Origin of the sequence: Clostridium sp. BIOML-A1 (assembly GCF_009874105.1) — a bacterium.
Lineage (GTDB): Bacteria > Bacillota > Clostridia > Lachnospirales > Lachnospiraceae > Coprococcus.
Genome location: NZ_WWTL01000014.1, coordinates 1 through 85,522, shown reverse-complemented (window position 1 = coordinate 85,522; position 85,522 = coordinate 1). Strand labels below are relative to the sequence as shown.

The following is an 85,522-nucleotide window of genomic DNA, read 5'->3' as shown; positions in this document are numbered from 1 at the left end:
TAGGCTTGATGGAATCATCGTGATGCCAGTAATCGTGTACCAAAACAAATACTTTTTTACTCATAAGTTATACGTCCGTTCATCACCATTTTATGGCTACGTTTTTGTGAATTCTCGTTTTTTAGATGTGCGTTAAATTCAAATTTTCTTTATTGTAGCACTGATTAAAACGTTATACAACATATAAGAAGGACAGGGCTCAATAAATGTCCTGTCCATATCGTTACGCTATGAATGTATCAGTTGTCATGGCTTATGGCATTTTTCAACAGCGCAGTAACTGTTCTTCAGACCCTCGTCATCGCACTGGGTGCCGGTCTCGGTATCTGGGGAGCAATCAACCTGCTGGAGGGCTACGGCAACGACAACCCTGGTGCCAATGCTCATGTACGGTAAAGAAGCAAGCAACCGAAAACAAGAGATAGACCGCCAGCACCACACTATTCCGAACCAAAGAAAACAAAGACCAAAAGACAAGCATTGTGGAAATGTGCATAACAGGCTATGGAATCATGGATAACTCTATTCACAGAACATGGAAAAGCTAAAGTGCAGCTTTCCCACATTCTGCAAACAGAGTTACCCACAACTCCATAAGACAGCCAGTTATACACATTCCCACAATGCCGACTACTACGGAATCCCTCTCATACCTATCTACAAAAACACGATAAGGATTCAATACCTTAATTTGGAAATATTTGTTGGCAGAAAAAAACTTGCGTGCGCACGCATATTGATGTATAATATGTTCTGATTGGAGGTATATATCTATGCAACTATTAAAATGGCTTTCCGTAACAGACCGATTTTACAAAATCTATTTGGACAAGCAACTTGCTCCCTATGGAATTAACAACAGTCAATATATGTTCTTAATCAAAATCTGTCGTTCGCCCGGTATTCTACAAGATTCTTTGTTGAATATGTTCTATGTTCATCCAAGCAATATTGTACGGACGGTTGCGACATTGGAAAAGCAGGGAATGATTACACGTTCTCCCAATGATAAGGATAAGCGGACATGTAAATTGTATCCTACAGAAAGAGCATTGTCTATTATTGACGAGATACAGATGATATGCGAAAAGACAGAAGCTCTTTTATTGCAGGGTATGAGCGAATCCGAGCAGAACCTTTTTATGGATTTCTTAATACAGGCGGGCAGAAATATCACATCGGAACTCCATATAGAGAGAAAGGGGGAGGAGTTCAATGACTGAAAATCCTCTGGGCTATGAAAAAATTCCAAAGCTGTTGAAAAATTTTGCTGGTCCCAGTATTGTGGCGTCTCTTATCGGCTCAATCTACAATATTGTGGATCAGATTTTTATTGGTCAAGGGGTCGGTTATCTGGGAAATGCAGCAACCAATGTTGCCTACCCGTTCTCTACCATCTGCCTTGCTATTGCACTGCTGGTTGGAATTGGCAGTGCTTCCCGTGTTTCCCTCTGTCTTGGACGCAAAGAGCCGAAAGCTGCCGCCAAAGCAGCGGGAAATGGTATTGTTCTGATGGGGATTTTCGGAATTATTTATTTGTTGGTTGGTGAAGCTTTTCTGTCTTTGCTCTTAAAGGCATTTGGGGCAACGACAGATGTATTTCCATATGCAAAGCAGTATGCCAGCATAACATTGATTGGAATGCCGTTTCTTATTGTAACGAATGGTATGAGCAATTTGATTCGAGCAGATGGAAAACCAAAGTATTCAATGGTCTGCATGGTTGTGGGAGCTATTATCAATACCATTCTTGACCCCATTTTTATTTTTGTTTGCGATTGGGGAATTGCAGGCGGAGCTTGGGCAACGGTTATTGGGCAAATTTTTTCTTTCATACTCGCACTCCGTTATCTATGGCGTTTCCAAACAATCCATTTTGAAAAAGAGTCGTTTTTATTTGACATTAAAGAAAGCCTGAAAATTTGCAGCATGGGGATAAGCAGCAGCTCAAATCAGATTGCAGTTACCGTGATTCAAATCATTCAGTACAATTCGTTGACTTATTACGGCGCATTAACAAAATATGGAACGGATATTCCCTTGGCAGCTTGCGGAATTGTTATGAAAACAAATGCCATAATCCTTGCGATTGTTGTAGGAATCTCGCAAGGGACACAGCCGATTATCGGTTTCAACTATGGAGCAAGGCAATATCATCGGGTACGGGAGACTTACATGCTTGCAATAAAGTGGAATTTTGTTGTTTCCACTATTGCTTTTATCGCATTTCAATTTTTCCCGCAATCTATCATTTCACTATTCGGAGACGGGGACGAGCTGTATTTTGAATTTGCTGTTTTGTTCATGCGTACCTATCTTTTCATGGTGTTGGTAAATGGTGTGCAGTTGCTTTCTTCCAGCTTTTTTACCGCAATAGGAAAAGCGTTAAAAGGTGCTCTGTTGGCATTAACAAGGCAGACCTTTTTGTTGATTCCGCTTACCCTGCTGCTCCCGCTTCGTTTCGGAATTATGGGAGTATTGCTAGCGGGGCCTGTTTCTGATTTTTCAGCGTTTGTGCTATCTATTGTGTTAGTGGGAACAGAATTAAGAAAGCAAAAAAATGCAACACATATTAGTCCACAGTAAAATGAACGGGCTACGTCCGCTATTGACAGCCCCGCCTGTCTTTGCTTTTAGGCAGCTAAGGGGCGACAGCAAAAAGTGCTGCCGCCTCTTACATTATAAAAGCAACTATCAATCATGCACTACCCTTTTAGGAGACATCATATGAATCATCAAAGTACAATCAGAAAACGAATAATAGCTATCATACTTACGATGGTAATGGTCATAACTGCGGTGACAGTACCGACCCACACCTCAGAAGCGGCAACTGTGAAAAGACCTGCCAAAGTCACGATTCGTTCCATATCCAGAACGAACCGCAACAAAACCATCACAATAAAAGTAAAAAAGGTAAATAAAGTCACAGGATACCAGATAGCTTATAAGACGAAAAGTGCGAAAAAATACACACTGAAAAAGATCAAAAAGACGACTTACAAATTGACAGTAAAAGCTAGTGCTACTTATCAGGTAAAAGTTCGTGCATATCGCAAAAGAGGAAAGACTACCAGTTATGGGAAATGGTCGGATGTAGTGACGCTAAAGAAAAAAGGTGCAAAACACCGCCATAACTGGGTAACAATCACAGACAAAGAAGCCTGGGACGAATCTGTATATGTGACAAAGGAAGTATACATTGGTACGCACTGGTACTGGCCAGATGGCACACAGTGTGATGAGCTGGCAGACCCATGTGCAAAGCAGAGATGGTGTGCAATGCATTGTACAAGCTGTTTTCCAGATTGCCCAGAACCAGACCCACATGGAAGATGTGCAGTCACTATCTATGATACAGACGACTTCGACTACCAGGAAGTTCAGGTTGACACCATCCATCATCCAGCAAAAACGCATCAGGAATGCAGTAAGTGCGGTGCTAGAAAGTAAGATTTAAATAACAGATAACAGTCAGAGTGCTAGAAATAACATTCTGGCTGTTATTTTTTTGAAATGAAAAAGTATCAAACGAAAGGAGACGCAGGATATTGTCATAAGTCGAGCGGGCTTTCTGCTCTGCTGCCATATCTTCGAAAAGATCCGTGATCGGATCGCCTTTACTCTGGAATTCGCAGGCATTAAATGGAACGCCGCCTGCTGCCTGCGGCCAGATTCCAAGCGTATGGTCGATATAGTATTTGTCAAAGCCTGATGCCTTAATCTCTTCGATTGACAACCGGCAGGTAAGCTGGTAGATAATCGTGGCAATGATCTCCAGATGTCCCAGTTCCTCTGTACCTACAAATGAATCGAAATTGCACATCATAGCACACCACGAAATGAACCCCTAAATCTTCTATTGACTTGCATTGCAAACATTGGAAGCAGATGCTAAAATGTCATTATATATTAGGAGGAGATTCTGAAAACACAGGAGAAGTTTTATCTTGCCGATACTGCTTCGCGTTACAGTGTGCTGGGCTATACACCGGACGGTGAGGTCGATTTTGTGGCGCAGAAGCAAAATGACCGGTTGTATGTGCAGGTCACGCAGGAGATCAAATCCGAGAAGACAGAAAAGCGTGAGTATGAACGACTGCTGGAAATCCGGGATAACTATCCGAAGTATGTTTTGAGAACCGATGAATTTGCCGGAGGCAATTACCAAGGCATTAAGAGTATGCACATTGCAGATTTTCTATTGAGCACTGAATATTAACGATGAGGGCGGCGGTGAGCCGTCCTTTTTACATAGCCAGGTTTCTGATTGAAATTGGAGACCTGGCTATTTTCTGCGCTCTCCGGCAGGTGCACATGTTGGAAGTATGACGCAGAACCGCAGTTTAGAATCGCACCGGCTGAGAGGCCGGACCAGTTGCAGGAGGACAAATCTATGGCGTTTCTTACTACAACTGTATCGGCACTGTCTCTTTTCTCGCAGCTGTTCATGCTTCTGTCCCGGATGGCGAAGCTGTTCGGCGTGTTTGCGTAAGGAAGGAGGCGGCTCATGCAGAGTATCCTTGAACAGATCACAGATTGGCTCAAGAGCATGATCATCGAGCATAACAATCTGGCAAATTTCGAGACATGGACATTTTTCAAATGGGTTTTTAAGACCTTTCTGGCAGTGACCCTGATCTCGAACACATTCAATATCATGATGTCTTGCCAAAAACATCGCAGGCGGCTAAATCTATGTAAAGGAGAAGGCGAGGTGAGGTAATTGGTAATTGAAATCAATAAGGACATTGACCGTTATCAGGAGTCTGTGGCAATGGGACTTACCGCAAAGCGGATGTTGATACAAAAGCTTCTGACCAGACTAAGAATAAGGAGGAATTTGAGACTATGAAGAAAAAGACGAGAAACATTCTGCTTGGAATGATTGCAGCAGTAGTTGCAGCGGTGGCAGGAATTGCCATCTTTAAGGCAACGAGATAAAAAAAGAGAACCTGATGAGTTTTCAGGTTCTCTATACCAGAGAAAAACCCTGGCGAAGAATGGCATTCCAGTTGCTTTTTTGAAAGAGAAAACGAACAACGATAACTCGGTTTTCTTCTTCAGAAATAGTGTAAAAAGCAAGATAGCCATTTACTATGACAAAACGAATACCCCATGAAGCAAGAACAGGATCATCTACTAACCGGAATTTCTCAGGAAAATCGGAAAGAGAATTTATCTGTTTTTCTGCTTCGTCAAGTAAGTCATCAGCAGCCTTTGGGTTCTTCAAAACAAATTCAATGTGGTCTGCGGCACGAATTAAGTCTCTTTCAGCGGCGGCTGTGATGTGAATGTTGTAATTCATCGTTTGCGTTTCTCCCTGATAGATGACATAGCTTCAGAGAATGGACGGATATTGCCATTGGCAGCATCATCAAGTCCTTCTTTTATCAGACCATATAATTCAAAACGGCTGGTCATTTCCTCATAGGCTTCTATGCTCATGACAGCAAGGTCGCCTTTACCATTTTTGGTGATGAAAACCGGTTCCGTATAAGTGTGGCAGAATGTTGAGATTTCATTATAATTGTTTCTCAAATCTGCACTTGATTTAATAGTTGGCATATAAACACCTCCTTTTGATAACAAAATTATACACAAATTTTGTTATATAGTCAATGGAAATCTATTAGTAGTATATGTCAGTGTAAGCATTATTATTTGATTGACTTCCTTTTAGGGAGCAATCCGGGCACCGGCCGGGTTGTTCCTGGTGTGGTGCGTAAATCCATGAGGAAAGCGTAACGCAGAAAGGAAGGTAAGAACATCAATGTGGGAAAACGTAAGAAGCTTATCAATGGTAACGGATTTGTATTCGGTGTGTCGGGTTCCGGTAAGTCCTTCTTCTGTAAGATGGAAATGGGCAGCGTATTCTTATCCGGTAATGATGAGATTATCGTTATTGACCCGCAAAATGAATACTTCGATATTGCCAAAACCTATGGCGGAAAAATTGCAGTGGTATATGTTGTGTTCGGACTTGTGATTGCAGTAGCTGGTGGTACCTTCATAGAAAAAATGCATTTAGAAAATTATGTGGAGGATTTTGTAAGAAATGCAAGTGCCGTAGATATTGACTCTCCCACATTAACACAAAAGGAAAGATTGGCAAAGTATTAAAGAAAGAAGAGGTTATTAAGATTCTCAAAGAGGTCAGAGGATAATGGAAAAGAAGAAAATCGCGTTTGTTTGTGTTCATAATTCATGCAGGAGCCAGATAGCTGAGGCATTGGGCAATCATTTGAGAGGCAATGATTTTGAGTGCTATTCCTGTGGAACAGAGACTAAACTACAGATAAACCAGGATGCGGTCAGACTGATGAAAGAGTTATACGGGATTGATATGGAAGAAAAACAGTTTAGTAAAACTTATGATAAAATTCCGACACCTGATATTGCTATTTCAATGGGATGTGATGTGGGATGTCCGTATATTGGCAAGGATTTTGATGATAACTGGGGCTTACCCGATCCAACAGGGCAGAATGATGAAGTCTTTAAAGAAGTAATTAAGCAAATTGAAGAAAAAATCATGTTATTATAAAGAGAGAAAACTCCCAGGTTAAATGAGCAGTTTATATGCTAATTTAGTAAAGGAGGTTCTATATGTTATACGATTACATTATAACTAATTACAAAAAGGATGAGCCTATTTTCTTGTCAGAACTTCCTGGAAAATCTAAGGAGTCTGTGAGACAGGAGATGAAGAAGCTTACAGATGAAGGCAAGATAGAACGTCTGTATAATGGAGTTTATTATCTTTCATATACAACCATTTTAGGATAAAAAGCGGGAATCCTCGGTAATTCAATTACCAATGTAGTTCACGAACAAAAGGAAAGGTATCTTTTGATAAATTTGTTCAGAACTGTGATAAGTCTGATTCCTTCATCTCTTATATTTTTGGCTGCATTGTGATCACGGTCACACTTATAACCGCAGTTACAGGTAAATACTCTGATGTTCAGATTTTTCATTTCCTTGTGCAATGCTCCGCAAAAATGACAGATCTGGCTTGACGGATACCACTTATCTATCTTTACAAGTTGTTTTCCTCTGTCTGCAAGTTTGTAGTGAACTACCCATTGTCTTAAGTCAATGGGTAGTTCACAAGGGAGTATTTCTGAATGTTACAATTCAGAACTTGCCGGTTAGAGGAAGTAAGAAAAAGAAAGGTTGCAGTACAAAAGCGAGCATCTAGGGGAGATAGCATAGAGAAGCGACCGGATGATGTTTTATTCCGTGAAGAATTTGGACACTGGGAGATGGATACAGTGGTTGGAGCACAATTCATAAAAACCATAAGATTACGTTTGACTTTATTATGATAAACTGTTACTATGTTATCGTGTTGCGCCCGGAAGGGGCAGACATATATCTTTTAATTATATTCAGGAGGAAATAATCATGAAAAAGTTAGTAGCACTGGTTTTAGTAGCAGTAATGGGACTTTCTATGGTTGGCTGTGGAAAGAAGGATTCATCAAATGACTCAAAGAGTGATCTGGAATACGTAAAGGAAAAGGGAACTCTTGTTGTTGGTGTTACAGATTTCGCACCAATGGATTACAAAGACGATTCAGGTAACTGGATTGGATTTGATGCAGACATGGCATCCGCATTTGCTGAGAGCATCGGCGTGAAAGCAGAATTCGTAGAGATAGACTGGGACAACAAGATCATGGAGCTTGATGGTAAGACAATCGACTGTGTATGGAACGGTATGACACTTACAGACGAGGTTACAAGTTCAATGGCATGTTCTGATGCATACTGCAACAATGCACAGGTAGTAATCGTGCCACAGGACAAGGCAGATCAGTACCAGACAGTAGACAGCATTAAGGAACTTACATTTGCTGTAGAAGCAGGAAGTGCCGGAGAAGATCAGGCAAAGGAACTTGGACTTAATTATACAGCAGTGAAGGCACAGTCAGATGCACTTATGGAAGTTGCAGCAGGAACATCTGATGCAGCAATTATCGATTCCCTTATGGCAGCAGCTATGGTAGGTGAAGGCACAGGCTATGCAAATCTTACATATACAGTAGGCCTTAACAGTGAGGAATATGGTGTAGGTTTCAGAAAAGATTCTGATCTTGCAGCAGAGCTTAACAAGTTTTTCAAAGACAGCAAGGCTGATGGATCTATGGAGAAATGTGCAGAGAAGTACAAGGTACAGGCAGCACTTACAGAGTAATTAACAGACTATAAGACGGTTATTTTGATTATTACTTAGAGAGAAAATTATTATGGATTTGTTTTTTGAACAGCTCCCAATTGTACTTGGGGCGCTTAATACAGGATTTATTCAAACTTTAAAATTGTTCTTTGTGACCTTGCTTGGTGCATTTCCACTGGGACTTTTAATAGCATTTGGCTCTATGTCAAAGTTTAAGCCACTCAGCTATCTTATGAAATTTATCGTGTGGATCGTTCGAGGCACACCTCTGATGATCCAGATGCTTATCATCTATTATTTTCCGGGACTTGTATTCCATAACCCGATCTGGGGCGGTGGCGAAGGCGGAAGATTCGTGGCAGCATCGGTATCGTTCATCGTGAATTATGCCTGCTATTTTTCAGAGATATATCGTGGAGGAATTCAGGGAATTCCTGTTGGACAGGAGGAAGCAGGTCTGGTGCTTGGTATGACTCCAAAACAGATATTCTTCAAGGTTAAGCTTCTTCAGATGATAAAGAAGATCGTACCTGCAATGTCCAACGAGATCATTACGCTGGTTAAGGATACATCACTTGCACGTATCATTGCGTTGCAGGAGATTATCTGGGCAGGACAGGCGTTCATGAAAGGTTCACAGGGAATCTCAGGTGCGATATGGCCATTGTTCTTCTGCGCATTCTATTATCTGATCTGGAATGGTGTACTTACTGTTTTACTTGGAAAATTAGAGAAGAAACTGGATTTCTTCAGATAGAGGAGGAGCTGTATGGCGATATTAGAGGTTGAACATATAAAAAAGAAGTTTGGTAAGACCGATGTACTTAAGGATATCAGCTTCTCATTAGAGCAGGGAGAGGTTCTGTCGATCATAGGATCATCAGGAAGTGGTAAGACTACATTGCTTCGCTGCCTGAATTTCCTTGAAATGCCGGATAACGGAATTATCCGTGTAAATAATGAGATCCTTCTCGATACGGATAAGCCGGAGACACTTAAGGAGTCGGAGGTTCGGAAGAAACGGTTGCACTTTGGACTGGTATTTCAGTCATTTAATCTGTTCCCGCAGTACACAGCACTTCAGAATGTTATGCTGGCAAGGGAGCTTCTGGCAAAGGAAAGACCGGACTATAAGGCAAATAAAAAGAACATACTGGATGAGATAAGAGTACAGGGCGAAGATCTTCTGCGTCAGATGGGACTAGGAGACCGGATGAACAATTATCCACATCAGTTATCAGGCGGGCAGTGTCAGCGAGTTGCGATCGCAAGAGCACTTGCTATGCAGCCGGATATCCTGTGTTTTGATGAACCGACATCAGCTCTTGATCCGGAGCTTACCGGCGAAGTGCTGAAGGTTCTCAGAAATCTTGCAGATAAAAAGACAACGATGATAATTGTCACTCATGAGATGGCATTTGCAAGAGACGTAGCCAGTCAGGTTATATTCATGGATGATGGATATATACTTGAGCAGGGCAGACCGGAAGAGGTATTTGACAATCCGGAGCAGGAACGTACAAAGCAGTTTTTATCATCATATTCATAATTATTTATTTGACGCACGACAAATGATTTTATATCCTATAAGAGGAATAAAATTTGCCGTGCGTTATTTTTTGTATCAAAATATTATAGGCAGGAAGTATCGCAGGGTAAAGACGATAGATAAAAGATGGGAGCGGTTATTTGTGACCGTGAATAGATGAAGATGAAAAAAATACCACACAAAAAGATTATCATTCTGATGCTTATAATCATTATTTTGATTCCGTTTTGCCTGTTTCAGAATAAGCATCTGGTAATTACCACATATACATATGAATCAGAAAAGCTTGGCGCAGATCTCGATGGATACCGGATCGTACAGATATCGGATCTACACAACGCTGAATTTGGAAAAGAGAATAAGAAGCTGTTAGAAACCATACGAAGCTGTTCGCCGGATATCATTGTTATTACCGGGGATCTGGTGGATTCTAATCATACAAATGTGGAACGTGCGGTAGCATTTGTGAAAGAAGCAGTGAAGATCGCACCGGTATATTATGTGACCGGCAACCATGAATATTGGCTTGAGCCATCGGAAAATGAACAGATGATGCAGGGGATTCTTGCTGCCGGAGCATGTGATCTGGATGATGAAGCCGTCTGCATTGAAAAAGGGGATTCCTCTTTTATGTTGGCAGGGTTAGATGATCAGCACTTAAGTGATGAGACATTAAAGAATCTGCTTCAGGAGCAGAAAAATGAATTATCCATCGTACTTGCGCATGAGCCACAGTACCTTCAGAACTATGCAAATGCCGGAGCTGATCTTGTCTTGACCGGACATGCACATGGAGGACAGATCAGACTTCCATTTGTCGGGGGAATCGTTGCACCCGATCAGGGATTTTTACCGGAATACACATCAGGAAAATATAACCGCGCAGATACAGAAATGATAGTCAGCAGGGGACTTGGCAACAGCATAATTCCGGTTCGCCTGTTCAATTATCCGGAGGTTGTGTGCGTAGAGCTTAGATGTAAAAACTAACGATTTATGGAGAAACAATATGCCAAAGCTACTTGTGATTGAAGATGACAGAGAGATCAATCATCTCATCTGTGAATATATGGCGGAAACCGGACAAAGATAAAGAAATATGACGACCGGGAATACATAGAAATCATATGTGTTATCATATAATAGCTATAAGAAAAGATGGTTCAATTAGGGTGTTGGATCTTTGATAGCCTGAGGAGAATTTGTATACATGGATAAATGGTATATCATAATTTCAGGACTGTTGCTTTTACTGGCAGCAGTCCTTTTTATACGTTTGATACAATATAAAAGACAGATGCGGATATTTGCAGCCAAGCTTCAGAAACGCTTGCATGGAGGAGTGGATCAGGAGATCCATGTGGAATATTTTGATCGTGACATCGTAGCTCTTGCAAAAGCGTTAAATGATTATTCGGATCAGATCAAGGAGAGAAACCGTGCGCTGGAGCAGGACAGAACCAGACTGAAAAATGTGATCGCAGGCATTTCTCATGATTTCAGAACACCCCTTACAGCAGTAAAAGGATATCTGCAGTTGATGAAAAAAGGTGGACGCATAGACGACCGGGATATGGAATATCTGGATATCGCGATCGCAAAGACAGAGTATCTCCGTGTGTTGTCGGATGCATTTTTTGAGGTATCTTATGCAGAGGCAAAGGATGAAGCCATTGACATCAGGAATATAGATGTGGCAAGAACTTTGACAGCACTTGTGCTGGAGCAGTATGAATGGATTCAGGAGTCCGGGATTCAGGCAGCATTTGACATACCGGAAAGTGTAGTCTGGGTTCAGAGCAACGAGAAAGTGCTGAACCGGATATTTACAAATTTCTTTTCTAATGCCAGAAAATATGCGGATACCAGAATCAGCGTCTGCTTACAACAGGATGCGGACGGAGTATCCATTACATTCACGAATGACATAGAGGCTGACAATGAGATCGATATCGACCATGTATTTGACGCCTTCTACCGTGGCAATTCCCGCCGGGAGGAAGGCGCAGGACTTGGTTTATATGTTGTAAAATGCCTGGCCGATAAGCTGGGGCATGTGGTTTCAGCAGAGGTAAAAGATAAGCAGTTTTCGGTAATGCTGCGAATAAAGTGAGTTTTTATACCCTTGCAAATGAAGGCAGGATATGCTATCCTAACCGTACAATTCTATGAGTTGATATTGAAAGGATTAAGATTATGTTCTGGAAAATGACAAATCTACAACTGAAAAAAGGTTATACATGTGTTCCTTACGGGGATAGTGCGCCTTTTTTTAGAACAAGTCATATATCAGAACAATGATATAAAACGTAATAAAAAAGTACACTATCTCCTTATCCATTTAAGAAAAATAGATAAGGAGATTTTTTTATGAACACAATTAGAAAACAAATAGGATATTTATACACATCATCCGTCCTTGGAAATTTATCTTTAACAGGGGCTTGGGTGGCAATATTGGCTGCCAGAGGATATAGTTTGGTCGAAATAGGTTTTGTGGAAACGGTCTTTCATGTAACCAGCATTATTTTTGAGATACCGTCAGGAATATTTGCGGATGTATTTGGAAGAAAAAATATGTTGATTGTGAGCAGTATTTTACGAATGATTGCAAATGTTGTTATGATCGCATCAGGGAATTTGTTTACGATATGTCTGTCTATTGCACTTCATGCGATGAGTTACAATTTTTCATCAGGATCGGGAGATGCTTTAGCATATGATTCTTTAAAAATCTATGGAGAAGAATCCTATTATGCAAAATATGAATCAGATCAGTTGAGTATATACCGTTTGTGTAATGGAATATCAACTTTGTGTGCAGGATTTGCGTTATACATTGGTTATAGAGCCGCATATGGAACGGATATTTTAATGTGTCTGGTTCAGATATTTGTTTTAAATAGAATATGGGAACATAGAGAACACAGGGATCATAAGGCAAATACAATTGTCCGTGCATTGGTTGACTGCTGGTGGGAAAGTATTCAGTTTCTAAAGGATGCAAGGAGAGCAATAGTTTTGATGTTGGTAAATTCGCTGGTAGGAGCAGGGGATATTTTACTGTTATTTTTCTTACAGGCTAAGCTGCCGGAGAGTGGAATCCCAAATGCCTTGCTTGGAATGGCACTCTTTATTATGGAACTTGGAGGAATCCTTGGAGCAAGGGTGATTCTGTTGTGTGATCGTTTACGGTACAGAACAGTATTTGTATTAACCGGATTCCTTGTTCTTCTTGGTATAGCAGTGGAACATTCTGGTAATTATGTGATTATGACATTAGGTGGATTTATTGCGGCATTTAGTGATGATGCATTACAGGTAAGAACAAATACGATACTTCAGAATATGTTCCCTTCGGAACAGAGGGCAACATTGATCTCTATGGAATCTTTTACATTTTCCATGATCATGATCGTGTTGTCACCGCTTACAGGTATTCTATTTTCATGGTGGTAATTGTAACACCTGTATATTTGTCATATAAGAAATAACGCCTGTCATGTGATTTCCAACCTGTTCAAAATCTATCAAAAAACTATCTTTTTTCCCATAAAAGTGAAAAGCATGTTATAATAAACACATGATTGTTTGTATGTAAAATAATAGTTTTGTGGTGTATAGAGTAGTAAAGATGAGAGGGAGGATCACCCGTGACAGTGGATGATATCAGAGAGAGAATTAAGAAAAAAGATATAGAACTGTATGTACAGGAATTACTACAGTTTGAGAATACATTTGATGGATTCAAAAAGGCGATCGAACCTCTGGCTGAGCGGCTTAAGATCGGCAGGGTAGCGGGACATTTGCACATTGAGGCAAATATCAAATCTGTACAGGATGAAGATCGTCATGATGTATTCTATGCCGGGGATGGCTTGTATTCCGAGAAAGGCAAATATCAGAAGACATTTCAAGCGGTAGAAAACGGATATTGTGAGCTTACGGCATTCCCATATGAAAATGTAGAATGGAGCGAGGAAGAAAAAGAAGATATAGCTCTTCTCCTTGAGGTTTTATATCTTCATGTGACGAGATCCAGACTGATCCGTAAGACAAGAGAATATTCGTATTGTAATCTGATCACGATGCTCCCTAACAGTGCAGGCTTTGTCAGGATCATACAGCAGCATTTGCAGGATCAGACGATCTGTCAGTACAACGGCTTTTATTTTAACCTGAAAAGCTTTGGACTGCTCAGCTATAAGTATGGTGGTGCAGAAGGTGATCTGATGATCAAGCGTTATGCAGTCGCTGTCAGAAAATGGCTGGCAGAGGACGAGACACTGGCGCATCTGGGCGGAGATAATTTCATGGCGCTGGTCAAGAAAAGCAGAACGGCAGAGTTCCTTCATCTTCTGGAAAAGGTTGAGGTAACAGCAAAGTATATGGGACGGGTCGTTCCGGTATATATAGCGGCAGCGGCAGGTGCCTATGAGATAACGGCAAAGGACAGAGATCCCGGAAATATTATGAATGGTTTGTCGATTGCCGTCAGTTATGCCAGACAGCACAAGCTTCCGTATGCGTTTTTAACGGACAAGATGCTGGAAGAAACAGTAGATGTTCAGCGGATGGAACAGATGCTTCCTGAGGCGTTGGAGAAACGGGAATTTCAGGTGTATTATCAGCCGAAGGTTGATATCCGGACAGGTCAGATCGTAGGTACAGAGGCACTTGCAAGATGGATTCATAACGGAGAAGTGATACAACCATTTCGGTTTATTCCGACCATGGAGAGGAATGGATTTATCATTCATCTGGATCTGTATATTCTGAAGCGGGTCTGTGAGGCTATAAATGAATGGATTGAGAAAGGGTATAAGCTTGTTCCGATATCTGTGAATATATCGAGAAATGATATTTCCGGGGTTGGGCATGATCCACGGATGTTGGCGGAACGAATTATAAGGATCATAAAAGAGTATGATATTGATCCAAAGTATATCATCATAGAAGTAACAGAGACGACAGAAGCGAGTGAACAGAAGGATCTGTATGACTTTATCAAGAATATGTCAGAAGCAGGTATTGCGACATCAATTGATGACTTTGGTACAGGCTGTTCGACCTTGAGTGTTCTTCGGGATTTCCCGGTAAACGAGATTAAGATCGATCGGTCATTTATCAATCATGAGGCATTTTCAACACAGGATCAGATCATTATTAAGAGTATCATTCAGATGGCAAGACAGTTGAATCTGAATGTCATAACCGAGGGAGTTGAGACGGAGGAGCAGGCAAGATTTCTTCTGGAACTTGGCTGTAACCATGCACAGGGCTATCTGTATGATAAACCATTAGAACAGAGTGCATTTGAAAGCAGGCTGTCAGTGGGAGGATATGATCGAAAGATATAGAAGATAATGAGCATTATATATGATACAAACGGACTGGGACATTTGTATAAGGCCGGAAAGCAGTCTGAAGGTATCGGATTTCAAATAATATAAGGAGAAAACAGAAAATGGGATTTTTAACAGGTAAAACAGTTATTGTCACAGGTGGAGGACGTGCCGTATTAAGTGATGGCAGATGTGGTTCGATCGGTTACGGTATCGCTACAGCATATGCAAAAGAAGGCGCAAATGTCGTGATCACAGGACGAAATGTGAAGAAGTTGGAAGATGCAAAGGAAGAACTGGAACGCTTATATGGTATAAAGGTTCTGGCTGTTGCAGCAGATGTATCTGCCGGTGCGGATAATGAGGCAGTTGTTGCAAATGTTGTAAAGCAGACGATCGATACATTTGGCAGTATCGACGTATTGGTTAATAATGCACAGGCATCGGCATCCGGTGTTCCGCTTGCTGACCATACAACAGATCAGTTTAATCTGGCATTATATTCCGGACTGTATGCAACCTTCTATTATATGAAAGCGTGCTATCCATATCTGAAAGAGAGCAAGGGATCCGTTATCAACTTTGCATCCGGTGCAGGACTGTTCGGTAACTTTGGACAGTGTGCGTATGCAGCAGCAAAAGAAGGAATTCGTGGACTTACAAGAGTTGCAGCAACAGAATGGGCAAAGGATGGCGTAAATGTAAATATCATCTGCCCGCTTGCATGGACAGCACAGTTAGAACAGTTCAAGAATGCATATCCGGATGCATTTGACAAGAATGTTCATACACCTCCGATGGGTCATTTCGGTGATTCAGAGCTTGAGATCGGACGTGTATGTGTACAGCTTGCATCCCCTGATTTCAAATATATGACAGGAGAGACGATCACTCTGGAAGGCGGACTTGGACAGAGACCATAGTCTTAGGTATTAACGGAAAATCTTTAGATCATTCAATAAGAAAAAAATGATAATAAAACCGGAAAAAGCTACTTGACAGTGCGGAACAGTTGAAATATACTTTGAATAACGTGTTGATGAGAACAGTACTGAACGAAGAATCTACAGAGAGAGATACATTTGGTGGAAGTATCTTAGAGGAGTCATTCAGGAAGACCAGCTCTGAGCGGCCCTAATCCGGTCCGGTGATTCCGTTATCATCATGAATGAGATATTTCCACAGGAAATAAAAAGGGTGGAACCGCGATATAAGAATTATAATCGCCCCTTGTATAGATGAAAAAACGTCTGTACAGGGGCGTTTTTTGTGCAATAGACAAAGAAACAGAAGGATTCCTGTACAAATAATTATCGGACATTGTACCATTGGGTGGGATGTCAGTTCAGGTAAAAGAAAGGAAATAAGAAAATGGTAGATTTTAAAGCAGACGAGAGATTAAATACGCTCAATCATTCCTGCGCCCATGTTATGGCACAGGCCGTAAAGCATTTGTATCCACATGCAAAGTTCTGGGTTGGACCGGTTGTAAAAGAAGGTTTCTATTATGATATCGACCTTGGCGATGATGTTGTAAACGATGATGTGATCGCAGCTATCGAAAAAGAAATGAAGAAGATCTGTAAAGAGGGCAAGAAGATTTACAGACGTGAGGTTACAAAGGCAGAAGCACTTGAAATGTTCAAGGATGATTTCTACAAGCTGGATCTGATCGAAGGCTTAGAGGATGGAAATATTACAGTTTACGATCAGGGAGATTTCACAGATCTCTGTCGCGGACCACACGTTGATAACACAAAATTATGTAAGAACTTCAAGTTAGTAAAATATTCCGGTGTATACTGGAAGGGGGATGCCAAGAACCATGTAATGCAGAGAATCTATGGTGTATGCTTCCCTACAGCAGAAGAACTGGAAGAACATCTGAAGTTATTAGAGGAAGCAAAAGACCGTGACCACAGAAAGATCGGTAAAGAGATGAATCTGTTCATGTCAGATGATCTGGTTGGACGTGGACTTCCTATGTTCCTTCCAAAGGGTTATATCGTATGGCAGGAGCTTGAAAATTATATCAAGAACAAGGAAAGAAAGCTTGGCTACCTTCATGTTATGACTCCTTGTGTTGGTACGGTAAATCTTTATAAGACATCCGGTCACTGGGATCATTACAAAGACAATATGTTCCCTGCAATGGAAGTTGAGGGTGAGTCTTTCGTACTTCGTCCAATGAACTGCCCGCATCATATGATGATCTATGCAAACAAAATGCATTCCTATAAAGATCTTCCAATCCGTATCGGCGAGATCGCACATGATTTCCGTTTCGAAGCCAGTGGTACTTTAAAAGGAATCGAGAGAGGCAGACATTTCTGTCAGAACGATGCCCATCTGTTTGTAACACCGGAGCAGATCGAATCTGAATTCAAGCAGGTTGTTGACTTGATCTTCGACACCTATAAGGATTTCAATATTACAGATTATCGTTGTGTTCTGTCCTTAAGAGATCCTGAGGATAAGGTGAAATATCATGATGACGATGAGATGTGGAATACAGCGGAGGACGCACTCCGTAAAGTATTGGATGATATCGGTATTGAATACACAGAAGAGATCGGTGAAGCAGCATTCTATGGTCCAAAGCTTGATGTAAATGTTAAGCCGGCGATCGGAAATGAATATACATTATCTACATGCCAGCTTGACTTCTGTCTTCCTGCAAAATTCAACCTGACATATATTGATAAGGATGGTACAAAGAAGACTCCTGTCGTTCTTCACAGAGCAATCCTTGGTTCCTTAGATCGTTTCATGGCATACATTCTGGAGGAGACAAAGGGAAATCTGCCACTTTGGTTAGCACCGGTACAGGCCAGAATTCTTCCTGTAAAGAATGAAGATGAGGAATTAAATGCATATGCACATGAGCTGTATGATTTCTTAGATGATAACAATATCCGTGTTGAGATTGATGAACGTGCAGAGAAGCTTGGCTATCGTGTGAGAGCTGCTCAGGTTGAGAAGGTTCCGTATCTGATCATCCTTGGTAAGAATGAGGTAAATGATAAGACTGTCAGCTACAGACTTCATGGTGAGCAGAAGACAACAACTGTTCCTAGGGATGAGTTCCTTGCAATGCTTCAGGATGAGATCAAGACCAAGAAGTTGAATCCTGCCGCATCCAAGTAATACAGAGTACAAATAAGGATAAGCCGCCGGAAGCAGATTTCCGGTGGCAGATCCTTCAAAATATCATCCTTCAAAATATCAGAAACCGGCACTTGATGTATGGATAACCGCATGCTATAATGTATCAATACTTTTTGCACTGCATATCAATCTACAGTACAAACTGAGCAGGCGGTGGGATGACCACAGGGCCGGGCCACACAGGGTGGCAGCAGATAAAGAATGAATTTATGATCTGCGGGACAGTAGTTACTATTTGTTCCGCAGGTTTTTTATTATTCCGGCTACAGCCGGTCGGAGATAATTCTATTAATCTGATGGAAAGATTATTAATTGCGTTGCATAAAGTTATCTTATATATGCGGAGGTAACTATTATGGCACAAGAAAATCAGGATTCTAAGAAAAGGGCAGCGGTCGGTAAGATGACCGGTTTCATAGGGGTATTGTGTAACCTGCTGTTGGCAGGCAGCAAGCTTGTGATTGGAAAGTTGGCCGCATCTACATCAATTACTGCAGATGGATTGAACAATCTGTCAGATGCAGCAAGCTCCATCGTAACATTACTCGGATTTAAGCTGGCAGAGAAGCCGGCAGACAAAGAACATCCATACGGACATGCAAGATTTGAATATCTGGCAAGTCTGGTTGTGGCTGCTATGATCCTTGTGATCGGATTTGAATTGGCAAAGACATCGGTACTCAAGCTGATCCATCCGGCATCAATCGAATTTTCCATGCTGATGATCATTGTGCTGATCGGTTCGATCCTGGTAAAACTCTGGATGATGTTCTTTTATCGTAAGATGGGAGATAAGATTCAGTCAAATACCTTATTTGCTGCAGCCGCAGACAGCAGAAATGATGTGCTGACAACAGCTGCAGTTCTTGCCGCAACAGTTGTAGAACATATCAGCGGATGGAAAATAGATGGTCTTATGGGTGGGCTGGTATCTGTTTTTATCATTGTAAGCGGAATTTCGCTTGCAAAGGATACAATCTCTCCGCTTCTTGGAGAAGGTGCAAATACCGGTTTGCGGGAACAGCTTATTGGATATATAAGCAGCTGTCCGTTGGTACTTGGCTGTCATGACCTGTTGGTACATGATTATGGCCCGGGCAGACAGTATGCAAGTATTCATGTAGAGATCGATAAGAAGATCGATCCAATGGTGTGTCATGATGAGATTGACCGCATCGAACGGGAATGTCTGAACCGATTTGGTGTGCATATGGTCATTCATTATGATCCGGTTATTACGGACGATGCAGAGCTCGATCAGATACACCATCAGGTACTTACTATCCTGCAGCAAATAGATGCAGAAATAACAATCCATGATTTCCGCGTACACACTCATGAGGGAAAGAAAGAACTTGTTTTTGATATGGTTGTTCCATCGGAATGGCAGGGGCAGGAAAAGAATATCGTGCGGGAACTGACGGAACGGTTGCAAAAAGAAAACAAAGAGACATATTTGACAAAAATTACATTTGACCTTGAGGACAGGGCGTAGTACATTAACAGAATAGTTTACGCTGGGGGAATATTGGAAGACAGGGAACAAATGAGACAATTATAAAGATAATGGGGAAGTATATATGTCCGAGCAGAAGAATCAAAAGGGGAAATACAGAAATTATATATTGGCCATAACAGGATTGGCGGTTTTTAATTTTTTGTTTCTGGGAACGGAATATTTCTTTGATGATCGTATGGCGGAACTGGTACCTGCAGGTCGGGTGGTATGGGCACAGAGCATTATTCTTACAGTCAGTGCAGCAGGATTTCTGGTCTATCCGATTTTGAAACACTATCGGGGAAGCCGACAAGGAATGGTTATGCAGATTATTTCAGGAGTGATCTGTATGTTAAGTATTTGGATGATGACAGGTAACAGATCGGAACGGAGTCTGTTAATCTGGGGGTGCGTGTTCTTTTTGTTTGCGGGTATGTTTGGCAGTATGGTGCATGATCAGGCAGCGGATATCCTGAAAAACAGTAATCATATGGCATTGATGGTTGGAACTGCTTATGCGGCAGGTCTGTTGCTTCAGTTTGTAAATAATAATCTGATCACAGACAATCGGATTCAGGCATCTATGCTACTGATATTTGTTGTGATCTTTGTAATACTTGTGGATTGTTTTAAGATAGAGGATGAGACGGAGGTGCAGAATAATGCCTCGATTCATCCGGGACTTACCTGTGGAGCGCTGGTTTGTTGTGTCCTTTTAATGACATTCATATTTGCGGCTCTGGATAATATTGTTACTTACTATCATGCAAAGGGTGCGATCGATGTAGGTGAATGGCCGAGACTTCTGCTGGCTTTAAGTGGAATCCTTGCGGGAATTTTATTTGATCTGAAGAAACGCAGATATATGAGTCTGGTCATGTACTGTGTGACGGTCTTATCCGTGCTCTGTATCTTATTGATCGGTATAGGTGGCTCGGTCCTTGCTGGACTGCTTGTGTTCTATCCGGCAGCAGGATTTTTCGTTGTGTTCTTCACAACCGGTTTTATGGAAGTATCTTATTATACGCGAATCCCTGCATTATGGGCAGGATTCGGCAGAGCTATCAATAATATCGGAGCCGGTATCGTCGGCTTTATCTCAACCATGTTGCCGTATACCATGTCGGTAAATGCAGATGGAAATGTAAGCGGCGAGGGATTATCTCCGATGCTTCTTGCGAGTATCGTGATCCTTATTTTATTTGTGATGATCAGTATAGCGATGTTCATTTACAGTAGTCAGCTTCGCGTGAATATCATAGAGGAACGATTTGAACGTAAGGAAGATATGGATGGGCTTACGGTGGAAGTTGCATCTGCAACAACGGGGTCTGTATTTGATTCGGTTTCAGGAAAACACGACATTGAATCGGAAAATGTGATAAAAGAGTCGGACGGTACAGACGCTGTTGATTATTTTGCCCGATTTGCAGAGAAATATCGTCTGACAGACAGAGAGCAGGAAGTGTTAAGAGAACTTCTGGAATCGGATGAAAGTGTGCAGGATATTGCAGGAAAGCTGTATATTTCAAGGACTGCGCTCTATAAACATATCTCATCGCTGAATGAAAAGACAGATACAAGGTCAAGGATCGGCTTGATCCAGTTCTATTATGCGTGGAGAAACCGATAAAGGTATAAATGCGTCTGACGATTGGAATAGGACTGGATTCAAGCCTATATGATGATCAATCCTGGAAGATGTGAGTCCTGTTAATAAAAACTTGCTTTTGAGTGGATTTATGTGACGATATTGCGGTAAAAATACAAAAAAGAACAAATGTAAACTTATAAATCGCCAGTTTATCAGATATACTTCATGGCATAGTATAACCATGAAAGGAGGAAATGGGTATGAAACATTTCAAAAAGGTATCTCTGATGCTGGCGGTTTTGTGCATGTGGGTTGGATGCGTGATGACAGTACAGGCAGCAAATGGACCAAATACAGGAGAGTATAGTGCAGCGTATATCAATATTTATAATCGGGGTGGAACGAATACAAATCATTTTGTATATGTTACAGGTTCACAAAAAGCAGAGACTGTAAAAGGGGCAGTTTATGATAAGAAGACGAATACTTTAACGCTTACGAATTATAAACACCCAACGATGTCAATCGAGGCAAATGAGATGGGGGATGACTTCAAGATCAAGCTGGTGGGTGATAACCAGATTAAGAGTCTTATTGTATGGGGCTATGGTTATGGCGGATCTGTTGAGATTCTTGGTGATGGTACTCTGACGATTAATAAGAATAAGGGAAAAAATTGTGGAATTACCATGCAGCCGGAAGGTACAAAAGCCGTTCTCAAGGTAAGCGGAAAAGCAGTTGTAGATGTCTACGCAGGCACAGATAAGATGCCGTTCTATGTAAACTCAATATCAGAGGAATATAAAAACTGTGTTGATGCAGACACAGACAAAACCTTAAAGACGGAGGCGGCATATACAGACCGGTATATTACACATCCCGTTGTATGGCTGAGTGATGAGCCTTCTGTATTTGAGGTGTACATGAAGGATGGAGATGCAAAATCCAAATATGCGATAGATATGTATGATACCAGCTATTATATCTATAAGCTGATCTATTGCAAATCCCTAAATCTTTATTATGCACATGAGATCGAACATGGATATTCGGCATTTAATCCGTTTAATATGGGATATTACAAAACCTTGGAGGAAATATCAGCATATACTTATAGAGGCAAATCCTCAGGTGAGCAGGAATACATCGAAGATAAGACCGGTAAGAAATGTATATTTGAGCTTGATATTAAGAATGGTGTGACATCTTATGTAAAATGTGACTTGATCAGCATAGGTTCGATCACTGATTCAACCGGAGAAGCAGCAGACTGGTATATCGGTCAGCCGTCTTCCGATAATGTCGTTCTTACCAAGGAGGAATGGTATAATCTCGATAAGGATGGAAGCGGATATACAGCATCCTATGTAAGAGAGCCGATCAAGGGATATGTGAACATATATGTATCAGGAACATCCTATCATCTGACAGCAAAGAAAACGACAGGATGCGAGCATAAGGAGCAGGTTCAGAGTGTAAAGAAGAAAGCAACCTTCAGTGCTGATGGAAAGCTTGTGACGAAATGCAAGTCCTGTGGCGAGACTTTATCTACAAAGAAGATCAATAAGATCAGCAATGTAAAGCTTAGCAAGAGCATTTATACATATGATAAGAAAGCGAAGAAGCCAACTGTCACGGTAAAGGATACCAAGGGCAAGAAGCTGAAAAAGGGTAAGGACTATACAGTGACTTATGCAAAAGGCAGAAAGGCTATCGGAAACTACAAAGTTACGATTCAGTTAAAGGGTAAGAAATATAATGGCAAGGAGACATTGACATTTCGGATTGCACCTGCAGGTACATCGATCAAATCGGCAAAGGCAGGAAAAACAAAGGTTACGGTAAATTGGAAGAAACAAACAAGGAATACAAGCGGCTATATTATTCAGTATTCTGCAAATAAGTCATTTAGAAATGTAAAACAGATTACGATTTCTTCAAATAAGGCAAAGAGTAAACAGATTACAAAGTTAAGTACAAAAAAACAGTACTATGTGCGGATCTGTACTTATAAGAATGTGAAGAAGAATGGAAAGACAACAAAAATCTGTTCAGACTGGAGCAATGCAGTAGCAGTAAAAACAAAATAAATTCATGAAGCGTAAATGCGGCATGGAAGGATTCCAAAGAAGTTTGAGGTTTGGGGATCAGAAATAGACGGCTGCCGGCAGATAAAAATCTGCCGGCAGTTTTGGTATGCCATAATCTGATTTTAAATAAAGGTACAGAATTATTGCACGCGATTCAGAAAATATGGATTGACAGGGCTTTTATTTCTGCTATAATCCCATTTGGGATTATGAAAGAGAGGAAGATAATAACATGGATCGAAAGACTTTGCAGATTATAAATGCATCCAATCACAGTATCATAAAGCTGCGTGGAGTGTATGCAGACTGGTCGCGCAGACACAACATTAATTATAATGAGATGCTGGTACTTTATACGATACGCGAGAACGGATACTGCACTCAAAAACAGGTATGTGACAATTATCTGCTTCCGCGTCAGACGATACATAATGTAATTTCAAGGATGCGTGAACAAGGCTATCTGATTCTGGAACCGGAAAAAGGAGAAGGACGGGAAAAAGCATTTGTATTGACAGAGAAGGGCAGAAAATATGCAGAGACATTTTTCTGTTCGCTAGCTTCTATAGAAGAAGCATCTGTAAAACGATTTGGCTATGAGAAGATACAGATGTTGACAGAGCTTATGAAGGAATACCAGGAAATATTGGCTTCTTGTGTAGAGCAGGAGGCAGGAGGCAGCAGAGATGGAAACAAACAGTAGTTTTTACGGCACAGAAAAGATTAATAAGATCTTTTTTAAGATCGCACCACCTGTCATGCTGGCACAGTTGATACAGGCTCTTTATAATATAGTAGACAGTTTATTTGTCGGGAAATACTCAGAGAGCGGTCTGACGGCGTTATCGATCATTTATCCTGTTCAGCTTCTGATGATCGCACTGGCAGTTGGAACCGGTGTTGGAATCAATACAAATATTGCACATTTTCTGGGAATAAAGAGGTATAAGAAGGCGGATGAGGTAGCAGGCATCGGCTTTAGTCTGGCGATCATTATGTGGATCTTATTTGCAGTAAGCTGTTATCTGTTGATGCCTGCATATGCACGGTTGCAGACAACTTCAGATACAGTAATTGCTGATGTAATTACCTACGGAAGGATTGTATGTGTGGGCAGCATTGGATTGTTTACAGAGAGCATATGGACAAAGGTACTTCAGGCAAACGGAGATATGAAGACACCGATGATCGCACAGATCACAGGAGCTATCACGAATATTGTGTTAGATCCGATTTTGATCTTTGGGCTTTTTGGTATACCAAAGCTTGGAATAGCAGGAGCTGCATTTGCAACGATCACAGGACAGGTTGTAGCGGCACTTCTTGTTATGAAGAAGGGATTTCACCGTTCTCCGTCTCTTTGCAAATATCCAGAGGATATCCGCAGGATCTATGCGCTTGGAATTCCGAATATCATCATGCAGGCAACGTATACATTTTACATATTTGGATTAAATATGATCCTTGCAGGATTTTCCGATGAGGCAGTGACAGCACTTGGATTGTATTACAAATGGCAGACATTTTTCTTTATACCACTGGGTGCTCTTCAGACCTGCATTGTACCCATCATTAGCTATAACTATGCGGCAAAGAGTATTGATCGTTGTAAACATACGATGACGGTTGCCTTTATATGGGGAATTGCATTGATGTTCATCGGAACGTTATGCTTTGAATTTATTCCGGAACCTATGCTTTCTGTGTTTACGAAGGACAGCGAAGTTATCCGTATCGGAGTGCAGGGATTCCGATTTATTGGGATCAGCTTTATACCGATGGTAGGTGCGCAGATTTATCCGGTCTTTTTGCAGGCAACCGGCGAAGCCTTTAAGAGTTCGTTTCTAACCATTATGAGAACAGTGTTCTTATTTGTACCGCTTGGATATCTGTTTTCCAGATTCGGATTTGTGTATTTCTGGCTGACTTTCCCGGTTACAGAGGTAATCACTACTATAGTAGGATTTCTGTTTTATCGAAGCTTTTACAGGCCACATAAGATGATAGTTCACGAGTAGAACAAGTGTACATGTTTGCGAATGATCAGATGTAAAAAATATGTGAATAAAATGATAATATACATGCAAAAAAAAGAAATGATGCTATAATGTGCATCAAAATATATTAATACAATCAGGAGGTAAATTATCATGGATATTAAGAAAGTTGGAATATTTGCAGCAGGTTTATTGTTTGGTACGGCAGGTATCAAGGTATTATCAAGCAAGGATGCAAAGAAGGTTTACACAAACTGTACAGCAGCGGCTCTTCGTGCAAAGAAGTGTGTTATGAACACAGCTACAACCATTCAGGAAAATGTAGATGACATTTACCAGGGCGCTAAGCAGATCAATGCAGATCGTGAAGCAGAAGAAGAGGTCGTTGTAGAAGATATTCCTGCAGAGACAGCAGGAGAAACTGCTGAGTGCGCATGTGAGGCTGCAGCAGAAAATACAGAAGCAGCAGAGGTATAAGAAAAATTTAGATAAGAGGATGAGCTGAATTGAAATTCATAATAAAAGATAAGATGAAGGGCAGACTGCGTGTACATATGTGTCAGAATCATATGTCATATGAAGAAGCTGATATTCTTTTATATTATCTGGAGTCTTTTGAACCGGTCAGCTCGGCAAAGGTGTATGACCGGACGGCGGATGCAGTGATCTGTTATACGGGAAATCCGGATATCATTATCGACAGACTTCGCAGATTTCATTATGAAGATGTAAAAGTCCCAAATGGTTATCTGGAACGAAGCGGCAGAGAGACGAATGCGATGTATCAGGAGAAGCTGATCGATAAGATCATCTTCCATTATGCAAGAAAGTGGCTTCTGCCATATCCGATATCAGCAGCTTATACAGGTCTGATGTCTGTTAAGTATATCTGGAAAGGCGTTAAGACTCTGACAAAGGGCAAGATCGAAGTTCCGGTGCTGGATGCAACATCCATTGGAGTATCTGTCTTACGAGGGGATATGAAGACTGCAGGTTCGATCATGTTCCTGCTCGGAATCGGTGAATTGCTTGAGGAGTGGACACATAAGAAGTCGGTCGATGACCTGGCACGTACGATGTCATTAAATGTCGGAAAAGTGTGGTTAAAGACAGAGAATGACGAGATATTGGTTGATTCTGATACGATTGCAAAAGGAGATCATGTCGTTGTCAATGTCGGAACGATCATTCCGTTTGACGGAACTGTCTGTGATGGTGAAGCAATGGTGAATCAGGCATCACTTACCGGAGAGTCCGTATCTGTCAGACGTACGGCAGGAAATGTCGTATATGCCGGAACAGTGGTAGAAGAAGGCTCGCTCATAATAGAAGTAAAAGAGGTATCCGGTTCCAGCCGATATGAGAAGATTGCGCAGATGATCGATGAGTCTGAGAAACTGAAATCCAATCTGGAGGGCAAGGCGGAGCATCTGGCAGACCGTTTGGTGCCGTACAGCTTAGGCGGTACGATACTTACCTATCTGCTTACAAGAAATGTAACAAAAGCCCTTGCGATCCTGATGGTTGATTATTCCTGTGCATTGAAGCTTGCTATGCCTGTATCGGTATTATCGGCGATCCGTGAGGCAGGAAACCGTAAGATTACAGTCAAAGGCGGAAAGTATCTGGAAGCGGTAGCAGAAGCGGATACGATCGTATTTGATAAGACCGGAACACTGACAAAGGCACAGCCTACAGTTGCGGGAGTCGTTTCCTTTAACGGAACAAGTGAAAACGAATTGCTTCGTATCGCTGCCTGTCTGGAAGAGCATTTTCCACATTCAATCGCAAAAGCCGTAGTGGATGCGGCAAAACGAAAAAATCTGGATCATGAAGAGATGCATTCAGAAGTAAAATATATCGTAGCGCATGGAATCTCGACAACAATTGGGGATTCCAAGGCGATCATCGGCAGTTATCATTTTGTATTTGAGGACGAAAAATGTACGATACCGGAGGGGATGGAAGAAGTATTTGAGAATCTTCCGGCGGAATATTCCCACCTCTATCTGGCAATCGATAACGAGCTTGCGGCAGCAATCCTGATCGAGGATCCGTTAAGGGAAGAATCTGCAGATATTGTAGAACGGTTAAAGTCGGTTGGAATCTCCAAGGTCGTTATGATGACCGGTGACTGTGAACGGACTGCAAAGGCGATCGCAGAGCATGTCGGTGTCGATGAATATTATTCAGAGGTACTGCCGGAGGATAAGGCTGCATTTGTAGATCGAGAGAAGGCAGCAGGCAGAAAGGTTATCATGATCGGTGATGGTATCAATGATTCGCCGGCACTTTCAGCAGCAGATGCAGGCATCGCGATCAGTGATGGTGCGGAGATTGCCAGAGAGGTCGCAGATATTACAATCGATGCGGACAGTCTGGATGAGATTGTGACATTGAAGATACTTGCAAATCTCCTTATGAAACGGATTCACAGAAATTATCGTTTTATCGTAGGGTTTAATACCGGGCTGATCGTGCTTGGAGTTGCGGGTGTGATCGCACCGACAACATCTGCACTTCTGCATAATACATCAACCTTGATGATCGGATTAAACAGCATGAAAGACATGTTGCCCGAGTTATAATAGATGTGCTATACTATCTCCATGTGTTTCAGGTGCGGAAGAAAATCTGCATTTTAGACATATGGGGATATTATTATATAGAAAGAGTTATACGAATATGCCGGAATCAAATCTTACAAAGAAAGCGATTGCATTAAGTGCAAAAGAACTGACAAAAGAGAAACCATATGACAAAATATCGATCAGTGATATCGCAGACCGATGTGGAATCAAGAGACAGACATTTTACTATCATTTTCAGGACAAATACGAACTGTTGGTCTGGATCTATTTTAATGAATTATTTGCTCCTAATATGGAGGGGATATCCTTAGAGAACTGGGATGAGAAATTAGGCGCGATCCTCACACAGATGCAGGAGGAGAAAAAGTTCTATATTAACACGATCAAACATGCAGAGGATTATATTATCCAGTATATGCTTGAGGTTGCAGAACAGACCTTTGAAGAGGCAATTGATAAGTTAGACGAGAAATCTCATCTGAAAAACGAGGAACGCGGCATATTTGCCCGGTTCTTTGCATATGGGATCTGTGGGATTATCGTTGAATGGGCAAAGGGTGGTATGAAGATGGCACCGGAGAAGCTGGCTGATTATATGAGGGAGATGCTTGAGAAGTGTAAGCAGGCAGTCTATATATCCGATCATGACAGACAGTAACAGAAGCCGGACAGACCTTGGTGAACAGACAGTACAGAAAATGATAGAATTTATCAGGTGTTCAGGCTTTTTTTATACTTATTTTAGAATGCGTTTTGACATTTCCGGATAAATGTCAAAAAAATTGTCAACCCTAAAATCTTGTATAATTACAAACAAACAAAATAATCATATTCTATGAACGGAAGCAAGAAAAAGGTTTCCGTTCATTTTTTGTATTAACGAAAGGATTGATTCTATGAACAAATTTGGAAAGGCGATCGTAAAGCTTCGTGTACCGATCTTAATTATCAGTATCCTGCTTTTGATCCCGGCAGCGATTGGTTTCTTGAAAACCAGAGTAAACTATGATGTACTTTCATATTTACCAAAGGATATCGAAACCATGAAAGGTCAGGACATTCTGGCGGATGATTTCGGAACGGGTGCTTTCTCCCTGTGCCTTGTAGAAGGGATGGACGATAAAGATGTCGTCAAATTAAAAAAACAAATGGAACAGGTAGACAATGTTGATTCTGTAATCTGGTATGACTCGATTATGGATATTGCTATTCCGGATGAGATTTTACCGAAAGATATCAGAGAGGCATATCGTAATGATGATTGCACGATGATGGCAATTATCTTTAAAACAACAATGTCTTCCGATGAGACAATGGAAGCGATCACTCAGATCAGAAAGCTTGCAAGTAAGCAGTGTTTCATCAGCGGAATGTCAGCTGTTGTAACGGATACCAAGGATCTGTGTGATAAAGAGGTTCCAATCTATGTAACCATAGCAGTTATCTTATCGCTGATCGTATTATCACTGACTATGGATTCCTTCCTCGTACCGATCTTTTTCTTATTAAGTATCGGTATGGCGATTGTATATAACTTGGGAACAAATGTATTTAAAGGAGAGATCTCCTACATAACACAGGCACTTACCGCAGTCCTGCAGTTGGGTGTAACAATGGACTACTCGATCTTCCTGTGGCACAGTTATCAGGAAGAGAAAAAAGTAAATGGCAAAGAGAATAAAGAAGCTATGGCAGATGCAATTGCTTCCACCTTCTCATCTGTTATCGGTAGTTCGATCACAACAGTAGCAGGTTTCGTTGCACTGTGCTTCATGACCTTTACCTTAGGCCTTGACCTTGGTATCGTTATGGCAAAGGGTGTTGTTATCGGTGTTATCTGTTGTGTAACCGTACTCCCATCCATGATCCTGATCTTTGATAAGCCGATTGAAAAGACCTGTCACAGAGCTTTACTTCCTAAGTTTGATAAGCTTAGCAAATTTATCGTGAATAAGTACTGGATCTTCCATATCTTATTCCTGATCCTTCTGGTTCCTGCGTTATATGGTTATACACATACAGATGTTTACTATAACCTCGACAGCTCATTACCGGAAGATCTTCCAAGTATTCAGGCAAACCAGAAGCTGGAAGAAGAATTCAATATGAACTCTACACATATGATCCTGCTTGACAGCAATCTGGATGAAAAGAGTATTAATAAAGTTATTTCAGAAATTAAGAATGTCAAGGGTGTTAAGACTGTACTTGGTCTGGAATCTGTAGTTGGTCCTATGATTCCACAGAGTATGATTCCACAGGATTTGAAATCCAAACTTGACAATGGCGAATGGAAGCTGATGTTAGTCATGTCAGAATACAAAGTAGCAAGTGATGAAGTAAATACACAGTGTGATGAGATCAATACGATTCTTCACAAATATGACAGTAAGGGTATGCTGATCGGTGAAGCTCCTTGTACAAAGGATCTGATCGAGATCACAGATAAGGATTTTAACACAGTAAGTACCGTATCCATCGGTGTTATCCTGCTGATCATCTTATTCGTATTCAAATCAGTATCGCTTCCGATCATTCTGGTATGTGTAATCGAATTTGCAATCTTTATCAATATGGGTATTCCTGCATTTACAAATACAACATTACCATTCATCGCATCCATTGTTATCGGTACGATCCAGCTTGGTTCTACCGTTGACTATGCGATCCTGATGACAACAAGATATAAGAGAGAGAGAAGTAATGGCCTTGCTAAGAAAGAAGCAGTTACAGTTGCACTTCAGACATCTATGATTTCCATTATCGTAAGTGCATTAAGCTTTTTTGCCGCAACCTTCGGTGTTGGCTGTTACTCCGAGATCGATATGATCAGTTCTTTATGTACGTTGATGGCAAGAGGAGCTATCATCAGTATGTTTGTCGTCATCTTCCTGCTTCCTGCAGCGTTGATGTTATTCGATAAGCTGATCATCCATACAACAATCGGATTCAAGGGTATTACCGGCAAACAGAAAGCAGCTTATGCCGGAGCGGGAAATGTTGATCCGGCTTCGGAACAGAAAACGGCAGATGATGATGATTTCCTGAATGAAGACAGACCATTTGCAAAGAAGAAATCCGGAAACTTTGATAACTATGATTTTGATGACAGTTACAGTGACGATGATAAATATATAGATGTAAATAATGATTCCAATGGTCCTGCTGACCGGCAGTAGTAAATTAGGAGGTAATTAGTATGAGTTATAAAAATATGAAAGCAAGAAAAAGATTTATGGCGATCGCTCTGAGTGGTGCAATGATGTTATCCGTTACAGGCTGTGGCAGTACAGCAACAGGAGATGTACAGACATTAGAGAACCCGGAGATCATGAGTAAGAGCGATGAAGAATTGTCAGATGTACTTGAGAATTCTATCGGACTTTCCGAGAATACAGACAGTGATAAAGATGAAACCGTTTACGTTATTGCTGATGCAGCAGGTAATAAGCAGGACGTTATCGTCAGTGAGTGGTTAAAGAACACAGATGGTGAGGCAACCATTAAGGATAGCAGTAACCTGACTGATATCGAGAATGTAAAAGGCGACGAGACATTTACAGAGAATAATGGAGAACTTGTATGGAAGGCAGATGGCAATTCCATTTATTATCAGGGCAAGTCAGAGGAGCAGGTTCCTGTAGAAGTTAAGGTTACTTATTATCTGGATGATCAGGAGATCACACCGGATCAGCTGGCAGGCAAGAGCGGCAAGGTAAAGATGAGATTTGAATATGTCAATAATTCAAAGAGTGGAGATGTATATACTCCTTTCCTGATGGCAACCGGTATGATCTTATCAAATGACAAATTCTCAAATATCAAGGTTGAGAATGGTCAGGTTGTAAATGATGGAAACAACAGTATCGTTGTTGGTATGGGTATGCCCGGCCTTCAGGACAGCCTGGATCTGCAGAAGTTAGATGTTGAGATTCCGGATTACTTTGAGGTTACAGCAGACTGTACAGATTTCTCTCTGGATATGACAATGACGGTTGCTTCTACCGGATTCTTATCCAAGGACAGCGATAACAAGGATCTGAAGGGTGCTGAATCTGATATCAACGAACTGGTCGACACATACAGTGAAGGTATGAATTCTCTGGTATCAGGAATCAAGGACTACACAGATGGTGTGTCTTCTATGTCAAATGGTATCTCACAGGTAAAGACCGGTGCAGATGATCTTTACAAGGGATCTCTTACATTGGCTCAGGGCGTTGACTCAGCTACAACAGGTGCAGGTACATTAAAGGCAGCATTTGAAGGTGATAATGGTGTTTTATCAGGATCAAAGCAGATCAGTGATGGACTGGCAAAGTTAAATAAGGCAGTAAAAGGAATCAACCTTCCAACCAAGACAGAATTAAGTGACAAAGAGAAATCAGCGATCAAGAAAACGATCACAAATAATATTACAAATAACCTGACAGCAAACAAAGATAAGATTGCAGCAAGCGTTGACAAGGATGCAGTTTCTGCCGAGGCACAGAAGAATGGTCAGGCAGCAGCACCATCTAAGGATGCGGTTATAAAAGAGGCGCAGGCATCAGCACCATCTGCTTCTACAGTGGCAGCTGAAGCACAGGCAGCAGCTCCTTCTGCTGCAACAGTAACAGCAGAAGCACAGGGAAAGTTTTCAAGTTATTTCGCTGATTTCTTATCAGCATATACAGATGCAACAGGTACACAGCCGGATGAAGCAACACAGAATGCTTTGATGGCAGCATTTGCAACTGCATATGGTGATGTATACGGAGCAGCTTATAAGTCAGGTTACGGTACAGCTTATGGTACAGCTTATACATCAGGTTATAGTACAGCATACGGCACAGCTTATACAAATGCATTCACAACCGGCTATGGTAGCGCATATGGTACAGCTTATCAGTCAGCATATGGTACAGCTTATGTAGAAGGTTATAAGTCAGGTTATGCGACAGCATATCAGGATGGTATCTCATATGGTGCAAATCTGGTACTTAGTAAGTTAAGCTCATTCAGTTCACAGCTTACAACATTAAAGACCAGCGTTGGACAGCTTGCAACAGGAGCATCCGCACTTAATTCAGGATTAAAGAAAGTATATTCAGGAACAAAAGACCTGTATACCGGTATGGTTAAGTTGAATGGTGGTGCAGGAAGCTTGTCCAAGGGTGCAAATACTCTGAAAGAAGGAGCAGGCACATTAAAGGATGGCGCAACAAAGCTTACAGATGCAAGTGGCGATTTAAAGGATGGCAGCAAGCAGTTATCAGATGGTACAGATAAGATCGTTGATGCAGTAAATGATGCAGAAAATGATCTGGATTCTCTGTCAGAGAAGTGTGATAAGGTCATCAAGGCCGGTGAAACTTACGAGTCCTTCGGTGGAATCTCAGATGATATGAAGGGCAGCGTTAAGTTCATCATCAAGACAGATTCGATCAGCAAGTAATTAACAAATGAAAATCGTTTGCCCTATAAAAAGTATTGGTTGGATTTTGTTTACGATTTAAGACAAAAGGATACCTTGTTAGGACATCCGCAGTAGGAAAAAAGAATATAGTTTGACATAGGGGCTCCGGTTTCGCATGTTTTTCAATGAATCAATCCTTGAATATATGCCGGAGCCCTTTTAATGTGTACTAAGTGCATTTCCGGTTTTGTATTCTGAATATGCCGATTACTTCCTCCTGATAAAATCTCTACATGAGACGCACTTGTTTTTCAATTTGAAACACATGCCTGATGCGCACCTGCTCCGTTCTAACTCGATCTTCGATCTCAAACAAGCACCCGCAGATGCTGGCAATGTGTTTCAAATTACGAAAAACTGCGTGAGTGTCGTTATGTAGAGGTTTTATTATACGGAAGCAACGGCAATTATGTTATATGAACCGGAAATGCCGGTTGCAACATGTAAAGGCGTCAAGCAGATTTAGTGTTTAGCCGAAAATACAGCGGCTGTCATAAAAAAAGCTTGACATATATTTATATTAGATGTAACATAACGATGTTATGTGAATGACTGTTCATATGTTGAAATGGAATAGAACTGGTGGTGAGATGAGATGAAGGACGATCGGGAGACAAAAGAAAAGCTGCTTGCAAGCGCAGAGCATGAATTTATGGAGAAGGGCTATCAGGGCGCATCCCTCCGTAATATCTGTAAGAATGCAGGTGTGACGACCGGCGCATTATATTTCTTCTTTAAAGATAAAGATGATATATTTGCTTCACTGGTGGCACCGGTGCTTGGAAGTATCCGTACGATGATGGAAGCACATATGCAGCAGGAGTTGCAGGAGGTAAAAGGCGAGCTTCAGGAGGGGCAGGATGATTTCAGCGATGACGTCTATGCATCCCGGCGGATCATTCATGAACTGTATCAGAACTATGACCGGGTACAGCTTCTGCTGACGAAGAGTCAGGGATCAAGTCTTGCAGGATGTATTGATGAATTTGTGGCATTTACAGAGAAGAATTACCGGATGCTGGCAGACGCACAGGCAAAGGTGTGTGGAGTTGCTGCACCGGATGATTATACGATACACTGGATGGCACATATGCAGATCGATGCATTTGTCCATTTGCTGACACATGAACCTGATGAAGAAAAAGCAGTTGCCCATCTGGGAGACATATTGAAATATCTGCTTGCCGGATGGTATGCACTGTTTCAGAGAGATGAATAGATAACAAAAAGCTATGTGAAATTTTATTTTGCATAGCTAAAAAAATGATAACAACATAACGGTGTTATGTAAGCGCAAAAAATAACAGGAGGAAGCGAGTATGTATTTAGAGGTATCAGATGTAAAAAAAAGTTATGGAGAAGGTGGAAGCTACATACAGGTTTTAAAGGGAGTATCCCTTCAGGTAAAGCAGGGCGATATGTGTGTCATTCAGGGAACCAGTGGTTCCGGTAAGTCTACGTTATTGAACTGTATCGGTGGTCTGGATACGATCGAATCCGGTTCGATCAAGGTGGATGGAACCGAGATTGCAGGTATGAAAGCAGATGAATTATCCGATTACAGGAGAGATTATCTGGGATTTATCTTCCAGTTCTATAATCTGGTACCAAACCTTACCGTGCGGGAAAATATTCAGGTCTGTGAATATCTGACAGATCAGCCGCTTAATATGGATGAGTTGCTTGAGATACTGGGACTGACAGAGCATCAGAATAAGTTTCCGGCACAGTTGTCCGGTGGTCAGCAGCAGAGATGTGCGATCGCAAGAGCACTGATCAAAAATCCGAAGCTGCTCTTATGTGATGAACCGACCGGAGCACTTGATTCCAAGACATCAAGGGATATCCTGATCCTTCTGGAGAAGATCAATGCGACCTATGGAACGACAATGTTGATTGTAACGCATAATAATTCCATTAAGAATATGGTCGATCAGGTCGTGATCGTAAAGGATGGTCAGATTAGGAAAGATTATTACAATGAGACAAAGGTACCGGCAGCAGAATTGGAGGATTTGTAAGATGCAGAAAGTATTGAGAAAAAGGATTTGGAGAGATTTCAAAAGCAACCTTCCAAGATATCTGGCATTGTCCCTTCTGATCATACTTGCCATGTATCTGGTAGTCAGTCTGGTCGGCGCAGCAGAGACGATCATTCGCGGAAGTGAGAATGCTGACAGCAGACAGTGTGTTGAGGATGGAGATTTTTCATTGTTCGTACCGATGAAGGATGAGGAAATGGAAGATCTGGAAGCCGATGGTGTGTCGATCGAGCCACAGTTCTATATGGACTATGAGATCGACGAAGATCATACGCTCCGTATCTTTGCAAACAGAGATGAGATCAATAAGATTAATCTGGTAAAAGGTACACTTGCAGAAAAGAAAAATGAGCTGGTGGTAGAACGCCAGTTTGCAGAGAAGAATAATATATCATTAGGTGATGTGCTTACATTTGGCGGACGGGAATTTACCATTACCGGAATCGGGACAACACCGGATTATGACAACGTATTAAAATCTCTGGGAGATACCGGATGCGACTGCCTGCATTTTGGTACAGGATTTGTTGCAGCTGACGTATACGATACACTTCGTGCAGAAGAAAAAAGTATAAAGTCAGAGGAATATTATTATGCATACCGGTTAAATGGTGCTATGACGGATGATGAATTAAAAGACCGTCTGGAGGATCTGGAGTTCTCATCAGGAGATGTAGAGGATCCATTTTTCCAAGAATACTGGGATCGTACGATGGGAAAGAAGGACGATCTGACCGATGGTATTCAGGAGCTGTTAGATGGAGCAAGAGAGTTAAAGGACGGACTTGCTGAACTGACCGATCATAATTTAGAGTTAACAGATGCATCGGGAGAAATCTTTGAGGCTTATCTGAAGGAGGCAAATAAGACCTTAAAGAATTATGGTGTAGAAGAACTGACAAAGGATAATTTTGAGACTGTTCTGCAGACTGAGATTGATGGTGCAGACAATGCAATTCTGCGTTTCTCTTATAAAGATCTGTTGTCACAGTTAAAGGAGCTTAAGGCATTTGACGATGGAATTATAGAATATACAGACGGAACAAAAGAAGCTGAAGATGGTTCCAATGAACTGCTGGATGGTATTCAGGAGTTAAAGGATGAGACAGATGATATGATCGATGACATCTTCTCAGAGGATGCACAGAACCTTATGACTTTTGTAAAGGCAGGGGATAATGCGAGAATTCAGGCGGCTTCCGGTGATCAGGAATTATACCGGAGCGTTGGTACGATCGCAGGTGCGATCCTGTTGATCCTGATCTCTTATGTATTATCAGTGTTCGTTGTACATTCGATCGATCAGGAAAGTGCCGTTATCGGTGCGTTATATGCACTTGGGGTAAAGAGAAAGAATCTGATGGCACATTATGTAACACTTCCGACTGTGATCACATTTGTTTCAGGTCTGATCGGAACACTGCTTGGATATTCAAGCCTTGGTGTGCCGATCCAGATGCAGGACTGCTACAACTATTATTCCCTTCCGGATCTGGATGTTATCTATATGCCATATCTGTTCATTTATGGAATCGTGGTTCCACCGGTTATTTCTATAATCGTTAATTCACTGGTTATCCGAAAGAGACTGTCGAAGCCGGTTCTTACAATGATCAGGAATGAGCAGAAGGTTGGTAAGGGCAAGAATATAAAGCTTGGAAATATGAGCTTCATGAATCTGTTCAAGATCCGCCAGATGCTTCGTGAGAGCCGTACCGGATTTACGGTAGTATTTGGAATGTTTGTAAGTCTTCTGCTGGCAATGATGTCACTGGAGATATATACTTACTGTGCGAACGTAAATCGTGATTATGTAAATGATACAAAGTATGAGTATATGTATACCTACAAATATCCGACAGAGGAAGTTCCGGAAGGTGGATATGAGGCATATGCAAAGACACTGAAAAAGAAAATTTACGGTTACAACTTTGACATAACAGTTATGGGACTGACAGAGAATAATCCGTTCTTTGATGTGGATCTGTCAGATTCATCCAGTAAGGTTGCGATCAGTTCTTCGATCGCTTACAAATACGGTCTGGATGTTGGTGATATTCTGACACTAAAGGATGATGAAGCAGATAAGATCTATGCATTTGAGATCGCATCTGTTGCGCAGTATGCTCCATCCTTTATGGTATTTATGCCATATGACAAGGCGCTTGAGTTATTCGACGAACCGGGGGATTATTTCAATGTTGTATTTTCCGACCATGCACTCGATGTCGAGACCGGAAGATTATATGCAACAACGACAAAGACCGATGTGAAGAAGGCTGCCGGTATCTTCTCGGATATAATGCAGGGAATGATCCTTACAATTGGAGGAGTATCTGTTCTGATCTTCATTGTTGTTATGTATCTGATGATGAAGGTTATGATAGATCGGTCTTCTTTCAACATTGCGTTGATTAAGATCTTCGGATACCGGAATAAGGAAGTGAAGAAGATGTATCTGGATGGTAATTTCTATATCATAACGATAGGGTCATTGATCTCGATTCCACTGACCAAATGGATCATGGATGTGGCTTATGAGCCTGCCTTTGTTCCGAATATTGCCTGCGGTATCGACAAGTCCTTCCCATTCTGGATGTACCTTGCCATCTTCGCAGGTATCCTGATCCTGTACTTCATCATCAACCATCTGCTGATCCGCAGAATCCGCAAGATGGTGCCTGCTGAAGTGCTGAAAAACCGCGAGTAGGAGAAAGGGTGAGAAATTGTCTCTATCAGTTACAGCTGCAAGATATATGCACTACAGAAAACATGCTCATTTTTCTATTCGAAACACATGCCTGATTCGCGTCTGTTCTGTGCAAACTCGCTCTTCGAGCTCAGACATGCACCCACAGACGCTGGCATGTGTTTCGCATGACGAAAAATAGAGCAATTGTTTTCATAGCAGTTGCATATATCCTGTAGCTGTAGCAGAAGGAAACAATTTCTCGCTATAGCTATAAGTTATATAACTTGCTGGAAATGTATATGTATTTTACTTAAAATATATAATGCTACTTTGGAAATTCAATGGACTCAGTCATTATTTAGAAGAATCAGAAATTACCATTTACAGTTGTATGATGCATACTGACAGAAGAAAATTACAGCCATCAGTTCCAACTGTATGCTATATCACTGTTCAAAAAAACAATTGCTCAGTTTGTCGTTATTTGAAACACATTGCCAGCAGTAGCGAGTGTATGTCTGAGCTCGAAGAGCGAGTTTGCACGGAGCTACTGCGAATAGGGCATGTGTTTCAAATAGAAAAACGAGCATGTTTTTTGAATAGTGATATAGCATACAGTTGGGACTGATGGCTGTAATTTTCCTTATAGGTATACAACTGGCAGTTGTCAGAAAAAGTGGGTCTGTGGTAAACTGGCAGTGCAGGCACATGCCTGCGGATAGTATATATCAGGAGGATATTGCATGTTATTAATAAAGAACGGCAGGGTTGTGGATCCTGTGACAAATACAGATCGGAAGCTGGATGTGCTGGTCGATGGTGCAGTGATCGCAGAAGTGGCAGAGCAGATAGATGCAGATGCATGCAGGAAGAAGTATGGTACAGATGATGTTCGCGTGATCGATGCGGAAGGTCTGGTGGTTGCACCGGGGCTGGTCGATACCCATGTACATTTCAGAGATCCGGGCTTTACTTATAAAGAGGACATTGAGACCGGAGCAGAGGCTGCCGCTTATGGCGGATTTACGACGGTTATCTGTATGGCAAATACGAAGCCGGCAGTTGATAATGTAGAGACACTTGAGTATATTCAGAGAAAAGGGGAAACGACCGGGATCCATGTGATCCAGACGGCGACCGTTACAAAGGATCTGAAGGGAAAAGAACTTGTGGATATGGAACTGCTGGCAGAACATGGTGCTGCCGGATTTACAGATGATGGTATTCCGATCATGGATGAAGAAGTCTTAACGGAGGCAATGCTTCGTGCGAAAGCGCTTGATCTGCCGATCAGTCTGCATGAAGAAGATCCTGCATTTGTAAAAGGTGCAGGTGTGAATATGGGAGCAGTATCCGAGCAGCTTGGCTATGGTGGGGCTTCCAGAACAGCAGAGGATGTCATGGTCGCAAGAGACTGTATCCTTGCCCTTCATACAGGAGCATCTGTCTGTATTCAGCATATCAGTTCCGGAAATTCCGTTGAGTTAGTAAGGCTGGCAAAGAAGCTTGGTGCGGATGTTCATGCAGAAGCAACACCACATCATTTTACACTGACAGAGGATGCAGTTCTGACCTATGGAACAATGGCAAGAATGAACCCACCGGTCAGAGAAGAAGCGGACCGGTTGAAGATCATTGAAGGTATTCAGGACGGCACGATCGATATGATCGTAACCGATCATGCACCGCACAGTGCAGAAGAAAAGGCACGTCCGATGGCACAGGCACCGAGTGGGATCACAGGCCTTGAGACATCACTGGCACTGGGAATCCGTTCACTGGTACAGCCGGGCTACATCACACTTATGAAGCTTATGGAGCTGATGAGTAAGAACCCGATGGAGTTCTACCGGATGACACCGGGCAGCATCCAGGCGGGAGCGCCGGCTGATATTGTGATATTTGGAGAAAATGAAGAATGGACCGTTGAACATTTCCATTCCAAAGCCTCAAATTCACCGTTTTTTGGTTGGACACTTCCGGGAAAGCTTCATTACACGATCTGCAACGGTAAGATCGTAGCAGAGAACTAGAATACAGGGGATACGGGTACATACAGGGAATCATACATTTTTTTGTACAGGAGGAAGAAATGGCAAAAGAATTAAGATGGGCAGTACTTGGTACAGGTGTAATTGCAAATGAAATGGCACAGGCACTGGAACAGATGGGTAAATCCTTATATGCGGTAGGAAACCGTACCCATGAGAAGGCAGTTGCATTTGCAGAGAAATATCATGTAACAAAGGTATATGATGACTTTCATGAGATGTTTACAGATCCGGAGATCGACATTATCTATATTACAACGCCGCATAATACCCACATTGAATTCCTGAGACAGGCACTTGCAAACGGCAAGCATGTATTGTGTGAGAAGTCGATCACGCTGAACAGTGATGAATTAAATGAGGCATTGCAGATCGCAGAGGAGCATCATGTGATACTGGCGGAAGCTATGACGATCTGGCATATGCCATTATATAAGGAATTATGGGAGATCGTATCTTCCGGTGAACTCGGAAAGGTTCAGATGATACAGTTGAATTTCGGAAGCTATAAAGAATATGATATGAATAATCGTTTCTTTAACATCAATCTTGCTGGTGGTGCATTGCTTGATATCGGAGTATATGCACTCAGTCTGATGCGTAGCTTCATGGCAGAGACACCGGATCAGGTGATGAGTCAGGTGCGGTTCGCCCCGACAGGGACGGATGAGCAGGCAAGCATCATCCTGATGAATAAAGAACAGCAGATGGCAGCTATTACGTTGTCCATGCATTCAAAGCAGCCAAAGCGTGCAATGATCAGTTGTGAAAAAGGGTATATCGAGATCATGGAATATCCAAGAGCTGATAAAGCGATTATCGTAGATGCTGCAAGCGGAGCAGTTACACCGGTAGAAGCCGGTGAAACAAAGCGTGCGCTTGAATATGAGATGCGGGATATGGAAGAAGCGGTACAGTCCGGAGATGTAAGCCGGATGCAGATGCCTTTTACCAGAGATGTCATGAACATCATGACAGACCTTCGAAAGAACTGGGGCTTAGTCTATCCGGAAGAATCAGGAAAGACGGAGTAGATCCCATTTTGATGAGGTTCCGGTCTTTCGGAAGATATTCTGTAAGTGCTTCTGGATCGTGTTCTCACTGATCCCGAGAGTGGCTGCAATCTCATCGTTATTTGCAAATGAAAAGATCAGAGACAGGATCTCTGTCTCTCGTGGAGTAAGGTCATAGCCTTTTGCAAGTGCCGGGATACGGTTTGCAAGAGCGGTATGGCCTTTCTCTTTTTCCGGATATAGGATCTGTTCATAGGTTACGTTGATATGCTTGCCAAGAGAACGGAAGAAGAACATATCATCGTCTGTAAAATCCCCATCGATCTTGGTCCGAAACAGCGTCAGGATACCGGAGAATTCTCCACTGCAGATCATGCTGTACTGTAAGGAATCGTAGACATGGAATTTCTGATAACAGTGCTGATAGAGAGAAGAGTTCAGACGGACATCATCATTTACCAGATCGCTTTCTCTTACAAGCTGGGATTCCCGTACATTGTTGATCCAGAGCAGATGATCCTCACTCATATGATCGATGTAGAGCAGTTCTGCTTCATAGAAATAATCAGGAAAGCAGACCGGAGTCGGTACGATCTCAGTTCGGTTTTCCGGATTGACGGAGATAATGCTCGCATAAGTAAATGGGATCAGCAGGCGAAGCCTTGGGAGAAATTCATCTCTCAGTGCTTCATAGGATTTACATTGGTACAGCGTATATACGATATCGTTATAGATCAGAAAGTTGTTCTTTTCCATTGTGGGTCTCCTTCGCGTGAAATGATGTTGATTTTCAGGCAGATGCCAAGACTGCTTCATTTGCGTAGCAAGCCATCCGGTTGAAAGTTATATAAATACAATTATATATTGCAAAATACTTGTTTTCAAGTATATACTACTGAAAATGATTAGCATTTACCTCAAATTAATAATTGAAAAACAGTAGGAAATTGAGATAAGCTATAAAATGAAAAAGAGATCAGAGAAAGGAAGCGTTGCGGATGAAGGATAAAAAATATGTTATAACAATTACGAGACAGTTCGGAAGTCTTGGAAGACCGATCGCAAAACTGATGGCGGAACAACTGGGAATAGAGTATTACGACAGAGATATCGTAGATCAGGCAGCCAAGCAGTTGAAGCTTCCCGCTTCTGTTGTAGACGAAGAAGAAGAAAGTGCAAAGAAGATTTTCAAGAATCCGTTTTCCAGAATGGTACTTCCGCTTGGCGGTGGCACGAATAGTACACAGGATGATATTTTCGATGCACAGCAGAATATCATACGATTTCTTGCAGAGAAAAGCTCATGCGTGATCGTTGGACGCTGCTCTGACTTTATCTTAAGCGAGATGGACAATGTGATGAATATATTCATCTATGCTCCGTACCCGGATCGTGTTGAGAATTGTGTGAATTCGATGGGACTGGAAATCGATGAAGCCCGTAAGATGATCGTAGCAGTTGATGAGGCGCGTGATTCCTATCACATGAATTATGCCGGATACAAACCGGGGGACATCAATCATTGTGATATCCTGATCAACAGCAGTCTGCTTGGTGTAGAAAATACTGCAAAGTATCTGGCAGAACTGGTACGTGAGAAGTTTATCAGTGATTAATAAGGATTAGACGTAATTAAAATTAAGTAGAAGCTTATCATATATAATAATTGTAAATAAGTAAATGAAATTGTAAACTAAAGGCAGTTGATACGAAGGCGTATCTGCAATGCTATAAGGCATTGCGGATGCGCTTTTTGTTGTTTTATAAGGAAAAATACAAAACGGAAAGGAAGAATGGTTATGACACATGGCTTGGTGGCACTGATAATAGTGCTGATCGTAATTGTCGGTTCGATACTGACACATCGCTGCGAAGAATTTATGATCGGGGGTTCTCTGGTCGGCGCGGCATTTTTATTTAAAGGTTCATTTCTGACACAATGGTGTACGATGCTTCAGGAGACGATTTCGGAAAATGTCTGGATCGTTGTAGTATGCGGATTGTTCGGCAGCCTGATCGCCTTACTTCAGACAGCAAAAGGAAATTACGGTTTTTCTAAGTTGGTTTCCAAATTATGTAACTCGGAGCGAAAGACATTACTTACCACATTTATACTTGGTATATTGATCTTTGTAGATGATTACCTGAATGTTTTATCGATCGGCACCTGTATGAAGGGTGTTTATGATAAACGTAAGATACCGAGAGAGACACTGGCGTTCATGCTGGATTCCACAGGTGCTCCGGTCTGTGTACTTCTTCCGTTTTCAACATGGGCAGTTTTCTATGCAAGTCTGTTCATTGATCAGCCGAGTGTACAGGCATACGGCTTCACCTCCGGTATGAAAGCGTACTTAAGTGCCATTCCATTCTGTTTTTATCCAATCATTATATTATTGATCGTATTTTTATTCTGTATGGGAATCATGCCAAAGCTTGGTGGTATGAAGAAAGCATATAAGCGTGTAGAGGAGACCGGCAAGGTCTACAGTGATGCCAGTAGAAAGTACAATCATGAAAACCGTGCAGGTTATGAAGAAGACGGAAATATCTGGGATTTCGTCATTCCGATGGCAGTCCTTGTAGCGATCGCCATTATTACAGGTGATCTTCTTCTGGCAGTTGTTCTTGCGATCGCATGTTGTATGCTGATGTATCTTCCAAGAAAGATTATAGCTGCAAATGAAATCTTTGGTGTGATCGTAAAGGGATTTGCGGATATGCTTCCAACCCTTACCTTACTGGTACTTGCATTCTTATTGCAGAAGGTAACAGAACAGCTTAACATGACAGATTATATAATCGATCTTGCACAGCCATTATTAACAGGCTCTCTGTTCCCGATGATCACATTTATCCTTGTTGCTGCGCTTTGTTTTGCAACCGGATCCTTCTGGGGAATGAGTGCAGTCGTAGCACCGATCGTATTCCCGCTTGGCGCAGCGATCTCCGCAAACCCGGTTCTGATCATGGCAGCAATTATCTCCGGTGGTGCATTTGGAAGTCATGCATGCTTTTACTGTGATGCAACGCTTCTGTCATCGAACAGTGCAGGTATTGATAACATGGAACATGCCGTATCGCAGCTTCCATATGTTATGATCGCAGCTATGTTGTCGATCGTTGGCTTCCTGATCTGTGGATTTGTAGTTTAGGTTAAAAGGGGGCATGTGATATGGCAGAATATATCATAAAGAGCCGGACAGTATTTGATGGCAGAGCGGATAGCTGTAAGCCGCTTGCTGTCTGGATCAAAGATGACAGGATCAAGAAGCTCCTGCCATATGATGAGACAAATGCCGTTCCGGCGGATGTTCCGATATACGATATGGGTGACAAATTGGTCATGCCGTCCTTTATCGATGCACATACCCATATATTTACCGGAGCGGTAGCCGCAAGTGAATATGTATGCAACACGCTGGATGCCTGCCATTCGGAACAGGAATGTGTGGAGCAGATGGCGGCATATGTAAAGGCGCATCCCGGACAGAAACGGATCCGCGGAACCGGATGGTTTATCGGGAACTGGACGGAGGATCGTATGCCGGACAAACGAAGCCTGGATGCATATTTCCCGGATACTCCGGTATATCTGGAATGTGCGGATGCACACAGCATGTGGCTGAATTCAGCAGCACTTGCTGAAGCCGGGATCAGACCGAATCCGAGTCTTGCAAATGGCATGATCGAGACTTACCCGGATGGAGAGCTTACCGGAATGTTGATCGAACCGGAAGCCTATGCGCCCGCCATGGAAAAGTTCATGGATTTTACGGATGAAGAAATGACAGGAATACACAGACATTTCAAACAGGTACTTGCGGAGAACGGAGTTGCAGGCTTAAGTGAGATGTTTGCAGAAGATTATACAGAAGAGACTTATAAGAAATATGAATTGCTGAAAAAGCTGGATGATGAAGAAGGGCTGTATGCAAATGTATATGTCTACACGAAGTTATTTGGCTATACCTCATTTGAAAAGTTCTTTGAGATGAAGGAAAAACTGGATTCCAGACATTTTCAGATCACCGGTTTAAAGGGCTTTATTGATGGAGTGACGGAGACTTATACCGGACTGCTCTTGGAGCCGTATACGGACCGCCCGGACACCTGTGGAGAGAAACTTCCGCTTTGGCCGAGAGCGAAGATGCAGGAGGAGATCACGGCGGCAAATGAGGCTGGCTTGCAGGTCAGACTTCATTGTATCGCAGATGGTTCTGTCCGCATGGCACTCGATATGTACGAGAAAGCGGAAAAAAGAACCGGAAGAAAGGATCTCAGAAATACGATTGAGCACATCGAGAATATTCATCCCGATGATATCAGGAGATTCAAGGAACTGGATGTCGTAGCATCGATGCAGCCATATCATCTGATCCTGTCCAATAATGATAAGATCGTGCGGCTTGGAAAGAAGCGGTGCAGATATGAATGGCCGATGAAAAGTATCACGAATACAGGAGCGGCATTTGCAGTCGGAACGGATTACCCGGTTGTGGGATTAGATCCATTTCAGACAATCTATGCGGCAGTGACCAGAAAGGATGCAGACGGAAGAATATCCGGTCAGAATCCGTGGGAGGTCATTGATATGGCGACAGTCTTAAAAGGATATACCTACGGAGCTGCTTACGTCTATCAGGCAGAAGACCGAACCGGTTCGATCGAAGAAGGCAAATGTGCAAACCTCATCGTGCTGGATCGGAATCTGTTTACAATCGATCCTGAGAAGATACCGGATACCAAAGTGGTATGGAATATATTTGAGGGACAGACGATATATGACAGACTGAATAATCTGGCAGGTGCGAGTGGAATATAAGCCGTTGAAAACAGACAACCGGTGGAAGATAGATTTGGCAGATGTAAGTAGAAGGTAAGCCGGAAATCAATGGCAGAAAATATAGGATAAAGAAATAAGATGTTCTGATAACAGTATATAGATATTTTGATAACAGGAGGATATGAGTATGAGAAAGGTAAAGGTAGCGGCTACCCAGATGAGCTGTAGCTGGAATAGAGAAGAAGTGTTAGACAAGGCAGAGAAGCTGGTTCGAAAGGCAGCAGCAGAAGGAGCAAATATTATCTTGTTACAGGAATTATTTGAAACTCCGTATTTCTGTCAGAAGCAGAAATTCGAATATTTTGATCTGGCAAAGCCGCTTTCAGAAAATGCAGCAGTAAAACGATTTACCGAGGTTGCAAAAGAGCTTCAGGTTGTTCTGCCGATCAGCTTTTATGAAAAGGCAGGAAATACAGCATTTAATACAATAGCGATCATTGATGCAGATGGAACGATCCTTGGAACGTATCGTAAGACCCATATCCCGGATGGACTTCCATATGCGGAGAAGTTTTATTTTACACCGGGAGATACCGGATTTAAGGTATGGAAGACAAAATATGCAGATATCGGCGTTGGCATCTGCTGGGATCAGTGGTTTCCGGAGGCTGCCAGAAGCATGGCACTTCTTGGCGCAGAGCTGTTGTTCTATCCGACTGCGATCGGAAGCGAGCCTACATTAAATGTTGATTCCAAGTCACATTGGCAGCATGCGATGCAGGGACATGCAGCAGCCAATATCATGCCGGTGATCGCATCGAACCGTATCGGAACCGAGACGGACGATGAATCTTCAATGACATTTTACGGTTCTTCCTTTATCGCAGATCAGACCGGAACGATCGTGGAGGAGGCAGACCGTGAGACAGAATCTGTGCTTGTCCATGAATTTGATCTGGATGCGATCGCACAGATGCGTAGAGAATGGGGCGTGTTCCGTGACCGCAGACCGGAGATGTACGGAACGCTGATGCATCATTAATTAAAGATATTTCATGTATAAGATCACACACATAAGTTCAAGAATGAAGATTGCAGGAAGCCCAATGTAGAATTTGGGCTTCCTGATTTTATGTCGGAATAACAGCATACCAAGAACCGCACCAAAGATTCCGAATACACCGGCAAGGATCAGGTGGGCTTCCGGGATGCGCCATTTGTGGTGGATGGCTTTCCATTTGTCGATGCCATACAGGAAAAATACGATCAGGTTGATCAGGATATATATACTTAACAATAAGTGACCTTTTATCAGTTCAAATAACATATGCGGGTGTACTCCTTTCATCCGTACAGACTGTTTCAATAAGAAGTTCGTTCCTTCGCAGTTTCCAGTCAAGCAGATTTTCATTATATGCATTTTAAGATGATTTTTGTGGATTGTCTATATTTATATTCTTGAAGCCTGTTTGATGCGGGCTTATAATGATGCATATGTTGCCAAGGAAATAATTTGGTTATAAGGATAATTCATATGATAGGATATCTGGCAGACAGGTTATTTTTCCGGCAGATAAGATAAAGAAAGAGGAATAAAAGATGAATATACAGATCAGAGAATATAAAGATTCAGACATACAGGAGATGAACCGCATCTGGAACCGTGTGGTAGATGATGGAGTTGCTTTTCCACAGGAGTATGACCTGACAGAGGAGACAGGCAGGAAATTTTTTGCAGGACAGACGTATACTGCGGTGGCAGAGGATACAGACACAGGAAAGGTGCTCGGACTTTATATCCTGCATCCAAATAATGTCGGACGCTGCGGTCATATCTGCAATGCGAGCTATGCGGTAGATGCGGATGTAAGAGGGCTTCATATCGGAGAGAAGCTGGTGTCTGATTGTCTGGTACAGGCAAAGGCGCATGATTATCTGGTGCTGCAGTTTAATGCGGTGGTGGCTACAAATGTGCATGCAAGACACCTTTATGAGAGACTTGGATTTACGCAGCTTGGAACGATTCCGGGTGGTTTTCGCATGAAGGATGGCCATTACGAAGACATCTGCCCATATTATTTTGACCTGAGAACGCTTCAGTAGATAATTACAGCATGCAGTTGAATGTTTTGTTGTTCCGATTACAAATAAAAAGCAATATAAAAGTAAGACTTGTTACGATTTCTATTCGGTTCGTGCACTGATTTGTCAGCAGTCTCCCAAACTCGTCCGTATGGACTCAAACATGGGCTTGGTGCTGACTGTTAGCACAAACCTCATAACGAAATCTTCGCGATGTCTTAACAATTTATATTGCTTTTATTTTGTATCGGAACATTTAAAATATTAGCATGCTGCAATTATCTTATCTGCCAAGTCTTTACGGATCAAAGTAATATGAGTTGAATAAAATGTAATTTTAAGAGCTAAGACAGTATGTGGCAGAAATATATAATGAAGAAAGCAGTATGATTTCTTTACACAAGTCAATTAAAATGGTAAAATGATTTATGTGTTTGTAAGAGTGAATTGTTTTATTAATTAGATAATATAAGATTTTAGAATAGAAATCAGGATAGTGAATCATGTTTAAATATAGATTTTTTCAGGTGATCCTTGCGATCGCAGTTGTAATGCTGATCGTGTCGTCTGCGGTGTTTATCTCATTTCAGGGAGTGAACATCAGTGAGGCAGAGTACACATCAGAGATGACCGGACGAACATTTGAGACAGATGGAGCAGATGGTTCGGAAACTGCTCTGACGGAGTTCGAGGCGTGGCTGGAGTACAGTATCATTGCGGATGGACTGAAGGAAACCGGAAATAATGTTGATTTTGATAAAGGAAATGTGAAGCTTTGTGACTATAACCTGACGCAGCTTAGACAGTTGAAGAAGGTGAAGGATGAGGCGAAACGAATGATGTTCCTGTCGGTGATCCTGCTTATCATAGGATTTCTGGCAGTAAAGAAAAGACGAATGTATGAATGTGTCGTATGGGGTGGTGTTGCAGCAAGTGTGATCGGAATGGTATCACTGATCCTGCTCGCGGTATCCGGAAGCGGCATTTTCTATGGTGTTCGTGAGATGGTGTTTAAAGGCAGGTATGATGTGTTTTTCTCAGGGAATGACCGACTGATCTCGCTGATCCCGGATAATCTGGGACTTCGAATGTTTCTGATCTATACAGGAGCGATACTTGCCGGACTTGTTATTACGATCATAGTACGACTGATAAGCTGGCGGAAGACACAGCCACACAAATTCTAATATATTCAGGAGGGTTATATGAACAAGAGAATCAACGATTGGATCAACTGGGTACTGTATGATGAACTGATCGCAGGTAAATTGAATGCGCCAAAGCATCTGCTTGGTATTCATGAATATGGGGAAGGACAGATCATCACAGCCTACCGTCCACATGCAGTGGAGGTAAAGGTGACATCCAGAACAGGTAAAAAGGTTCATACGATGGAAAAGGTAACAGATGAAGGCTTCTATGCGATCTTTTTCCCGAAGAAAGAATTTAATGGAACAAAATACAATCTGGTGACAACTTATGAGGATGGAACGACGGTTACGACAGCAGATCCATATGCATTTGACAGCCAGATTTCAGATTTTGATTCTTATTTATTTGCAGAGGGTAAGCACTACGAGATCTATAATAAATTTGGAGCACATCCGATGACGATCGATGGCGTAAAGGGAACCTATTTTGCAGTATGGGCTCCGGACGCGCGGAGAGTCAGCGTTGTCGGTGATTTCAATATGTGGGATGGTAATTTACATCCGATGCAGCTTCGGCCAAACGGTGGAATCTATGAGCTGTTTATTCCAAATGTGCTTTCCGGGGCAGTATACAAATACCAGATTCTGACCCGTTATGATGAGATCTTATATAAGAGTGATCCATACGGAAATCAGGCACAGATGCGTCCGGACAATGGTTCGGTTGTTGCAGATCTGACGACCTACAAGTGGAAGGATACCGCATGGGTAAATAAGAGAAAAACCTACAGTAGAACAGATCGCATGAAGATGCCGATGACCATCTATGAGATGCATCTCGGTTCATGGAGAAAGAAAGTTGAAGACGATGACAGCGGCTTCTTCAGTTATAGAGAGTTAGCTCCGATGGTTGCGGATTATGTAAAGGATATGGGCTATACACATGTGGAGATCATGGGTATCGCAGAGTATCCGTTTGATGGTTCTTGGGGCTATCAGGTAACGAATTATTATGCACCGACATCCAGATACGGATCGCCGGAAGATTTCATGTATTTTATTGACTATTTACATAGTAAGGGAATCGGTATCATCTTAGACTGGGTACCTGCACATTTCCCGAAGGATGCACACGGACTTGGCAGATTTGATGGTATGCCGCTCTATGAGCATCCGGATCCAAGAAGGGGCGAGCATCCGGATTGGGGAACTTATATTTTTGATTATGGCAGAGCAGAGGTTGCAAACTTCCTGATCGCAAATGCACTTTTCTGGGTAGAGAAGTTCCATATCGATGCGTTACGGGTAGATGCTGTTGCATCTATGTTATATCTGGACTATGGTAAGCAGGATGGACAGTGGCTTCCAAATGAAAATGGCGGCAATGAGAATCTGGATGCAATTAAGCTGCTGCAGAATATCAATGCTGTTATGGAAGAAAAGAATCCGGGAGCATTCCTGATCGCAGAGGAATCAACTGCATGGGCCGGTGTGACTGCTCCGGCATCCATGAACGGACTTGGCTTCCTGTTCAAATGGAATATGGGATGGATGAATGACTTCCTCGAGTATATGAAGATGGATCCATATTTCAGAAGCTTTAATCATAACAAGCTGACCTTCAGCTTATCCTATACATATGCAGAGAATTATGTTCTTGTCATTTCACATGATGAGGTCGTACATCTGAAATGTTCAATGATCAATAAGATGCCGGGAAGTGAACCTCAGAAATTTGCAAATCTTCGTCTGGCATATGGTTATATGTATGGTCATCCGGGCAAAAAGCTGTTATTCATGGGTCAGGAATTTGCACAGCCGCGCGAGTGGAGCGAGGCAAGAAGTCTTGACTGGTTTGTCCTTGACAATCCGTTGAATCAGGGTGTACAGCGTTGGGTAAAAGCGTTAAATAATCTGTACAATGCAAATGATGCGTTATATGCAAATGACAGCGATGTGATGGGCTTTGAGTGGATCGACTGTGACCATCCGGATAAGGGTGTGGTTTCATTTATCCGTCGAGGTTCTACACCGAGTAAGCAGTTGTTATTTATCTGCAATTTCGTGCCGGTTGAATATGATAATTATGAAGTTGGAGCACCTTGCTTCACAACATATAAAGAAGTTCTGAATTCCGATGACGTACAGTTTGGCGGAGCAGGCAGATTAAATAGTGGTAAGATTAAGGCAATCGATAAGAAGACAGAACGTATGCCTTATTCGATCAGTGTAACAGTACCGCCACTTTCTACTGTTGTTCTGGAATATGATTACACCGATGTAACACCGGAGGATATTCTGAAGAAGAAAGAGGCAGAAAAGAAAGCGGCAGCAGCAAAACGCGCGGCTGCGAAGAAAACGGCTGCGAAGAAAACTGCAACGGAAAAGAAGAATGTAGAGACGACGGAAGTTGTAAAAAAGGAGCCGGAGAAGAATACGGCTGCGACAAAGACAAAAGAAACAGTAAGTAAGACGAAGCCTGCACAGACAAAAGCGGCAGTTTCAAAGAAAACTACTAAGAAATAATAAAAAATGCTGGATCGTACTTGTGCGGTTCAGCATTTTTTGTAGGCATAAGGAGAAGACATGAAGATAGAAAAAGTAAGTACAGCGGATGCGGAGGAGCTTCTCGCCATTTATGCACCCTATGTAGAAGAAACAGCAATATCATTTGAATATGAAGTACCGTCTGTAGATGAATTCAGGAACAGGATCGAGCAGATCTCAGCAAAGTATCCATACATAAAGGCAGTCGTGGATGGGAAGATCGCAGGCTATGCATATGCAGCAGGTTTCAAAGACAGAAAGGCATATGACTGGTCAGTGGAAACAACGATATATATCCGAAAAGACTGCAGGCAGTTGGGGCTTGGCAAAGCCCTATATGAGAATCTGGAAAAACTACTGAAGGAAATGGGAATCCTGAACATGAATGCCTGTATCGCAAGTCCGGCAGCAGAGAGCGGTCATCTGACGGATGACAGTTACAGATTCCATAAAAAAATGGGCTTTACGCTGGTTGGGCGTTTTCATAACAGCGGCTATAAGTTTGGTGAATGGTACGATATGATCTGGATGGAGAAGATGATCGGCGAGCACGAGAAGGATATGTCGGATGTAAGATTTGGTCAATGAAAAAGAAATTTATAAAAAACACTTGCAAAAAGATAATCCAAGCAATATAATACAGGAGAAGTGCAAAGAGGCACAGAGCGAGAAGCTCTGTGCCTCTTTAGTTTTCCAGGTATTAAGTTTTAGGAGGAAATTCAAATGAAAACAGGTACAGTAAAATGGTTTAATGCAAAAAAAGGATATGGATTTATCAGCGATGAGAATGGTGATGACATTTTTGTACATTTCTCAGCTTTAAATATGTCTGGTTTCAAAGTATTGGAGGAAGGCGACAAAGTTGAGTTCGAAGTAATTGAGGGAGAAAAAGGACCTCAGGCTGCAAATGTAACAAAGCTGTAAGCTGATACATAATGAAGATACCTCATGACAGATTATCGGTACTCAGAATTTTGAGAAACGAGGATCGTCATGGGGTATTTTTTTGCGGATTCTTGCGGAAATTATGATTATATATTAGAATAGCGGCACAGGAGAAAGAAAACATGAACAATCCAATAAAAGAATTAACAAAGAAGGAATGGATCATCTGGTTAGGGTCTATTTGTATCGTATGCGTATCGAACCTGCTGACAACAGATTTTGATCTGCCGACTCTGGTAGCTGCATTAGTGGGTGTAACTTCGCTGATCTTTGCAGCAAAAGGAAATGTATGGGCGCAGATCCTAATGGTGATATTCAGTATCCTTTATGGGATCATTTCCTACCGGTTCCATTACTGGGGCGAGATGATCACGTACCTTGGCATGACAATGCCTATGGCAATCTGGTCTATGATCACATGGCTCAGAAATCCGTCCGGCGGAAACGGAAATGTCGTAAAGATCCAGAAGCTGAACCGGAAGCACATCATAGGGCTTATTATATCCGGCGTGATCGTAACAGCAGTATTTTATTATATTTTAGTTGTATTCGATACCCCGAATATTATATTCAGCACCATATCGATCGTAACCAGTTTTCTGGCAGCGGCACTTACGATGCTCCGTTCCTCGTATTATGCAGTATGGTATGCGGCAAATGATATCGTGCTGATCATTTTATGGGTGCTGGCATCCATGAAGAATCCTGCCTATATCCCGGTCATTGTGAATTTCGGTATCTTCTTTATCAATGATATGTATGGCTATATCAGTTGGAAAAGGCGGGAACGGATACAACTGTAAGAATTATTATTGACGAAGGAAAATGGAGTGAGGGATAGTTGCTTCTTAGAAAACAACACATTTTATATTTCGTGTTGTTCTGTTTCACTGTTGGTTTTCTTATAATTGAGATATCAAAGATATGGAGGACAACAATATGAATACAGACAAAATCTATGCAGAGACACTCGCAAGCGAATATGCGCCAAAAGATACTTCGAAAGTGACAGCACTTAAGAAACTGGATCGCAAAGCAAAATTACCGGCAGAGGTATTTACTTATACATTGGGAATTCTGTCGGCACTTGTTATGGGACTTGGAATGTGCCTGTCTATGCAGGTAATTGGTGCAGGTACAGGCATGGTAATATTAGGAATCATACTTGGCATTATAGGTATTATTGGAATGGGTGTAAATTATCCAATCTATAAGAAAAAACTGGAAGAAGGAAAGAAAAAATATGCATTTGAGATTCTGGAACTTGCAAAAGAAATCAGTAATGAAAGATAGAATCAATGAATGAAGCGACAGGGAGATGAGAATTTGAATCGATCAGAAAGTAAATATTTCAATACGGCTGTCCGGATGGATGAGGCACTTATTGAGCTGTTGGAAACACAGGAATTTTCATACATTTCAGTAAAGAGTATTTGTGAGAAAGCTGGTGTAAATCGGTCAACTTTTTATCTTCATTATGAGAACACTTCAGATCTGTTGGCAGAGACGTTACAGTATATTTTGGATTCTTTTACGAGCTGTTTTCAGACAGATGCAAAGAGTACGATTGAGAAAATTCAGGATGCGCCGATTGATAAACTTCATTTTTTAACAGAAGATTATCTTGTCCCTTATCTGGAATATATCAAGAAGAACAGACGAATCTATCAGGCGGCCTTCGAGAATAAAGCATATGAGACAGATAAAAAATACAGCGGCTTATATACATACATTCTGGAACCGATACTGGGAAGATTTGGATTTGCAGAAAAGGATCGGAAATATGTATCAGCATTTTATATTCGTGGAATTACCGGAATTGTGAATGAATGGGTAGAAGATGGATGTAAAGAAGCTGTATCAGAAATGGCTTCACTGATCATAAAGGTTGTCATAGGTGATAATGCAAATAAAAATACAGTTACTATGCAATCTCAATGAGTAATGGATCGTACAAAATTGGAATGGACAATTCAGCCTTGAACAGGCAAAATTTATGTGTTAAACTGGCTCTAGTTAGAACAAGCTAACTAGAGCTTTTTTATATGGGAGTAAATAAGAAATAGGTAAAGGGAGAGAAAGAAGGGAGAAAATGGAAGAAAAACAACAATGGGAATATCAGAAAAATTGTCTGTTGGGGGCAGTTGGAGCAGCACTGTTGATCGTAGGGGATCTGTGTCTGAGTATGGTTTCAGCGAATAAGGCAGACAGTGGATTGTATATGCGGGAGGCTTATCTGAGTGGAGAGTATCCATTAAGCAGAATTGTGATCTTACTTGTCACGGGATTGATCGGTATGTTCTTTTATGCATTTGGAATAAAAGCAATCTATCAGCAGATCAGACCGGAATGTAAGATCTTGAGAGCTTATATAAAATATGGTGGTTTAGGATATGTCGTATCCGGGGCAGCACTGCATTTTCTGGTAGGGACATTTGCATACTGGATCACATATCTGTCTGCACATATCGGACGGGAGCAGGCAATCCTGTTTGTAGACGACTATTATAACCGGTTTATGACAGCGATATATTTCGTATATATACCGATGATCGTTCTGATGCTTGCCAGCCTGATTGCAGTCCTTCGGAATAAAACAAATATGAGCCGATGGATGGTCGTGTTCCATGTCGTAGTATGGCAGCTTATTTTTGCAGGCATACCCGATATCTTACAGGCAGCAGGCGCAGGTCTTTCAACGATTGGCTATGTATGCAGTCAGGCATCTGGCAATACCGCCGCCTTGATTTGGTTCCTCGCCAGCTATATCTGGGTGAAGACAGGAAAAACAAAGAAGTAGTTTATACATAAGTAAAAGTAGATAATGATTGGCAAATAGAAATACCATCATAATGAGAATGGAAATGAACTACTAAAAAAAGATATATTAATTATTTATTGAAGAAGATAAAAAACAGAATCCCCTCTATGATGTGTTTTACTATTCATGAAGCAAGCCTTTGGGAGTGTCGGTTCTTAGTGAGTCGCTATATGCGACGAACTTTTCATAGGTATGGAATAGTGAGACAGGCAGAAAATAAATCAGCCCTTGAGGCTATAATATACCTTGTACAAGACACTTTCGTTCTACCCTCATGTAGCGGTACTAAGGCTCCCATTTTCATGGATCGCCAAGTACCGACATGAGTAACCTGAGACCTTATCGAGGCTTTGCCGAGATTAGTTCGAAGTTACACAGCGTGGGCAGGCTTGTACATGGTATATATAACCCCAAGGGCTGATTTATTTTCGTATGTGTGATTAGTTCTTCGAACAGCGGAACAGCAGATCCTCCCAACGGCGATCCACTTCCTCCTGATACTGAACGAGTAAATGCTCATTTTCAGGCTTGAACAAATGCTTGAAACGTCCCTGTGTCCGTAAGAAGTCCTCGATCGGAAGCTTCTTCTTAGGAGAATAACTTAAGATCCATTTGCCTTCGATGACTTCAAATAAAGGCCAGTAGCAGGTCTCAACCGCCAGCTTACAGATATCCATGATCTGTTCGGTAGGATAACGCCAGCCACGAGGACAAGGAGCCATAACATTTAAGAAAGCAGCACCAGGTGTGTAGATGGCTTTTTCGGATTTCTCATAGATATCACGCATATTACCAAGCAGAGTAGTCTGACCGACATAAGGGATATCATGAGCTGCCATAACCTGTGCCAGATCCTTACGGTTCTGCATCTTACCGTTTGACTGGGAACCGACAGGAGTGGTAGTTGTATCTGCATACATCGGAGTAGCAGAAGAACGCTGGATACCGGTATTCATGTAAGCACCATTATCGTAGCAGACATATACCATGTCATGACCACGCTCCATAGCACCGGATAAAGACTGAAGACCGATATCATAAGTACCGCCGTCACCGCCAAATGTTATGAATTTGTATGTTTCATCTAATTTACCCTTTTTCTTTAATACATGATAAGCAGTCTCTACACCGGAGAGGGTAGCACCTGCATTCTCAAATGCATTATGAATGTAACTGTCTTCATAAGCAGTATATGGATACATGAAGGTGGAAACCTCCAGACATCCGGTAGCATTACCGATAACTGCTTTGTCACCCTCATGAAGGGCACGGAGTACATTACGAACTGCAATCGTACCGCCGCAGCCTGCGCACATTCTATGACCCGGAGCAAGACGCTCAGGCTTGTTCATTACTTCTTTAAAATTATATGCCATTTTGTCTTACCTCCTTACTTTCTAAGCCCAATATACTGATACTGTGGAATGGTCTTGCCCTGCTCGATCATTTCCTCTAACTGGTTAAATACATCGGTTGCTTCCACTGTTGTATAATCTCTGCCGCCAAGACCGTAGATATAGCTGACAGCTTTTGTAGAAGCTCCGATATCATACAGGTGCTCCTTGATCTCAGCGGATAAAGGACCGCCACCTGCACGGAAGCCTTCGGAACGGTCTAAGATCGCAACTGCTTTTGTATGAGCCAGCGCCTTTGCAATCTCTTCACCGGGGAATGGACGGAAGACACGGAGCTTTAATAAGCCGACCTTTTTGCCCTGTGCGCGTAATGCATCGATTGCTTCTTTTGTCGTTCCTGCTGCGGAACCGATCATAACGATCGCGTAATCAGCATCCTCTAATTTATATTCCTCAAAGAAGCCGTACTGTCTGCCGGAGATCTTTGCAAAATCATCCGCAACATCCAGGATCACCTGCTTGGCATTCTTCATAGCTTCGTTCTGGTTCATTTTGGATTCCATATAGAATGGAGAAGTTGCATATGGACCGACTGCCATAGGCATCTTTGGATTCAACAGGTACTGTTCCGGATTATATTCACCGACAAATGCTTTTACCTTATCATCCTCTAACAGTTCGATATTCTCAACTGCGTGGCTAGTAATGAAACCATCCTGACAGATCATGATCGGAAGACGGACATCCTTGTGCTCCGCAATCCGGTAAGCCTGTACGAAGTTATCATAAGCTTCCTGATTATTCTCTGCATAGATCTGGAGCCATCCGGTATCTCTTGCACCCATACTGTCTGAGTGGTCGCAGTTGATATTGATCGGGCCGGATAAAGCTCTGTTTACAAGAGCCAGTGCGATCGGCAGACGGTTGGAAGCTGCAACATAGAGCTCCTCCCACATCAGCGCCATACCACAGGATGAGGTTGCTGTTAAGACACGGCAGCCGGCAGCGCTTGCACCGATCGCAGCACTCATAGCACTGTGCTCACTCTCGACCGGAATAAACTCTGTGTCGATCTCACCATTTGAAATATATGTAGAAATAAACTGTGGAATCTCTGTAGAAGGTGTGATCGGGAATGCCGGCATGACATCCGGGTTGATCTGCTTGATTGCATAAGACACCGCTTCATTTCCTGATAAACGTTCTCTGATACCCATTTATTTGCCCTCCTTCATCGTAATAGCACCAAACTTACACTGATAAGCACAGATACCGCAGCCCTTGCAGTGGTTCAGATCGAAGTCAAGACGTTTGCCGCCTACGACAGGGATGCAGCTGTCCGGACAGACCGGTGCACATAACAGACAGTGTACACATTTGCTCTCATCTATGACAGGAGTAGCAGTTCTCCATTCACCTGTGTTAAATGCTTTGGAAGTACCACCGCCGTACACATGGTTACCGGGTGTGATTTCTGTATATTTACTTTTCTCATGTATTCTGCTGATATCTGTTCTCATTACTTGGTTACCTCCTTAAATGCAAGCTCAAGGGCTTTCATATTTCCATCGATAACCTCAGGCTTCTTTGCAAATTTGTGCTGATAGGAAAGTCTCATATCTGCAAGGAAATCATCCTGCTCCATGATACCGCTGACTGCAACGATAGCAGCAAGCATAGGAGAATTCGGGAAGTTCCTGCCGAGTGTCTGCATCGAGATCTCCCGGGCATCTAATGTATAAACTTTTCCTTTGTAGCCATTTAAATGAGGACGAACCTCATCCGGTGTCTTTGGGGTGTTAATGACGATCGCACCATCTTCTTTTAATCCGGCGGTTACATCCACGGATTCCAAGAGGGACTCGTCAACGACAACAACATACTGTGGGGTGTAGATATTGGAATGAACGCGGATCGGATCGCTGCTGATTCTGTTATAAGCAGTGATCGGTGCACCCATTCGCTCCGGACCATATTCCGGAAAACCCTGAACGTATTTTCCTGTTTTAAAAGCTACGTCTGCAAGCAGCAGAGCAGCAGTTTTGGCACCCTGGCCGCCCCGGCCATGCCATCTGATCTCAATCGTATCTTTCACTTTTTAATCTCTCCTTGTGACTATAAACGCATCGATATGTCAGAATGAATATAGAAATGATTTCCCTTATGATTTCAGACAAATAGAAGGTTTATTGAAAAAATTTCTTAATAAAACGTAGACTTTTTTATTATATCATGTATAAATAAGAAGTAAATAAAAATTTTTTTGTAAATAAGATAAGAAATTTGAACGAATAAAAAACGGAAAAGTGCAGGTAATAGGATTTTGTAATAGTGAAAAATGAGGTATAATGAATCGTATCAAGAATGTAAAAAAGAGGAGAGAAAAATGTCAAAAGGGAAAAAAGTAAAGATCGTAATTGAGGGAATCATTCTGTTGTTTATTGTTTACTGTGTCGTTTTAAAGATGCTGCCGGTATCGACAGGAAGACTGTCAACATACGAAGAGATCAATGATGCAGTAGCAACAGCCGCTTCAAGGTATAAGAATACGGTTACGCTAAAGACAACAGGGGAACCGTATATGGATTATCAGTCGGTCCTTGACAAGTTGATGGAAAAGAATATGTATGCAGGTGGAGAATTCTATGCATTTTCTTATGTATATACGCCGGATTCAGGTGGAGAAAAAGTAGCGGTAAAGATCAATCATATGAGCCGGTTAAAAAGCTTTCTTGTATTTATCCGTTCCGGACAGATTTCGGGGAAGATAAAGGGGCTGTCAGATTACGAGAAGGTGAAAGCGGTACATGATTATATTATCTTACATAATGAATATAACCGCTCATCTGGTGGCGCATGTAATACTCTGTACAGAGGCGATTCGGCATGTAACGGATATGCGCTGGCATTTTATATCATTATGAAAAAAGCCGGAGTCCCGGTCACCTGTGAATATGGTTTTGGACTGGAATCCGAGCATCTGTGGAATCGGGTTCAGGTGGATGGACACTGGTATAATATCGATCTGACATGGGATGATCTTGGTGGACAGAAAGTCGGATATGATTATTTCCTTAAATCTGATGCGGACTGGCAGGGACATGATCATGGCGGTTCCGATGCAGAAACCTCTATGGATGTGACAGGAAAGACGGCAGCGGAATATTATAGAATGTTCCCGAATTATAATGCGATCATGATCTGGTCGATCATCGGAGTGATTGCGGCAGGATTTGCATTATATATCTGGCTGCTTGACCGGAAGATGAAACGGAAGAAGTTAGAGAAAGCCCGTCTGGAAGCGCAGGAGGAAGCGCAGAGAATGGAAGAACTCCATAAGAGAATGCAGGTGGTTACAGGTGCATTTACAGATGAAGCGACCGTTCCGGCGAATGAAAATGCGGTCACGGACTATCAGACAGCACCATATACAACACAGATGGCAGAGAATGTAGATGAGACTACCATGAATCATGAACAACCTCAGACTGCGGATTCTGCTGAAAGTGCTTCACAGAATAAAGGCAGTGGTGCTCATTCAGGGTTCCGGTTGAAGCAGGATGATTAAAAATATTATAATGAAAACTTTCATCGGCATAGTTGTTCACAACTATGCCGATTTGTGTTAAAATAAACAGCGATTGACAAAATGAGAAAAAGAATCACCAACAAATTAGGAGGAAATAGAATGATTAAATTATTTGACAATGGTGCTTATCTTTTAAATGGCACAGAGCTTGTAGAAGACAATGTCGATGCAAATGCGATCCTTACACAGAAGTTAGGTACAGCTCCATCCAAGGAAGAAGCTGCAAAGAATACTATGGCATATGGTATCCTGGAGAAGCACAACACATCTGACAATATGGACAATCTTAAGATCAAATTCGATAAGATGACCTCTCATGATATAACATTTGTAGGTATTATCCAGACAGCAAGAGCTTCAGGACTGAAAGAATTCCCAATCCCTTATGTCCTTACAAACTGTCACAACTCCTTATGTGCAGTTGGTGGTACGATCAATGAGGATGACCACATGTTTGGTCTTTCCTGCGCAAAGAAATTCGGTGGTGTCTATGTTCCGCCTCACCAGGCTGTTATCCATCAGTTCGCAAGAGAAATGCTTGCAGAATGTGGCGCAATGATCCTTGGTTCCGACAGTCATACCCGTTATGGTGCGCTCGGTACAATGGCGATCGGCGAAGGCGGCGGAGAACTTGCAAAGCAGCTCTTATGCAGAACTTACGATGTAGCTAAGCCCGGTGTAGTAGCAATCTATCTGGACGGAGAAGTTGCAAAGGGAGTAGGTCCTCAGGACGTTGCTCTTGCGATTATCGGTGCAACTTTCCAGTGCGGTTATGTTAAGAATAAGGTAATGGAATTTGTAGGACCTGGTGTTGATAAATTATCTGCTGATTTCCGTATCGGTATCGATGTAATGACAACCGAGACAACCTGTCTGTCCTCTATCTGGAAGACAGATGAGAAGATCAAGGAGTGGTATGATACACACTACAGACCGGAAGCATATAAGGAAATGAATCCGGGTTCTGTTGCTTACTATGATGGTGTTGTATATGTGGATCTGTCAAAGGTAAAACCAATGATCGCTATGCCATTCCATCCAAGCAATACATATACAATTGAAGAATTAAATGCAAACCTGATGGATATCTTAGACGACTGCGAGAAGCGCGCATTGGTTAGTCTGGACGGTAAGGTTGACTTCACATTAAAGGATAAAGTCCGTGATGGCAAGTTATATGTAGAACAGGGAATCATTGCCGGATGTGCCGGTGGTGGATTCGAGAACATCTGTCAGGCAGCGGATATCATCCGTGGAAGAAGCATCGGTGCAGATGAATTTACATTATCTGTATACCCTGCATCAACTCCTATCTATATGGAGCTTGCAAAGAACGGTGTACTGGCTGACCTGATCGAGACAGGTACGATCGTTAAGACAGCATTCTGCGGCCCTTGCTTTGGTGCCGGAGATACACCTGCAAATAATGCATTATCAATCCGTCATTCAACCAGAAACTTCCCGAACCGTGAAGGCTCCAAGATCCAGAATGGTCAGATCTCATCCGTTGCACTTATGGATGCACGTTCGATCGCAGCTACAGCAGCAAATAAGGGATACCTTACAGCAGCTACAGATCTGGATGTTGAATACAAGGGACAGAAATATTTCTTCGATAAGACCATTTATGACAGACGAGTTTATAATGGTGTCGGCAAGGCCGATCCATCTGTTGAGATCAAGTTTGGTCCGAATATCAAGGACTGGCCTGAGATGATCGCACTGACAGACAACCTGTTATTAAAGGTTGCATCTGTTATTAACGATCCTGTAACAACTACAGATGAACTTATTCCATCCGGTGAGACATCTTCCTACCGTTCAAATCCGCTTGGACTTGCTGAGTTCACTTTATCCAGAAAGGATCCTGAATATGTAGGCCGTGCAAAGGCAATTCAGGCAGTTGAGAAGAAGAGAGAAGAACTTGGATGCTTCTGCAAAGCAGATGAATCCATGAAGCCTATGATGAAAGAGATCAAAGCAAAATTTGCAGATCGTGAGATCACAGGTTCCAATACCGGTTACGGTAGTACGATCTTTGCTGTAAAGCCGGGTGATGGTTCTGCCAGAGAGCAGGCTGCTTCCTGCCAGAAGGTACTTGGCGGCTGGGCAAACATTGCCAAGGAATATGCAACAAAGCGTTACAGATCCAACCTGATCAACTGGGGTATGCTTCCATTCATCATGGAGGAAGATTTCGCATTTGATAATGATGATTATGTATTTATTCCGGGTATCCGTGAGGCTGTTCAGAATAAGGACGAGATCATCAAGGCATATGTGGTAAATAAAGACTTCAAGGAATTAGACCTGAAGCTTGGAAGCCTGACCGATGATGAGAGACAGATCATCATGGATGGCTGCCTGATCAACTACTATAAGAACAACTAAGGTATTCTAATATAATAATTTCCTTACAAGGTGAGTCCTACCTATAAGTGGAAGTTGTAAAAGCGTTGAAACCGCTGCTGGTGGTTTCACAAATATGGCTATGTCTTATGACATAGCCATATTTATATTATAAGAAGGAGAGAAACAACATGATATATATAGGAAATCATCTGTCGTCCTCCAAAGGCTTTGAGGCTATGGGAAAGGCGGCATTAAAACTTGGTGCAAATACATTTGCATTTTTTACAAGGAATCCAAGGGGCGGAAAGGCGAAAGAGATCGATCCGGCAGATGCGAAACGGTTACGTTCCCTGATGGAGGAACATTATTTTGGAAAACTGGTCGCACATGCACCATATACGATGAATGTCTGTGCAGCAAAACCGGATATTCGGGAGTTCTCATGTAATATCTTAAAGGCTGATATGGAGCGGATGGAGTATCTTCCGGGAAATTATTATAATTTCCATCCGGGCGCACATGTTGGTCAGGGAGCAGAAGAAGCCATACCGGTAATTGCCGATGCATTAAATCATGCGATCAAACCGGATCAGAGTACAGTCGTATTACTGGAAACAATGGCAGGCAAAGGCTCGGAAGTCGGAAGAAATTTTGAAGAACTGGAACGTATCATAGAGCTGGTTGACTGCGAGGATAAGATCGGGGTATGCTTTGATACCTGTCATACATGGGATGGTGGCTATGATCTTGTGGAAGATCTGGATGGTGTACTTCACACGTTTGATCAGATCATCGGACTTGACCGCTTAAAGGCTGTTCATCTAAATGACAGCATGAATGTGAGAGATTCACACAAAGACCGACATCAGAAGATTGGAGAGGGTGAGATCGGAGCAGAAGCATTAAAACGGATCGTAACGCATCCATTGCTTGCAGGCAGACCATTTATCTTAGAGACACCAAATGATGATGCAGGATATGCAAGAGAGATAGCAATGATAAAGAGCTGGGCGGATGAAAGCATGGAGTAATTGTAAGGATAACAGATAAAATAAAAACTGCCACTATCAGAATGGTTACCCAATAACGGCTTCATTCTGACAGTGGCAGTTTTTAATATTACCAATGAATCAGTTCAATCTTATTTCTCTGTTTTCACTAATTCCGATAATGAAGTTGCAAGTCCTGCAACACCCTGAATATCAGATGGAATAATGATCTTGGTTGACTTGCCGTCGGCAGCCTTTGCGAAAGCTTCCAGACTCTTGATCGTAAGAACCTGATTAGATGGAGCAGATTCATTTAAGAGACGGATACTGTCTGCATTTGCCTGCTGTACAGCGAGGATAGCCTGTGCCTGACCTTCAGCTTCACGGATCGTTGCTTCCTTCTTAGCTTCTGCGCGAAGAATCTGTGACTGCTTCTCAGCTTCTGCTTCCAGGATAACGGACTGTTTGTTACCTTCTGCAATAAGGATTGCGGATTTCTTTTCACCTTCTGCTTTCAGGATCTGTTCACGTCTTTCACGTTCTGCCTTCATCTGTTTTTCCATGGCATCCTGAATCGCTGCAGGTGGGATAATATTCTTTAGCTCAACACGGTTTACCTTGATGCCCCAAGGATCAGTTGCTTCGTCCAGGGTAGCACGCATCTTTGTGTTGATCGTCTCTCTGGATGTCAGTGTCTGGTCAAGTTCGAGATCACCGATGATGTTACGGAGAGTAGTGGCTGTCAGGTTTTCGATTGCCATGATCGGATTTTCAACACCATAGCAGAAAAGCTTTGGATCTGTGATCTGGAAGAAAACGACAGTATCGATTCTCATTGTAACGTTATCTTTCGTGATAACCGGCTGTGGAGCGAAGTCTACAACCTGTTCCTTTAAGGTAACACGACGTGCGATCTTATCGATAATAGGCATCTTCATATGAAGACCTACGGACCATGTACCGCAGTAGGTTCCCAGACGTTCGATAACGTAAGCGTGTGCCTGTGGGACGATCTTGATTGTGCTGCAGATAATAATGATAGCAATGAATACTAAGATAATTACCAGCCATGTGAGTGGTGAATCCATAATAAGTACCTCCTTTAAGTGGCGACAGATATAGTATCTGTCAAATTAAATAAATTATATTCTGCTGACAATAAGTTTTACGCCGGAAACCTCATTGATCGTGACTTCGGTTCCCTGGGGAATAATATCAGTTTCATCAGCAGCACGTGCGGTCCATTCGAGACCATTTACTTTTACCTGCCCGGTAGCCTTTAGATTATCAATGGTTTCAGATACGATCACCTGTTTGCCGACCAGACTTTCAACATTTGTTTTTTCCATATCGGATAATTTGAAATGTTTTAAAGCCACAGGCCTTGTAGTAAACAGAAGAACTAATGAAATAACTGCAAAGATCAATATCTGGATGATCAGTGATGTACCAAAGAATACAGAGATCGCAGATACCAAAGCTCCTCCCGCGAACCAGATGGTTGTAAGTCCGAGAGTAATGATTTCGATAATTATACAGACCATAAAGATAACGGACCAGATAATTAATTGACAGATTAATTCATTTTCCATAAGAACACCTCCTTTATGCCTCCCCGGTCTTAGGTAAAATATGTTTTGTGGTTTGTTAAGAACCCTTAAACATGTCACCATTTTACTATGTAACCCAGATATCGACAATGCTTTTTTCAAAAATATAGGGTTATTTAAGGTTCATTTTTTGAACGATTTTGGATTTGGTAAAGTCATGGTTAAATCTATTTAAAATCTATTAAAAATGGGAAATTCTATTGCCTGACTTTTTGAAACAGTATATAATTTTTTCAGGTTGTTTATAATTATATGTAAGAATAAATCCATTGATGTGTTGTTATAGGAATGGAATGAAACGACATATCTGATATTGGGTTTTGAATGTGGAAAGGGAAAGGTTATCAGACAAAATTGGGAAATGAAAAAAAAAGACGGCTGTTTAAGGCGGGAACGATCATATTTCTGGTAATTGCAGCAGCGCTTGTATTTAATAAGATATTGGAGGAGTGGACAGGCTTTCGGAAGGTACTGGATACGATAACCGGGGCGGCAGCACCGATTATAATTGGTTTTGTGATCGCTTTTTTGTTGAATCCGGTGCTTATCTTTTTTGATCGTCTGTGTCATACGATCCTGCAGGATCGGGTGATCAAAGACAAGAAAAAACTGTTTCATGTATCAAGAGCCATATCGATCATTATAACGATCATTTTGTTCCTTGGTCTGCTCACGGGTTTGATCTGGATGGTAGTGCCACAGGTCATCGACAGTATCAATCTTCTTATATCCAATATGGATAATTACTATAATAATATCATGAAGGCGATCAATACCATTTATGATAAATTCAAGAACCTTGGTGAATCCGAAGAAATGGTAATGAATGTCGTAAACACTGTATATGACCGCTTACAGAAATGGGTAAATACAGATGTTGTTCCGAATCTGGATAAGATTGTATTGAATATCAGCTCCGGTGTTGTGGGCGGATTGAAGTTCATTTATAATTTTCTGATCGGTATTGTAGCATCTATCTATGTGATGGCGAATAAGGAATATTTGGCTTCCAGAGGCAAGAAAATCGTCTATGCACTGTTTAAACTGAAAAACGCGAATATCATTCTGGATGGACTTGCAAGTGTAAATAAGATATTCAGTCAGTTTATCAATGGTAAGATCGTGGATTCGATCATAATCGGGATTATAACATTTATTTTGACAACGATCGTAGATATGCCATATGCATTGCTGATCAGTGTCATCATTGGTGTGACAAATGTAATTCCGTTTTTTGGTCCGATCATCGGTGCGATCCCATGTGTGTTTATTGTTCTGATCGCAGATCCGATCAAGAGTATCATATTGCTTATCATGATCCTGTGTATTCAGCAGTTTGATGGAAATATTTTAGGACCAAAGATCCTTGGTGATGTAACGGGACTTTCCAGCTTCTGGGTTCTGACCGCGGTTATCGTAGGTGGTGGTATCTTCGGATTCTACGGAATGCTGCTGGGTGTTCCGGTATTTGCATGTATCTACATGTATATCAATAAGACATGTACCGACAAGCTGGAAAAGAAGCATATGGTATCGGTGTCCTCGGAATTTGAGCGGATCAAACGGATCGATGAAGAAACCGGAAAGCCAATCTATCTGACAGAGGAAGAGGAGGATATCCGTTTTCATAAAAAAACTCCGGAGGAAAAAGCAGCTGCAAAGGCAGAACGTGAAGCGAAGCGACATGCGAAGAGGTTATATCAGCAGATTGAGAAAGTGATGCATGCGGAGAAAGCAGATGATCAGTTGGCAGCAACGGAGCATGGAGCTGAAAAGAAGAGCAGTGATGACGACAAAGATGATCAGATGTAGGAAACGTGGCATAATCAGAAATGACAGGGCACATATAGTGTAGCTTTATGTGATAGAATAAGCCGGCAGATTTCTGTGGGGTAAATACCCGGTTAGAGATTTGCCGGCGTTCCTTTTGCAATAGGATAAAATAGTTGTTTTCTTTGAATTAGAAGCATTATTTTATCAGATAAATCGATTTAATTTTCCATCGTAGTTAAAGCCGGCAGATGCCAGTTTTTCGGATACTTCATTTACATTCAGATTCAGATCTGCACATAATTCATCCAGACTCGGATAAAAATCGCGAAGCTTCATATTAATAAAACTAAGGAGCATAACAGGATCTTTTGGAATATTTGAATTAGCCATAGGTGGAAAACCTCCTTTTATAAAAATCTTTTACATATTTTATTTGTAATAAGTATAAAAAACTGGTATATATATAGGGTATTGGAAACGTGTGCCATTTCCGATGTCAGTATAGCAGACGCTGGAAATATGTGCAACCGGATAGAATGGTAGCTGATCGCTTGGTAGTCGGTTACATAATAATCAGGAGAAACAATCATGCAGAATGATAATGGAAAGAAGAAAATAAAGAAGCCGTCCGGTATGAGGACAAATTTTGCTTTTCAGGCGGCAGTACTTGCAGGTGCAGGTATATTATCCCGAGTGATCGGTCTCTTATATCGGTCGCCGTTATTTCAGATTATCGGAGATGAGGGAAACGGATATTATGGTACAGCGTATGCAATCTATTCCATGATATTGATGATCGCAACTTACAGCATTCCGACGGCGGTTTCTAAGATCATTTCAGGGAAATTGGCCTTGGGAGAATACAGAAATGCGAGACGAGTATTTAAATGCGCTTTTATCTATGTAGTATCTGCCGGGTTGGTGGCAGGTATCCTGACATTTGCATTTGCACCGGTTCTGGTAAAGGAACAGCCCAATGCGATTTTAAGCTTACAGATCCTCGCACCGACAATATTTCTGTCGGGCTTTCTTGCTATTTACAGAGGCTATCTTCAGGCATATAAAACGATGATTCCGACCTCCATATCACAGATTATAGAGCAGATTGCAAATGCAGTTGTCAGCGTTCTGGCTGCCTATCTGATGTCCAGACCATTTGCACCGGGAACTTCTGAACATGCAAAATATGGTGCAGCAGGCAGTGCAATGGGAACAGGGGCAGGTGTTCTCTGTGGAATTATTTATATTCTGATCGCATATGCAGGAAGAAGAAAAGAAATCATGGAGACAGTAGAGTCTGATGTTTCGTCGAATGTGGAATCATATGGAAAGTTATTCCGGCAGATCGTAATGATCGTAACACCGATCATTATTGCTGCATTTGTGTATAATATTACGACCACCGTAGATATGAAGATTTTCTACAATGTCTTAAACAGTAAAAATGTAGATCGTGTTGAATCTGCAAATCTGTACGGTATTTTTTCTGGTCAGTATATGGTGCTGATCAATCTTCCGGTATCAATCGCATCTGCGGTTGGAACAACCCTGATACCAAATATTTCGGGAGCATTTACCAAGGGTGATAAAAAGGAAACGAATCATGTATACAATCAGTCCATGAGTATCACGATGATGGTGACGATACCATGTGCTGTCGGAATCGGTGTGTTATCAGAACCGATCATCACGCTGTTGTTCCGTGGCGCGGATCCGCTGGTATTTAAGGCATTGACTGCCGGCTGCATATCTGTGGTATTTTATTCATTATCAACACTTACAAACAGTATCTTGCAGGGAATCGGAAAGGTTATGGAGCCGGTGAAGAATGCGACACTTGCATTGTTGATCCATTTAGTATTTCTTGCTGCTATTTTGAAATTTACAGATGCGAAGCTGTTCGGTCTGGTAGCGGCTACGATCCTGTATTCATTACTGGCATGTATCTTTAACCATATATCTGTATCCAAATATATGTCTACAAAGCTTGATGTGAAGAAGATCTATCTTGCTCCTGCTGTTGCGTCGATATTTATGGGAATCGTTGCATGGGGTAGTTATCAGATCTTCTACCACCTGATCCATATGAATTCAGTCAGTGTTGTTCTGGCAATCCTGCTTGCAGTTATTTTCTATGCAGCAGCTATTCTGGCAGTCGGAGGATATACGAAGGAAGAAATCCTTGCTATGCCAAAGGGAACCCTGATCCTGAAGCTTGCAGAAAAACTACATCTGGTGAGAGAGTAGAGAAAGGAACGTGTGATAATTAACTCCCAGATTATTGCACTAAAACAAAAGATGAGCAAATTTAAAAAAATGATCATGCGTATGGCAGACCGGCTTGACAGCAGCTGCGCGCTGGGTGCGATCCGACAGGGTATGATCATGATGATCCCGCTTCTTGTAGTCGGGTACCTGGCGGCGATGTTGATCAATCTACCGATTCCTGCATATCAGACGTTTATAGAGAAATTGTGTGGTGGACATGTACTGGAAATTCTGAATTTCGTATATGCCAGTGTTAATGAGTTCTTTGCTGTTTTTCTGGCAGTAACAACAACGGTCAGTTATGCCATTATGAAACGGAGAAAGCAGGAAATCTATGAAGGTACAGGAAATATTATCATTTTAGTAATTATCACACTGGCTGCTCTGGTAGGGTATTTCGGAATCCAGTACGATGATTTTTCCATTCATTCGTTAAGCAATATGCATGCATTTACGGCACTGTTTGTTGCACTTATTTCCGGTAAGATCTATTACACAATGAAGAGCAGTCGTTTCTTCAAGGTGAAAAATCAGCGTACGAATACGGACGGTATCTATATTGAAGCAATCGAGGGAATTGCTCCGGCGGTTGTCATTATTGGATTTTTTGCGTTTTTTCGAATTTTGTTACAGGTATTATTTGGAGTAAGCGGTTTTCAGGAATTGGTTGAACGCTTTTTTGATTACCTGTTAAAGCCATTACAGAATGGACTGGGAGCAGGAGTGGTCATTATTTTTCTGACACATGCGTTATGGTTCTTTGGAATTCATGGACACAATATGTTAGACACAGTGATCAAGCAGAATTTTTCTGATATAACAGCCGGAATTTTCAGCAAGACAATGCAGGATGTATTTGTACTTCTGGGAGGAGTGGGAGCCGTTTTGTGTCTGGTGATTGCGATCCTGTTGTTTGCGAAAAAGAAGGGTGTTCGGAATCTTGCATATATGGCAGCACCGAGTTTGGTCTTCAATATCAGTGAAATTGTCTTATTTGGAGTTCCTGTGATTTTGAATCCTATTCTACTGATCCCATTTATGCTTGTACCGATGGTGAATTATCTGGTCACTTATGCGGCAATGTTCTTTGGACTTGTTCCGCACGTGATACGTGAAGTTGATTGGACGACGCCTGTTATTCTGAGTGGGTATCAGGCTACCGGTTCCTGGGCAGGAGCAGTTTTGCAGATCCTGTGTCTGGCAATTGGTGTGTGTATTTATAAACCATTTATTCGTATGTATGAAGAACAGCGGGAACTGCGTCTGAAACGTGATGTCAAAAGACTGGTGGAGGAGATGCAGCGCGAGGAGCAGAACAATTCCATCTCACCATATACAAAGCGTGAAGATGAGATCGGACATATGGCCCGTATCCTGGCAGATGAACTTGTTGAAGCAATCAGACGGAAAGAATTGTTCTTAGTGTATCAGCCACAGGTGAACCGTGATGGCAGGTGCATTGGTGCAGAAGCGTTGATCCGTTGGGAGCATCCGGAATTTGGATTTATCTATCCTCCGTTGATCATACAGCTTGCCAAGGAAAAGAAGGTACTTAGTACGTTAGAGAAATTTATCTTTGATACGGCAGGTGCGGCACTGGCACAGGTAAGGGATATCGTACCGGATGATTTCAAGATGTCGGTCAATCTTACAAATGAATCTCTGGAATGGGATGGCATTGAAGCATGTATCGAAAATGTTGTACAGAAATACCAGTTTCCAAATGTACAGCTCGGACTTGAGATCACGGAGCAGGATGCACTTTCTTCGTCCATTGATATAACGAAAAAGATTGAAGCATTGAAGGCGAAAGGTCACAGATTCCTGATCGATGATTTTGGTATGGGACATACGTCGCTGGTTTATTTGCAGACGAAGTATTTTAACATTGTAAAGCTGGATGGATCTCTGACGAGAGACGTTATTCATAATGAAACGAATCGTGATATCATTGCATCAATCGTCTATCTGGGCAGATCTTTGAAATTCAAGATTATTGCTGAATATGTAGAGAATGAAGCTCAGAGAGATGAACTGAAAAAACTTGGCTGTGATGCATTCCAGGGCTATCTCTACAGCAAGCCGATTAAACTTGATGAACTTATGTCGTGGATCAAAGGGTCAGGACATGAAAGCTGAGACATAAACTAAAAAACTCCATGTCCGGTGTCTATATATCTTTATTTCGCAGAACACTTTCGTTCGATCCGGAACGTATCGGTACTAAACTCATCACCTGTTGGTGATTCGTTAAGAACCGACGTTCCGGATAGGTCTGCTTCATAAAATATATAGACACCGGGCATGGAGTTTTTCTGTTATCGTGTGGTGGCTTTGTATGCTTATGCCATCATAGATGTAAGGATCTGGTTGACCAGTTTTCCGTCAGCTTTGCCTTTAACCTTAGGCATCAGCTCTTTCATGATCTTACCCTTGTCTTTGGCTGTTGGAGCATCGATACCAAGACCTGCAAGAACTTCTTTGATCGTAGCAGTGATCTCTGCTTCATCCATCATCTTTGGTGCGAATTCTTCGAATACGGTGATTCTTGCCTTGCATTCATCTATGATATCGGTACGATCAGCAGGTGTTGTATCGATTGTTTCCTTTGCGAGCTTGATCTCTCTTAATACAACTTCATTTTCTTCTTCCTCTGTCAGATCAGCACGTTTGTCTATAAATTTATTTTTCAGGGCTGTAAGGAGTGCGGATAATGCGTCCTTTCTCTCTTTATCATGTGCCTTCATAGCGGCCATCATTTCGCTTCTGACTTCATCAATTTTACTCATTATATTCATACCTCCGTATAAAGTTATATATAGGTAATTGCAAAACTGTCGATGTTTTGTAATTGCTTCACATTATTGTGATCGGACAGGTTTACAACCTGTCGCTCCTTATTATAGCACCGGAAAAGCGATAATTTCAATATGGCAACTGTATTTGAATTATCGGTTGCATTTGTCCGGGGGGAAGGTATAATGAGCGCATATGGGTAAATATGGCAAATAACAGGAGATGAAAGGCTATGTCACTTACTATGAAAATGACAACATTATGTTATATAGAGAAAGACGGAAAATATCTGATGCTTCATCGTACGAAGAAGGAGAAAGATATTAATAAGAATAAATGGATCGGAGTCGGCGGACATGCGGAAGAAACAGAAGGACCGGAAGACTGCCTGCTTCGGGAAGTAAAAGAAGAAACAGGACTGACACTGACATCTTATCAGTTCCGTGGCCTGATCACATTTATCAGTGATGTCTGTGAGCCGGAGCTGATGTGTCTGTTTACAGCAGATGGCTTTACCGGAAGCTTAACCGCCTGCAATGAAGGAGAACTGGAATGGGTAGATAAAAGCATCGTGCCATCTCTTCCGACCTGGACAGGAGATGCTATATTTTTGAAACTCTTATTAGAAGACGAACAACGTTTCTTCACTCTGCGGCTGGTCTATGAAGGAGATGAGCTGGTGGAACACCGACTGGAGTTTTATTAAAAGAAAACGCCAGCCGGCATTCGACTCTGTATAAGTCATGACTTTTGCAGGCACAATACAACCATTTCATAAGTCTTGACGCTGCAGTTATTTACGAACAGCTTCTTTTATTATTCGTGTGATCTGGATAATAAAGGTTGGGATAAATGCAAGCCCTAAAATGCTCAATACATTTTTAACTGTCAGGTCGGCAATCATGAATAAGCCATGCATAAATGGTGCGAGCAGGACAAAGCCAAGCAGCAGGACACCGGCGAAGAAAGCGGCGACACTCCAGAGGTTGGAGCGGATACCGATCTTTATAATAGAGGATTCGCTGCGGCATGTAAATCCGTGGAACAATCTTGCAAGCGTCAGTGTGGCAAATGCCATTGTGCTGGCAGTCAGGGCATTTACGGAATCACCCAGATAAAAGGCGACGGTTGTAACAATACCGATCAGAACACCGTAGCAAATAAGCTGGAGCGAGAAGGATTTATTGAAGATTCCTGCTTTTGGATCTCGCGGTTTGTTACGAAGTAATTTCTTATCGGATGGCTCCATACCGATGGCAAGCGCCGGAAGTGAATCGGTCAGCAGATTGATAAAGAGCAGATGAACCGGCTGGAATGGGGTATCAAGCGCCATGATGGAGCAGTAGAGAACTACCAGAATGGCTGCGAGGTTTCCGGACAAAAGGAACAGGATGGCATTCATGATATTACGGTAAACATTTCTTCCTGTCAGGACAGCTTTTATGATCGTTGCAAAATTATCATCTGCAAGGATCATAGCTGAGGCATCCTTTGATACCTCGGTTCCGGTGATTCCCATAGCGACACCGATATCTGCTTTTTTCAATGCGGGAGCATCGTTTACACCGTCACCCGTCATGGCGACAATGTGACCTTTCTTTTGCCATGCATCAACGATACGGATCTTGTTTTCCGGTGAAACTCTGGCATAGACGGAGATCTTTGGAAGGACATCTGTAAGTTCGTCATCGGTCATACGGTCGACTTCCTGACCGGTTACGGCCATATCACCATCGTGGAAGATACCGATCTGTCTGGCAATAGCGGTTGCCGTTACTTTATGATCTCCGGTTATCATGATCGGTTTGATTCCGGCGGAGATAGCATCCGCAACTGCAGCCATGGATTCTTCTCTTGGCGGATCGATCATGGATACAAGTCCGATAAAAGTATAACCATATTCAGAGGCTGCGGTCAGAACTTCCGAATCGGAACATTCTTTATAGGCAAGTGCCAGAACCCGTAAACCTTGTCTGGAAAATTGCATATTTTGTTCCAGAATTCTGTCGCGGTCGTTCTCTGTAATCGGACGGATACCATCCTCTGTGATGATTGAATCCATACGGGTAAGAAGAACATCGACTGCACCTTTTGTCAGAAGTGTAGGTACGCCGTGCAATAGGTATTTGCTGCTCATCAGTTTCCGTTCGGAGTCAAATGGAATCTCTTCCAGACGTGGCATCAGATCACGCAGAACTTCTTCTGTTACACCGACATCAAATAGTTTCGTTTTCCTTGCCATCGTAAGGAGACAGGTTTCAGTCGGATCCCCGATATCCTTGCCATCCCGGATACTGCTGTCGTTGTTTAAGATACAGTTGTACAGAAAATAACGATGTGCCGGAATATGGAGATCCAGTTGGTCGGCATTTAACAGAGTATCACAGGTATAAAGCTGCTGAACTGTCATTTTGTTCTGGGTCAGTGTACCTGTTTTATCCGAACAGATAACAGAGACACAGCCCAGACTTTCGACCGCCTTCAGATCTTTGATGATCGCCTGATCGGCAGCCATCTTTCTGGTACCCATTGCCTGAACGATCGTAACGATCGAACCGAGAGCCTCTGGAATGGCAGCGACAGCAAGGGCAACTGCGAACATCAGAGAATCCAGTATTTTCTCGCCCTGCATCAGACGGAGACCGAATACGATCAGACTGATCACCATAATGATTGTTGCCAGTTTTTTACTGAAATTATCAAGACTGATCTGAAGTGGGGTCACTTTGGATTTTGTATTATTCATAAGGGTGGCTATCTTACCCATTTCTGTATGCATTCCGGTTGCTGTAACGAGAACATTTGCACGACCATAAGTAACAAGACTGCCGGAGAATACCATATTGATGCGGTCACCGAGAGCAACATCCCCGGTGATATCAGAGTCGTCTTTATCCACATTTGTAGACTCTCCGGTCAGAGAACTTTCATTTACCTGTAAAGAGAAATTTTCGATGATACGGCCATCAGCGACGATCATATCACCGGCTTCTAAGAGCAGGATGTCTCCCGGTACGATGTCTTTTGATGCAATCTCCTGTTTGATTCCGTCACGTAATACTTTCGCTTTTGGTGCAGATAATTCTTTTAAGGAATCAAGAGATTTTTCTGCCTTTACATATTGGATCGTACCAAGGATCGCATTCATGATAATAACCGCAAATATAACAATCGTACTTTCAATGTTGCCGGATGCCATAGAGACGATCGCGGCAGCGATCAGGATGATAACGAGCAGATCGGCAAACTGGTGAAAAAAGACAGAAGCAACGCTTTGTTTCTTTTGCTCGACCAGAGTATTTTCACCATAGGTTTGAAGTCGCTCTTTAGCATCTGTAGTGGTAAGTCCTTCCGGATTACCGCAGGTTCGGAATAATTCTTCTTTGTTCAGCTGATAGATTTCTTTCATAAGACCATGTCCTTTCTTTTGCTTTTTTTCCTGAGACAGATAATGAACAGTAGTTTTTTCAAATATGCTGCTTGTATTTTGGGAAAAATTTTGGTTGGTACATGCTGTTTTTTGTAATTGATAATAAAAAACGAGACTTTTTGTGCACAAAAAATATGCACAAAAAGTCTCGTTTTAACGTATATATCGGTTATCCGATCCCCGGCCTTTTAAGGCGTACTGACGAGAATCGGCACATGCACAGCATGAAACTACTCCCTTTTTGAATGATATATTTTTATCATGTATGAAAAGCTTAGTCAACCGTTTTTAGAAAGTTTTAACCATTTTTTTACCGGAAAATTCGATTTGAAGAACTATGCTTTGACAGAATCTTATAAAATCGATCAGAAAATATCGAAAATAAAAAAGAGGTGTGGTACAATGAGCGTAATTGTTTGGACACAGGTCTTATAGTATATTAAAGCATAAAGTACCTGTATAAAAAGAAAACATATAAGGAAGCAATCGGGAGGCACAGATATGACATTACAACAGCTTGTCTATGCTGTAAAGATAGCAGATACCAAATCCATGAATAAGGCGGCAGCAGAATTGTATGTATCCCAGCCGGCACTTTCCAGTACGATACGGGATCTGGAAGAAGAATTGAATATCGAATTATTTATCCGAACCAATCGTGGTATCGTGATCACGGCGGAGGGAGACGAGTTTTTAAGCTATGCAAGACAGATGGTAGAACTGAATCAGATGATCGAAGATCGATACATAAATAACGAAAAGAAAAAGAATAAATTCAGTGTATCCATGCAGCACTATTCGTTTGCGGTAGAAGCCTTTATCGAGCTTGCAAAGGAGATCAGGCTGGATGATTTCGAACTGGCTGTGCATGAGACACGGACAAATGAAGTGATCGAGTTTGTAAGAGACTACCGGAGTGAGCTTGGAATCTTATATTTAAATGAGTTCAACCGAAAGGCTTTGCAGAAGATTTTCTCAGAAAACGGATTGGAATTTACGGAATTATTTGACTGTGATGTATTCGTGTATCTGAGCAACGAGCATCCACTGGCAGGAAAAGAGAAGATCGCATTTGAAGAATTAAAAGATTATCCTTGTCTTTCCTTTGAACAGGGCGAACGAAATTCGTTTTATTATGCAGAAGAAGTATTCAGTACGCTGGAATACAAGCAGATCATCAAGGCAGATGACCGTGCAACGATGCTGAATCTGATGGTTGGTATGAACGGATATACCTTGTGCTCCGGTATTATCTGTGAAGAATTAAACGGCAGTGCTTACCGCGCAATTCCGCTTGACACGGAGGAGAAAATGACGATCGGCTATATCAAACGAAAAGGCATGCGGCTGAGTACCCTTGGCAGACGCTATATCGAGATACTGACCCAATACGGAACACAGGAAAATGTAAAGAAGACGGCTGAGTAAATGCTCAGCCGTTTCCTTTGTAGTGGAGTTTGAGCCTGTAGGGAGTTGGGCAAATGACAATTAAGTAACAAGTTGGCTATAAGCTGTATTTATAACCAGCTCACAGAAATACATAGTACCGAAATCTTATTCCTACTGATATACTATGGTATAAATAATGCATGAACTTATGGTTTGTTCTGACAGGCTATTATGACTTGCCAATACAGGGACATTTGAGACCGCCGGTACTTGATGGTGCGAAAGCAGCATCTTAGTACCGCTGCAGGGCTCAACGAGCGGAAGCGTTCCCTGATTGGTAATGTCAGTAATAGCCTGTCAGAACAAATCATAAGTCAAAAACGCAGGCAGCAGGAAAGGATGACGGTTATTATGGATACAGGAATTGCTACAAAATGTATATATGGAAATCACGAAAAATTTGAAGGCGACAGAACGGGAGCGATCAGCTTTCCTATCTATCAGACAGCAACGTATGCGCATCCGGCAGTTGGACAGAGTACGGGGTATGATTACAGCAGACTCCAGAATCCAACCAGAGAACAGTTGGAGAAGATCGTTGCATCATTAGAAGGAGGACTGGATGCTCTCGCTTTTTCTTCCGGCATGGCAGCTATTACTACATTGATGGAGATCTTCAAACCGGGCGACCATGTCGTTTCGGAAGCAGATCTGTATGGCGGAAGTATCCGTTTATTTGATCATATTAATCAGAAAAATGGTATCGAGTTCAGCCGGATCAATTTTGCAGAGGAAGATCCGGAAAACTACATCAAAGAAAATACAAAAGCAATCTATATCGAGACACCGACTAATCCAATGATGAATGTTATTGATATCCGCAAGACGGCGGAACTTGCAAAGAAACATAATCTGCTGCTGATCGTGGATAATACATTTCTGTCACCGTATTTCCAGCGGCCATTTGAACTGGGAGCCGATATCATCCTGCACAGCGGAACAAAGTTCTTAAGCGGACACAACGATACGTTGGCCGGATTTATCGTGGTAAATACACCGGAGCTTTCGGAGAAATTACGATATATCATAAAGACGACAGGTGCGGGACTTGCGCCATTTGACAGCTGGCTGGTGCTTCGTGGCATCAAGACATTGCCGATCCGTATGGAGAAGGCACAGGAAAATGCACAGGCGATCGTGGAATTCCTGTTGCAGGAGAAGAAAGTAAAGAATGTCTATTATCCGGGAATACCGGGAACAAATAATTATGAGGTCTGTAAGAGCCAGGCGAGTGGATTTGGAAGCATGCTGACATTTGAAGTGGAGAGCAAGGCGCTGGCACTCCATATACTGGAATCCCTAAAGCTGATCCCATTTGCAGAAAGTCTCGGCGGCGTAGAGACCTTGATCACATATCCGACGACACAGACTCATGCGGATGTACCGGAGGAAATCCGTATAAAGAACGGTATTACAGACAGTGTTCTGCGTCTGTCGGCAGGAATCGAAGATAAGAAGGATCTGATCGCGGATCTGAAACAGACAATTGATTCTTTTCGGGAATAAAACAGTGTAATATATGAGTAATTATGAAAAAGTAATTTGCCTGAAAAATATTTTGATATGGAAATATATTTACAGCATAGGATCTGATACATAACGGGAGGATAATTATGGAAGAAAAAAACCTGAATTTTGATGAAGTAATAGATAGAAGAAATACAGACTGTTTGAAATTTGACTTTGCAGAGCGGAGAGGAAAGCCTGCGGATGTACTTCCTCTCTGGGTTGCAGATATGGATTTTAAGACGTCGAGTCTGGTCCTGGATGCGTTGACAGAGCGTGTACAGCATGGAATTTTTGGCTATACGGAGAGCAGAGAGAGTTATTTCGAGGCGGTCAGCAAATGGATGGAAGCTCACCATGACTGGAAGGTGGAACGAAGCTGGCTGACAAAGACACCGGGTGTTGTATTTGCACTGGCGATGGCGGTCAAAGCATATTCCAAGGCAGGGGATGCCGTTCTGATTCAGCAGCCGGTCTATTATCCGTTTTCAGAAGTGATCCGTGACAATAACCGGAAGCTTGTGAGCAATGATCTGGTACTTGGGGATGATGGAAAATATCACATCGATTTTGATGATTTTGAGAAACAGATCGTTGACAATCATGTTGTGCTGTTCCTGTTGTGCAGTCCGCATAATCCGGTCAGTCGTGTATGGACGGCAGAGGAGCTTACGAAGATGGGTGATATCTGTATCAAGCATGGCGTTACGGTTGTAAGTGATGAGATACATGAGGATTTTGTTTTCGGAGATCACCAGCACACGGTATTTGCGACGATCAAGAAAGAATTCGAACAGAACTCCGTTACCTGTACTTCTCCTGCAAAGACCTTCAATCTGGCAGGACTTCAGGTGTCGAATATCTTTATTCCAAATGGAACTCTGCGCGCAGTATTTCGTAAGCAGGTGGATGCGGCGGGCTACAGTCAGTTAAATGCAATGGGACTTACCGCCTGTGAAGCAGCGTATACTCATGGCGAGACATGGTATCAGGCAATGATGAGATATGTAGAGAGTAATATCGCATTTGTGCGTGATTACCTGAAAAAGGAACTTCCACAGATCAAGCTGATCGAGCCGGAAGGAACTTATCTGCTGTGGCTGGATTTCAGGGCACTCGGAATGACAGAGAAGGAACGGGAGAACCTGATCGTGAATCAGGCAAAGCTGTGGCTTGACAGCGGTGCGATCTTTGGGCAGGTAGGCGAAGGCTTTGAACGTATCAATGTGGCATGTCCGAGAGCAACGATCAAGGAGGCGCTTGACCGTCTGAAAGCAGTGATCACAGCATAACCACAGGCAAGTATGATGGTTTTGCAGAAAACATTAAAGGCGTGAATCGCAATGTAATAGCGTTAGCCGGTGCAACTGTTATAAGAGTTACAGATTGGTTCGGTTATAAGCTGTGGTTATAGCCAGTTAAAATATTTTGACTGGTTGACAAATTATGGAACTGTCACTATAATAGGCACATAACATATAAAACCTACTTTAATACTATGATAAAGAAACGCTATAAGATGTGCCGGATGAGAAAATCATTTATCCAGAGTTGGATGGTGACTGACAAACAGACATTTACCCGGAGGTTGATGCTTCCGGGTTTTATAACGACAACAAAACATACTAACCAGATAGGAAAAGGGAGAAATAGAAAAATGGCAAATATTCATTCATCAATTACAGAACTTGTAGGACATACCCCATTGGTAGAATTCGTAAATTATGAAAAAGAGTTAGGGCTGAACGCCCACCTCCTTGGTAAGCTGGAGTATTTCAATCCATCAGGAAGCGTAAAGGACCGTGCAGCTCTTAACATGATCTTAGAGGCAGAGAAATCAGGCAAGCTGAAGCCGGGCGGAACAATCCTTGATTTCACAAGCGGAAATACAGGAATTGCAACAGCAGCATTTGCAAATGCCAGAGGATATAAATATGTAGTAGTGATTCAGCCGGGAGTATCGGTAGAACGTACACTGATCTTAAAAGCATATGGTGTAGAGCTGCTTCAGGCAGCTGATGTGCCGGGCTTCCTGGAGATGCTGCAGAATGGTGGCTTAAGCATGGCGAAGCTTACCGTTATCATGAACAAATATGCAGATGAGCATGGTTACTTCTATATCGATCAGGGAACAAATCCGGATAACCCGGAAGCACACTACCGTACAACAGGACCTGAGATCTGGGAGGACACAGACGGAAAGGTTGATTATGTGGTAGCATTGGTCGGAACCGGTGGAACACTGGCTGGTCTGTCCAGATATTTCAGAGAGAAAAATTCTGATATCAAGATCATCGGTGCACAGCCGGCAGTACAGTCCAGAAAGAATGTCAATCATCCGGAAGCAAATACGATTGACGGCGTACTTGCATTTAACGATGTTCCGGCACAGAGTGTTCCGGTATTCTTCGATCCGGAGCAGGTCCCATATGATGAATGTTTGGATATCGTAGCAGAGGATGCCTATGAGACAGGAAGAAGACTGGTAAAGAGTGATGGCGTATTTCTCGGACAGTCAGCGGCAGCAGCCTTAAAGGCAGCAACGATCATAGCTGAACGTCCGGAAGCAGCAGGAAAGAATATTGCGATTATCATGGCTGACAACGCATTCAAATATCTGTCAACCAGGATGTATGCAGGGGAATAAAAGAAACGAGCGGGAGCGCCCTCTGTTTGGTAAGGTCAAGAACATATATATGTAATATAAAACATAGAACAGGAAGGAGACAACATGGCAGACTATCTTACATATGCGAAAGAAACCATGAATTTTATAAACAGCCGGAAGAAACAGGGACCGGAAGGTATCTACTGGTCTTTGCAGGATGCGGCAGAAGGAAGATCCATCTATTATGATGAGATCTGTATGTATGCCGGGGCGTCCGGAATCATCGTATTTCTTCTGGGATTATATCAGACAACGAATGATGTGAGCTATCTGCAGGAGGCAGAAGAAGCAGCCACATATATCCGTTATCGTTTTGATCATGACCGGGATCTGAAAAGGAACTTTTCAAAATATGCATTTTCCAGTGGATGGAGCGGAGCAGGCTTTGCCATGATACAGCTCTATAAGGCAACCGGAAATGAGAAATATAAAACATTTGTGGCAGATATTATTGAGTCTGCAAAGGCAGATGCAAAGCCCGGAAAAAACGGCAAAGGTTATAGCTGGACTTCATTTCCGGGTATCGTAGGAGATGCCGGAACGGTTCTGTTTTTCTTATATGCAGCAAAAACATTTGGCATAGAGGACTGGACAGCATTTGCCGCAAAAGCAGGAGAGAATTTCCTCGAGCAGAGGCATGATGCAGGAAACGGAACCTGTTGGTATCCGGGTGTAGATCCTGTCTACTTCGGAGCAAAAGAAGATTATATCGATCCGAACTTCCCGATGGGAACCGGAGGAATCGGATTTGTACTGCTGAATCTGTACGAAGCATCCGGTGATCAGAAGTTCTTGGATGCGACAAAGGGAATCGCAGATTTCATGATCGCACAGGCGGTTAAGATGAAGGCAGGAAGCCTGATTCCACATGGTTTGCCGGATCGTAAGGATCTGTTCTATCTTGGCTATTGTCATGGCCCGGCGGGAACAAATCGTTTCTTCTATAAATTATATGAGATGACAGGAGAAGACCGGTATAAGCGGTATATCGATATGCTGACACAGGGTGTAATTGATACAGGCGCACCTGAGGTTCGGACAGAAGGCTACTGGAATACTTACAATATCTGCTGCGGAACTGCGGGCCTGTTAAATATGTATCTGGGTCTGTGGGCTGCATTTGGTGATGAGACTTATCTGAAACAGGCAAAGAGGTGCGGTAAGGTCATCACAGACGGAGCAACGATCACAGACGGTACGGAAGGAAGAGAGTGCGCATGGAGATTTGCACTTGACCGTGTCGCACCGGATGTATTAAGTACACCGATCGGTTTATTCGATGGTGCAGCAGGTATCGGAGCTGTATTGCTGCAGCTTGCTTCTGCAGAAAAGGGGCAGTTCCATGCGACAAGAATGCTGGACGATCCATTTCCGGAGAAGAACAAACTATAATAAAACGATTGAAGATTTTATATGCGTAAATAACAGTGATTATTTTACTCGGTGAATGATTTTTTCGTTTCATAATTATTCAAAAACTTACGTTGAGAGGAGACACATAAGATGAGTCAGATAAATAACAACATTGATCCTGACAGCAGGGATTATGATTTGAAATCAATAGAGCCGGATGAGCGTTTCACCCAGACAACAAAGGAATTCTGGATCACGCTTGGAACCTATCTGGTATTTATGGTGCTGATGATCGCCAACCTGTATCTGGTGGGCGGTAAGGATGTATCAAAGTACAAATACATTCTTGGATTTCCACAGTGGATTTTTAATGAGATCATTATTTTGATCGCAATGGTAGTAGCGGTTATTCTGGTTGTAACATTTATATATCGTGACATGGATGTTACTCCAAACGGAAAATTAAAAGAAAGAAAACATAAGGAGGGCAAATAGAGATGAACTTATCTACAAATCAGAGAATTATAATCATTACTGTATTTGCCGCATATACGATTTTCCAGTTGGTATACAGTCTTGTTACCAGAAAAGCAATGGCAAATGGAAAAGGTGATTACCTGAGCAAATTCTATACCGGCGGTAGAAGCGGTGGTGTGCTTGTAACTGCCATGATGGTATCAGCCGGTGTTGCCGGTGCCGGAGTATTTATGGGTGTACCGGGTTATACATATACATTTGGGGCGACCTGGATGGTCTGCTGTTTCTGGTCCATGTGCACGAACTTCATGGTACTTGGACTGATCGGTAAGCGTGTCGGTATCGTAGCCAGAAGAACGGATTCCAAGACATTTGTTGAACTTCTGATGCACAGATATAACAACAGTAAGATCGTTGGTGCGCTCTGCGGACTGGTTATCCTGTTCTTCCTTGGCGCATTTGCCGTATCTACAATTACCGGCGGCGGAAGAATCTTCCAGATCTTAACCGGTCAGGATTATCGTATCGGACTTGCTATTTTCACTGTACTGGTTATAATCGCAGCTATCACGGGTGGTATTAAAGGCATTGCATCTGCGATCGTTTTTCAGGGAATTATCATGACAGTTTCCGTTATTATCTTATTTATCATGGGCATCAACGGAACAGATCTCAGCTATACAGAGACAATCCAGTCATTAGTTAAGAGTAATCCGGACTGGTTCGTACCTGCAAGTGTAAAGACGGTTCTTTCATTTGCATTCTTATGGGGTATCACAACCTGTACAATGCCTCATGTAACAATGACAACGCTTACTTATAAGGATACACAGACTCTGCATCGTGCGATCAAGGTTGGTGCGGTTGTAGTTGCAATCTGGCTCATTGGCTTGAATGGTCTGTGCTTCACGATCAAATATATGTTCCCGGAAGGAAGCCTTGCAACTCCTGACCTTGGTATTCCGACACTTGCAGTAAGTGTAATGCCTGCATGGGCAGCAGGTCTGGTTCTCGCCGGTGTATGTGGTGCGGTTCAGTCATCTGTTGGTGGAATGATCGTATCTCTTGCAGGAACGATCGTCAGTGATCTGTACAAGAACCTGTTCAATAAAGATGCAAAGCAGGAGACATTAAAGAAGTTAAATGTTATCAGTGTTATCGTTGTTGCACTAGTTGTTTTCTTATTTGCATGTGATCCACCGGAACTTCTGGCTTCATTGATCACTTATGCTACCGGTGGTATGACAGTAGCATTTCTTCATACTTTGCTTCTCGGACTGTTCTGGAAGCGGGCAAATGAGTATGGCGCGATCGCAGGTATCATCAGTGGTATTGGCTTATATCTCCTGATCGATATGGGCGTTCTGCCAATCTCACTTGGTTTCAATTCCTGTATCGTTGCCTGTCTGATCTCCACGATCATCATGGTGGTTGTCAGCCTTGCAACACCGAAGTGCCCATACCGCGTGATCGCCACATGGTTCGGCAAGGAGTATCCGGCAGATGCATCCATAGCAGAGTAACTTTGAAACAAAATGAACGTTGCCATTACCTATTATTTCGTAAGACGCTTTCGCTCTAATCCACGTGCAGCGGTACATAAGGTTGCAAAGTACGCAACCTAAGTACCGGCCGTGGATAAAAGGCTTACTACATAATAGTAATGGCAGCGTTCATTTTATTTTTTTACAGTTAACTCCCTGTGGTTCCTATGAAATTCATATCCCCTATTCGCAAATGTTCCTGTGCAACTCGCCCTGATGGGCTAAGACAAGCACTCACATTTGCCGGCATATGCATTTCATAACGAAATCCTCGTGGATGTCATAGTGCAGCGATCTAGTCAACAGCCAGACAGGCTATATTTGTGTTTGTATATGTGAGTTATTGCTTGATGATGCTTGATTTCTGGGTATGGCAATGGATGAGTAAGTATGATACCCGAGGCGTCTGGTTAGATGAGGGTATGGAATGAAAAATAAGCGCACGATACCCACAAGGCAGGCTAGATGAGGATATGGTAGATGATAAGTAGGCGTCGTACCCGAGACGACTGATCAGATATGGGTATGGAATGGAAAATGAGCGCACGATACCCACAAGGCAGGCTAGATGAGGGTATGGAAAGGAAAATAAGCGCACGATACCCACAAGGACAAGTCTGATGCGGGTATTAGGAAGAATGTTGGGGGAAAATACTCGACGAAGCTAAATAAATTTGGTATGTGAAGTGGTAATCTAAAAGTAGACACCAACCCTATTATTGTAGACAATACTTTTTAGTAAGAGTATCATCAAATCAT

Annotated in this window: 70 protein-coding genes, 4 pseudogenes and 1 riboswitch; of the genes and pseudogenes, 60 read left to right on the top strand and 14 right to left on the bottom strand. The window is 42.2% G+C overall.

Annotated features, from left to right (window positions below):
• Nucleotides 1–255: 255 nt before the first annotated feature.
• The 4 genes and pseudogenes from GT641_RS11095 to GT641_RS11080 all read left to right on the top strand — a co-directional run.
• Nucleotides 256–378, top strand: a pseudogene (locus tag GT641_RS11095) (Maff2 family protein); the annotation flags it as partial.
• A 395-nt stretch (nt 379–773) separates the two neighbouring features.
• Nucleotides 774–1,223 carry a MarR family transcriptional regulator gene (locus tag GT641_RS11090; RefSeq protein WP_129900147.1) on the top strand — a complete coding sequence of 150 codons (450 nt, stop codon included), beginning with the start codon at nt 774–776 and terminating at the stop codon, nt 1,221–1,223.
• Nucleotides 1,216–2,586 (top strand): MATE family efflux transporter, encoded by a 1,371-nt coding sequence (locus tag GT641_RS11085; RefSeq protein ID WP_161117559.1) that lies wholly within the window; start codon nt 1,216–1,218, stop codon nt 2,584–2,586. Before GT641_RS11090 ends, GT641_RS11085 begins: the two co-directional genes overlap by 8 nt.
• Nucleotides 2,587–2,727: 141 nt before the next feature.
• On the top strand, nt 2,728–3,453 hold the full coding sequence (locus GT641_RS11080) for a hypothetical protein (protein ID WP_161117558.1): 726 nt from the start codon (nt 2,728–2,730) through the stop codon (nt 3,451–3,453).
• 82 nt (nt 3,454–3,535) lie between these two features.
• Here the strand turns inward: GT641_RS11080 and GT641_RS11075 are convergent.
• Nucleotides 3,536–3,829, bottom strand: a pseudogene (locus tag GT641_RS11075) (manganese catalase family protein); the annotation flags it as partial.
• Nucleotides 3,830–4,012: 183 nt separating this feature from the next.
• On the opposite strand from GT641_RS11075, the gene GT641_RS11070 reads away from it, so the two are divergent.
• Complete coding sequence (locus GT641_RS11070; protein WP_243143755.1) at nt 4,013–4,222, top strand: hypothetical protein; 210 nt, start codon at nt 4,013–4,015, stop codon at nt 4,220–4,222.
• Between the two features lie 288 nt (nt 4,223–4,510).
• Nucleotides 4,511–4,669: pseudogene (locus GT641_RS13010) on the top strand (CD0415/CD1112 family protein); the annotation flags it as partial.
• Nucleotides 4,670–4,975: 306 nt separating this feature from the next.
• On the opposite strand, the gene GT641_RS11065 reads toward GT641_RS13010, so the two are convergent.
• Both GT641_RS11065 and GT641_RS11060 read right to left on the bottom strand, forming a co-directional pair.
• On the bottom strand, nt 4,976–5,308 hold the full coding sequence (locus GT641_RS11065; protein ID WP_161117557.1) for a type II toxin-antitoxin system RelE/ParE family toxin: 333 nt from the start codon (nt 5,306–5,308) through the stop codon (nt 4,976–4,978).
• On the bottom strand, nt 5,305–5,568 hold the full coding sequence (locus GT641_RS11060; protein WP_161117556.1) for a type II toxin-antitoxin system prevent-host-death family antitoxin: 264 nt from the start codon (nt 5,566–5,568) through the stop codon (nt 5,305–5,307). The genes GT641_RS11065 and GT641_RS11060 overlap by 4 nt, the downstream gene beginning before the upstream one ends.
• Nucleotides 5,569–5,763: 195 nt before the next feature.
• Between GT641_RS11060 and GT641_RS11055 the strand changes: the two are divergent.
• The 27 genes and pseudogenes from GT641_RS11055 to GT641_RS10920 form a co-directional block, all read left to right on the top strand.
• Nucleotides 5,764–5,952, top strand: a pseudogene (locus tag GT641_RS11055) (DUF87 domain-containing protein); the annotation flags it as partial.
• Between the two features lie 214 nt (nt 5,953–6,166).
• A complete protein-coding gene (locus tag GT641_RS11050; protein WP_161117555.1) occupies nt 6,167–6,547 on the top strand; it encodes an arsenate reductase ArsC in 381 nt (126 codons plus the stop codon).
• Between the two features lie 62 nt (nt 6,548–6,609).
• Nucleotides 6,610–6,789 (top strand): hypothetical protein, encoded by a 180-nt coding sequence (locus tag GT641_RS11045; protein WP_161117554.1) that lies wholly within the window; start codon nt 6,610–6,612, stop codon nt 6,787–6,789.
• A 621-nt stretch (nt 6,790–7,410) separates the two neighbouring features.
• A complete protein-coding gene (locus tag GT641_RS11035; protein ID WP_021944958.1) occupies nt 7,411–8,202 on the top strand; it encodes a transporter substrate-binding domain-containing protein in 792 nt (263 codons plus the stop codon).
• A gap of 52 nt (nt 8,203–8,254) precedes the next feature.
• Nucleotides 8,255–8,941 (top strand): amino acid ABC transporter permease, encoded by a 687-nt coding sequence (locus GT641_RS11030; protein WP_117785671.1) that lies wholly within the window; start codon nt 8,255–8,257, stop codon nt 8,939–8,941.
• A gap of 12 nt (nt 8,942–8,953) precedes the next feature.
• Complete coding sequence (locus GT641_RS11025) at nt 8,954–9,733, top strand: amino acid ABC transporter ATP-binding protein (protein WP_021944957.1); 780 nt, start codon at nt 8,954–8,956, stop codon at nt 9,731–9,733.
• Between the two features lie 156 nt (nt 9,734–9,889).
• On the top strand, nt 9,890–10,723 hold the full coding sequence (locus GT641_RS11020) for a metallophosphoesterase (RefSeq protein ID WP_021944956.1): 834 nt from the start codon (nt 9,890–9,892) through the stop codon (nt 10,721–10,723).
• 220 nt (nt 10,724–10,943) lie between these two features.
• Nucleotides 10,944–11,846, top strand: coding sequence for a HAMP domain-containing sensor histidine kinase (locus GT641_RS11015; RefSeq protein ID WP_008402701.1), 903 nt, complete (start codon nt 10,944–10,946; stop codon nt 11,844–11,846).
• A gap of 257 nt (nt 11,847–12,103) precedes the next feature.
• Nucleotides 12,104–13,192 (top strand): MFS transporter, encoded by a 1,089-nt coding sequence (locus GT641_RS11010; protein WP_008402700.1) that lies wholly within the window; start codon nt 12,104–12,106, stop codon nt 13,190–13,192.
• A gap of 194 nt (nt 13,193–13,386) precedes the next feature.
• Nucleotides 13,387–15,093, top strand: a complete 1,707-nt coding sequence (locus tag GT641_RS11005) for a bifunctional diguanylate cyclase/phosphodiesterase (protein ID WP_008402697.1) — start codon at nt 13,387–13,389, stop codon at nt 15,091–15,093.
• 107 nt (nt 15,094–15,200) lie between these two features.
• Nucleotides 15,201–16,001: an SDR family NAD(P)-dependent oxidoreductase gene (locus GT641_RS11000; RefSeq protein WP_008402696.1), complete on the top strand. Its 801-nt coding sequence runs from the start codon at nt 15,201–15,203 to the stop codon at nt 15,999–16,001.
• 448 nt (nt 16,002–16,449) lie between these two features.
• Nucleotides 16,450–18,225 (top strand): threonine--tRNA ligase, encoded by a 1,776-nt coding sequence (gene thrS / locus GT641_RS10995; protein WP_161117553.1) that lies wholly within the window; start codon nt 16,450–16,452, stop codon nt 18,223–18,225.
• A 153-nt stretch (nt 18,226–18,378) separates the two neighbouring features.
• Nucleotides 18,379–18,473, top strand: a riboswitch (NiCo riboswitch).
• Between the two features lie 128 nt (nt 18,474–18,601).
• Nucleotides 18,602–19,741: a cation diffusion facilitator family transporter gene (locus tag GT641_RS10990; RefSeq protein WP_161117552.1), complete on the top strand. Its 1,140-nt coding sequence runs from the start codon at nt 18,602–18,604 to the stop codon at nt 19,739–19,741.
• Between the two features lie 85 nt (nt 19,742–19,826).
• Nucleotides 19,827–21,377, top strand: a complete 1,551-nt coding sequence (locus GT641_RS10985) for a helix-turn-helix transcriptional regulator (protein WP_161117551.1) — start codon at nt 19,827–19,829, stop codon at nt 21,375–21,377.
• A 221-nt stretch (nt 21,378–21,598) separates the two neighbouring features.
• A complete protein-coding gene (locus GT641_RS10980; protein ID WP_161117550.1) occupies nt 21,599–23,428 on the top strand; it encodes a fibronectin type III domain-containing protein in 1,830 nt (609 codons plus the stop codon).
• 232 nt (nt 23,429–23,660) lie between these two features.
• Nucleotides 23,661–24,131: a MarR family winged helix-turn-helix transcriptional regulator gene (locus GT641_RS10975; RefSeq protein WP_161117549.1), complete on the top strand. Its 471-nt coding sequence runs from the start codon at nt 23,661–23,663 to the stop codon at nt 24,129–24,131.
• Nucleotides 24,115–25,446, top strand: coding sequence for an MATE family efflux transporter (locus tag GT641_RS10970; RefSeq protein ID WP_161117548.1), 1,332 nt, complete (start codon nt 24,115–24,117; stop codon nt 25,444–25,446). The genes GT641_RS10975 and GT641_RS10970 overlap by 17 nt, the downstream gene beginning before the upstream one ends.
• A 132-nt stretch (nt 25,447–25,578) precedes the next feature.
• Nucleotides 25,579–25,902 carry a DUF6110 family protein gene (locus GT641_RS10965; RefSeq protein WP_119962428.1) on the top strand — a complete coding sequence of 108 codons (324 nt, stop codon included), beginning with the start codon at nt 25,579–25,581 and terminating at the stop codon, nt 25,900–25,902.
• 29 nt (nt 25,903–25,931) lie between these two features.
• Nucleotides 25,932–28,013: a heavy metal translocating P-type ATPase gene (locus GT641_RS10960; protein WP_119962427.1), complete on the top strand. Its 2,082-nt coding sequence runs from the start codon at nt 25,932–25,934 to the stop codon at nt 28,011–28,013.
• Between the two features lie 97 nt (nt 28,014–28,110).
• Nucleotides 28,111–28,674 (top strand): TetR/AcrR family transcriptional regulator C-terminal domain-containing protein, encoded by a 564-nt coding sequence (locus tag GT641_RS10955; RefSeq protein WP_044946079.1) that lies wholly within the window; start codon nt 28,111–28,113, stop codon nt 28,672–28,674.
• Nucleotides 28,675–28,912: 238 nt separating this feature from the next.
• The gene (locus tag GT641_RS10950) at nt 28,913–31,195 is read left to right on the top strand and encodes an MMPL family transporter (protein ID WP_161117547.1); all 2,283 of its coding nucleotides are present in this window, start codon (nt 28,913–28,915) and stop codon (nt 31,193–31,195) included.
• Between the two features lie 20 nt (nt 31,196–31,215).
• Nucleotides 31,216–33,453, top strand: a complete 2,238-nt coding sequence (locus GT641_RS10945) for a hypothetical protein (protein ID WP_161117546.1) — start codon at nt 31,216–31,218, stop codon at nt 33,451–33,453.
• 616 nt (nt 33,454–34,069) lie between these two features.
• Complete coding sequence (locus GT641_RS10940) at nt 34,070–34,693, top strand: TetR/AcrR family transcriptional regulator (RefSeq protein WP_161117545.1); 624 nt, start codon at nt 34,070–34,072, stop codon at nt 34,691–34,693.
• A gap of 100 nt (nt 34,694–34,793) precedes the next feature.
• On the top strand, nt 34,794–35,495 hold the full coding sequence (locus GT641_RS10935) for an ABC transporter ATP-binding protein (RefSeq protein WP_008402679.1): 702 nt from the start codon (nt 34,794–34,796) through the stop codon (nt 35,493–35,495).
• A gap of 1 nt (nt 35,496) precedes the next feature.
• Nucleotides 35,497–38,226 carry an ABC transporter permease gene (locus GT641_RS10930; protein ID WP_161117544.1) on the top strand — a complete coding sequence of 910 codons (2,730 nt, stop codon included), beginning with the start codon at nt 35,497–35,499 and terminating at the stop codon, nt 38,224–38,226.
• A gap of 725 nt (nt 38,227–38,951) precedes the next feature.
• Nucleotides 38,952–40,241 (top strand): dihydroorotase, encoded by a 1,290-nt coding sequence (locus GT641_RS10925; protein ID WP_161117543.1) that lies wholly within the window; start codon nt 38,952–38,954, stop codon nt 40,239–40,241.
• Between the two features lie 59 nt (nt 40,242–40,300).
• Complete coding sequence (locus GT641_RS10920; protein ID WP_161117542.1) at nt 40,301–41,293, top strand: Gfo/Idh/MocA family oxidoreductase; 993 nt, start codon at nt 40,301–40,303, stop codon at nt 41,291–41,293.
• Here GT641_RS10920 and GT641_RS10915 read toward each other — a convergent pair.
• A complete protein-coding gene (locus GT641_RS10915) occupies nt 41,276–42,028 on the bottom strand; it encodes a helix-turn-helix transcriptional regulator (protein ID WP_161117541.1) in 753 nt (250 codons plus the stop codon). The two genes, GT641_RS10920 and GT641_RS10915, sit on opposite strands and share 18 nt — an antisense overlap.
• A gap of 242 nt (nt 42,029–42,270) precedes the next feature.
• On the opposite strand from GT641_RS10915, the gene GT641_RS10910 reads away from it, so the two are divergent.
• The 4 genes from GT641_RS10910 (at nt 42,271) to aguB (ending at nt 47,100) form a co-directional block, all read left to right on the top strand.
• On the top strand, nt 42,271–42,888 hold the full coding sequence (locus tag GT641_RS10910) for a cytidylate kinase-like family protein (protein WP_021944939.1): 618 nt from the start codon (nt 42,271–42,273) through the stop codon (nt 42,886–42,888).
• A gap of 183 nt (nt 42,889–43,071) precedes the next feature.
• Nucleotides 43,072–44,427, top strand: coding sequence for a Na+/H+ antiporter NhaC family protein (locus GT641_RS10905; protein WP_161117540.1), 1,356 nt, complete (start codon nt 43,072–43,074; stop codon nt 44,425–44,427).
• Between the two features lie 20 nt (nt 44,428–44,447).
• The gene (locus tag GT641_RS10900) at nt 44,448–46,097 is read left to right on the top strand and encodes an amidohydrolase (protein WP_161117539.1); all 1,650 of its coding nucleotides are present in this window, start codon (nt 44,448–44,450) and stop codon (nt 46,095–46,097) included.
• A gap of 148 nt (nt 46,098–46,245) precedes the next feature.
• Nucleotides 46,246–47,100 (top strand): N-carbamoylputrescine amidase, encoded by an 855-nt coding sequence (gene aguB / locus GT641_RS10895; RefSeq protein ID WP_161117538.1) that lies wholly within the window; start codon nt 46,246–46,248, stop codon nt 47,098–47,100.
• Here the strand turns inward: aguB and GT641_RS10890 are convergent, their stop codons facing one another.
• Nucleotides 47,101–47,385, bottom strand: a complete 285-nt coding sequence (locus GT641_RS10890) for a DUF1294 domain-containing protein (RefSeq protein ID WP_161117537.1) — start codon at nt 47,383–47,385, stop codon at nt 47,101–47,103.
• Nucleotides 47,386–47,657: 272 nt separating this feature from the next.
• Here GT641_RS10890 and GT641_RS10885 point away from each other — a divergent pair, with 272 nt between their 5' ends.
• The 9 genes from GT641_RS10885 to GT641_RS10845 all read left to right on the top strand — a co-directional run bounded on the left by GT641_RS10885 (nt 47,658) and on the right by GT641_RS10845 (nt 55,583).
• Nucleotides 47,658–48,161, top strand: coding sequence for a GNAT family N-acetyltransferase (locus GT641_RS10885; RefSeq protein ID WP_161117536.1), 504 nt, complete (start codon nt 47,658–47,660; stop codon nt 48,159–48,161).
• Nucleotides 48,162–48,643: 482 nt separating this feature from the next.
• Nucleotides 48,644–49,327 (top strand): hypothetical protein, encoded by a 684-nt coding sequence (locus tag GT641_RS10880; RefSeq protein ID WP_161117535.1) that lies wholly within the window; start codon nt 48,644–48,646, stop codon nt 49,325–49,327.
• A gap of 18 nt (nt 49,328–49,345) precedes the next feature.
• The gene (gene glgB / locus GT641_RS10875) at nt 49,346–51,817 is read left to right on the top strand and encodes a 1,4-alpha-glucan branching protein GlgB (protein WP_161117534.1); all 2,472 of its coding nucleotides are present in this window, start codon (nt 49,346–49,348) and stop codon (nt 51,815–51,817) included.
• Between the two features lie 60 nt (nt 51,818–51,877).
• Nucleotides 51,878–52,426, top strand: a complete 549-nt coding sequence (locus GT641_RS10870) for a GNAT family N-acetyltransferase (RefSeq protein WP_161117533.1) — start codon at nt 51,878–51,880, stop codon at nt 52,424–52,426.
• Between the two features lie 135 nt (nt 52,427–52,561).
• Complete coding sequence (locus tag GT641_RS10865) at nt 52,562–52,762, top strand: cold-shock protein (RefSeq protein ID WP_008402657.1); 201 nt, start codon at nt 52,562–52,564, stop codon at nt 52,760–52,762.
• Nucleotides 52,763–52,905: 143 nt separating this feature from the next.
• Entirely contained in the window at nt 52,906–53,586 is a 681-nt protein-coding gene (gene pnuC / locus GT641_RS10860; protein ID WP_161117532.1) for a nicotinamide riboside transporter PnuC, read from the top strand.
• A gap of 136 nt (nt 53,587–53,722) precedes the next feature.
• Complete coding sequence (locus GT641_RS10855) at nt 53,723–54,076, top strand: dihydropteridine reductase (RefSeq protein ID WP_118662548.1); 354 nt, start codon at nt 53,723–53,725, stop codon at nt 54,074–54,076.
• Nucleotides 54,077–54,109: 33 nt separating this feature from the next.
• Complete coding sequence (locus GT641_RS10850; protein WP_161117531.1) at nt 54,110–54,724, top strand: TetR/AcrR family transcriptional regulator; 615 nt, start codon at nt 54,110–54,112, stop codon at nt 54,722–54,724.
• A 151-nt stretch (nt 54,725–54,875) separates the two neighbouring features.
• Nucleotides 54,876–55,583, top strand: coding sequence for a DUF6796 family protein (locus GT641_RS10845; RefSeq protein ID WP_161117530.1), 708 nt, complete (start codon nt 54,876–54,878; stop codon nt 55,581–55,583).
• A gap of 461 nt (nt 55,584–56,044) precedes the next feature.
• Here the strand turns inward: GT641_RS10845 and GT641_RS10840 are convergent, their stop codons facing one another.
• Genes GT641_RS10840 through GT641_RS10825 form a run of 4 tightly spaced genes read right to left on the bottom strand, consistent with a single transcriptional unit; the run spans nt 56,045 to nt 59,054 of the window.
• Entirely contained in the window at nt 56,045–56,980 is a 936-nt protein-coding gene (locus tag GT641_RS10840; RefSeq protein WP_008402654.1) for a thiamine pyrophosphate-dependent enzyme, read from the bottom strand.
• A 14-nt stretch (nt 56,981–56,994) separates the two neighbouring features.
• Nucleotides 56,995–58,176 (bottom strand): pyruvate ferredoxin oxidoreductase, encoded by a 1,182-nt coding sequence (gene porA, locus GT641_RS10835; RefSeq protein WP_161117529.1) that lies wholly within the window; start codon nt 58,174–58,176, stop codon nt 56,995–56,997.
• Nucleotides 58,177–58,479 carry a 4Fe-4S binding protein gene (locus GT641_RS10830; RefSeq protein WP_008402652.1) on the bottom strand — a complete coding sequence of 101 codons (303 nt, stop codon included), beginning with the start codon at nt 58,477–58,479 and terminating at the stop codon, nt 58,177–58,179.
• The gene (locus GT641_RS10825) at nt 58,479–59,054 is read right to left on the bottom strand and encodes a 2-oxoacid:acceptor oxidoreductase family protein (RefSeq protein ID WP_008402650.1); all 576 of its coding nucleotides are present in this window, start codon (nt 59,052–59,054) and stop codon (nt 58,479–58,481) included. The genes GT641_RS10830 and GT641_RS10825 overlap by 1 nt, the downstream gene beginning before the upstream one ends.
• Before the next feature lie 291 nt (nt 59,055–59,345).
• On the opposite strand from GT641_RS10825, the gene GT641_RS10820 reads away from it, so the two are divergent.
• From GT641_RS10820 to GT641_RS10810, 3 genes are all read left to right on the top strand, one after another.
• Nucleotides 59,346–60,527 (top strand): transglutaminase domain-containing protein, encoded by a 1,182-nt coding sequence (locus tag GT641_RS10820; RefSeq protein WP_161117528.1) that lies wholly within the window; start codon nt 59,346–59,348, stop codon nt 60,525–60,527.
• Nucleotides 60,528–60,647: 120 nt separating this feature from the next.
• A complete protein-coding gene (locus tag GT641_RS10815) occupies nt 60,648–62,939 on the top strand; it encodes a hydratase (protein ID WP_044946070.1) in 2,292 nt (763 codons plus the stop codon).
• 149 nt (nt 62,940–63,088) lie between these two features.
• Entirely contained in the window at nt 63,089–63,931 is an 843-nt protein-coding gene (locus tag GT641_RS10810) for a deoxyribonuclease IV (protein WP_161117527.1), read from the top strand.
• Between the two features lie 110 nt (nt 63,932–64,041).
• On the opposite strand, the gene GT641_RS10805 is transcribed toward GT641_RS10810, so the two are convergent.
• Nucleotides 64,042–64,977: a stomatin-like protein gene (locus tag GT641_RS10805; RefSeq protein WP_008402646.1), complete on the bottom strand. Its 936-nt coding sequence runs from the start codon at nt 64,975–64,977 to the stop codon at nt 64,042–64,044.
• 54 nt (nt 64,978–65,031) lie between these two features.
• Nucleotides 65,032–65,481, bottom strand: coding sequence for an NfeD family protein (locus tag GT641_RS10800; protein WP_008402645.1), 450 nt, complete (start codon nt 65,479–65,481; stop codon nt 65,032–65,034).
• A gap of 372 nt (nt 65,482–65,853) precedes the next feature.
• On the opposite strand from GT641_RS10800, the gene GT641_RS10795 reads away from it, so the two are divergent.
• Nucleotides 65,854–67,311 carry an AI-2E family transporter gene (locus GT641_RS10795; RefSeq protein ID WP_243143754.1) on the top strand — a complete coding sequence of 486 codons (1,458 nt, stop codon included), beginning with the start codon at nt 65,854–65,856 and terminating at the stop codon, nt 67,309–67,311.
• A 165-nt stretch (nt 67,312–67,476) separates the two neighbouring features.
• Here GT641_RS10795 and GT641_RS10790 read toward each other — a convergent pair whose 3' ends face one another.
• On the bottom strand, nt 67,477–67,662 hold the full coding sequence (locus GT641_RS10790) for a DUF4250 domain-containing protein (protein ID WP_161117525.1): 186 nt from the start codon (nt 67,660–67,662) through the stop codon (nt 67,477–67,479).
• A 198-nt stretch (nt 67,663–67,860) separates the two neighbouring features.
• Here GT641_RS10790 and GT641_RS10785 point away from each other — a divergent pair, with 198 nt between their 5' ends.
• On the top strand, nt 67,861–69,519 hold the full coding sequence (locus GT641_RS10785; RefSeq protein WP_161117524.1) for a polysaccharide biosynthesis protein: 1,659 nt from the start codon (nt 67,861–67,863) through the stop codon (nt 69,517–69,519).
• Between the two features lie 51 nt (nt 69,520–69,570).
• Nucleotides 69,571–71,679, top strand: a complete 2,109-nt coding sequence (locus tag GT641_RS10780; RefSeq protein WP_161117523.1) for an EAL domain-containing protein — start codon at nt 69,571–69,573, stop codon at nt 71,677–71,679.
• A gap of 203 nt (nt 71,680–71,882) precedes the next feature.
• On the opposite strand, the gene GT641_RS10775 is transcribed toward GT641_RS10780, so the two are convergent.
• Nucleotides 71,883–72,329: a GatB/YqeY domain-containing protein gene (locus GT641_RS10775; protein ID WP_021944919.1), complete on the bottom strand. Its 447-nt coding sequence runs from the start codon at nt 72,327–72,329 to the stop codon at nt 71,883–71,885.
• A gap of 251 nt (nt 72,330–72,580) precedes the next feature.
• Between GT641_RS10775 and GT641_RS10770 the strand changes: the two genes are divergently transcribed.
• Nucleotides 72,581–73,042: an 8-oxo-dGTP diphosphatase gene (locus GT641_RS10770; protein WP_008402638.1), complete on the top strand. Its 462-nt coding sequence runs from the start codon at nt 72,581–72,583 to the stop codon at nt 73,040–73,042.
• 87 nt (nt 73,043–73,129) lie between these two features.
• Here GT641_RS10770 and GT641_RS10765 read toward each other — a convergent pair whose 3' ends face one another.
• Entirely contained in the window at nt 73,130–75,745 is a 2,616-nt protein-coding gene (locus tag GT641_RS10765; RefSeq protein WP_192919843.1) for a cation-translocating P-type ATPase, read from the bottom strand.
• 522 nt (nt 75,746–76,267) lie between these two features.
• Between GT641_RS10765 and GT641_RS10760 the strand changes: the two genes are divergently transcribed.
• From GT641_RS10760 to GT641_RS10730, 7 genes are all read left to right on the top strand, one after another.
• Entirely contained in the window at nt 76,268–77,194 is a 927-nt protein-coding gene (locus GT641_RS10760; protein WP_008402635.1) for a LysR family transcriptional regulator, read from the top strand.
• 372 nt (nt 77,195–77,566) lie between these two features.
• Nucleotides 77,567–78,721: a PLP-dependent aspartate aminotransferase family protein gene (locus tag GT641_RS10755; RefSeq protein WP_161117521.1), complete on the top strand. Its 1,155-nt coding sequence runs from the start codon at nt 77,567–77,569 to the stop codon at nt 78,719–78,721.
• A gap of 107 nt (nt 78,722–78,828) precedes the next feature.
• On the top strand, nt 78,829–80,013 hold the full coding sequence (locus GT641_RS10750) for a MalY/PatB family protein (protein WP_161117520.1): 1,185 nt from the start codon (nt 78,829–78,831) through the stop codon (nt 80,011–80,013).
• A 365-nt stretch (nt 80,014–80,378) separates the two neighbouring features.
• Nucleotides 80,379–81,368 carry a cysteine synthase family protein gene (locus GT641_RS10745; protein WP_044946064.1) on the top strand — a complete coding sequence of 330 codons (990 nt, stop codon included), beginning with the start codon at nt 80,379–80,381 and terminating at the stop codon, nt 81,366–81,368.
• 84 nt (nt 81,369–81,452) lie between these two features.
• Nucleotides 81,453–82,781, top strand: a complete 1,329-nt coding sequence (locus GT641_RS10740) for a lanthionine synthetase LanC family protein (protein ID WP_161117519.1) — start codon at nt 81,453–81,455, stop codon at nt 82,779–82,781.
• Between the two features lie 111 nt (nt 82,782–82,892).
• The gene (locus GT641_RS10735) at nt 82,893–83,237 is read left to right on the top strand and encodes a YhdT family protein (protein ID WP_161117518.1); all 345 of its coding nucleotides are present in this window, start codon (nt 82,893–82,895) and stop codon (nt 83,235–83,237) included.
• A gap of 2 nt (nt 83,238–83,239) precedes the next feature.
• The gene (locus GT641_RS10730) at nt 83,240–84,742 is read left to right on the top strand and encodes a hypothetical protein (protein ID WP_008402629.1); all 1,503 of its coding nucleotides are present in this window, start codon (nt 83,240–83,242) and stop codon (nt 84,740–84,742) included.
• Nucleotides 84,743–85,522: the final 780 nt, after the last annotated feature.

Coding starts and splice junctions, on each gene's coding strand:
- GT641_RS11090 (WP_129900147.1), top strand. CDS start 774: ATGCAACTATTAAAATGGCTTTCCGTAACAGACCGATTTTACAAAATC.
- GT641_RS11085 (WP_161117559.1), top strand. CDS start 1,216: ATGACTGAAAATCCTCTGGGCTATGAAAAAATTCCAAAGCTGTTGAAA.
- GT641_RS11080 (WP_161117558.1), top strand. CDS start 2,728: ATGAATCATCAAAGTACAATCAGAAAACGAATAATAGCTATCATACTT.
- GT641_RS11065 (WP_161117557.1), bottom strand. CDS start 5,308: ATGAATTACAACATTCACATCACAGCCGCCGCTGAAAGAGACTTAATT.
- GT641_RS11060 (WP_161117556.1), bottom strand. CDS start 5,568: ATGCCAACTATTAAATCAAGTGCAGATTTGAGAAACAATTATAATGAA.
- GT641_RS11050 (WP_161117555.1), top strand. CDS start 6,167: ATGGAAAAGAAGAAAATCGCGTTTGTTTGTGTTCATAATTCATGCAGG.
- GT641_RS11045 (WP_161117554.1), top strand. CDS start 6,610: ATGTTATACGATTACATTATAACTAATTACAAAAAGGATGAGCCTATT.
- GT641_RS11035 (WP_021944958.1), top strand. CDS start 7,411: ATGAAAAAGTTAGTAGCACTGGTTTTAGTAGCAGTAATGGGACTTTCT.
- GT641_RS11030 (WP_117785671.1), top strand. CDS start 8,255: ATGGATTTGTTTTTTGAACAGCTCCCAATTGTACTTGGGGCGCTTAAT.
- GT641_RS11025 (WP_021944957.1), top strand. CDS start 8,954: ATGGCGATATTAGAGGTTGAACATATAAAAAAGAAGTTTGGTAAGACC.
- GT641_RS11020 (WP_021944956.1), top strand. CDS start 9,890: ATGAAGATGAAAAAAATACCACACAAAAAGATTATCATTCTGATGCTT.
- GT641_RS11015 (WP_008402701.1), top strand. CDS start 10,944: ATGGATAAATGGTATATCATAATTTCAGGACTGTTGCTTTTACTGGCA.
- GT641_RS11010 (WP_008402700.1), top strand. CDS start 12,104: ATGAACACAATTAGAAAACAAATAGGATATTTATACACATCATCCGTC.
- GT641_RS11000 (WP_008402696.1), top strand. CDS start 15,201: ATGGGATTTTTAACAGGTAAAACAGTTATTGTCACAGGTGGAGGACGT.
- thrS (WP_161117553.1), top strand. CDS start 16,450: ATGGTAGATTTTAAAGCAGACGAGAGATTAAATACGCTCAATCATTCC.
- GT641_RS10990 (WP_161117552.1), top strand. CDS start 18,602: ATGGCACAAGAAAATCAGGATTCTAAGAAAAGGGCAGCGGTCGGTAAG.
- GT641_RS10985 (WP_161117551.1), top strand. CDS start 19,827: ATGTCCGAGCAGAAGAATCAAAAGGGGAAATACAGAAATTATATATTG.
- GT641_RS10980 (WP_161117550.1), top strand. CDS start 21,599: ATGAAACATTTCAAAAAGGTATCTCTGATGCTGGCGGTTTTGTGCATG.
- GT641_RS10975 (WP_161117549.1), top strand. CDS start 23,661: ATGGATCGAAAGACTTTGCAGATTATAAATGCATCCAATCACAGTATC.
- GT641_RS10970 (WP_161117548.1), top strand. CDS start 24,115: ATGGAAACAAACAGTAGTTTTTACGGCACAGAAAAGATTAATAAGATC.
- GT641_RS10965 (WP_119962428.1), top strand. CDS start 25,579: ATGGATATTAAGAAAGTTGGAATATTTGCAGCAGGTTTATTGTTTGGT.
- GT641_RS10955 (WP_044946079.1), top strand. CDS start 28,111: ATGCCGGAATCAAATCTTACAAAGAAAGCGATTGCATTAAGTGCAAAA.
- GT641_RS10950 (WP_161117547.1), top strand. CDS start 28,913: ATGAACAAATTTGGAAAGGCGATCGTAAAGCTTCGTGTACCGATCTTA.
- GT641_RS10945 (WP_161117546.1), top strand. CDS start 31,216: ATGAGTTATAAAAATATGAAAGCAAGAAAAAGATTTATGGCGATCGCT.
- GT641_RS10940 (WP_161117545.1), top strand. CDS start 34,070: ATGAAGGACGATCGGGAGACAAAAGAAAAGCTGCTTGCAAGCGCAGAG.
- GT641_RS10935 (WP_008402679.1), top strand. CDS start 34,794: ATGTATTTAGAGGTATCAGATGTAAAAAAAAGTTATGGAGAAGGTGGA.
- GT641_RS10930 (WP_161117544.1), top strand. CDS start 35,497: ATGCAGAAAGTATTGAGAAAAAGGATTTGGAGAGATTTCAAAAGCAAC.
- GT641_RS10925 (WP_161117543.1), top strand. CDS start 38,952: ATGTTATTAATAAAGAACGGCAGGGTTGTGGATCCTGTGACAAATACA.
- GT641_RS10920 (WP_161117542.1), top strand. CDS start 40,301: ATGGCAAAAGAATTAAGATGGGCAGTACTTGGTACAGGTGTAATTGCA.
- GT641_RS10915 (WP_161117541.1), bottom strand. CDS start 42,028: ATGGAAAAGAACAACTTTCTGATCTATAACGATATCGTATATACGCTG.
- GT641_RS10910 (WP_021944939.1), top strand. CDS start 42,271: ATGAAGGATAAAAAATATGTTATAACAATTACGAGACAGTTCGGAAGT.
- GT641_RS10905 (WP_161117540.1), top strand. CDS start 43,072: ATGACACATGGCTTGGTGGCACTGATAATAGTGCTGATCGTAATTGTC.
- GT641_RS10900 (WP_161117539.1), top strand. CDS start 44,448: ATGGCAGAATATATCATAAAGAGCCGGACAGTATTTGATGGCAGAGCG.
- aguB (WP_161117538.1), top strand. CDS start 46,246: ATGAGAAAGGTAAAGGTAGCGGCTACCCAGATGAGCTGTAGCTGGAAT.
- GT641_RS10890 (WP_161117537.1), bottom strand. CDS start 47,385: ATGTTATTTGAACTGATAAAAGGTCACTTATTGTTAAGTATATATATC.
- GT641_RS10885 (WP_161117536.1), top strand. CDS start 47,658: ATGAATATACAGATCAGAGAATATAAAGATTCAGACATACAGGAGATG.
- GT641_RS10880 (WP_161117535.1), top strand. CDS start 48,644: ATGTTTAAATATAGATTTTTTCAGGTGATCCTTGCGATCGCAGTTGTA.
- glgB (WP_161117534.1), top strand. CDS start 49,346: ATGAACAAGAGAATCAACGATTGGATCAACTGGGTACTGTATGATGAA.
- GT641_RS10870 (WP_161117533.1), top strand. CDS start 51,878: ATGAAGATAGAAAAAGTAAGTACAGCGGATGCGGAGGAGCTTCTCGCC.
- GT641_RS10865 (WP_008402657.1), top strand. CDS start 52,562: ATGAAAACAGGTACAGTAAAATGGTTTAATGCAAAAAAAGGATATGGA.
- pnuC (WP_161117532.1), top strand. CDS start 52,906: ATGAACAATCCAATAAAAGAATTAACAAAGAAGGAATGGATCATCTGG.
- GT641_RS10855 (WP_118662548.1), top strand. CDS start 53,723: ATGAATACAGACAAAATCTATGCAGAGACACTCGCAAGCGAATATGCG.
- GT641_RS10845 (WP_161117530.1), top strand. CDS start 54,876: ATGGAAGAAAAACAACAATGGGAATATCAGAAAAATTGTCTGTTGGGG.
- GT641_RS10840 (WP_008402654.1), bottom strand. CDS start 56,980: ATGGCATATAATTTTAAAGAAGTAATGAACAAGCCTGAGCGTCTTGCT.
- porA (WP_161117529.1), bottom strand. CDS start 58,176: ATGGGTATCAGAGAACGTTTATCAGGAAATGAAGCGGTGTCTTATGCA.
- GT641_RS10830 (WP_008402652.1), bottom strand. CDS start 58,479: ATGAGAACAGATATCAGCAGAATACATGAGAAAAGTAAATATACAGAA.
- GT641_RS10820 (WP_161117528.1), top strand. CDS start 59,346: ATGTCAAAAGGGAAAAAAGTAAAGATCGTAATTGAGGGAATCATTCTG.
- GT641_RS10815 (WP_044946070.1), top strand. CDS start 60,648: ATGATTAAATTATTTGACAATGGTGCTTATCTTTTAAATGGCACAGAG.
- GT641_RS10810 (WP_161117527.1), top strand. CDS start 63,089: ATGATATATATAGGAAATCATCTGTCGTCCTCCAAAGGCTTTGAGGCT.
- GT641_RS10805 (WP_008402646.1), bottom strand. CDS start 64,977: ATGGATTCACCACTCACATGGCTGGTAATTATCTTAGTATTCATTGCT.
- GT641_RS10800 (WP_008402645.1), bottom strand. CDS start 65,481: ATGGAAAATGAATTAATCTGTCAATTAATTATCTGGTCCGTTATCTTT.
- GT641_RS10790 (WP_161117525.1), bottom strand. CDS start 67,662: ATGGCTAATTCAAATATTCCAAAAGATCCTGTTATGCTCCTTAGTTTT.
- GT641_RS10785 (WP_161117524.1), top strand. CDS start 67,861: ATGCAGAATGATAATGGAAAGAAGAAAATAAAGAAGCCGTCCGGTATG.
- GT641_RS10780 (WP_161117523.1), top strand. CDS start 69,571: ATGAGCAAATTTAAAAAAATGATCATGCGTATGGCAGACCGGCTTGAC.
- GT641_RS10775 (WP_021944919.1), bottom strand. CDS start 72,329: ATGAGTAAAATTGATGAAGTCAGAAGCGAAATGATGGCCGCTATGAAG.
- GT641_RS10770 (WP_008402638.1), top strand. CDS start 72,581: ATGAAAATGACAACATTATGTTATATAGAGAAAGACGGAAAATATCTG.
- GT641_RS10765 (WP_192919843.1), bottom strand. CDS start 75,745: ATGAAAGAAATCTATCAGCTGAACAAAGAAGAATTATTCCGAACCTGC.
- GT641_RS10760 (WP_008402635.1), top strand. CDS start 76,268: ATGACATTACAACAGCTTGTCTATGCTGTAAAGATAGCAGATACCAAA.
- GT641_RS10755 (WP_161117521.1), top strand. CDS start 77,567: ATGGATACAGGAATTGCTACAAAATGTATATATGGAAATCACGAAAAA.
- GT641_RS10750 (WP_161117520.1), top strand. CDS start 78,829: ATGGAAGAAAAAAACCTGAATTTTGATGAAGTAATAGATAGAAGAAAT.
- GT641_RS10745 (WP_044946064.1), top strand. CDS start 80,379: ATGGCAAATATTCATTCATCAATTACAGAACTTGTAGGACATACCCCA.
- GT641_RS10740 (WP_161117519.1), top strand. CDS start 81,453: ATGGCAGACTATCTTACATATGCGAAAGAAACCATGAATTTTATAAAC.
- GT641_RS10735 (WP_161117518.1), top strand. CDS start 82,893: ATGAGTCAGATAAATAACAACATTGATCCTGACAGCAGGGATTATGAT.
- GT641_RS10730 (WP_008402629.1), top strand. CDS start 83,240: ATGAACTTATCTACAAATCAGAGAATTATAATCATTACTGTATTTGCC.